At 63.2% G+C, this 115,343-nt stretch carries 93 protein-coding genes and 1 riboswitch (1 of these 94 running past the window's edge); of the genes, 62 read left to right on the top strand and 31 right to left on the bottom strand.

Annotated elements, in window-relative coordinates:
* A protein-coding gene (locus tag F758_RS0125350) for a type I secretion system permease/ATPase (RefSeq protein ID WP_024510511.1) crosses the window boundary here: on the top strand, positions 1-656 show its 3' portion. 1,282 nt of this gene lie to the left of the window's left edge; 656 of the gene's 1,938 nt are visible here — the last part of the coding sequence; the start codon falls outside the window, past its left edge; it ends in the stop codon at positions 654-656.
* The gene (locus F758_RS0125345; protein WP_024510510.1) at positions 641-1,954 is read left to right on the top strand and encodes an HlyD family type I secretion periplasmic adaptor subunit; all 1,314 of its coding nucleotides are present in this window, start codon (positions 641-643) and stop codon (positions 1,952-1,954) included. Before F758_RS0125350 ends, F758_RS0125345 begins: the two co-directional genes overlap by 16 nt.
* Positions 1,955-3,311: 1,357 nt before the next feature.
* On the opposite strand, the gene F758_RS0125330 is transcribed toward F758_RS0125345, so the two are convergent.
* Positions 3,312-4,013, bottom strand: coding sequence for a DUF1223 domain-containing protein (locus tag F758_RS0125330; RefSeq protein WP_024510508.1), 702 nt, complete (start codon positions 4,011-4,013; stop codon positions 3,312-3,314).
* Positions 4,014-4,361: 348 nt separating this feature from the next.
* Here F758_RS0125330 and F758_RS0125325 point away from each other — a divergent pair, with 348 nt between their 5' ends.
* The 9 genes from F758_RS0125325 to F758_RS0125285 all read left to right on the top strand — a co-directional run bounded on the left by F758_RS0125325 (position 4,362) and on the right by F758_RS0125285 (position 17,537).
* Positions 4,362-7,121: an ATP-binding protein gene (locus F758_RS0125325; protein ID WP_024510507.1), complete on the top strand. Its 2,760-nt coding sequence runs from the start codon at positions 4,362-4,364 to the stop codon at positions 7,119-7,121.
* 31 nt (positions 7,122-7,152) lie between these two features.
* Positions 7,153-8,172: a catalase gene (locus F758_RS0125320; RefSeq protein WP_024510506.1), complete on the top strand. Its 1,020-nt coding sequence runs from the start codon at positions 7,153-7,155 to the stop codon at positions 8,170-8,172.
* 4 nt (positions 8,173-8,176) lie between these two features.
* Complete coding sequence (locus tag F758_RS0125315; protein ID WP_024510505.1) at positions 8,177-8,887, top strand: hypothetical protein; 711 nt, start codon at positions 8,177-8,179, stop codon at positions 8,885-8,887.
* A gap of 5 nt (positions 8,888-8,892) precedes the next feature.
* Positions 8,893-10,284 (top strand): Dyp-type peroxidase, encoded by a 1,392-nt coding sequence (locus tag F758_RS0125310; protein WP_024510504.1) that lies wholly within the window; start codon positions 8,893-8,895, stop codon positions 10,282-10,284.
* 286 nt (positions 10,285-10,570) lie between these two features.
* Positions 10,571-11,593: a Gfo/Idh/MocA family protein gene (locus tag F758_RS0125305; protein WP_024510503.1), complete on the top strand. Its 1,023-nt coding sequence runs from the start codon at positions 10,571-10,573 to the stop codon at positions 11,591-11,593.
* Between the two features lie 116 nt (positions 11,594-11,709).
* Positions 11,710-12,861 (top strand): DegT/DnrJ/EryC1/StrS family aminotransferase, encoded by a 1,152-nt coding sequence (locus tag F758_RS0125300; protein ID WP_024510502.1) that lies wholly within the window; start codon positions 11,710-11,712, stop codon positions 12,859-12,861.
* 190 nt (positions 12,862-13,051) lie between these two features.
* Positions 13,052-14,578 (top strand): murein biosynthesis integral membrane protein MurJ, encoded by a 1,527-nt coding sequence (murJ, locus tag F758_RS0125295; protein ID WP_024510501.1) that lies wholly within the window; start codon positions 13,052-13,054, stop codon positions 14,576-14,578.
* A gap of 77 nt (positions 14,579-14,655) precedes the next feature.
* Positions 14,656-16,965: a xanthine dehydrogenase family protein molybdopterin-binding subunit gene (locus F758_RS0125290; protein WP_024510500.1), complete on the top strand. Its 2,310-nt coding sequence runs from the start codon at positions 14,656-14,658 to the stop codon at positions 16,963-16,965.
* Positions 16,966-17,087: 122 nt separating this feature from the next.
* Positions 17,088-17,537, top strand: a complete 450-nt coding sequence (locus F758_RS0125285; protein ID WP_024510499.1) for a c-type cytochrome — start codon at positions 17,088-17,090, stop codon at positions 17,535-17,537.
* 285 nt (positions 17,538-17,822) lie between these two features.
* Here the strand turns inward: F758_RS0125285 and F758_RS0125280 are convergent, their stop codons facing one another.
* Complete coding sequence (locus tag F758_RS0125280) at positions 17,823-18,242, bottom strand: CHRD domain-containing protein (protein WP_024510498.1); 420 nt, start codon at positions 18,240-18,242, stop codon at positions 17,823-17,825.
* Positions 18,243-18,400: 158 nt separating this feature from the next.
* On the opposite strand from F758_RS0125280, the gene F758_RS0125275 reads away from it, so the two are divergent.
* Entirely contained in the window at positions 18,401-19,333 is a 933-nt protein-coding gene (locus F758_RS0125275; protein WP_024510497.1) for a cytochrome c, read from the top strand.
* 221 nt (positions 19,334-19,554) lie between these two features.
* Here F758_RS0125275 and F758_RS0125270 read toward each other — a convergent pair whose 3' ends face one another.
* Positions 19,555-20,718 (bottom strand): ABC transporter substrate-binding protein, encoded by a 1,164-nt coding sequence (locus F758_RS0125270; RefSeq protein ID WP_024510496.1) that lies wholly within the window; start codon positions 20,716-20,718, stop codon positions 19,555-19,557.
* A gap of 257 nt (positions 20,719-20,975) precedes the next feature.
* Between F758_RS0125270 and F758_RS0125265 the strand changes: the two genes are divergently transcribed.
* Positions 20,976-23,423: a bifunctional diguanylate cyclase/phosphodiesterase gene (locus F758_RS0125265; RefSeq protein WP_502689179.1), complete on the top strand. Its 2,448-nt coding sequence runs from the start codon at positions 20,976-20,978 to the stop codon at positions 23,421-23,423.
* 171 nt (positions 23,424-23,594) lie between these two features.
* On the top strand, positions 23,595-24,887 hold the full coding sequence (locus F758_RS0125260) for a patatin-like phospholipase family protein (protein ID WP_024510494.1): 1,293 nt from the start codon (positions 23,595-23,597) through the stop codon (positions 24,885-24,887).
* 43 nt (positions 24,888-24,930) lie between these two features.
* Here F758_RS0125260 and F758_RS0125255 read toward each other — a convergent pair whose 3' ends face one another.
* Positions 24,931-28,284: an AAA family ATPase gene (locus tag F758_RS0125255; RefSeq protein WP_024510493.1), complete on the bottom strand. Its 3,354-nt coding sequence runs from the start codon at positions 28,282-28,284 to the stop codon at positions 24,931-24,933.
* A gap of 434 nt (positions 28,285-28,718) precedes the next feature.
* Positions 28,719-28,964: an Lrp/AsnC ligand binding domain-containing protein gene (locus F758_RS0125250; RefSeq protein ID WP_024510492.1), complete on the bottom strand. Its 246-nt coding sequence runs from the start codon at positions 28,962-28,964 to the stop codon at positions 28,719-28,721.
* Positions 28,965-29,087: 123 nt separating this feature from the next.
* Here F758_RS0125250 and thiD point away from each other — a divergent pair, with 123 nt between their 5' ends.
* Complete coding sequence (gene thiD / locus F758_RS0125245) at positions 29,088-29,888, top strand: bifunctional hydroxymethylpyrimidine kinase/phosphomethylpyrimidine kinase (protein WP_024510491.1); 801 nt, start codon at positions 29,088-29,090, stop codon at positions 29,886-29,888.
* 67 nt (positions 29,889-29,955) lie between these two features.
* Here thiD and F758_RS0125240 read toward each other — a convergent pair whose 3' ends face one another.
* Both F758_RS0125240 and F758_RS0125235 read right to left on the bottom strand, forming a co-directional pair.
* Positions 29,956-30,603, bottom strand: coding sequence for a DUF4142 domain-containing protein (locus tag F758_RS0125240; RefSeq protein ID WP_198026561.1), 648 nt, complete (start codon positions 30,601-30,603; stop codon positions 29,956-29,958).
* 39 nt (positions 30,604-30,642) lie between these two features.
* Positions 30,643-32,037, bottom strand: a complete 1,395-nt coding sequence (locus F758_RS0125235; protein WP_024510489.1) for a cytochrome b6 — start codon at positions 32,035-32,037, stop codon at positions 30,643-30,645.
* Positions 32,038-32,359: 322 nt separating this feature from the next.
* Here F758_RS0125235 and F758_RS0125230 point away from each other — a divergent pair, with 322 nt between their 5' ends.
* Positions 32,360-33,610 (top strand): threonine/serine exporter family protein, encoded by a 1,251-nt coding sequence (locus F758_RS0125230; RefSeq protein WP_024510488.1) that lies wholly within the window; start codon positions 32,360-32,362, stop codon positions 33,608-33,610.
* A gap of 791 nt (positions 33,611-34,401) precedes the next feature.
* Here the strand turns inward: F758_RS0125230 and F758_RS0125220 are convergent.
* Positions 34,402-35,199, bottom strand: a complete 798-nt coding sequence (locus tag F758_RS0125220; protein ID WP_035723011.1) for an IclR family transcriptional regulator — start codon at positions 35,197-35,199, stop codon at positions 34,402-34,404.
* A 282-nt stretch (positions 35,200-35,481) separates the two neighbouring features.
* Between F758_RS0125220 and F758_RS0125215 the strand changes: the two genes are divergently transcribed.
* From F758_RS0125215 to F758_RS0125165, 11 genes are all read left to right on the top strand, one after another.
* Positions 35,482-36,726 carry an ABC transporter substrate-binding protein gene (locus F758_RS0125215; protein ID WP_024510486.1) on the top strand — a complete coding sequence of 415 codons (1,245 nt, stop codon included), beginning with the start codon at positions 35,482-35,484 and terminating at the stop codon, positions 36,724-36,726.
* 54 nt (positions 36,727-36,780) lie between these two features.
* On the top strand, positions 36,781-38,127 hold the full coding sequence (locus F758_RS0125210) for an aromatic ring-hydroxylating oxygenase subunit alpha (RefSeq protein ID WP_157450152.1): 1,347 nt from the start codon (positions 36,781-36,783) through the stop codon (positions 38,125-38,127).
* Entirely contained in the window at positions 38,124-38,933 is an 810-nt protein-coding gene (locus tag F758_RS0125205; RefSeq protein ID WP_024510484.1) for an SDR family NAD(P)-dependent oxidoreductase, read from the top strand. The genes F758_RS0125210 and F758_RS0125205 overlap by 4 nt, the downstream gene beginning before the upstream one ends.
* A gap of 23 nt (positions 38,934-38,956) precedes the next feature.
* Complete coding sequence (locus tag F758_RS0125200) at positions 38,957-39,559, top strand: 3-phenylpropionate/cinnamic acid dioxygenase subunit beta (protein ID WP_024510483.1); 603 nt, start codon at positions 38,957-38,959, stop codon at positions 39,557-39,559.
* Between the two features lie 18 nt (positions 39,560-39,577).
* Positions 39,578-39,781: a hypothetical protein gene (locus F758_RS0125195; protein WP_024510482.1), complete on the top strand. Its 204-nt coding sequence runs from the start codon at positions 39,578-39,580 to the stop codon at positions 39,779-39,781.
* Positions 39,782-39,820: 39 nt separating this feature from the next.
* Complete coding sequence (locus F758_RS0125190; protein WP_157450151.1) at positions 39,821-40,198, top strand: hypothetical protein; 378 nt, start codon at positions 39,821-39,823, stop codon at positions 40,196-40,198.
* Positions 40,199-40,343: 145 nt separating this feature from the next.
* Entirely contained in the window at positions 40,344-40,727 is a 384-nt protein-coding gene (locus tag F758_RS44525) for a YybH family protein (RefSeq protein WP_024510480.1), read from the top strand.
* A 201-nt stretch (positions 40,728-40,928) separates the two neighbouring features.
* Positions 40,929-41,165 carry a hypothetical protein gene (locus F758_RS0125180; RefSeq protein ID WP_024510479.1) on the top strand — a complete coding sequence of 79 codons (237 nt, stop codon included), beginning with the start codon at positions 40,929-40,931 and terminating at the stop codon, positions 41,163-41,165.
* A 654-nt stretch (positions 41,166-41,819) separates the two neighbouring features.
* Positions 41,820-42,632 carry a UDP-2,3-diacylglucosamine diphosphatase gene (locus tag F758_RS0125175; protein WP_024510478.1) on the top strand — a complete coding sequence of 271 codons (813 nt, stop codon included), beginning with the start codon at positions 41,820-41,822 and terminating at the stop codon, positions 42,630-42,632.
* A gap of 13 nt (positions 42,633-42,645) precedes the next feature.
* On the top strand, positions 42,646-43,713 hold the full coding sequence (locus F758_RS0125170; protein ID WP_024510477.1) for a glycosyltransferase family 4 protein: 1,068 nt from the start codon (positions 42,646-42,648) through the stop codon (positions 43,711-43,713).
* A gap of 47 nt (positions 43,714-43,760) precedes the next feature.
* Positions 43,761-44,750 carry a threonine/serine dehydratase family protein gene (locus F758_RS0125165; protein ID WP_024510476.1) on the top strand — a complete coding sequence of 330 codons (990 nt, stop codon included), beginning with the start codon at positions 43,761-43,763 and terminating at the stop codon, positions 44,748-44,750.
* Between the two features lie 62 nt (positions 44,751-44,812).
* On the opposite strand, the gene F758_RS0125160 is transcribed toward F758_RS0125165, so the two are convergent.
* Positions 44,813-45,997, bottom strand: a complete 1,185-nt coding sequence (locus F758_RS0125160) for a hypothetical protein (RefSeq protein ID WP_024510475.1) — start codon at positions 45,995-45,997, stop codon at positions 44,813-44,815.
* A gap of 76 nt (positions 45,998-46,073) precedes the next feature.
* On the opposite strand from F758_RS0125160, the gene F758_RS0125155 reads away from it, so the two are divergent.
* Positions 46,074-47,270, top strand: a complete 1,197-nt coding sequence (locus F758_RS0125155) for an MFS transporter (RefSeq protein WP_024510474.1) — start codon at positions 46,074-46,076, stop codon at positions 47,268-47,270.
* On the opposite strand, the gene dgcA is transcribed toward F758_RS0125155, so the two are convergent.
* Entirely contained in the window at positions 47,240-48,235 is a 996-nt protein-coding gene (gene dgcA / locus F758_RS0125150; protein WP_024510473.1) for an N-acetyl-D-Glu racemase DgcA, read from the bottom strand. The two genes, F758_RS0125155 and dgcA, sit on opposite strands and share 31 nt — an antisense overlap.
* A gap of 147 nt (positions 48,236-48,382) precedes the next feature.
* Here dgcA and F758_RS0125145 point away from each other — a divergent pair, with 147 nt between their 5' ends.
* Genes F758_RS0125145 through F758_RS0125135 form a run of 3 tightly spaced genes read left to right on the top strand, consistent with a single transcriptional unit; the run spans position 48,383 to position 51,222 of the window.
* On the top strand, positions 48,383-49,516 hold the full coding sequence (locus tag F758_RS0125145; RefSeq protein ID WP_024510472.1) for an MlaE family ABC transporter permease: 1,134 nt from the start codon (positions 48,383-48,385) through the stop codon (positions 49,514-49,516).
* Between the two features lie 2 nt (positions 49,517-49,518).
* Positions 49,519-50,310, top strand: coding sequence for an ABC transporter ATP-binding protein (locus F758_RS0125140; protein ID WP_051387038.1), 792 nt, complete (start codon positions 49,519-49,521; stop codon positions 50,308-50,310).
* Positions 50,311-50,340: 30 nt separating this feature from the next.
* Entirely contained in the window at positions 50,341-51,222 is an 882-nt protein-coding gene (locus F758_RS0125135; protein WP_024510470.1) for an MlaD family protein, read from the top strand.
* Between the two features lie 129 nt (positions 51,223-51,351).
* On the opposite strand, the gene F758_RS0125130 is transcribed toward F758_RS0125135, so the two are convergent.
* Positions 51,352-56,703, bottom strand: coding sequence for an apolipoprotein A-IV repeat region-like domain-containing protein (locus F758_RS0125130; protein ID WP_024510469.1), 5,352 nt, complete (start codon positions 56,701-56,703; stop codon positions 51,352-51,354).
* 393 nt (positions 56,704-57,096) lie between these two features.
* On the opposite strand from F758_RS0125130, the gene F758_RS0125125 reads away from it, so the two are divergent.
* Together F758_RS0125125 and F758_RS0125120 are read left to right on the top strand one after the other, a co-directional pair.
* Entirely contained in the window at positions 57,097-57,504 is a 408-nt protein-coding gene (locus F758_RS0125125) for an Hpt domain-containing protein (protein WP_024510468.1), read from the top strand.
* A 41-nt stretch (positions 57,505-57,545) separates the two neighbouring features.
* Positions 57,546-57,866: a 2Fe-2S iron-sulfur cluster-binding protein gene (locus F758_RS0125120; RefSeq protein ID WP_024510467.1), complete on the top strand. Its 321-nt coding sequence runs from the start codon at positions 57,546-57,548 to the stop codon at positions 57,864-57,866.
* An 8-nt stretch (positions 57,867-57,874) separates the two neighbouring features.
* Here the strand turns inward: F758_RS0125120 and F758_RS0125115 are convergent, their stop codons facing one another.
* Positions 57,875-58,342 (bottom strand): acyl-CoA thioesterase, encoded by a 468-nt coding sequence (locus tag F758_RS0125115; RefSeq protein WP_024510466.1) that lies wholly within the window; start codon positions 58,340-58,342, stop codon positions 57,875-57,877.
* 193 nt (positions 58,343-58,535) lie between these two features.
* Here F758_RS0125115 and F758_RS0125110 point away from each other — a divergent pair, with 193 nt between their 5' ends.
* Complete coding sequence (locus F758_RS0125110; RefSeq protein WP_024510465.1) at positions 58,536-59,564, top strand: NAD(P)/FAD-dependent oxidoreductase; 1,029 nt, start codon at positions 58,536-58,538, stop codon at positions 59,562-59,564.
* A gap of 148 nt (positions 59,565-59,712) precedes the next feature.
* The gene (locus F758_RS0125105; protein WP_024510464.1) at positions 59,713-60,294 is read left to right on the top strand and encodes a DUF2147 domain-containing protein; all 582 of its coding nucleotides are present in this window, start codon (positions 59,713-59,715) and stop codon (positions 60,292-60,294) included.
* A gap of 1,041 nt (positions 60,295-61,335) precedes the next feature.
* On the opposite strand, the gene F758_RS0125100 is transcribed toward F758_RS0125105, so the two are convergent.
* Entirely contained in the window at positions 61,336-62,580 is a 1,245-nt protein-coding gene (locus F758_RS0125100; RefSeq protein ID WP_024510463.1) for an ABC transporter substrate-binding protein, read from the bottom strand.
* Positions 62,581-62,996: 416 nt separating this feature from the next.
* Here F758_RS0125100 and F758_RS0125095 point away from each other — a divergent pair, with 416 nt between their 5' ends.
* Complete coding sequence (locus F758_RS0125095) at positions 62,997-63,215, top strand: hypothetical protein (protein ID WP_024510462.1); 219 nt, start codon at positions 62,997-62,999, stop codon at positions 63,213-63,215.
* 167 nt (positions 63,216-63,382) lie between these two features.
* On the opposite strand, the gene F758_RS0125090 is transcribed toward F758_RS0125095, so the two are convergent.
* Entirely contained in the window at positions 63,383-65,344 is a 1,962-nt protein-coding gene (locus F758_RS0125090) for an SGNH/GDSL hydrolase family protein (RefSeq protein ID WP_024510461.1), read from the bottom strand.
* 66 nt (positions 65,345-65,410) lie between these two features.
* Positions 65,411-66,514 (bottom strand): lysylphosphatidylglycerol synthase transmembrane domain-containing protein, encoded by a 1,104-nt coding sequence (locus F758_RS0125085; RefSeq protein ID WP_024510460.1) that lies wholly within the window; start codon positions 66,512-66,514, stop codon positions 65,411-65,413.
* 388 nt (positions 66,515-66,902) lie between these two features.
* On the opposite strand from F758_RS0125085, the gene F758_RS0125080 reads away from it, so the two are divergent.
* Positions 66,903-67,409, top strand: coding sequence for a YciE/YciF ferroxidase family protein (locus tag F758_RS0125080; RefSeq protein ID WP_024510459.1), 507 nt, complete (start codon positions 66,903-66,905; stop codon positions 67,407-67,409).
* Between the two features lie 106 nt (positions 67,410-67,515).
* Here the strand turns inward: F758_RS0125080 and F758_RS0125075 are convergent, their stop codons facing one another.
* Positions 67,516-68,745 carry an MFS transporter gene (locus F758_RS0125075; RefSeq protein WP_024510458.1) on the bottom strand — a complete coding sequence of 410 codons (1,230 nt, stop codon included), beginning with the start codon at positions 68,743-68,745 and terminating at the stop codon, positions 67,516-67,518.
* Between the two features lie 221 nt (positions 68,746-68,966).
* Here F758_RS0125075 and F758_RS0125070 point away from each other — a divergent pair, with 221 nt between their 5' ends.
* Both F758_RS0125070 and F758_RS0125065 read left to right on the top strand, forming a co-directional pair.
* Positions 68,967-70,370, top strand: a complete 1,404-nt coding sequence (locus F758_RS0125070) for an MFS transporter (RefSeq protein WP_024510457.1) — start codon at positions 68,967-68,969, stop codon at positions 70,368-70,370.
* A 117-nt stretch (positions 70,371-70,487) separates the two neighbouring features.
* The gene (locus F758_RS0125065) at positions 70,488-72,890 is read left to right on the top strand and encodes a bifunctional diguanylate cyclase/phosphodiesterase (RefSeq protein ID WP_024510456.1); all 2,403 of its coding nucleotides are present in this window, start codon (positions 70,488-70,490) and stop codon (positions 72,888-72,890) included.
* Between the two features lie 6 nt (positions 72,891-72,896).
* On the opposite strand, the gene F758_RS0125060 is transcribed toward F758_RS0125065, so the two are convergent.
* Complete coding sequence (locus F758_RS0125060) at positions 72,897-73,331, bottom strand: hypothetical protein (protein WP_024510455.1); 435 nt, start codon at positions 73,329-73,331, stop codon at positions 72,897-72,899.
* A 76-nt stretch (positions 73,332-73,407) separates the two neighbouring features.
* On the opposite strand from F758_RS0125060, the gene F758_RS0125055 reads away from it, so the two are divergent.
* A complete protein-coding gene (locus F758_RS0125055) occupies positions 73,408-74,004 on the top strand; it encodes a hypothetical protein (protein WP_245286588.1) in 597 nt (198 codons plus the stop codon).
* A 174-nt stretch (positions 74,005-74,178) separates the two neighbouring features.
* Here the strand turns inward: F758_RS0125055 and F758_RS0125050 are convergent, their stop codons facing one another.
* Positions 74,179-75,522: an aminotransferase-like domain-containing protein gene (locus tag F758_RS0125050; RefSeq protein WP_024510453.1), complete on the bottom strand. Its 1,344-nt coding sequence runs from the start codon at positions 75,520-75,522 to the stop codon at positions 74,179-74,181.
* Between the two features lie 279 nt (positions 75,523-75,801).
* Here F758_RS0125050 and F758_RS52040 point away from each other — a divergent pair, with 279 nt between their 5' ends.
* The 3 genes from F758_RS52040 (at position 75,802) to F758_RS0125035 (ending at position 80,615) form a co-directional block, all read left to right on the top strand.
* The gene (locus tag F758_RS52040) at positions 75,802-75,936 is read left to right on the top strand and encodes a DUF1127 domain-containing protein (protein WP_245286589.1); all 135 of its coding nucleotides are present in this window, start codon (positions 75,802-75,804) and stop codon (positions 75,934-75,936) included.
* A gap of 233 nt (positions 75,937-76,169) precedes the next feature.
* Positions 76,170-76,368: riboswitch (cobalamin riboswitch) on the top strand.
* Between the two features lie 720 nt (positions 76,369-77,088).
* A complete protein-coding gene (locus F758_RS0125040; RefSeq protein WP_502689178.1) occupies positions 77,089-79,080 on the top strand; it encodes a TonB-dependent receptor in 1,992 nt (663 codons plus the stop codon).
* A 17-nt stretch (positions 79,081-79,097) separates the two neighbouring features.
* Entirely contained in the window at positions 79,098-80,615 is a 1,518-nt protein-coding gene (locus tag F758_RS0125035) for a PepSY-associated transmembrane domain-containing protein (RefSeq protein ID WP_084305648.1), read from the top strand.
* On the opposite strand, the gene F758_RS0125030 is transcribed toward F758_RS0125035, so the two are convergent.
* The 6 genes from F758_RS0125030 to F758_RS0125005 form a co-directional block, all read right to left on the bottom strand.
* Positions 80,594-81,364 (bottom strand): sugar phosphate isomerase/epimerase family protein, encoded by a 771-nt coding sequence (locus F758_RS0125030; protein ID WP_051387041.1) that lies wholly within the window; start codon positions 81,362-81,364, stop codon positions 80,594-80,596. The genes F758_RS0125035 and F758_RS0125030 overlap by 22 nt on opposite strands.
* 139 nt (positions 81,365-81,503) lie before the next feature.
* Positions 81,504-82,274, bottom strand: coding sequence for a substrate-binding periplasmic protein (locus tag F758_RS0125025; RefSeq protein ID WP_024510448.1), 771 nt, complete (start codon positions 82,272-82,274; stop codon positions 81,504-81,506).
* 38 nt (positions 82,275-82,312) lie between these two features.
* Complete coding sequence (locus F758_RS48090) at positions 82,313-82,663, bottom strand: c-type cytochrome (RefSeq protein ID WP_245286587.1); 351 nt, start codon at positions 82,661-82,663, stop codon at positions 82,313-82,315.
* 94 nt (positions 82,664-82,757) lie between these two features.
* Positions 82,758-84,473 (bottom strand): pyrroloquinoline quinone-dependent dehydrogenase, encoded by a 1,716-nt coding sequence (locus tag F758_RS0125015; protein ID WP_024510446.1) that lies wholly within the window; start codon positions 84,471-84,473, stop codon positions 82,758-82,760.
* 417 nt (positions 84,474-84,890) lie between these two features.
* Positions 84,891-85,316 carry a universal stress protein gene (locus F758_RS0125010; protein ID WP_024510445.1) on the bottom strand — a complete coding sequence of 142 codons (426 nt, stop codon included), beginning with the start codon at positions 85,314-85,316 and terminating at the stop codon, positions 84,891-84,893.
* Positions 85,317-85,452: 136 nt separating this feature from the next.
* On the bottom strand, positions 85,453-85,995 hold the full coding sequence (locus tag F758_RS0125005; protein ID WP_024510444.1) for a SixA phosphatase family protein: 543 nt from the start codon (positions 85,993-85,995) through the stop codon (positions 85,453-85,455).
* 95 nt (positions 85,996-86,090) lie between these two features.
* Between F758_RS0125005 and F758_RS0125000 the strand changes: the two genes are divergently transcribed.
* The 9 genes from F758_RS0125000 (at position 86,091) to F758_RS0124960 (ending at position 99,342) form a co-directional block, all read left to right on the top strand.
* A complete protein-coding gene (locus F758_RS0125000; RefSeq protein ID WP_024510443.1) occupies positions 86,091-87,539 on the top strand; it encodes an NAD(P)/FAD-dependent oxidoreductase in 1,449 nt (482 codons plus the stop codon).
* Between the two features lie 131 nt (positions 87,540-87,670).
* Positions 87,671-88,171, top strand: coding sequence for a peptide-methionine (R)-S-oxide reductase MsrB (msrB, locus tag F758_RS0124995; RefSeq protein WP_024510442.1), 501 nt, complete (start codon positions 87,671-87,673; stop codon positions 88,169-88,171).
* Between the two features lie 289 nt (positions 88,172-88,460).
* Positions 88,461-90,284: a flagellar hook protein FlgE gene (locus F758_RS0124990; RefSeq protein WP_024510441.1), complete on the top strand. Its 1,824-nt coding sequence runs from the start codon at positions 88,461-88,463 to the stop codon at positions 90,282-90,284.
* A gap of 50 nt (positions 90,285-90,334) precedes the next feature.
* Positions 90,335-92,215: a flagellar hook-associated protein FlgK gene (gene flgK, locus F758_RS0124985; RefSeq protein ID WP_024510440.1), complete on the top strand. Its 1,881-nt coding sequence runs from the start codon at positions 90,335-90,337 to the stop codon at positions 92,213-92,215.
* A gap of 11 nt (positions 92,216-92,226) precedes the next feature.
* A complete protein-coding gene (locus F758_RS0124980) occupies positions 92,227-94,083 on the top strand; it encodes a flagellar protein (RefSeq protein ID WP_024510439.1) in 1,857 nt (618 codons plus the stop codon).
* 95 nt (positions 94,084-94,178) lie between these two features.
* On the top strand, positions 94,179-94,961 hold the full coding sequence (locus tag F758_RS0124975) for a hypothetical protein (protein ID WP_024510438.1): 783 nt from the start codon (positions 94,179-94,181) through the stop codon (positions 94,959-94,961).
* A gap of 10 nt (positions 94,962-94,971) precedes the next feature.
* Complete coding sequence (locus F758_RS0124970; RefSeq protein ID WP_024510437.1) at positions 94,972-96,597, top strand: hypothetical protein; 1,626 nt, start codon at positions 94,972-94,974, stop codon at positions 96,595-96,597.
* Positions 96,587-97,840, top strand: a complete 1,254-nt coding sequence (locus F758_RS0124965; protein WP_024510436.1) for an ATP-grasp domain-containing protein — start codon at positions 96,587-96,589, stop codon at positions 97,838-97,840. Before F758_RS0124970 ends, F758_RS0124965 begins: the two co-directional genes overlap by 11 nt.
* Positions 97,837-99,342 carry a pyridoxal phosphate-dependent decarboxylase family protein gene (locus tag F758_RS0124960; protein WP_024510435.1) on the top strand — a complete coding sequence of 502 codons (1,506 nt, stop codon included), beginning with the start codon at positions 97,837-97,839 and terminating at the stop codon, positions 99,340-99,342. Before F758_RS0124965 ends, F758_RS0124960 begins: the two co-directional genes overlap by 4 nt.
* Before the next feature lie 164 nt (positions 99,343-99,506).
* Here F758_RS0124960 and flbT read toward each other — a convergent pair whose 3' ends face one another.
* Positions 99,507-99,932 carry a flagellar biosynthesis repressor FlbT gene (gene flbT / locus F758_RS0124955; RefSeq protein ID WP_024510434.1) on the bottom strand — a complete coding sequence of 142 codons (426 nt, stop codon included), beginning with the start codon at positions 99,930-99,932 and terminating at the stop codon, positions 99,507-99,509.
* A gap of 316 nt (positions 99,933-100,248) precedes the next feature.
* On the opposite strand from flbT, the gene F758_RS0124950 reads away from it, so the two are divergent.
* The 3 genes from F758_RS0124950 (at position 100,249) to flaF (ending at position 105,585) form a co-directional block, all read left to right on the top strand.
* Positions 100,249-102,492, top strand: coding sequence for a DUF1522 domain-containing protein (locus F758_RS0124950; RefSeq protein ID WP_024510433.1), 2,244 nt, complete (start codon positions 100,249-100,251; stop codon positions 102,490-102,492).
* Between the two features lie 235 nt (positions 102,493-102,727).
* Positions 102,728-104,971 carry a DUF1522 domain-containing protein gene (locus F758_RS0124945; RefSeq protein ID WP_024510432.1) on the top strand — a complete coding sequence of 748 codons (2,244 nt, stop codon included), beginning with the start codon at positions 102,728-102,730 and terminating at the stop codon, positions 104,969-104,971.
* A 248-nt stretch (positions 104,972-105,219) separates the two neighbouring features.
* Entirely contained in the window at positions 105,220-105,585 is a 366-nt protein-coding gene (gene flaF / locus F758_RS0124940; RefSeq protein WP_024510431.1) for a flagellar biosynthesis regulator FlaF, read from the top strand.
* 231 nt (positions 105,586-105,816) lie between these two features.
* Here flaF and F758_RS0124935 read toward each other — a convergent pair whose 3' ends face one another.
* From F758_RS0124935 to F758_RS0124920, 4 genes are all read right to left on the bottom strand, one after another.
* Positions 105,817-106,185: a hypothetical protein gene (locus tag F758_RS0124935; RefSeq protein WP_024510430.1), complete on the bottom strand. Its 369-nt coding sequence runs from the start codon at positions 106,183-106,185 to the stop codon at positions 105,817-105,819.
* Between the two features lie 199 nt (positions 106,186-106,384).
* The gene (locus tag F758_RS0124930) at positions 106,385-106,876 is read right to left on the bottom strand and encodes a hypothetical protein (RefSeq protein WP_024510429.1); all 492 of its coding nucleotides are present in this window, start codon (positions 106,874-106,876) and stop codon (positions 106,385-106,387) included.
* Positions 106,877-106,889: 13 nt separating this feature from the next.
* The gene (flgJ, locus tag F758_RS0124925) at positions 106,890-107,246 is read right to left on the bottom strand and encodes a flagellar assembly peptidoglycan hydrolase FlgJ (protein WP_024510428.1); all 357 of its coding nucleotides are present in this window, start codon (positions 107,244-107,246) and stop codon (positions 106,890-106,892) included.
* Positions 107,246-108,370 carry a flagellar basal body P-ring protein FlgI gene (locus tag F758_RS0124920; protein ID WP_024510427.1) on the bottom strand — a complete coding sequence of 375 codons (1,125 nt, stop codon included), beginning with the start codon at positions 108,368-108,370 and terminating at the stop codon, positions 107,246-107,248. The genes flgJ and F758_RS0124920 overlap by 1 nt, the downstream gene beginning before the upstream one ends.
* 266 nt (positions 108,371-108,636) lie before the next feature.
* Here F758_RS0124920 and F758_RS0124915 point away from each other — a divergent pair, with 266 nt between their 5' ends.
* Entirely contained in the window at positions 108,637-109,056 is a 420-nt protein-coding gene (locus tag F758_RS0124915) for a flagellar assembly protein FliX (RefSeq protein ID WP_024510426.1), read from the top strand.
* Positions 109,057-109,075: 19 nt separating this feature from the next.
* On the opposite strand, the gene F758_RS0124910 is transcribed toward F758_RS0124915, so the two are convergent.
* On the bottom strand, positions 109,076-109,450 hold the full coding sequence (locus F758_RS0124910; RefSeq protein ID WP_024510425.1) for a winged helix-turn-helix transcriptional regulator: 375 nt from the start codon (positions 109,448-109,450) through the stop codon (positions 109,076-109,078).
* A 197-nt stretch (positions 109,451-109,647) separates the two neighbouring features.
* Between F758_RS0124910 and F758_RS0124905 the strand changes: the two genes are divergently transcribed.
* Positions 109,648-110,259, top strand: a complete 612-nt coding sequence (locus F758_RS0124905; RefSeq protein WP_024510424.1) for an NAD(P)-dependent oxidoreductase — start codon at positions 109,648-109,650, stop codon at positions 110,257-110,259.
* Between the two features lie 234 nt (positions 110,260-110,493).
* Complete coding sequence (gene dksA / locus F758_RS0124900; protein ID WP_157450148.1) at positions 110,494-110,859, top strand: RNA polymerase-binding protein DksA; 366 nt, start codon at positions 110,494-110,496, stop codon at positions 110,857-110,859.
* Positions 110,860-110,972: 113 nt separating this feature from the next.
* On the opposite strand, the gene F758_RS44515 is transcribed toward dksA, so the two are convergent.
* Complete coding sequence (locus tag F758_RS44515; protein WP_024510422.1) at positions 110,973-111,401, bottom strand: winged helix-turn-helix transcriptional regulator; 429 nt, start codon at positions 111,399-111,401, stop codon at positions 110,973-110,975.
* Positions 111,402-111,490: 89 nt separating this feature from the next.
* On the opposite strand from F758_RS44515, the gene F758_RS0124890 reads away from it, so the two are divergent.
* From F758_RS0124890 to F758_RS44510, 4 genes are all read left to right on the top strand, one after another.
* Positions 111,491-112,534: an SDR family oxidoreductase gene (locus F758_RS0124890; protein ID WP_024510421.1), complete on the top strand. Its 1,044-nt coding sequence runs from the start codon at positions 111,491-111,493 to the stop codon at positions 112,532-112,534.
* 210 nt (positions 112,535-112,744) lie between these two features.
* Complete coding sequence (locus F758_RS0124885) at positions 112,745-113,530, top strand: 2-keto-4-pentenoate hydratase (RefSeq protein WP_024510420.1); 786 nt, start codon at positions 112,745-112,747, stop codon at positions 113,528-113,530.
* Between the two features lie 590 nt (positions 113,531-114,120).
* Positions 114,121-114,486, top strand: a complete 366-nt coding sequence (locus tag F758_RS52035; RefSeq protein WP_245286586.1) for an IS110 family transposase — start codon at positions 114,121-114,123, stop codon at positions 114,484-114,486.
* Entirely contained in the window at positions 114,413-115,084 is a 672-nt protein-coding gene (locus tag F758_RS44510) for a transposase (protein WP_245286585.1), read from the top strand. The genes F758_RS52035 and F758_RS44510 overlap by 74 nt, the downstream gene beginning before the upstream one ends.
* Positions 115,085-115,343 lie beyond the last annotated feature (259 nt).

The raw sequence follows: 115,343 nt of genomic DNA, 5'->3' as shown, positions 1-115,343 counted from the left end.
TCATCGGTCCAAGCGGATCGGGAAAATCGACTCTGGCGCGAGCGCTGGTTGGGGTCTGGCCGCGGCTTCGCGGCACAATCAAGCTCGACAACGCGGCGCTGGATCATTGGTCACCACACGCGCTGGGCAAGCATATCGGCTATTTGCCGCAGGATGTTGAATTGTTCGAGGGAAGCATCGCGGTCAACATAGCTCGTTTCGATCTGCATGCCACGCCGGATGCGGTCCTGCAGGCAGCGAGTGCGGCTGGCGTGCACGATCTGATCCTTTCGCTCCCGGAGGGTTACGGGACCAAGATCGGCGAAAGAGGAATGGCGTTGTCGGCCGGACAGCGGCAGCGCATCGGGCTCGCCAGGGCGCTCTATGGAAATCCGTTCTTTGTCGTGCTCGATGAGCCGACATCGAATGTCGATGCTGACGGCGAAGAAGCGCTAACCGAAGCGATCTTGAGTGTGCGGCGCCGTGGCGGCATCGTGGCCGTGGTTGCACATCGTCCAAGGGCACTCGAAGGCGTTGACCATGCTTTGGTCATTGGCGACGGCAGAGTGCAGTCCTTCGGTCCGAGGGAGGAGGTTCTCAGAAGGGTGCTGCGGACTCCTGCTCCGCTTCGGGTGGTGCCGGAGAGTCAGGGAGGCGGACGATGGACCGCGCGGTGACGCCGGCGCTGGAGTCGATCCAGCGGTATATAGCCGTTGGCATGATCATATTCGGCCTCGTGACCTTCGGCGTCGGCGGCTGGGCGGCGACAACGCAATTGTCGGGCGCGGTGATTGGCCAAGGCGTCGTTGTGGTTGACTCGAGCGTGAAGAAGGTTCAGCACCCTACCGGTGGCATCGTCGGGGAATTGCGTGTGCGCGAGGGAGACCGGGTCAACGCCGGCGACGTGCTGATCCGACTCGACGAAACGCAGACGCTGGCAAACGCGACGATCGTCACCAAGGGCCTCGACGAACTGCTCGCTCGCCAGGCACGTCTTGAAGCCGAGCGCGACGGCGCAGATCAGATTGCATTTTCCAGGGCGCTGCTGGACCGGACAAAGGACACTAATTCCGAAGCGGGTCGTGCTATTGCTGCGGAAAACAAGCTGTTCGACCTGCGTCGACAGGCCAGGAGCGGACAGAAAGCGCAGCTCAAGGAGCGCAGCGCGCAGCTACAGGAAGAGATCAAGGGCTATTCGGGACAGCTCGACGCCAAGCAGAGGGAAGTCGACCTGATCCATCAGGAACTCGAAGGCGTACGCTCCCTCTGGCAGAAGAATCTGGTGCCAATTACTCGGCTTACTTCGCTTGAGCGCGACACCGCGCGGCTCGAAGGTGAGCGTAGTCAGTTAAGCGGCATGATTGCCCAGGCAAAGGGCAAGATTGCTGAAATTGAGCTTCAGATCATCCAGATCGACCAGGATCTGCGAACGGAGGTCGGCAAGGACCTGATCGAAACGCGCTCGAAGCTCTCCGAACTTGCCGAACGCAAGACCGCCGCTGTGGATCAGCTCAACCGGATCGAGATCCGGGCCCCTCAGTCCGGTCGCGTTCACGAGCTTAGCGTCCATACCGTGGGAGGCGTGATCGCTCCCGGCGAGCAGATAATGCTGATCGTACCCGATGCGGACGCTCTTGCGGTTGAAGTGAAGATCGCGCCGAGGGACATCGATCAGGTCTATGTCGGCCAAGTCGCGACAATGCGATTTTCCGCCTTCAACCAGAAGACGACGCCTGAGATCGATGGCGAGATCAGCGTCGTCTCCGCGGACATCACACAGGACCAGAAAACCGGTATGAGCTACTATACGGCGCGAGCTCTGCTGAAGCCGGAGGAAGTGGCTAAGCTCGGCTCCGCAAAGCTGGTGCCGGGCATGCCTGTCGAGGTCTTTATGAAAACCTCCGGGCGCACCGCGCTGTCCTATCTTCTCAAACCCCTGCTGGACCAGGCAGAGCACGCCTTCAAAGAACGCTGACGCAGTCTGTCTTGGGAGCACAACAATCGAATGGCTCTTCGGCGCGACACGAGTGACGGCGCTCACCGCGACGCTCATTGACGTCGCGTTTCGGTTGTATAGGATTATAATGCCGAATTTAAATTGGGTGCGCCAATATGGCGATCAGGCTGGATGATGATATCACCTGGGAGGGCCATGCTCTTTTGGTGAGGGCGGAAACTGGGCGCGGGCAGGTGACTTGCAGGGTCTCCCGGGACACGATTCATGCCCCGCGCAGTACTCCGATGTTAAGTCGCGAAATTTCAGCTCGAGCAGAAAAAGATTGTCGAGAGGTGGGCGCCGTTTCTGTAAGGAAGCGATCGATCTGTTGATCGGAGGAGCACACCAGTCGCTCAAGACCGTCAAACAGGCATTGCGCGACCTATGTGCTTCGTCGACGATTGTTTAGCTGCTTCAGCAAACGACGGATCGGTTGATTGATCCCGAGCTTTTCGTCTCCGATTATTGTGGGCTTGAAGACGGCATCTTGCGGCCCGTGCGGATCGGCTGTCCTGATGAGGCCGATGCAACGCTTCCTTCGCGCCGTATATCCGACGCGGTCTCAGGCATTGAACCTGGTTTTCTGGTCCGATTGTTTTGAGGCGGGCGCTGGCCTTTGAGTTGAGGAATACCTCAATTTTCGATAACCGCGAGCCACAACGTTATGGCTCATCAATCCTACAAAATAGCTGCCTTGAAGGATTGTTTGCGAAGCCACGACGATCTTCGCGGTATCCCACAGGCTGCAGCGACGTGAGGCCGCAAAGATTGTCGCTGCGACGAGCAGCAATATTGCGGAGCCGACAATGGACTTCAGTCGGAAGTTTTGTCCAATAATCCAGCCTAATACGGCTAACCCGATGGCGGCGTATATCAAATCATCCCCCATCATTTAATGATATTGGTTTGGTAAAACTATTTAATTTTTCTTGCATTTTAAATCTTATAAATTGAATATGCAAGATTGCCACGAAGGAGGCGATATCGGCCGTAACGCCCTCGATTGGGCAGTGGGTGGTGTCGGAGTGAGCGGAACTTGCGTTGCCGTAACCGTTGCAGTGAGGCCGAACTTTCTGCGGCTTGACGCGCGCTACGGTTGACGGGGAGTGGCGTCTTAAGGTGAAGGCATCGAAGATCATCCTCGAGCACGGCGCGCTGGAGGATCCGCTCTTGCGCGTCGAAGGCAAGCATCACCTGCCTCGCCTCGTCCTCGCGCCTTGATCACCTCACGTCCTTCGAGAAAGTCGATACTTCAATCAATCTGTTCCCAATGGCGGTATGTGCTTTGATCGGCCGATGCGGGGGATCCCATAACTTCGCAACTTGGGGCGACCTGTTATTGGGTTGCTGAAGCCAGCCGTGCCGCGCCGACGATGCGGCCGTCCGGTGCCTCGAGGAGTACGGCGACATCCTCGCCTCCGGGGAGTTTCTCGCGCAGCTTCAGCGGCGTGCCTCGCCAGTCGCCGATGCTGCGGATCGAGCGGACCACGTTGGCTTCCTCAAGCGCGCGGCCGCCGTTTTCGCCGGACCGGATCGCCGTGCGGTGGTCGTGATCGAAGCCGATCAACAGCACCTTGCCGCTGCTCTGGCCGCCGCCGATGTCGATGGCAAGCTCGGCGCCCGCTTTGGTCACCGCTACGTCAGCCGCGGTCTTGCTCTGCCGCCTGGCAAGGTCGATTGCGCTTCCGACGTCTTCGCGATGTGAGCCGACGTGGTTCGAGGCGCCATCGACCACGATCTCCGGCGTGTAGGAGCCGTCGCCGAAGCGATGACCGTAGCGGTCCTGGCGTGCGGTTGCCTGTTCGAGTGAGAACGGGTCCTTCCAGCCAATCCGGTCCCAATAGGTGACGTGGAAGGCAAGCGGGAGCACGTCGGCTCTCGCCCGCGCGAGTTCGTTCAGATGGGCGTTCGCCGGGGGACAAGACGAGCAGCCCTGGGAGGTAAAGAGCTCGACGACCACGGGACGCTCGGTCGCTTGTGCGGCGGAGATGCCGATAGCGATAACCCAGGCTAATCCGACCAAGCAGCGATAGAACATGACGATCTTCGAAGCTGTGCGGTTCGTTCTGTCTTCGCGCCGCTCGGCAAGCTGTTACGCGGGGCAAGGAACACAACGTCGTGAGCGGCCGTAAGGCGCGCGCAGCCGGCCTGGCGTGGATCGACAAGTCGGCCATGCCGGCGCGGGAGGGCCATGCGCCCGGCCACACATTGCACGGCTGACTGATCTCTCTTAAACTGACTGCACTTGGGGGCTGAATTTTTCGCGAATTGTGCCGGTGTCCAGGACTTTTGTCACGGGCGTTAGGCTCTAAGCGACGGTTCGATAAGCTCCTGCCTTATATTCCGGAAGCACGAAAATCGGGATCTGTTCGTTGAGCGCCTATTCATGACTACGGCTCCATCAACGGATTCATCGTGCGATAGCCGCGAACGAACCATTCTCACCACCGACATCGCGGGCAGCACGGCGCTGCTGCGCCGTTTCCCCAACGACATGCTCGCGGCCATGGATCTGCACGATCAGATCCTGCACGCGGCGATCCGCCGCCATGCCGGCGATCCCTTCAGAAGCACCGGCGACGGCGTGCTGGCGGCCTTCGACCGGCCGCTGGATGCCGTGCTGGCCGCGATCGAAGCGCAGCGCGAGATGCGTCACGTCAATTGGGGCCCGACGGGGCGGCTCCAGGTGCGCTTCGGTATCCACACCGGCGCGACGCGTTCGCGCGGCGAGAAGGATCTTTTTGGCCCCGCGCTCCCTACCGCGACGCGGCTGCAGAGCGCCGCCAATGCCGACCAGATCCTACTGTCGGATGCCACCGTGCGGCGGCTCGCCGCCGACCTCTTGCAGACGCCGTTCCAGTTGGCCGACCTCGGCGAGCATCACTTCAAGGGCATCGAACCGATCCGGGTTCACCAGGTTTGCGCGACCGACCTGCCCAACACCTTTCCGCCGATCGGCGGCAAGCGGGAGTCCGCCAGCGGCAATTTGCCGGCCAATCTCAGCTCCTTTCTCGGCCGCGAGCGGGAGCTGGACGAACTCGCCGCTCTGGCGCTGGAATCGCGGCTGCTCACGCTGGTCGGTCCGGGCGGTATCGGCAAGACGCGGCTTGCCATCGAATTTGCGAGGTCGCTCGAGCCATCCTTCTCCGGCGGCACCTGGCTGGTCGAGCTCTCGGCCCTCGAACGCGACGGCGATGTTTGGCCCGCAATCGCAGAGGCCCTGTTGATCCCGCCATCGCCGGGTGTGCAGCCACGCGTCCAGGTGCTGGAGCGCCTGCAGGACGTCCGTGCGGTCCTGGTGATGGACAATTGCGAGCATGTGCTCGACCCCATCGCCGACGCCGTCACCGAGCTCGGCTCGGCCTGCGGCGAGTTGTTCCTGATCAACACCAGCCGCGGCACACTGGGAGTCGAAGGCGAGGCGGTCTACGAAGTCCCCTCGCTCGATTCCGGTGCACAGGACCGCTCCGGACAATCGGCGGCCGTTCGTCTCTTCATCGAGCGCGGCCGGCTCGCCAATCACCGCTTCCTGCCGGGCGCCGAGGACATCGCGACGATCGCGCGGATTTGCGCGGGCGTTGATTGCATTCCGCTCGCGATCGAGATCGCGGCCGCCCAGCTCCGTCACCGGGCGCTCGAAAGTATCGAAAGCGGCATCACCAAGCCGCTGGATCTGCATGCCGGCGGCCCACGGCGCCGCGTCGGTCGCCACCGCACGCTGCGCAACACACTCGAATGGTCCTACGAACTGCTCGATCCCAACAGCCGTCAGGTGCTTCAGCGCCTCTCGGTGCTGTCCGGCTCGTTTCACGAGGAGCAGGCGCTCGCGATTTGCGCGGGCGACATGGCCAGCGAATTCGACGTGCTGCGCGGCATCGACGAACTGACCGAAACCTCGCTTTTGCGCCGGGACGCCGGCAATCAACAGCGCCTGCGGATGCTGCAGACCGTGCAGGCCTTTGGGCGGGAGAAGCTCGACCAGAGCGGCCTATTGCAGGCCGTGGAGGCCCGCCACGGCGAGGTCTACGCCGCGCGCGTCCGCAAGCTGGGCGAACAAATCGCGAGCATCCATGAAGCCAAGGCGACTAATGCGATCTATGACGATATGCCTAATTTGCGGGCAGCCTTCGACCGCGCCATCACGCGCGATCTGAAGCTGGCGGCCGAGCTCGCGGTACCGCTGTTTCTGTTCAACTACTGGCACCGCGGCGCCGAGACCGGCAATTGGTATGAGCGCATCATGACGCGCCCCGGCGCCGACAAGCTCGAGCAGATGCCGATCCTGCTCGCGGGTGCCGCCGGCCACGCGTTCCATGACAAAGGCGACCAAGCGAAGGCCACCGCCTTCATCGAACGCGGCCTGCAGGCCGAAGCCGCGGGGATGCAGCCGAGCAGGGGATGGCTTTGCCATGTGCTGGGTCAAATGGCCCAGTGGGCGGGAGATCCGAAGGCCTGCATCAAACATCTCACGGCGGCCACCGCCCAGGCCCACGCTGCGGAAAATCTTCCCTGCGAGGTTATGTCGCTCTGCATGATCGCCAATGTCAGGGCGCGCACCGGGGATGCGCAAGGCGCGGCGGACGTCGTCAAGGAGGTCAGCGACATCGGGCAGGCGGTGTTGCCGCCGACGCTGATGGGTTACATCCATTATGCGCGCGGCGGCATTGCCGAGGATCCGCGCGTCGCCATCGACGAGTATGAAACGACCGCCGAGTGGGCCAAGATGGCCGGCAATCACCTCGGCGTTCAGCGCGTCAAACAGCTCATTGCCGACTTACGGGCGGCAAATGCCCCGCCGGCCGAAGCCCTCGACATCCACATCCGTTCGCTGATGGAGCTGCCGAGCCACGGCACCACCTTCTACACTTGGCTCACCATCCGCTCGCTGATCCTGCCGCTTGCGGGACTTGCCGCCTATGAGGAGCTTGCCGTCCTTGCCGGCGCCCTCAAAGCATCGCCGCTCAAACTCGACCGCGCGGCACGCGACGCTGTCACAAAAGCGAGGGACAACCTCGGCGATAATCTGTTCGAAACTGCAGCTACGCGTGGATCAGGCTTTGACCCGACACAGGCGCGCAGGTACATCATAGAGGCTTGGCGGCGAATGACCGCCGCTCGGTCACAGGCGGACGCGGCGAACCCTTGAGCCGCTCGCCCATCGTTCGTGGGGGAGGGGCATGGACGATCCATCGTTGGCGCGCGCGCTGGTCGACGCCGTCATTTCCGACTTTCCAGATCATGAGCCCGGCACCCGGCCGATCCACACCATCGGCATTGGGGTCGAGGGCTATTTCGAAGCCTCCGACGTGGCGCCAAGCTACTGTATCGCAGAGCACTTCGCCGGACAGCGCGTGCCGGCCTCTGTGCGCTTCTCCAACGGCTCGGGCAGCCCCGAGCAGCACGACGGATGGAACGACGTACGCGGAATGGCGACGCGCTTTCACCTCAAGGACGGCGCCGCGACCGATCTGATTGCAATGACGCTGGGCGAATTTTTCGTACCCACCGTGAAGGATTTTTTCGAGTTCACCAAGGCCGCGCAGCAGACACCGGTCGCAAAAGAATCGCCGTGGCGGAAAATTCTCGACATGCTGCGGCTCAAGATCCCGCTGAACGACCCCTATCCCGGGCAAAAAGCAAGCGGCGATGCGGGCACGCTGGTTTACGCGAACAAGCACAAATTCGCCCAGCTCAGCGTGTTTCAGGCCGGCTCGATCGGCGCGCCCGTGAGCTATGTGCGCGCGGCCTATCACGCCGTTCACACCTTCATCGTGACCGGTTCGGACGGCGTGCGCCGCCCGGTCCGCTTCTCCTGGAAGCCGGTTGCCGGTGTCCGCACCACCGATCCCACCCAGCCGCCGGTCGACAGCTATCTGCAGGAGGAGCTGCGCGAGCGGCTCAAGCAATGGCCAGCCCGCTTCCTGCTGATGATGCAGATCGGCGAGACCGGCGATGCGCTTGACGATCCGACCCAGCCCTGGCCGGCGCACCGCATCCGCGTCATCATGGGCACGCTCACCCTCACCAAGGTGACCGAGGATCAGCAGGCGGCCTGCGAGCGTATCAGCTTCAATCCGTGGCGCCTTGTATCTGGCATCGAGCCGTCCGACGATCCAATTCTTCATGCCCGCAAGGGGGCCTACGAGGAATCGCGTCAGCGGCGCGGCGGCACGGCTTGTCCTTTCAACCGGAGTTAAGGTGATGGCGGGGGATGCGACCTGGTTTGAGCGATTTGTCGACAGGCTTCCCGACACGCGCTTCATGCAGTTCGTAGCGGCGAAGATCCTGGTGCCGTTCTGGGCGTGGCGCACGCCGGTAAAGCCGCAGCCCGGCGGGCCCCGTTATGGAGTGCAGCCCGGCGATAATGTCCAGCGCATGATGAACCTGATCATGCCGCTGAAGGACAAATCGCCGGTGGGGCGTGCCAAGGCCGCGCTCGCGATTGCGGCGAACAAGGACGAGATCTACGCGGGCCTCGACAATGTCGGCACAGTGCATTTCGCGCGCTTTGTCATCGTCGGCGATAACATCTGCATGTTCTCCGTCTATGACGGCGACTTCACCAACTACATCCGCGACTTCATCGCCACCATCGGCAGCGTGTTCGACGCCGTGGTGAGACTTGTCGAAGGCGGCGAGGACGTCATTCCCTCCGAGGAGAATGTCGAGAAATTCATCGATTGGGTGCACGCCCACGATCTCTATCAGGTCTCGGATCTGGCGACGGATATTCTCCGCGACCAGGAGGCGGTCAACGGCGAGACCGCCGCGACCGGCGATCTGCGGCTCTTGCCGCGTGACCTGATCCTGCAGCTCCGCGTCAATCCCAACGTATCCTTGGGCAGTGGTTACCGCGCCTATCCCGGATATTCCGCGGCACAGGTGCGCCGACAATTCGGCATCGGTTGGTGAGCGCCATGTTCAACGCCTCTGACGTGCAGGGAAATATTTTGCGAGGCTACCGCAAGCCTCGCGTGCGGCATTTGATCCTGGAGGTCGCTGACGCAAGCGAGGCGCGCGCTTGGTGCGGCGCCATCGTGTCGGGCAGCGGCGATAGTCCGCAGGTGACGACGCAGGCGCCGTGGGAGAGCAAGCCGGCAAGCTGCTTCAACATCGGCATCACCTTCCAGGGCTTGCGCGCGCTCGGCGTGTCCGCGGAATCGCTTGCGACTTTTCCGACAGAGTTCGTCGAGGGGATGCCCGCGCGGGCCATCAAGCTCGGCGACGTCGGGGAGAGCGCACCGGACCGGTGGCCGGCTCCGTTCGACAAACCGCAGGCCATTCACCTCATCGCGTCGATCTATGCCGATGATGCCGCCGAGCTCGATCGCCTCCAGAACCGGGCTCTGCGGCGAGGCGCGTTCAAACTGCTCGGCAAGCGCGACGGTTTCAACTTCAACGGCGACTACGTTCACTTCGGCTATCGCGACAACATCTCACAGCAGCGCTTTGCCGAGGTTCACGACCCCGACAATTATCCGGACGCGCAGCCGATGGCGCCGCTCGGCACCGTGCTGCTCGGCTATCCCAATAATTTCGAAGGCCTGTTCTGGCGGGTGCCCACGCCGAAAGCGCTCGGCCTCAACGGCACGTTCAACGCGTTTCGCGTGCTCGAACAGGACGTGGCAGGCTTTGAAAATTATCTCACCGTCTCAGCCAAATATCTGTTGTCGCACCCGCAAGTCGACGAATTGCTGCCGCCGGGTGACGAGGCAAAGATCGGGGCAGCGCTGTCGCGGGAGGGCGCCTTGCGCGAGATCGTCGCCGCGCAGATGTGCGGACGCTGGCGCAACGGCGTGCCGCTGGCGCTTTCGCCTGATACACCGGAGCATCCGGAGCCGCCGAACAAGTTCGATTACGATGCCGCCTCGGGCTGTCCCTTTGGTGCTCACATCCGCAGGACCAATCCGCGCGGCGGGCAGATCGTGCAGCGAGTGGCCAACCATAGCCGCCGCCTGATCCGCCGCGGCATGCCCTACGGGCCGCCTTACGATCCCGCGAACCCCAATACGGCGGGCCAGGAGCGAGGCCTGCTCGGCAACTTCATCGGTGCCAGCCTCGGTGCCCAGTTCGAGGCGATGTGCTGCGATTGGGTCAATGTCGGCCTGCAGGACCCACGCGTGACCGGCTCGAATGATCCCCTGATCGGCGCCAACGAACCCGAGACGAGCTGGTTCGACCTCCTGCTCAAATCCGGCGCCGCAATCAGACTACGCGGCCTGCCGCGCTTCGTGCAGACCAGGGGCGGGGCCTACACTTTTCTGCCGAGCATTTCAGCCATTCGCTACCTCGGCTCGCTGGGCAAATGAGCGGCACATAGAACCGCTGCACCGGCCTCACCGGCTTCGCGAAGCATCGGCGCCCATCGCGACGCCATCTTTTCGTGCGCCTATTGGCCAAAACTCGTCCAAATCCTGCGCAAATTCTTGCAGACGTCAGGTGCCTCGAATCAGGGCGAATTATGCCGATTCGGTGCTGTAATTTTTTGAATCAAATCGTGTCCGGTTAACCGTGTGAACATTCGCCACATGTGTGACGACGTGGTAGGAAGCGGTCGGGGTGGTTTGGGGCCAGATTCCAGTGGGGGTTAACTACATGAGTTCCAGGGGGACCGGATCGGAGATCAAGGCCGGGCCGAGGCGCGTGCTTCGTGTCGGCGTCGTGGGCGCTGGCGTGATGGGCACCAATCATGCCCGCGTGCTGGCCGGCCTGCCGGATGTCAGCCTCGTCGGCGTCGTCGATCCCTTGCCGGCGCATCGCTCGCGCGCCACCGATCTCACCGCTTGCCGCACCTTCGAAAATCTTGACGATCTGATCGCTGAGGGGGTCGACGCCGTTACGATCGCGGCGCCAACCCATCTGCATCACGAGATCGCGCTCGCCTGCATCACGCGCAAGATCGACGTGCTGGTCGAAAAGCCGATTGCCTCGACCGTCGAAGAGGGCCGGGAAATCGTGGCGGCGGCGCGGGCCGCAGGCGTCACGCTGATGGTGGGACATGTCGAGCGATTCAATCCGGCGGTCGCCGCGGTCAAGCAGGCGATTTCGGGCGAGGACATTCTCTCCATCGCCATCACCCGCGTCGGGCCGTTTCCACCGCGGATGTCCAATGTCGGCGTGGTCATCGACCTTGCCGTGCATGACATCGACCTGATCCGCTGGTTCACCGAGTCGGATATCGTCGAGGTGCAGCCGCAGCTCTCCAGCGCGGTCGCCGAGCGCGAGGACATCGCGCTGCTGCAATTCCGCACCGCCTCCGGTGTGCTCGCGCATATCAACACCAACTGGCTGACGCCGTTCAAGGCGCGCAGCGTGACCGTCGCGACCCGCGGCAAATATATCATGGGCGATCTCTTGACGCGCCAGGTCACCGAATGTTTCGGCTTCAAGCCGGACGGCAGCTATTCCATGCGCCATCTGCCGGTCGGGCACGATGAGCCGCTGCGGGCCGAATTGATCGCCTTTCTGCACGCGGTGCGCGCAGGTGCCGCGCCGGCGGTCACCGGCGACGAGGGCGTGGCCAGCCTTGAAATCGCCACCCGCTGCCTGGAAACCTCGGCCAAGACCGTCGCTGTGCCACCGGCCCGCAAGGCGCCGCGCCGCGTCGTTGTCGGTTGATCCGAGCATGGTCCGGACCCGGCGGGTCGCGCCAGCGCAAAGCGGGTAGCGGTTTTTGCGAAAAGACTACGCTGCAAAGCTAAACGATGTCCCTTTCTCAGCCCGTGCAAGAGTCCATGAACCAGCATCTGCGCCCCTCACCCATCCCCTTCATCGATGTCGCCGCCCAGCGCCAGCGGCTCGGCAAGGCCATCGACGAGGCGGTATCGCGCGTGCTCACGCATTGCCAGTTCCTGGGCGGTCCGGAAGTGACGCAGCTCGAGGCCGACCTTGCCGCCTTCTCTGGCGCCAAGCATGTGGTGACCTGCTCCAGCGGCACCGATGCACTTTTGATGGTGCTGATGGCCAAGGGCATCGGTCCGGGCGATGCTGTGATCTGCCCATCCTTCACCTTCTGCGCGACGGGGGAGACGGTCGCGCTCACCGGGGCGACGCCGGTGTTCGTCGATGTCGACGAAGAGACCTTCAACATGGACGCGGCCTCGCTCAAGCGCGGCATCGCCACAGCCAGGAAGAATGGCCTCAAGCCGAAGGCGGTGATTCCCGTCGATCTCTTCGGACAGAGCGCCGATCACGATGCGATCGAGGCGATCGCCAATGACGCGGGATTGTTCGTGCTCGACGACGCCGCGCAGGGTTTTGGTGCCAGCTACAAGGGCCGTCGCCTCGGCACGTTCGGGCTTGCGACGGCAACGAGCTTCTTTCCGGCAAAGCCGCTCGGCTGCTTCGGCGATGGCGGCGCCATCTTCACCGATGATGCCGATCTCGCCGCGACGCTGCGCAGCGTCCGCGTGCACGGCCAGGGCACGGACAAATACGACAACGTGCGGCTTGGTCTGACCGGTCGGCTCGACACCATGCAGGCGGCGATCCTGATCGAGAAGCTGAAGATCTTCGATGACGAGATTGCAGCCCGCAACAAGGTCGCGGAGCGCTACGCGCGCGGGCTCGGCAACGTCGTGAAGGTTCCGCGACTCGCGCAAGAGTGCACGTCGGTCTGGGCGCAATATACGATCAGGCTGCCGAAGGGGCATGATCGCGATGCCTTCGCCGCGGCGCTGAAGGCGCAGGGCATTCCGACCGCGATCTATTATCCGAAGTCGATCCATCAGCAGACCGCCTACCGGCACTACCCGGTCGCCGAGGGCGGCCTGCTGGTCAGCGAGGCCCTTTCAGCCGACGTCATCAGTCTGCCGATGCACGCTTATCTGGACGAACCGACCCAAGACCGCATCATCGCCGCGGTGCGCGGAGCGATTTCGGGCTGAGTCCACGAGCGCGGTTTACCTCTCCCCAGCCGGGAGAGGTCGATTTTTTGCGTAGCAAATCGGGTGAGGGGCGCCGCACTATCGAAGGACCGTAACCCTCACCCGGCGCTCCGCGCCGACCTCTCCCGATGGGAGAGGTGAACCACGTTCTTCGCTTCAAAGTCCTCCCCTCATGCTTTAGAAGCGGCGCATGCTTGGGCGCATTTTCACGGTCGGCGGCTATACCCTGCTTTCGCGGCTGACGGGGTTCGCGCGCGACATCATGCTGGCGGCGATCCTTGGCGCCGGCCCGGTGGCGGACGCGTTCTTCGTGGCGCTGCGGCTGCCCAACCATTTCCGTGCCATCTTTGCCGAAGGCGCGTTCAACGCGGCGTTCGTACCGGCTTACGCGCATGTGCAGGGTGAGCACGGACAGGCCTCGGCCCAATTGTTTGCCGACCGCATCTTCACGCTGCTGTTCGTTTCCCAAATCGTGCTGCTCGCAGTCGCCATGCTGTTCATGCCGCAGGCCATGAGCATCTTGGCGCCCGGCTTCACCGAGGATGTCGCACAGCGGAGCCTCGCGATCGAGCTGACGCGGATCACCTTTCCGTATCTGTTGCTGATCACCCTGGTGACGCTCTATGGCGGCATGCTCAATGTGATGCATCGCTTTGCCAGCGCGGCGGCCGCACCGATCTTTCTCAACGTCTCGATGATGGCGACCTTGGCGCTGGCCGCGTTCTTTCCGGGCGCCGGCCACGCCGCTGCCTGGGGTGTCCTGATCTCCGGCTTCCTGCAATATTTCTTGCTGGCCGGCGATCTCGCCAAGCACGGCGGGTTGCCGCGGTTTGCGCGCGTCAGCCTCGATGAAGACGTGCGCGCCTTTTTTTCAGCCCTCGGCCCGGCGACGCTCGGCTCGATGGGCACGCAGGTCGCGCTGTTCGCCGACACCATCATCGCAACCTTTCTGCCCGCAGGCGCCTTGTCGGCGCTGTATTACGCCGACCGTCTCAACCAGTTGCCGATCGGGGTGATCGGCATTGCCATCGGCACGGTGCTGCTGCCGGAAATGTCGCGGCAGATCACCGCGCGCGACGATGAGGGCGCCATGCGCTCGCAGCGTCGCGCCTTCGATTTCACGCTCCTGTTCTCGGTGCCGTTCGTCGCGGCTTTCCTGACCGTGCCCGACGTGATCATGCGCGCGATGTTCGCGCGCGGCGCCTTTTCAAGGGCCGATGCCGCCGCGGCTGGCGCGACACTGGCGGCCTACGCGATCGGCCTCATTCCCTTCGTGCTGATCCGCAGCGCGGTTGCGACCTTCTACGCCCGCAAGGACACCGCGACCCCGGTCAAGGCAGCGCTGATCGGGGTCGGCATCAACGTCGCCCTGAAGATCGCGCTGGTTGGCGCGCTCGCGCAAATCGGTCTTGCGCTCGCAACGGCCGTCGGTGCCTGGACCAATCTTCTGCTGGTCCTCGGTTTCGCCGTGCGGGCGGGCCATCTCGAGCCGGACCGCGCACTGCTGCGGTCAATACTGAAGTTCGCGTTGTCTGGCATCGTGCTCGCCGCCGCGCTCTGGCCCACGGCGAAGTTTGCTGCAGCGCATCTTGCGCTGCACAGCTTCCGCGACGAAATCGTGCTTCTGCTGCTGATCGCCGTCGGGTCAGTGGTTTATGTCGGATCCATTCTGCTGCTATTTGGCCTCAAATGGCTGCGCTCATTGGTGCGCGGCTGACCACTAAAGGGGGTTTGCGCTGCCCCGCGATCCGCTGCAATATGGCGCAACCTTAGAGATAAAAAACTGGAGTTAGAATGGCTGCTCCCATCAAATTCGGCGTTGGCCAAAGCGTGCTGCGCAAGGAAGATGACGCGTTGATCCGCGGCAAGGGCCGCTACACCGACGACACCGCGCCGCAGGCTGCGCTGCATGCGCTGGTTTTGCGTTCGCCGCATGCGCATGCCACATACACCATTGATGTTGCCCGCGCGCAGGCCTTGCCGGGCGTCGCCTTGATCCTCACCGCGGAGGATGTCAAGGATCTCGGCGGTCTGCCGTGCCTGTTCAATTTCGAGGTCGACCCCTTCACTGGTCCGCCCTATCCGATTCTCGCGAGCGGCGAGGTGCGCCATGTCGGCGATGCCGTTGCCTTCGTGGTCGCCGACACCATCGATCATGCGCGCGACGCCATTGAGGCCATCGAGGTCAATTGGACACCGCTGCCTTCGGTCACCGGCTCGATCAACGCGCTGAAGCCGGACGCGCCGCAGGTCTGGCCCAGCCATCCCGGTAACATCCTCTACGACGTGCCGATCGGCGACAAGAAGGCGACCGACGAGGCCTTCGCGAAGGCGCACGCGATCGCCGAGATTTCCATCGTCAATCCGCGCGTCGTCGCAAGCTTCATGGAGACTCGCGCGGCGGTCTGCGAATACGATGCCAAGCGAGACCATTTGACGCTCACGGTCGGCAGCCAGGGCAGCCATCGGCTGCGCGACATTCTCTGCCAGAACGTCCTCAATATTCCCGTCGAGAAGATGCGGGTGATCTGCCCGGACGTCGGCGGCGGCTTCGGCACGAAACTGTTTCCTTACCGCGAATATGCGCTGCTGGCGGTCGCGGCACGTCGGCTGAAAAAGCCGGTGCGCTGGGCGGCCGATCGCTCCGAACATTTCATCGGGGACGCGCAGGGGCGCGACAACATCACCACGGCGCGCATGGCGCTCGCCGAGGACGGCAAATTCCTTGCCATGGATGTCGACCTGGTCAGCGACATGGGCGCGTATCTGTCGACCTTCGGGCCCTATATTCCGCATGGCGGGGCCGGCATGCTGCCGGGCCTTTACGACATCCAGACCTTCCACTGCCGCGTACGCACCGTTTTCACCCATTCGGTGCCAGTCGACGCCTATCGCGGCGCAGGCCGGCCCGAGGCCGCTTACGTGATCGAACGGCTGGTGGACGCCGCCGCGCGCAAGCTCGGCATGACGCCGGATGCGATCCGCAAGAAGAACTTCATCCAGCCGCGCCAGCTCCCCTACAAGACCGCAACCGGCAAGGTCTACGATTCGGGCGACTTCGCCGCGCATATGAAACGTGCGATGGAAGCCGCCGATTGGAAGGACTTTCCCAAGCGCGCCAAGGCCGCCAGGAAAGCGGGTCTGGTACGTGGCATCGGCATGTCGAGCTATGTCGAAATCTGCGGCACCATGGGCGAAGAAACCGCCAATGTGCGGCTCGATCCGAACGGCGACGTCACCATCCTGATCGGCACCCAGTCGAGCGGGCAGGGGCACCAGACCGCCTACGCCCAGATCGTCGCCGACCAGTTCGGCCTGCCGCCGGAGCGCATCCACATCCACCAGGGCGACACGGATGAAATCGCCACTGGGCTCGGCACCGGCGGCTCCTCCTCCATCCCCTCCGGGGGCGTCAGCGTCGATCGCGCCACGCGCGAGCTCGGCAAGAAGCTGAAGGAGCTCGCGACCGAAGCGCTGGAAACCGGCGTGGGCGATCTCGAGATCGCAGGCGGCGTGGTGCGGGTGGCCGGCACCGACCGCTCGATCGGCTTCGCCGATCTCGCCAAGCGTCCGGGCGCCGACCCGAAGAAGCTGACCGGCAGCGCGACCTTCTCCAGCGCCGAGGGCACCTATCCCAACGGGACCCACATCGCAGAGGTCGAGATCGATCCCGCAACCGGCATCATCAGGATCGTCAACTACGTGATCGTCGACGATTTCGGCGTGACGCTCAATCCGCTGCTGCTCGAGGGGCAGGTGCATGGCGGCGTGGTGCAGGGGATCGGGCAGGCGCTGATGGAGCAGGTGCTCTACAGCCCGAGCGACGGCCAGCTCATGACCGGCACCTATATGGACTATGCGCTGCCGCGCGCCGCCGATGGTCCGTCGATCCATTTCGAGACCCACAACATTCCCTGCAAGACCAATCCGATGGGCGTGAAAGGCGCGGGCGAGGCGGGGGCGATCGGCTCCTGTCCCGCAGTGGTCAATGCCATTATCGATGGGTTGTGGCGCGAATATAAGATCGAGCACATCGACATGCCGGCAACGCCGGAGCGGGTCTGGATCGCGATCCGCGAGCATCAGCGCCAGCATAGCCTGTAATATTCGCGCGTCCGTGGCGGAATAAAACGCCGCGGCGGGGGTTCTTCAATAAGCCGCGATTCTGCGAGAGCAGGATCGCGGTGTCGTTTGCAGTCAGCTTTTGCGCGAAGGAGAAGTCGTCGATGAAACGGACAGTCGTGGTGGCGGGGGCCTTGCTCTTGGGCATCAGCGCGGTGATGGCGGATCAGAAGCTCGCCGTCGAGCAGGACAATCTGATGCGCTCCCAGGGCAAGAGCATGTATGTGATCATGGGCAAGATGGTCAAAGGCGAGACGCCGTATGACCAGAAGGCGGTCGATGACGCGCTCACCCAGCTCGAAAGCGACGTCAAGAAGATCGCGACCACCTTTGCGAACAACCCCAAGGAAGACGTGGTCGACGCGAAGTTCGGATCTTCGCAGAAGATCTGGCAGAACAAGACCGATTTCGATTCCAAGATCCCGCCGGTGCAGAAGGCGATCGCCGATGTCAAGGGCAAGGTCAACTCTCTTGACGATCTGAAAGTGGCGTTCAAGTCAATCAACGACCGCTGCACCGATTGCCATGAGACCTATCGCGTCAAGCTGAAGTAGCGAAGGGTGCGGACGGGTTGATACCGAACACAGAAATGAAGGAGGCGAACGCACGATGCATCCGCCTCCTTTTTGTTTGTTCAGCTAAGAGATGTTCGCCGGGACTGGACCAACGCACGCACCATCTCAAAACCGTCATCCTGGATGAGCGGCTACCCGCTGCAGGACCGGGGTCGTCGCCCTTCGAGACGGCCGCGGGTCGCGGCCTCCTCAGGGAGACGGGGACAGTTGGACGCCTGCTTCGACTTGCATGAACAATGCGCGATCGAAACTGCACCGTCACATTTACTTCGTCACCTGACCGCGGATTTCGCCGGCTGGATTGGCCGAGGTGTGGATGTTGACATAGTACTTGCCCGCCTCGAGATCGGCGGCCTGCGCATCGGTCAGCGTGGCGCTGCCCTTGACCGGGCTTGACGTCGCATTGGGGATCGCCACCGCGACGCCGGCATTCTTGCCGGCCTCGGCGGGGCCATGGAAATGCGCGGCCGTGGCCGGGCCGGTCAAGCCCGAATAGGTGACGGTCCAGCTCAGCTTCTTGCTGGCGGGATCATAGTCGATATCGGCGGTGCCCGTCCCGGTGCTGGTCGTGGGCGGCACTTCCGACTTTCCGTCCAGCGTCGCCTTGAATTTCTCCGCGCTGGCCGGTCCGGCAAGGACGATCACCGCTCCGAATGCAAGTGCAGCAAACATGATTTTGGTCATGGCTCTCTCCCATTTTCGACGTCGTGCCGCTTTCACAACAATGATGCTTACGCGTTATTCCCGCAACCCGCCGCAACATTTGAAAATTTTTCAAACAATCTATGGCTGGAGTGTAGCACTTACCAGCCATAAACTCGGTTCAATATGACGAGTTGGTGATGCTGCGACGAATGTTCCTGGCTACGCTGCTGCTGGCGGTCGTGGCGTTCGGATTTTACGGCTGGTTGACGGCGGCGCCGCTGCAGCTCGCGGTCACGGCGCCTGCCTATACGCCGAACGCCGCCAATGGCGAAATCATCTTCAATGCCGGAGGATGCTCCTCCTGCCACGCAGTGCCGAACCAGCCCGATCGGCTCAAGCTCGGCGGGGGACTTGCGATCCCGTCGCCCTTCGGCACCTTCTATGCGCCGAACATCTCACCCGATCCGGCCGATGGCATCGGGCGATGGAGCGAGGGTGATTTCGTGACCGCGGTGATGAAGGGCCTTTCGCCTGAGGGTACGCACTACTTTCCGGCCTTTCCCTACACGTCCTACGCGCATGCCAAGGTGGAGGACGTTCGCGATCTCTTTGCCTATCTGAAAACGCTTGCGCCCGTGCCGGGCCGCGTGCGCGGTCACGACGTGCCGTTTCCGTTCGACATCCGTCGCAATATCGGCATCTGGAAATTGCTGTTCATGGATGGCAAGCCGTTTGCGCACGACCCGTCGCGCTCGGCGCGCTGGAATCGCGGCGCCTATCTCGTCAACAGTTTCGGGCATTGCGCAGAGTGTCACAGCCCGCGCAATTTTCTGGGCGGCATCATCGGCGCACAGCGTTTCGCCGGCGGCCCCAATCCGGAAGGCGAGGGCTGGGTGCCGAACATCACGCAGAAGGGTCTTTCCGACTGGAGCGAAAAAGACATCGCCTATTTTCTGGAAACGGGCGAAACGCCCGATGGCGACAGCGCCGGCGGTTCGATGGCACGCGTGATCAAGAACATCGCGCAGTTACCGGCGGATGATCGAGCGGCGATCGCGGAATATGTGAAATCGTTGCCGCCGGTCGAGGGCCCGCCGCGCCCGCCAAAGAAGCCCGCAAGCGAGGGGTGAGATCAAGCAGACGCAAGTCCGTTGAAATGAGCTCCCAAGTATCACCGTCACCCTGAGGAAGCGCGTAGCGCCGTCTCGAAGGGCGAGGGCCCGGCCGCTCGCTGCGGGGCCGTTCATCCTTCGAGGCTCGCGGAGTCTGTCATCGGGCCGCGCTTCGCGCGGACCCGGTGGCGAGCACCTCAGGATGACGGCTCGATATCGGAGCGCTGGTCGCAAAGCTTCTAAAGCCTATCGACAGCCTTGAACGTGCCATCCGGCTGAATGATGGTCAGGTACACCGCCGCCGGCCGTTCGCGTCGCTTTGCGCCGAAAGTGAGAATGGTGCCGCCGACATCGAATTCGCCGACCTCGTTGATGATGCGCAGCATGTCGGCGCGGGTAGGGTGGGGGCCGGCCATCTCCAGCACTGCACCGGTCAGCCGTCCGGACAGATAGCCCTCCAGCGAGTGGAAGCCGGGAGGCAACGCGCCATCAAGGGCCCGTAGCGCCTGCCGATAATCGGCGACGAGCGTCAACCGCGTATCCCAGGGAAACGGCACGACCTCGGAAACGATCACGCCCCGCCCTTCAGGCCCGAGCTCCTTGGCGAGCGCATCGGCGCCGACAAAGGAAATCGCGACGAAGGTCGGATTGAAGCGACTGCGATGCGCCAGCTTGATGAACTCGGCGCAGGGACCGTAGGTCCCGACCATCACCACCGCCTCGGGCTCGGCACGCTTGATCGCTTTCAAGGCGGCGCCGACCGCTCTTGTGTTGCGTTCGAACGTGCCTTCCGCCGCCAGTTCCAGCCCGCGCCGCGCCAGCGCGGCCTTGACGCCGGCGAGGCCGTCGCGGCCAAAGGAGTCGTCCTGATAGAAGATCGCGATGGTCTTTAAATGCAGGTCTTCCGTCAGATGCTTGATCCAGGCTTCGGCCTCGGCGCTGTAGCTCGGGCGAATATTGACGACGTTGCGGAATTCGGAAGCACGCAAGAACTCCGCGCCGGACAGCGGGCCGATGAACGGCACATTCTTCTCCGCCGCGATCGGAACCGTCGCGATCGACGTCGGCGTGCCGACCGCGCCGATGAGCGCGAACACCTGGTCCTCGTCGATCAGCTTTACGGTCTCGGCGACCGAGCGGTCGGGATCATAGCCATCGTCGCGGCTGATCAGCTTGAGTTTGCGGCCGTGCACGCCGCCTTTGGCATTGATCTCCTCAAAGGCCGCGAGAATGCCTTGCCGCATGCCTTGCCCGAGCGCCGAAGACGGACCTTCGAGGGCGGCGGCCTGGCCGAACAGGATCGTGTCGGCGCTGACGCCGACCTCCTCGGCGCTTGCGGAAAGCGGAAACTGCGCGGCCGCGAGAAGCGCGAGACCGGCGATCGCGAACGGTGTTGGCCGCATGATGTGGGTCTGACGCGATGAGAGGCGTGCTTGAGGTTGGTGGGAAGGCGGGCTGCAGGATATGTCCGCGGTGTGAAGAGCCGGCTAACCGATCGCATTCAATTCGTCCGTATGAATCCGGAGAAAGCTGCATTTGTCGCCTTGTACGAGCGGAGATTGTTAACTAAGGCGCTCGGCCGGCGACCGTAGGAACCCCGATTTTTGGAACTTCTTAACCGCGCATCATGTCGGATTCCTCCCGACGGTGGGAAAGCCGTTTGGGGGCCGCTTTGCAGGTCGGACGAGACGATGAGCCAGGGGACCAGGATCGGGACGATTGCCGCTTCGACGGCGGCATCGAACCCCGGCGCGCGCCGCCCTCGCGCGCAGGGCTGTATCGTCCGGCGCTGATTGCGGCCGCGATCGGCACGCTGCTGTCGCTGGCCGGCGTGTTTGCCGTCGGCCAATGGGAAAATCGCCTGGTTCGCGCCGAGTTCGAGGGCCTCGCCGAGACCCAGGCGATCACGATCCAGAATGGCGTCAACGAATATGTCGGCCGGCTGATGACGCTGCGCACGCTGTTCGAATCCGCCAATGAGGACATCACCCGCAGCGAATACGAAACCTTTAGCCAGCGCTTGTTCGAGGATCATCCGGGGCTCATACGCGTGGCCTGGGTGCCGCGGGTCGAACGCAAGGAGCGCGCCGATTACGAGGTCGCGGCGGTCGCCGATGGCATCTCCGGCTACCGGATCAAATCCTTCGCCGACGGCATGCCCGTCCCCGAGCACGACGAATATTTTCCGGTCTACTTCTCCACAGAACCGAAGACCTCCGTGGTCTACGGGCTGGACTACTGGAGCTCTCCCGAAAGGCGCGCCACGCTCGAACGTGCGCGCGACAATGATCTTGTCGCGGTGTTGCGCACCCGCCTTTACGAGACCAGGAACGGGGCCAATCCCGTCGGCGTGATGGTGGGCGTGCCGGTCTATGCCAAGGGAACGTCGCGCATGACGATCGCCGACCGCCGGCGCAATCTGAACGGCTTCATCGTCGGCATGTTCGACCTGCCGCGGCTATTGCAGACGATCCGCGCAACCGCGGCAGCGACCCCGGCAATCGCCATCCATGTCTATCCGCCCGATTCCGCCGAGGCCGCAGCTTCCACACCGCCGTCGGAGCCCGATTTCTCCACCGAACCCGAGCGCAAGCGGGCAACGGATGGGCTGCGCTGGTCGACTGCTCTCAAGATCGGCGACGTCAATTGGCAATTGCTTGCCGTCCCCGCAAGCGGCGGCGAGCTGATGGAGAACCACTATCGGGCGCTCGCGGTGTTCGTCGCCGGGATGGTCACCACGATCTTCCTGGCCATCTATCTCGGCCTGTCCAGCCGCAATTCGCTGCAGCTTTCGCTCGCCAACCGCCGCGTGCTGGAGCTCGCGCAGACCGACATACTGACCGGATTGCCGAACCGCGGCTTCTTCCTGGAGCGGCTGCAGGAGAGCAATGCTTGCGAAGCGGGCGGCGGTTTTGCCATTCTGTTGCTCGATCTCGACCGCTTCAAGAACGTCAACGATTCCCTCGGCCATGCCGCAGGCGATGCCCTCCTGCGGATGGTGGCGCAGCGCCTGAGGTCGACGCTGCGCTCAGGCGACGTGCTGGCGCGTCTTGGCGGCGATGAATTTGCGGTCATCCAGGGCGGCGCCGACGACCAGCGCTCGGCCTCGCTGGATCTCGCCAGGCGTTTCTCCAAGCTGATCGCAGAACCCTTCCAGCTCTTAGGCCACCGCGTCGAAATTGGCACCTCGATCGGCATTGCACTCGCACCGGAGCATGGCCGTCACCAGGAACAGCTCCTGAAGAAGGCCGACCTTGCGCTTTATCGCTCGAAATCGGCGGGCCGTAACTGCTACACAATCTATGACCAGGCGATGTCGGCCGAGCTCGAGGCCCGCAACACGCTGGAGGGCGATTTGCGCGACGCCATCGCGCGCTGCCAGTTCGAGGTGCATTACCAGCCGTTCTACGACGTGGAGGCGGGGCGGCGGCGCGGCGTGGAAGCACTGGTACGCTGGCGCCACCCGGAAAAGGGGCTGATCCCGCCCGACCAGTTCATTCCGCTCGCGGAGGCAACGGGCCTGATCGTGCCGCTCGGCGAATGGGTGATCACACGCGCTTGCGACGACGCGATATGCTGGCCCGACGACGTGAAGGTCGCGGTGAACCTGTCGCCGGTCCAGTTCAAGCAGGCCGAATTGTTTGACGTGATCCGGCAGGCGCTGGAAAGATCAGGGCTGAAGCCGGAGCGGCTGGAGATCGAGATCACCGAATCCGTGCTCCTGGAGCAGGCCGTCGAAAACCACACGTTCATCGACAAGCTCAAGGGCATCGGCATTTCGCTGGCGCTCGACGATTTCGGGACCGGCTATTCGTCGTTGCGCTCGCTCACCGCTTTCCCCTTCGACAAGATCAAGATCGACAAGTCCTTCATTGCCAATTTGAGCGAGCGGCCGGAAAGCTGTGCCATCATCTCCTCCGTCGTGGCCCTGGCGCGCGGGCTGGGCATGTCGATCACCGCGGAAGGTGTGGAGACGGACGAGCAGCTTGCGCATCTGCGCTCGCTCGGCGTGAACTTCGCGCAGGGCTATCTGCTGGGACGCCCGATGCCGGTCGGCGCGCTGGAAGAGCATCTGCAGATCGGCCGCGGAGAGCGCGACGCGGCTTGAGGCAAGCCACGGGTTGGCTGTTTTGCGTCAACTCTACTGTCGTATCCGGCTGCGCAACCTAAGCGCTTGGGCGAGCGCTTCCCATTCATTCCAAAAGAAACTAGTCTATTGCTCTTTTCGGAAATTCAAATCGATTGGAGCGCATTCGATACTTTGTAAGGAGTATCCAACATGCCGCGAAGAGCAATTACGCTTGGTGGTGGCGGCCCAGCAGCAGGGCTGCACATTGGAGTTCTGGAAGCTCTTGCCGATCATGAGATAACGTTCGACGTGTGGTCGCTGTCGTGCATCGGCGCATGGGTCGGTATTGTCTACAATCAGTGCGACGAAGGAAAGGAAGTCGAGCAAACATATCAATTCTTCAGAGATGGCGTGTTTCGGGATGACGAGGGCTACAAGCGCTTCCCGATAAACACCGTGTTCGGGCCGGACTGGCGCGCCAACATAGATGCTGTCAACAAGTTCGTCAGTGACCCCAAGAACTACAAGGACTTTCAATGGCAGCCCTACAGGATGTTCGATTACGTCCAGGAATCGCTGTCAATCTTCTTTGACCACATGCCTCGCGGCGAAAAGGAACGCTACAGGAAACTGGACGAAGGAGATCTCAACCGCTGGATACTCAACCAGGTGATGGCGCCAAATCCCTTCATCCGTTACCTGACCTCTCTGATGTACCTGTCCAATTTCAACGGCCTCTCGAAAATCAACTATCCGGACAGTGACTTCATGAAAAAAATAAAATTCGAAAAACTGTACGCGAAAAAAGATAAGCTCATTTTTCACAACGCCTGGAATCTTGATACCCACGAGCTCACGTTCTTTGCAAATCGTCCGATGCCAGTGACGAATAGGCCCGAGGACAGCATAAAAAAGAGGCTCGGCGGGCCCATCACGGCAGAATCGTTATGTGCATGTTCGGCTCTTCCCTTCATTGAAGAAACCGTGAAGATCGACGGCACAACCTACTGTGAAGGCGCCTTGGTCGATACGGTCAACTTCGAGGGGTTGATCGAGCAACATGGTGATAAGCTCGACGAAATATGGATAAGCCGGATTGTCGATTCCAAGCAAATCCGGAAACCGAAAAACCTTCACGATGCGCTGGCAAATCTCTGCCAATTGTTTGCAGCCAGCGTTGGCGAAGATGACGTCAGGCTGTTCAAGTACCATGTTAAATACGACAAGCCTCAGAAGTGGACAGGTACCGTCGTCGAGATTCATGTGCCTGGGCACATCAATTTCAAATGGAATCACAGCAACCTGGATAAAGGGCGAGAATTGGGAAGACGCGCCGCAGAACAAGCCATCAAGACGTACGACAAGCAGAAGAGGGACGAGGGAGCGATGCGCAAAGCCAAGGAGCCGCTGTTCATAAACGAAAAGCCGGAGAAAGACGACCGGGACTGGCAACGGCTGCAACAAGAATATCTCGACCTGCAGGAAGAGCTGGCTGAGACTTAGAGACGGACGATGCGGGGCTATGGCAGCGTGCGGTGTGGACAGCTCACCGCAACTGATCGAGTACTGCCTTTGCTTGCTTGAGGTCCTGCGTCTCGAATCCTTCGGTGAACCAGCCGTAGACCGGCGCGAGGATATTGGTCGCTTCTTCGCGCCGACCACGCTCCATCCACAACCTGGCAAGATCGACCGCGGCTCGAAGTTCGAGGATCCTGGCATGCTGGCTTCTTGCGATGCCCAAGGCCTTCTGCAGCAATTCGGCGCCATCATCCGGCTCATCGCAGAGCGTCATCGTGCGCGCCTTCAGCCGGTACAGCTCGGCCTCGAATATCCGCTCGCTGCTGCGGCTTGTCGTCGTGAAACCCTGCTCGATGACGGCCAGCGCAGTCTCGTATTCCTGGCTCAGCAGTAAGGCAGGACACAACAGCACGTAGAGGGCCGTGATACCCAGCTGGTAACCCGCGCCACGATGTTCATCCATGGCGGCGCGAATCTCTTCGGTGGCGCGGGACGACGGGTTGAGCAGCGCGACGCATATGCCATGGACCGCGCGCGCCAATCCGCGCCACTGCCGGAATCCGTGCTCCTCGCAGAGAAGGCGACAGCGCTCGGCATGCCGCTGCGCCGTCCGTATCTCGCCGCGAAGCACGTGGACAACAGAAGCATAGTAGCAGGCATAGGCTTGGGAATGGGGATGGTTGATCGCGTCAGCACGTTGAACTGCGGCATCGATGCGCATGATCGCGGAATCGACATCGCCAAGCAGCCACAGCACCCATGACATCAGCGCAAGGTCGGCTACGCCGGCATCCTGGCCGGCCGCTCGCGCGGCCAATCTCTCTGCCTCACTGCTTGCCTCGAATTCCGCGACCGCGCGTTCGATGGCTGCGCGGGCGTCGACAAGGCGTCCCATGAAAAGACGAATCATCGCCTGACCGCGGGTCGCGTTGAGCAGCGCCGGCCGGTCGGCGCGCGCCTCAGCAAGATGAAGCAAGGCGGCGATGGTTTCCTGGGCGACCGGCAATTCGCCGCGCATGACACTGGCGGTGGTCAACCAGAACATCACTTGCAGCTGCTCGGGCGGATCTCCGAGGCGCTCGCACAATTCGCGCGCACGCGCGAAGGTCGCTACGGCCTTGTTCGAGGCCGGTCCCTGGGTCGCGATCAGGCACGGCCCGAGCGCGACCTGGAAATCAAGCTCCAGCCGGTCCTTTCGCGAACCTTCCGGCAGATGAGCGGAGGCCTCGATGCCCCGCTCCAGATGTGCGATGGCTTCGAGATTGGCGGAGCGCATGGCCGCTTTCTTTCCAGCCTGCAGCCAGTATCCGGCCGCCTTCTCGAACAAGCCCGACTCGGTGAGGTGATGCGCGACGGTTTCGGGTTGAGCTTCGACGATCTCCGGGAAGCGCTGCTCGAACGCGTCCGCGATCATGGCATGCAGCGCCGCGCGCCGGCTCTTCAACAGACCTGAATAGGCGGCATCGCGTACGAGCACATGCTTGAACGTGTAAACCGCCCTGGGGATCTCGCCGCGGCAGAATATCAGCTCCGATCTAACCAGTTGCGCAAGCGCTTCCTCGAGTCGCTCCGCGGGCAGTCCGGCGACAATGTTCAGCAGTTCGTAGGAGAACTCGCGGCCCACCACGGCGCCGATCTGGGCGACCTCCCGCACGGGCGCGAGGCGATCCAGCCTTGCCATGAGCGAGGCGTGTAATGTCGTCGGTATCGCCATCGCGGGCAGCGGACGGTTGAGGACATAGTGGCCGTCCCGCTCCTGCAGCAAGCCGGTTTCGAGAACTGTCTTGGTCAGTTCCTCGACAAACAGGGGCACGCCGTCGGTGCGCGCCAGGATCTGGTCCATGACGTCGGCCGGCAGCATCTTGCCGGCCGTGACCCGCTCGACCAATGCCGCCCCGTTGCGTCGGTTCAGGCGCGTCAGTGAGACGGTCGTCACATGCGCATGACCCGGCCAGGGCGGCATGAATTCCGGTCTCGCAGTGATGAGGATCAGCGCCCGAAGCTGCGGCACCCGTTCCATCGTCAGCGTGAGTAGTTCCAGCGATGTCGGATCCGCCCAATGGGCATCCTCAAAAATAACAAAGACGGGCTGATGTGCGGTAAGGGCCTCGAACTGAGTCAAAAGAGCGGCCAGCGTCACCTCCTTGCGCCGCTGCGGACTCATTTCCGCGGCGTGATAGCGATCACTGGTCGGCACCGACAAGAGGTTCGCCAGAGGCGGCACGACCTGCTCCGGGGCTGCCCCGGAGCGCACGAGCAATGCCTCGAGCTTGGCGAATTTCGTCTCCGGCAGGTCGGTTCGCTCGAACCGGGCGGCCCGCTCGAGCTGACGAATGAACGGGTAGAGCGCGCTGTGGGTGTGATGTGCCGAGCAGAAATGGCGCACCGTGATGTGGGGCTCGGTATCCCTGAGCCGTTCTTCCAACGCCAGAGAAATGTGCGACTTGCCGATGCCCGGCTCGCCGGTCAACACCACCACGCTGCCCTCGCCACGCACGGAATTGTGCCAGCGGCGCAGCAGCAGCTCGATTTCCTCGTCCCGTCCGATCGGCGGCGTCAGTCGAGCTTTGTGCTGCGCCTCGAAGCGGCTTTCCGCGCTGGTAGCACCGAGCGCTTCCCAGGCCGGCAGGGGCTCCGCCCAGCCCTTCAGCATGACCGGCCCGACATTGCGGCATTCGAAATGTCCCTCGGTCAATCGGCGCGTATTCCCGCAGATCAGAACCGATCCGGGCATCGCCAGCGATTGCAGCCGTGCGGCCAGGTTCGGCGTCTCGCCAATGACCGATTGCTCCTTGGCCGCGCCTTCCCCGGTCAAGTCGCCGACCACCACCATGCCGGTCGCGATCCCGACCCGGACCTGCAGCGGCGTGCCGATATCGGTCTTGAGCTTCGTGACGGCGTCGACCGAGGCCAGTCCGGCGCGTATCGCCTGTTCGGCATCATCCTCATGCGCCCGGGGAAAGCCGAAATAGGCGAGCACGCCATCGCCCATGTAGCGGGCGATAACGCCCTCGCTCTTCGCGATGACGTCGCTGATGCAGGCGTGATAGGCGCCGATGACCGCACGCAAGTCCTCGGGATCAAGGCGGGCCGACAATGCCGAGGAGCCCACCAGATCGCAGAACATCACCGTGAGCTGGCGCCGCTCGGCGCCGTCCCGCGGTGCATGCGCGATGGCCGTTTGCGCTGCTGGAGGGGCTTGCCCTTTCAGTTCGGAAATGGCGCGCAGCATCTTGCGCCGATGTCCCAGCAGAACGCCAAGGTCCTTGAGATCCTGCTCCGTCAGATCGCCAAGGACCGACAGATCGATCGCATTCTCGACAAAGCGCTCGGCGTATTCACTCAAGCCGATCGATGCTAGCCACTCCGCAATCGGTGTCATGGCGAACCTATGGCCCGGATCGCAACAATAGCAACGTTTATGCATCATGCGAAGGCCCTCGGCTCCTCAGCGGCGGCTACGACGGACTCCTTTGCCGGTGGCCATGATAGCGCGAGGCGAGGGCAGCAAACGTGAGCAGGTTCGCAATTGCGGCAACCGATACCGCTGATGCGGTATTCGCGGCCAGCTTAGCTCGCTCGGCCTAAACTTTGCGCTGGGCTATAGCCGGGACGGCTGACGCCGGTGGGCGCGCTGGAAGAGCATCTGCAGATCGGCCGCGGAGAGCGCGACGCCGCCTGAACCCAAAGCCCTTGCGCCGCAAAAGCGTCAGACCCTGACAACTCCAGCGTCCGGCCCTGCCGAGCATCCCATAGCTGTTTCGGCTCATCGCGAGGTGGTGGCCGGCGGCGTTGAGCGACGTGACGATGGCGGCCCTAAGTGGGTCCAAAGGCCTTGAAGGTGATGATGGTGTGGGTGTCCTGGATGCCGGGGAGCGTCTGCACCTTCTCGTTGACGAAATGGCCGATGTCGGTGTCCTTGTCGACATAGAACTTGACCAGCAGGTCGTAATCACCGGCGGTGGAATAGATCTCCGAGGCAATCTCGGCTTCCGCAAGCGCGTTGGCCACGGCATAGGACTGGCCGAGTTTGCACTTGATCTGAACGAAGAACGGAACCATCGCGATCGCCTCCTTGAGAATTCCGGCCCAGTATAGCGGGCGCAGCGAGCAGGGTGCCACCTCGCCTGGCCGGAACACGCCGCTCAAACTTGCTGTAATCCGCTCCCCGCGCTAGGACAAGCCATGACCACGCCCGTCGCGCTCACGATCGCCGGCTCGGATTCCTCCGGCGGCGCCGGTATTCAGGCCGACCTGAAGACCTTTGCCGCGCTCGGCGTCTATGGCGCTTCGGTGATTACGGCGCTGACCGCGCAGAACACGCGCGGCGTCACGGCGATCCATCCAGTGCCCGCAGACTTTGTCGCGGCGCAGCTCGAGGCGGTGCTCGGCGATCTTGATGTCGGAGCGGTCAAGATCGGGATGGTAGGGGCGCGCGCGACCATCGAGGCGATTGTTGCTGCGCTCAAGCGCTTCCTGTCAAGGCACGTCGTACTCGATCCCGTGATGATCGCAAGCTCCGGCGAGCGGTTGTTGCCGGCGGATGCGGTCGACGCATTGCGCACCAAGCTCATTCCTCACGCCAGCATCATCACGCCAAACCTGCCGGAGGCGGCCGTATTGCTGAGCGAGCCGGTCGCTTCGAGCGATGCCGCGATCGTGTGCCAGGGCAGGCGGCTGTTGTCGCTTGGATGTCCCTTCGTCCTGATCAAGGGCGGACACGGGCATGGCGACGAGAGCATCGACTATCTGATCGATGCCGACAGCACGCTGCCGCTTTCCAGCCCGCGCATCGCTACCGTCAATACCCATGGGACCGGATGCACACTCGCTTCCGCAATTGCCGCGGGGCTCGCCAAGGGCGAGGACATGGCGAGTGCGGTCCGCAACGCCAAGGCGTTCATCGGCGGCGCCATCGCCGCGGCCGACCGCTTTGCGGTCGGTCACGGCCATGCACCGGTGCATCATTTCCACCGCTTCTACTGACTGAAGGAGAGGCGGCGCGCGAGCCAAGCGGCAGGACCTGATCCCGCTTCTGGTCGGACGCGTGCCGTCATTGCTTCTGCTGCTCCTGAGGTCTCGGCGAGGTCTCGGCCGCGCCGTAGAGCCCGGCGGCGACGGCCTGAGCCATCCGCAGGTGCCTCAGCACGACCGGCAGGATGTCGGACGCGAAATTCTTCAGCTCCGCATTCTCGCCCGAACCGATTTCATATTCCAGGAGCTGTGCCGCCTTCTGGTGATCGATGATCTGGCCCTGGATGTAGGCGCGGTCGAACTCGGTGCCGTTCGCTTGCTCAAGCTGCCTGCGCATGGCCGCATGTTCTGCATCGAGCCCGGCGGGCAGACGAATTCCATCCGCTTGCGCGAGCGCCGACAGCCGGTCATTGGCGCCGCCGTGGTCCTGGATCATCTGCTGGGCAAACTCCTGCACCGGGCGGCTTGATGCCTTCTGTGTCGCGAGCCAGGCCAAGTCCACTTCCGCCGCTCCGCCGATCGCCGCTTCACGGGTGAAGGTCCGGTCCGGCACATTGGTCTGGCGAGAGGCAGGCACGCCGGGGGCGGATTCCCTGGTGCCGGGCGCCAGACCGGCCGGATTACCGGGCGCCGGGCCCGCCGGGTTGCTCGGCTGAGCCAATGCCGGCACAACAAGCGCCGGCATCAGCAGAACTGTGAGCAGCGTGACCGCGGGAAGACGGATCATTTCAATCTCCTTCTGCTGCATACGGTGTGGCGCCGCAATTCACAGCGTGAGCATGTAGGCGACCAGCGAATCCTTCTCGTCCTGCGTGAGCTTCAGGCCCAGCACGAGGTTGAAGAACTCAACCGTATCGGCGAGCGTCGGCAGCCGCCCGTCATGCATGTATGGCGGGGAATCCTTGATGCCGCGCAGCGTGAACGTCTTGATCGGCCCGTCCGGCAGCATCACCAGTGCATTGACGGTCTGGCCGATGTCGTAGAAGCGCTCGAGCTTCAAATCGTGCATGTTGTTGTCCATGAAGGACGTCTGCGGCACATGGCATGCGGCGCAGCGCCCCTTGCCCAGGAACACCCGTTCTCCGGCCAGCTCCTGCTGCGTCGCCTTGCTGGGATCGAGGCGGCCGCTCGGATCGAGCTTCGGGGCCGGCGGGAAATCGATGACGTTCTGCATCTGCGCCATCATCGGGACCTGATCGAAGCGGTCGGGCAGGTTCACGCCCTTGCGCTGGGCGCTGACGTGGTCGCCGTTGAAATAGGCGGTGCGCTGCTCGAACTGCGTAAAATCCTCGACCGAGCGCAGCGAGCGCTTGGAGCCGTGGATCTGCTGGTTGAACAGGCCACGCAGGCTCACCGTGTCGAGGCGGAAGCGCGCCGCCTGCGGCCGCACGTCTGGCGTCTGGTGGAAGGCCGCGTTGGTGTGGAAATTCGCGTGGCAGTCGAGGCAGGTGACGCCGAGGCTCTGATCGGCGCTCTTGCGATCCTCGGTCTGGTTGAATTCCTCTTGCGGGAAGGGCGTGAGCAACAGGCGCAAGCCTTCCATCTGCACCGGCGTGAGAATGCCGACCATCAATTGGTAATAGTTCTTGATGGTCAAGAGCTGTCCGTGCGAAACGTCGCCGAGCTCGGGATGACTTGTGAGAAAAATCGGCGGCGGGAACTCCGGCGTGAACCGGTCCGGAAGATCGAAATCGACATCGAAGCGCCTGATGTTGCGGCCCTCCTGCCGGTTGATCTCGTCGATCTGATTGTTCGGGAAGACCTGGCCGCCGGTCGCCTGTTTAACATGCGGCAACGGCATGAAGCCTGCGGGCAAGAGGCCGCGCTCGCGGATCTCATCCGGCGTCATCGACGAGAGACTGTCCCAGCTCACGCCCGCCGGCAATTTGACGCGGACGCCGCCCTGCACCGGCTTTCGCCCGCCTGACATCATGACATTGGGAATCGGGTGATCGGATAAATCATAGCGCTGCTCCAGAACTGCGCGCTGGCGCTCCATCACCTGCGGCTTCTGTGCCTCGTCGTTGGCCTTGACGACGTCGAGCGGCAGCGTGGGCAGCGGCCTGTAGGTCGCATCCGGCGGCAAGGAATCGGCGAGGGCGGCAGCCGCGAGCACAGCCGCGCCGGCCAGCGGAAGAAAGATGGTGAGCTTTTTGGACACGACGGCCTCCGAATTCGGGGCACGCGGGAGCACGCTGCACCCCCCGTGCAGATGCGGAGGCGAACGCCGGCCCATTTTGTTTGTTCCTATTTTTCACGTCGGGCAGTCGTGCTGACGAATTTGCTCGACCGCCGATCAATCAGTCATTCGTTATATGTGACAGCTAGAGCAGGACTCTGCTGTCGCGCGACCGGCGGCATTTCGTGTGCGCACCCCGTTTTCTGATTTCGCACGGGCAGATGCGGAAGCGATCTTGCGAAACAGGACAGCGACTGGCGGGAATTCCGGTTTCTCAATTACAAGACGGCTTGGAGAAGCTCCGATGACCGCGGCCGAACGATCGCAATTGGTCCTCGCTTTCGCGAGAACGCTCTACGTCAATGGACAAGCCACGGAGCAGACGATCGGGGCGGCGGAGAGGCTCGCACGTGCGCTCGACCTGCGCGCGACGATCTTGCCGCGCTGGGGTGTGCTGCAGCTCCTGGCCGACCACGAGCAGGGCACCCTGACGGCCCAGGTCGCAGCCGATCCTGCCGGCGTGGAGATGGACCGCGTGGCGTCCGCGATGCGCGCCATCGACGCCGTCAAGGCGGGACGGCTCACGCCCGACGCCGCAATGAAGCGGATCGAAGAGATCTCGCGCGCGGCGCCGGCGCCGACATGGCTGTTCGCGCTCGCCGCGGCCGCCGGCGCGGTGGCGCTTTCGGTGATTTTCGGCGTTCGGCATGTCCCGGCGGCGGCCTTGATCTTTGTCAGCGCGGGGGCCGGCGCATTCCTGCGCCGCGCCCTTGGCCGTCTCAGCACGAACCTCTTCCTGCAACCGTTTTGCGCAGCGCTTCTCGCCGGCGTCATCGGCGCACTGGCAGTCCGTTATGATCTGAGCTCGTCGTTGCGCCTCGTTGCGGTCTGTCCGTGCATGGTCCTGGTGCCGGGTCCGCATGTCCTCAATGGCGCGCTCGATCTCATCAACGGCCGCATCGCCCTTGGCGCCGCTCGCCTGACCTATGCGGGATTGATCGTGCTGGCGATCTCGGTCGGGCTGCTGCTTGGGCTTGCGCTGCTCGGAGTCTCGTTGCCGGCCGATCCTGCGGCAAGGGCTGTGCCACTATGGCAAGACGTCATCGCGGCCGGCGTCGCTGTCGCCGCCTACAGCGTCTTCTTTTCCACGCCGCTACGCATGCTGCCTTGGCCGGTTGCGGTGGGGATGGTCGCCCACGCTTTGCGTTGGCTCGCGCTGATGCAGTTTGGCCTCGGTGCCGCGACCGGCGCCTTGATCGCCTGCGTTGTGGTGGCGCTGATCCTCACGCCAGTCTCGCGGCGAACGCATATGCCATTTGCCGCGATCGGCTTTGCTTCCGTGGTGTCGATGATACCCGGCGTCTACCTGTTCAGGATGGCGGGCGGGCTCCTGCAAATCGCGGGCGGCACGCAGCCGACGCTCGAACTGCTCGGCGCAACGACAGCCGACGGATTGACCGCCGCGATCATCATCCTGGCAATGAGCTTCGGCCTCGTCGTTCCCAAGATGGCCATCGACCATGTCAGCGATCGCTTTGCGTCGGGCAAGTCATAGAAACGGGCATCGTGCGAGAGCTGCGGCGCGGGGGCCCCTGCATTTTCAGCAGCCGCTCGTTACTCCGGTCCAAGCCATGCATCTCCGATCGTGGCTTGGATATCATACGTTAAGGCCGGCTGCCCAATTCTCGGTCAAAGTAACGTTGTTCCTCAATTCGTTTTGCAGCGACCAAAGCGGCGCGGGGCGGTTCCGATGCGGATGTACCATCGGGGCCGCTCACACCGTGGCAGCCCAAAGGAGGTGCGCCATGCTCGCTGAAAAGTTCTTTCTTGTCCTGGAAACCCTCATGAAGAGCCGCCAGTATTCCGATGGAGGATGCCCTAGGGTCAAGAGCAGCTCACCTCACGTGCCAATCGAGGTGAAAACAGAGCGCACGGAAACGCCAACCGTCGCGGCTCGTTAGGTTAAGTGTGCAGTGCAATCGCACGTTAGACCGGCTGCGCATCACGGTCGCGGAACCGAAACTTTCCTCACCGAGGTGAATTTATCTTGCGGGGCTTGCAGAGCGTGGAGACGAGCCATGCAGCTTCCGTCCTGGGGTGACCTGTTTCTCGCCTCGGCGGTCACGGGCGCCGCCTTCCTGGTCGAGATCGGAATTTTTCTCGTGTTGGGGGTGATCTGAAACAAGCGCCCAAACCTAGCCCACAAGCAGCCTTTGAAGTTGCTGCACTTGGCCGATCGGGACGATCCTCTCGCCGAGGTTGTCGCGAGAAGGATATCGCTGCAGAGATATCCAGGATGGCGGTCAAGGAGTTTGGCAACGCGCGCCGTTGAAGCGGCCGGGAGCCTCATCTCCGCGCTGAGGTGCCCCTCGTCGGAAGTCTCACCGCAGACCGGCTTGATTGGCCGGCTTGCCCTTCGAAGCCGAGCAGGCGGGATATCTTTGCTCCCGCCTCCACAACCAGCTTCGCGAATTCGGCGACCTTCTCCTCGTTGACGCGGGCACTCGGCCCATAGATCCCGACGGATCCAATCACGCTGCCCCGATGATCGAAATAGGGAGCTGATGCCGCCACCGCCCCGACAAAGATCTCGCCGCGGCTGATGGTGTAACCTTTTCTTTTTGCGGACCGCAGGGGCTCCTCCAGCTGCGCCCGCGCCTCTTTCGGCAGCCGCCCGAGAAACTCGGCCTGGCGTTCAGGATCCATAAAGGCGAGCATCGCCTTGCCGGTTGCGCCCTGGGCCAGGGTCAGGGAATCGCCGATGCCGCGGCTGATCGACAACACGTGCCGGCTTTCGTATTCGAGGATACAGATCCCACGATCTTCCTCGATCCGAAATAGCGCTGCCGTCTCGCCCGTCCTGTCGCGCAAGTCCTCGACCACGGGCCGGGCCACGTGGACGACATCGAGCGCCTTGAGCCAGACATGGGCAAGGCTCATCACGCCATGGGCGAGACGGAACCGCTGCGGATCGCCTTCGGCCTCGATCAGGCCGCGCGAAGCCAGGGTGTGGAGCAGACGGTAGAGCGTCGGCCGGCTCAAGCCCACTCGCTTCTGCAGTTCGACCACGCTCATCAGCGGCTGCTCCACCGTGAATGACTGCAGGATCGCGATGGAGCGGTCCACGGCGCGGACGCTCGTCATTCCTGCATCGTCGACTTTGGATTTGCGTGCCTTTGCCATAGCGCCTGCTGACTGAAAGCGTGGGCCTTCGACTCGCGCGGCAGACTAGCGAAGGGCTGCGCGCCGATACAGCGAAAAGCCTGCGATCGCCGACCCGATCCGCAACCTTTGCAACTGCGCCGCATCTCATCTTTGCGTTCGTTATGCCGCGTCGACGGACGCCCCTTGCCTTGGCCTCGTTTTCGTGGAATCAATTTATGAGAATGATGTCCATCCAATGGACACATGGGAAGGAGATTGGCGATGGATCTGCCAGGGTCCGGAAAGACGCGCGCGCTGCGCCGCGCCGTCCTGGTTTCGCTCGCGCTGATGATTGGCGCCGCACTGGGTGAAGCTGAAGCAGGAGAGCCGGCCATTTCAGACGGCGTCGTGAAGATTGGTGTCTTGGGCGACTACGGCAGCGGACGCGACCTGGGCGGTCCCGGCTCCGTCACTGCAGCCAGGCTCGCCGCCGAGGATTTCAAAAATCAGGTGCTCGGCAAGCCGATCGAGATCATTTCCGCCGATCACCAGAACAAGCCCGACATCGCCGTCGGCATCGCCAAGAAATGGTTCGACCTCGATCATGTCGATGCGGTGACCGATCTCGCCGTGAGCTCGGTCGGGCTCGCGGTCGCCGCGCTGGCAACCCAGAGCAATCGATCCGCACTCGTCTCGGGGGCGGCGAGCTCGGACCTGACGGGGCCGAATTGTTCTGCCGTCATCACGCATTGGGCCGACGATACCTACGCCTTGTCGGCTGGCTTGGTCAGCGAAGTGAGCGCGCGCGTGGCGAAGGACTGGTTTTTCGTCGCGGTCGACTATTCCTTCGGAAGCTCGATGTTGAAGGACGGTACGAACGCGCTGAATGCGACCGGAGGCAAACTGGTCGGCAGCGTGCGTTTTCCCTTCAACACCACGGACTTCTCGTCATTTCTCCTGGCGGCCCAGGCTTCGCGAGCCAAGGTGGTCGCGCTTGCAAGCACGGGCGCCGATACCGTCAATGCGGTCAAGCAGACCCATGAATTCGGTCTGCAGGCGGGCGGACAAACCATCGTCGGCATGCTGACCTTCATCGCGGACGTGCATGCGATGGGCCTGAAGACGGCAGAGGGCATGTATGTCGCGTCCCAATATTACTGGGATGATGACGAAACCAGTCGCGCCTTCGCGCAGCGGTTCTTTGCGATTGAGAACCGCATGCCGACCAAGCTGCAGGCCGCAACCTACGTGGCCGTCCGCCACTATTTGAAAGCCATTCAATCGGCCAGAACGGACGACACCAAGGCGGTCAATGCAGAGATGCGGCGGCTTCCGGTCGATTTCTTCGGCCGCCCGGCACGCATCCGTCCCGATGGTCGCGTGATCTACGATCTCGCGCTGTATCGCGTGAAGTCACCGCGCGCGAGCAGGTATCCATGGGATTATTACGAGAAGATATCGACCATCCCTGGTGATCGGGCCTTTCGTCCCGAAGGCGAGGGCGGATGCAATCTCGGCAAGTCCTAACGCGAGATGCGTCCCATCATCACGAGCAAGGTCAATGAACAGGAGATGCGCCCCATGACGCAGAAGGATATCGACGGGCTCGTTGACGTTAAGAACGGCTTCATCAGCCGCGAGCTGTTCGTCGACGCCGACATTTACAAGCAAGAGCTCAGCAAGCTGTTCACCCGCGCCTGGCTACTGGTCGGCCACGAGAGCCTGGTGCCGAACCCCGGCGATTTCTACACCTCGCGAATGGGCGAGGAGTCGGTCATCCTCTGCCGCGACAAGAAAGGCGAGATCCACGTTTTTCTGAACTCGTGTCGTCATCGCGGCATGAAAGTCTGCCGCTATGAGCAGGGCAACACATCGCTGTTCACCTGTCCCTACCATAGCTGGACCTACACCACCGACGGCAAGCTGCAGGGCGTTCCGCTCTACAAGTCACTCTATGACGGCGTGCTGGATCGCGAGGCCAATTCCCTGGTCTCGGTCGCAAGGCTCTGCAACTACAAGGGCTCGATCTGGGCGACGTGGGACAAGGATGCGCCGGACTTCTTGACGTATCTCGGCGATGCCAAGGCCCATCTTGATCAGGCGCTGGATTGCCGCGACGGGCGCGACGGCGGCTCCGAGGTCATCGGGGTGCACAAATGGGTGTTTCCGGCGAACTGGAAGTTCGCCGCGGAAAACTTTCTCGGCGACACCTACCATAACCCGAGCCACCGTTCCGTCGATCTGATCGGGATCGGACCAAGTGCGGTTTCCGGCAAGAAAGGCCGGCGCGACAATGAGCTCGAACATGCCCAGCACGTCTGGATCAGTTTTCCAGCCGGGCACGGCGTGCACAGCGCGATCCAGCCGGAGGCGAACGAATATATCGAATCGTTTCTCGACAATCCGGTTCTCGAGCAATATTTCCGCCATTGCTACGAGGAACGAAAACGGCGCCTGGGCGATGGCGCGCGCCTGATGCCGTTCGTCGGCACGATCTTCCCGAACACCTCCTATCACGGCCGGCAGCCGCGCGGACTTTGCGCCTGGCATCCGCACAGTCCGACCTCGACGGAAGCCTGGCGCTTCTTCCTGGTCGACAAGGACGCGCCGTCGGAGGTGAAGGACTATCTGCGGCACTATTACATGCGCTATTCGGGACCGGCCGGCATGACCGAGCAGGACGACATCGAGAACTGGCTCTATGCGACCGCCGCGAGCACGGGGACCATCGCGCGCCGCTATCCTTTCAACTATCAGCAATCGATGGGAGCCTATACGACGGATCATCCGCTTGGAGGTGAGCTCAGTCTGCAAGTCACAGAGCAGATCGCGCGCGGCTTCTACCGGCGCTGGGCCTCCTACATGCGCGACGCGGACTGGGGAGAACTGCTCGGCCTTCCGGCCGGCAATAGGGAGGCTGCCGAATGAGCGCAGCCGGAAAAATCGTCATCGTGACCGGCGGCACGTTCGGGATCGGCCGTGCGATCACACTCGGTCTTGCCGGCAGAGGGCACAAGGTCGTGGCCTTCGGCCTCGAGTCGCCACAGGCATCGAGCATTGCCCAGAGTGCGATACCTGACCTGCGGCAGGAATTGTCACGCCAGGATTTGCAGGCGGATCTGCTGGAAGCGGATGTATCGTCAGCGGCTGATGTCGAGCGGGTGGTGAAATTCACACTTGACCGCTTCGGCCGCATCGACGGTCTCGTCAACAACGCTGCGATAGGCCCCTTGGGCACGGTCCTCGACACCGACGAGGCGCTGTTCGATCGGATCATCGCAGTCAACCTCAAGGGGCCATACCTCGCCAGCCGCGCCGTGCTGCCGCACATGATCCGTCAGGGTGGAGGCTCGATCGTCAACATCGGCTCCGGCGCAGGCTGGGGAAAGCCGAACATGGCCGTTTACAGCGCCAGCAAAGGCGGGCTGGTCGCGCTCGGAGCCGCGACAGCGTACGATTTCCTGCATCATCGCGTGAAGATCAACACGGTGATCCCCGGCGGCGGAGGCATCGTCAGCGGCATGAGTCTCGGCCGCGCCGGCGGCGATCGCAGCAAGGTGGGTCTCGGCGCGCCCGGTACGGCTGCCGGCCGACCGGCGACCGGTGACGACATCGCAAACGTGGTTGCGTTCCTGCTGTCTCCCGAAGCGGAGGCGATCTCGGGAGCCGTGATTGACGTCGGCTGCTTCGCGCATCAGGGCGGGCCGGTCCCCGCGAAGCCGGCCAATCGGTAACACTCGGACCCCAGGAGGAGCAGATGAGCAGCGCTCTTAGCCAGACAAAACCAATCCCCGCCGAGAAGTGCGCGGGCAATCCCTCGATCGCGCGCACCGAGCACTATTATCGCCTCAAGGCGGATGTGGAGGATTTCTACTATTACGAAGCGGATTTGCTCGACGCTCGCCGCTTCCGCGAGTGGCTCGATCTTCTGACCGAGGACATCAGCTACTTCATGCCGATCCGGCGCAACGTCAAATTTGGTCAGCATGAGGCGCGCGAGAACACCAGGAGAGGCGAGGGCATCAGTTGGTTCGACGAAGACAAATGGACGCTGACCAAGCGCGTGGATCAGATCCTCACGGGGGTGCATTATGCCGAAGAGCCGCTTTCGCGCATCACCCACATGGTGACCAACGTGCAGATCAAGGACGCGCGCCCGAATCTCGATCAGGCGGAAGAGGTGGATGTGGCGAGCCGCATCCTCGTCTACCAGAACCGGGTCGAGTACGAGACCTACACCCTGGTCGGAAGGCGGAACGATACGCTGAGGCTGGTCGATAATAGCTGGAAGGTATGCCGCCGCGAAATCATTCTCGAGCAGAACATTCTGCTCGCCAAGAATCTGACCATGTTCTTCTGAGCCGCGGGAATCGCGTCCATGATCAACATTCTCGCTCTCAAGCCCGGCGATCGACTGCAACTGCGCGAACGCATCCTCGCCGAGGTGACGCAGAACATGGAGGATGGCATGTGGGTGGAGGTCAGATATCTCGACGCTCCGAACGAGGCGGATAAGGGTTTGATCGAACTATGTCACGCCCAGGACATCGTTGCGCTTCTCGACGGCTCGCAGCCCGTTTGACGCGAGGGGACAACCAGTCCGATGCTTCGATACGAATATATGCCCAGCGATTTCAATCCGATGTTTCTCATCCTCGGCGATGGCGCTGATCTCGCTGCACTCTCGGCAACGCTGCGGCGCTTTGCGGTTCAGCCCAAGAAGATCTCGCTGACCGAACAAGCGGGTACGTTTCAGCCGCGGACGCCACTGACGATCGTTCCTGCCGACCGGGAGTTTGGACTGCGCGCAAGCGGGCAGGATTTTGCCTGGCACCTCAATCAATGGCAGGCGCAAAATATCGCCGAGCGGGTCGACGTACTTGCCTCCCCGGAGGCCAGGTCCGGTTCGGACATCTTCGAGATCGGAAGCGAGGGCGAGATTCCGGTCAAGGTGTCGCGTGGCGAGTATACCGATGATTTCCTGATCTCGAAGCGCTAGCGCATTCGCCGATCAGGCTGCAGAGCCGGACAGGCCGGCAGCTTTGCGTCAGTCGGGCCTGCGTTGAACCGTTTGGGTTTACTCGTAGACACAATGTCATCTGCAGTTTTTGGCCGTGAGATTCCATTCGACCGGGAGGATCGTCATGAGCAGTGACGCGGTGCGCCAGGCTATTGATGAGGGAAATCGCCAATTCGGTGAAGCGGTGGCCCGCAAGGACTATGCGGGACTGGCCGGGCTCTACACCGAGAATGCACGCGTGATGCCTCCCGATGCGCCGATCGTCAGTGGAAGACCGGCGATCGAGGAGTTTTGGCGGACAGCCGCGAACGCATTTGGGATGACCGACGCTGCCCTCAGGACGGTCGACGTCGAAGTTGTCGGTGATACCGCCTATGAGGTGGGCGAGGCCCAGCTAACGCTTGGCTCGGGGCAAGCGAAGGTCAAATACCTGGTCGTTTGGAGGAGAGATCGCGACGGGACATGGCGGCTGCATCGGGACATCTGGAACAACATGCCGCCGAATTAGAGCCGGCCTGAGATCCGGCGGCGGCTCGCCTCTCCCCTATAATGTTGTGGACAAGATACGGTTGAGATCAGCCGGCGCGGGCCTTCGTGGGCCAACCGCCGTAAGCTGATCGCATGCGCGTGCGCATGACGATTTCATGACTGCGACTATTCTCCGTCTTTTGCATCATTTCATTTCGCAACCTTTTCAGGGGAATACAACGTGGCCACTCCACGGGATCTTGCGGATCGCCTTGCCGGCAACAGAGACAGCAGATTCATTCGCGAACGGCTTACGCTCGCCCCGCGGGAAGCCCGCGCGCGGGTGCGGCGCGAGTTCAAGGCCTATCCAAGCCAGGATTATCTGACAGAGATCGAGAGTTGGCGGGAACTGCCAAATGGATTGGTCGAGTTCACGCTCAAGCGCCTGCGCGAAGGTGAGGGCGGGAACGGTTGGTAGGGCATCATCCGGAAAAGTGGATAGCGGTTTTCCGAAGAGATCATGCTCAATCAAAGAGCTAAAGCGCGATGAGGATTCAACTCAATCTCGTCGCGCTTTAGCCGCGCCGCCAAGGTTCAGACGTTCCGGGATTCGCCCGACGGGCGGAATCGTTTGAGGCCGGCCGATCGCCTGGCTACCTCGCCACAGTTGCTCTGTATTCTTGGAGGGTGGTCGTGAGCAAAACTCGGGCGGATGCCGTCGCGAGAATGTCGATTTGCGTCCTCGTTGTTGTTTGAAAGCTGAATGGGCGCTCTCGCGTGCGCAGCCCCCCGAATCCGATCGCCTCTCCCCGCAAGCAGCCGCAAGCAGGGCGAGATGGGCTACTGGCAGCGAGCTTTCGCGGAGATATTCCGCGGTATGGTGCCCGGCCTTCGCCGCGGCGACATTGGCGAATTGGTCATCGTACCGGCACGAGCATCGCCCCGCATTGCTATGGAATGCCGCACATTGTCGCCTGATTGTCGCATGGGCCTGCTATCGCGGCCTTACGGCTACGGACACTCGATTCGAACAAGAAGCGGCCGACGGCAGCCGCCGGGGTGAGCGGCACATGGGTGGACCGGGGTCTCGTTCGTCATCGCGTTGTCACAGGGATCTGCTAGGGGCGCGTTCATGGGAAGTGACTCCTTAAGTGAAGAGAGCGCGGAGCGGCGCTTTCGCACTTTGTTTATCTCCGATGTTCACCTCGGAGCGCGCGGCTCTCAGGCCGACAAGCTGCTCGATTTCTTACGCAGCCACGACGCCGACACCATCTATCTGGTGGGAGATATCGTTGACGGCTGGGCGCTGAAATCGAGCTGGTACTGGCCGCAATCGCATAACGATGTGGTGCAGAAGCTCTTGCGCAAGGCGCGCAAGGGCGCTCGCGTGACCTACATCCCCGGCAATCACGACGAGTTCCTGCGCAACTATTACGGCACGCATTTCGGCGGCATCGATGTGGTCGAAAACACGATCCACACCGGCGCCGACGGGCGTCGCTATCTCGTCATTCACGGTGACATCTTCGATCTCGTCGTGCAGAACGCGCGCTGGCTCGCCCATCTCGGCGATAAGGCCTATGACTTCGCCATTCAGATGAACAGGCTGGTCAACTTCTTCCGCCGCATGTTCGGCGTGCCCTATTGGTCGCTGTCGCAATGGGCCAAGCAGAAGGTCAAGAACGCGGTGAACTATATCGGCGCCTTTGAGACCGCGCTCGCCGCCGAGGCGCGACGTCACGGTGCCGACGGCGTGATCTGCGGCCACATCCACTTCGCGGTCATTCGCGACATGCAGGGTATCCGCTACATGAATTGCGGCGACTGGGTCGAGAGTTGCACCGCGCTCGCCGAGCACGAGGACGGCAGCTTCGAGATCATCACCTGGACCGATCCCGCCCGCCGTCTCGCGCCGGTGCCACAGATCGCTGCGCGCGCCGCGTAAGCGAAGGAGCCAGATGCGCATCCTGGTCGCGACCGACGCATGGCATCCGCAGGTCAACGGGGTCGTGCGGACGTTGACCATGATGGCGGAAGCGACCAGGTCATTGGGCGTCGAGGTCGATTTCCTCACCCCGGAAACCTTTCGTACCTTTGCCCTGCCGAGCTATCGGGATTTGCGCGTCGCCTTGCCTCGCCCTGCCAAGGTCGCGGCGTTGGTGGCGGCCAGCCGGCCCGATAGCATCCATATCGCCACCGAAGGGCCGATCGGCGTGCTGGTGCGGCGCTACTGCCGCAAGCACGGCCTGCCGTTCACGACGAGCTTTCACACCCGGTTTCCCGAATATGTGTCCGCGCGAGCGCCGGTTCCAGTATCCTGGGTGGAGTCCTGGGTCTGGGCCAGCTTGCGCTGGTTTCATGGTCCGAGCCGGGCGGTGATGGCGGCAACGCCGGCGCTCGCAAGCGAGCTGCGCGAACGCGGTTTCCGCAACGTGGTGCTTTGGCCGCGCGGGGTGGACACCAATCTGTTTCATCCGCGCGATGTCGATCTCTGTCAGCCCCGGCCGGTGTTTCTTTGCGTCGGGCGCGTCGCGGTGGAAAAGAACCTCGAAGCGTTCCTGGAACTCGATCTGCCGGGCACCAAGGTGATCGTCGGCGACGGGCCGGCGCGGCTCATGCTTGAGCAGAAATACCCGCAAGCCGTATTTCTGGGTGCGCTGGAAGGCGAGCGGCTGGCGGAAGTCTATGCCGCTGCGGATGTTTTCGTGTTTCCCTCCAGGACCGACACGTTCGGCCTGGTGCTGCTGGAGGCGCTCGCGAGCGGACTGCCGATTGCCGCTTTTCCGGTCAGCGGCCCACGCGACGTCATCGGCGATGCGCCGGTCGGGGTGCTTGCTGACGATTTGCGTGAGGCCTGTCTGGCGGCGCTCAACATTCCGCGAGCCGCCTGCGTCGATTTCGCGGCAAAATACACATGGGAAGCCTCGGCGCGCGCCTTTATCGACCATATGGCCTATCTCCGCGTCGTCGATATGGAGGGCGATGCGGCGGATTGGGCGACCGATCATCCGCGCTTTGTCGCCTGACCGGAGAGGCGGCTTGCCGGCCATTGGCCTTGCGGTAAAATACACAGATGACCCATATGCCCTCTGTCCTGCCGGTCAGCCCCGCCGATGTCGAGGCGGCTGCCGCCGTTGTCGCCCCGTTTGCGGTGCGTACGCCACTCCTGTCCTTGCCCGTGCTGAACGAACGGATCGGAAGCGAGGTTTTTTTGAAGCCGGAAATGCTGCAGCGGACCGGCTCCTTCAAATTCCGCGGCGCTTTCAACAAGCTGTCCTCGATACCGGTCGACAAGCGCGGCGGCGGCGTGGTGGCTTTTTCGTCCGGCAATCACGCGCAAGGCGTGGCCGCGGCTGCAAAGATCCTGCATATGCAGGCGACCATCGTCATGCCGTCCGACGCGCCGCTGTCCAAGCGCGAGCGCACCAAATCCTATGGCGCCGGGGTCGTGCTGTATGACCGTGATCGCGAGGATCGCGAGGCGATCGCGCGCGAGATCGCGGGCAAGCGCGGTGCGACGCTGGTCAAGCCCTATGACGATCCCTTCGTGATCGCCGGGCAGGGGACCGCGGGCCGCGAGATCGCCGAGGACATGGCCGCGCTTGGCCTCAGCCCCGACATCGTGCTGGCGCCGGCCTCCGGCGGCGGCCTGATCGCGGGCGTTGCAACTGCGGTGAAGGCGCGCTTTCCCTCCGCCGAGGTGATCGTCGCCGAGCCGGAGTCGTTCGACGATCACAGCCTGTCCTTGCGTGCAGGCAAGCGCGAGCGGCATCATGCCGAGGGGCGCACGATCTGCGATGCATTGATGGCTGCGATTCCCGGCGAGATCACCTTTGCGATCAACAGCCAATTGTTGTCCCGCGGGGTGGTCGCCTCCGACGCCGAAGTCGCCGCCGCCGTCGCCTTTGCCTTCCACGAATTGAAGCTGGTGGTCGAACCCGGCGGCGCCGTCGGCCTCGCCGCGCTGCTCGCCGGCCGCGTCGATACCAAGGACAAGAACGTGGTGGTCGTGCTCTCCGGCGGCAATGTCGATGCCGATATGTTCGCAAAGCTCGTGGCTTGAGCGGGCCACAGTGACCTCAGCCGCGACGGAGCCGGGCTCGAGAGGTAAGCCGCCAACCGGCTTCAGGAGAAGAACGCGATTTTCTCGGCCTGGCTCATGCGGCGGATCGGCGCCAGCGAGTCCGCCGCCGCCTTTGGTCGCTGCAGGATGCCGTTTGCGATGATGGTCGAGCCGAGCGACGGCTCCGGGACAACCGGCGGGGCGGGCTCAGGCAGAAGTTGCATGGCCTGCAACGAGGATTGGGCCACCTGGGATGGCGGAGGCGTTGGCTCCGGAGCATGGGCGACGACGGGTTCGACCACCGGTGGCAAGGTCGTCGTCGTATATATCTCGTGCGCCTCAGCGACCGGTTCGGGCGGAAAATCGTCGAGCGGATCGGAGGCCGCCATTTCGATGGCGACCATCTCCAGCACAGCCTCATCATGTGCGTCGGCGGCTTCCGTGCTGATCTCCGGATCTTCCGGCTCCGCCACGGCGATATCGGTCGGTGCTTCCGCCTCGACCATCTCGACTGACGTATCCGGTTCGGCGATTACGGCTTCGTTGGTGGGTGCTTCGGCCGGCACTTCCGGTTCAACGAACGCAGTTTCGGCGCGGGGCTCGACTGCTACCGGCTCCACCTCCAGCTCGGCCGCTGCTGCGGACAGCTCGTTCGCACTAGCTGCAGCCGGTGCAACCGCTTCAGCGGCATCGTGGGGCGCATGATCGCTCTGGCCGACTTCATCGAGCTTGCGCCTGATGAGGTCGAACGCGGAGGTCACGGCCGCACGGGCGTCCGCCGCGCTGATTCGTGTGCAGCTCGTCTCGATTGCGGCAAGCTGGGAATCAATCAGATCGCAAATGCGGCTGTCCGCGCCGATCTCCCGCCAGCGCCAGGAGATCTCCTTGATGATGCGCGTTCCCTTATGGATGGGCGTCAGATGCTCGTCCAGCCGCAGGCCCGCAATGGCGGCCGATGCCGCCTCACTGGCCTGATCCACCGCGTTCCGGAGTGCAGCCACGGCCTCGGCAAGCCCGTCATTGCTCGCTCGCTCCTGCCGCTGCGCCGCCAAGGACTGCTCGATTCGCGCCACCGCATCGAGCACCATCGCCGTATCGGCGTTGCGGTTACGCTTGGCATATTCGCCGAGAAACCAACGCCCGCGTGAAGTCTCCATAAAGGCTTCCCGGATCGCATCGTAATCCGCCTCGCCCGGCTGGACCGGGCGGGCGGCGATCGGCGAGAGGGCGAATGCTTCATCGGCCATGGCAAACTCGTTCGCGCAAATCAGTGCGCGTTACTGTAACGATCACCACGATATCGACTGAATCGCAATTGAATTGATGCCGCCCGAATCACAAATCCCCACCGCAGCAGACAGAGCCGCCCGGCGATTCGCCGCGCGGCTGGCGTTATTTTATGGCGCATTGTTCGGCCTGACGGGCACCGAACTGCCGTTCTTCCCGGTATGGCTGAGAGCCGTCGGCATCGATCCGTGGTGGATCGGGATCATCAGCGCCGTTCCCGCCGTCACGCGATTCACGACGCTGCCATTTGTCACCAGCTTCGCCGAAAAGCGGCACGCACTGCGCGGAGCTTTGATCGTGACTGCCACGGCTTGCACCTTCGGCTTTGCGATCGTCGGAACGCAGCATCAGACGATAGCGGTTTTCCTCGCTTTCGTTGCAACCGCCTGCGCATGGACGCCGATGGTCCCGCTGACGGACGCTTACGCGCTGCGTGGCGTTGTCCGCTATGGCATCAATTACGGCCCAGTCCGACTATGGGGATCGGCGGCTTTCATTTTGGGCGCGCTCGCTTGCGGGCTCGTGATCGACGTCATCGATCCGCGCCGGCTGATCTGGATTATCGTCGCGGTGGCGGGGCTCGCCGCGCTGACCAGCCTTGCGCTGCAACCGCTGGACACCCCGCCTCAGGCTGCTGCAACCCATCCTCGCGACCATCGCTTGCTGCGTGATCTTGGATTTCTTGCCATTATCGTGGCCTCGGCCCTGATTCAAGGCAGCCATGCCGCCTACTACACCTTCTCCGCCATCACCTGGCAGGCGCACGGGCTTGGCGGCTTTACCATCGCGGCACTGTGGGCGTTGGGTGTGTTGGCCGAGATCGTCGTGTTTGCTGCCTCGCCGCGATTCACGCTTGCCCCCTCGATGCTGGTGACAATCGGCGCGCTCAGCGCGGTGGCGCGTTGGTCAATCACGGCTCAGGAGCCGCAACTCGCGCTGCTGGGACTGGTCCAACTCGCTCACGGCCTGACTTTCGGGCTGACTCAGGTTGGCACCATGGAGCTGCTGGTACGCCATGTGCCCGTGCACATGATGGCGAGAGGGCAGGGCTATTACACAGCCTGCAGCGGCATTCTCAGCTCATGCGCCTCGATCGTGTCCGGTGCGATTTATGCTCATTACGGCCAAGGCGTTTATTATCTGATGGCCGCCATGGCAGCCTCGGGTGCCATGCTGATGTGGCTTGCGCGGCATCGGCTAGCTCAGCCCCACAGCGCCGCATCCGGCGGGTAGACCAGACTGCCATCATAACGCAGACCATGATCGCGGTCGCGCGCCAGCAGCAGGGGTCCGTCGAGATCGACAAAGCGCGCCTGTGGCGTCAGCAGCATGGCCGGAGCCATCGACAGCGATGTCGCCACCATGCAGCCGACCATGATCTTAAAGCCGAGCGCTTGCGCGGCGTCGGCCAGCGCCACGGCTTCGGTGATGCCGCCGGTCTTGTCCAGCTTGATGTTCACGGCATCGTAGCGGTCGCGGAGAGCCTCCAGCGAGGTCCGATCATGTACGCTTTCATCGGCGCATACGGCGATCGGCCGGTGGATGCGCGCAAGCATCTCGTCCGCTCGCGCAGGGAGCGGCTGCTCGACCAGAGTGACGCCGGCCGCCGCGCAGGCTTGCAGGTTTGGCTCCAGCGTGGATGGCGTCCAGGCCTCGTTGGCATCGACGATCAGCTCGCAATTGGGTGCGGCCTTGCGCACCGCCGCGATTCGTTCAGGATCGCCTTCGCCGCCGAGTTTGACTTTCAGCAGGGGCCGATGCGCTGCCTTGGCGGTGGCCGCGGCCATCGCATCGGGCGTGGCCAGAGAGATCGTGTAGGCGGTCGTGCAGGCAATTGGCTGGCGTCGGCCGAGCAGAGTCCAGGCGCGCTGCGCGTTGCGCTTGGCATCCAGATCCAAAAGAGCGCAGTCCAGCGCGTTGCGAGCCGCGCCCGCCGGCATGGCCGTCTGCAAGACCTCGCGGGTAAGCCCGTGCGCAACCGCTTCACTCATGGACTCGATTGTCGCCAGTGTCGCCGCGGGAGTCTCACCGTAACGGGGATAGGGGACGCACTCGCCGCGCCCGGTCTGGCCTCCAAGGCTTATTTCCGCCACAACCGTCACGGCCTCTGTTTTCGCGCCGCGGCTGATGGTGAAAGAACCTGCGATGGGAAAGCGTTCGATTCGCGCGACCAGCGTTGGAGATTGAGCGGAAGTCATTTAAAACTATGATGAATTCTGAACCGCGCTGTTGCTCGGCGCGACTGACTATGGCTGGGAAAGGGCGCCTTCGACAAGGCGATATCGAAAGGGGACGTGGGACTTGGTCTATGGGTTCCATGCAGAACGGGGCGGGAGCACGATAATTTGAACGCAGACCCGACATTGCAGCGGATCGCGCGCGACAATGCGCTTGCCCTTCAGGCAGCCGGCTCTTGGACTGCCGGTTTTGCGCCCGTGCTGGAAACGATGGTTGCCGAGGCGGAAAAGCTCGCCGGCAGCCGCTCCAACATCTCCATCGACGTTTCGCAGGTTTCCAAGCTCGATACGTTCGGCGCCTGGTTGATCGAGCGGCTGCGCCGCAGCCTGACCCAAGGCGGCATGGAGGCGCAGATCGCCGGGCTTTCTGTCGATTATGCAAGCCTGGTCGAGGAAGTGCAGCGGGTGAAGTCGGCGCCGGCTGCCGAGATCACGCAGGTGACCATCTCAGGGATGCTCGCCCAGATCGGCCGCACCGTAGCCGGCATCGTGGGCACGATCGTCGGCCTTATCGACATGCTGGGCGCGGTGCTCGCCGCCAGCGCCCGTGTCCTCATCCACCCCAGGAGCTTTCGGCTGCCATCGACCGTGCATCACCTCGAACAGGTGTGTTGGCGCGCGGTGCCGATTATCGTGCTGATCACCTTTCTCATCGGCTGCATCATCGCGCAGCAGGGCATTTTCCATTTCCGAAGGTTCGGCGCTGACATCTTTGTCGTCGACATGCTCGGCGTTTTGGTGTTGCGCGAGATCGGCGTGCTGCTCGTGGCGATCATGGTCGCGGGCCGTTCGGGCAGCGCGTATACCGCCGAACTCGGCTCGATGAAGATGCGTGAGGAGATCGATGCGTTGCGCACCATGGGGTTCGATCCGATCGAGATCTTGATCCTGCCGCGGATGCTGGCGCTGATCATTGCGCTGCCGATCCTCACCTTCCTCGGCGCGATGGCAGCGCTCTATGGCGGCGGGCTCGTGGCCTGGCTCTATGGCGGTGTCGACCCCGAAGCGTTCCTGTTACGTCTGCGCGATTCAATCTCGATCAATCATTTCACCGTCGGTCTCGTCAAAGCCCCGGTCATGGCGGCCGTGATCGGCATCGTCGCCTGTGTCGAGGGCCTCGCCGTGCAGGGCAGCGCCGAATCGCTCGGCCAGCACACAACAGCCTCGGTGGTGAAGGGCATCTTCTTCGTGATCGTCATGGACGGCGTGTTCGCAATCTTCTTCGCCTCGATCGGGATGTGAGCATGGCGCAACCTGCTTCCAACGTGGTGCAAGCCCGGAGCGAGGACATCATCCGGGTCCGCGACATCACTGTGCAGTTCGGCAGCACGCGCGTACTCGACGGGCTCAATCTCGACGTCAAACGCGGCGAGATCCTGGGCTTCGTCGGTCCTTCCGGCGCCGGCAAATCCGTGCTGACCCGCACGATCATCGGGCTCGTGCCGAAAGTCAGCGGCAGCATCGAGGTGTTCGGCGTCGATCTTGATGGTGCCAGCAGTTCGGCGCGGCGTGCGGTCGAGCGGCGCTGGGGCATCCTGTTCCAACAGGGGGCGCTGTTCTCGTCGCTCACCGTGCGGCAGAACATTCAGTTTCCGGTCCGCGAATATCTGAAGGTCTCGCAACGGCTATTGGACGAGATCATGGTCGCCAAGCTCGGGATGGTCGGCTTGCGACCGGAAGTCGCCGATCGCTATCCATCCGAGCTTTCCGGCGGCATGATCAAGCGCGTGGCCCTGGCCCGCGCGCTCGCGCTTGATCCGGAACTGGTGTTTCTGGACGAGCCGACCTCCGGGCTCGACCCGATCGGCGCCGGTGATTTCGACGAACTGGTCCGTACGCTGCAGCGTACTTTGGGGTTGACCGTTTTCATGGTAACCCACGACTTGGACAGCCTCTACACAGCTTGTGACCGTATTGCCGTCTTAGGGAACGGCAAAATCATCGCCGCAGGGTCGATGGCTGACATGCAGGCTTCGCAGCATCCCTGGCTGCGGCAATATTTCCACGGCAAGCGCGCCCGCGCTGTGATGGGATAGTTTATCCGTGAGCGACCGGAGAAGGTATTGATGGAAACGCGGGCGAATTACGTCCTGATCGGATCGTTCACGCTGGCGGTGATTGCGGCGGCCTTCGGCTTCGTCCTTTGGTTCCAGGGCCTGCACACCACCAAGGCGCGCGCGCCGCTGCGTGTGATCTTTGAGGGTCCAGCGGCGGGCTTGCGCAACGGCGCCAGCGTTAATTTCAATGGTATCAGAGTAGGTGAGGTGGTCTCGGTCAAGCTCGACAATCCGCGCCGGGTCGTTGCGCTCGCGATGGTCGAGAACTCCGCCCCGATCCGGAAAGACACGCTCGTCGGCCTCGAGTTCCAGGGCCTCACAGGCGTCGCGGCGATCTCGCTGAAGGGAGGCGCGGAGGCGGCGCCTCCGGTGCCGCTCGATGAAGATGGCATTGCTGTCCTGACCGCCGATCCGAACCGGCTGCAGGACGTCACCGAGGCCATTCGCGGCACGCTGCAGAACATCAACAAGGTCGTCGCCGACAATCAGGAGGCGGTGAAGAACTCGCTGCAGAATCTGCAGACCTTCACCGCCTCGCTGGCGCGCAACTCCGAGCGGCTCGACAATGTGATGGCGCGGGTGGATGGCGTCATGGGCAAGGCGGACAACCTGATGCTCGGCCTCAATACCCTCGCCGGAGGCAAGGAGGGCGGCGAGCTCTATCAAACGGTGAAATCGATCCGCGAGGTTGCCGAGGATTTTGACAAGCGTTCCGGTGCGCTGATGATCGAAGGTCGCAAGACGCTTGCTGACATCAGCCGCGCGGTGAACAATTTTGACCGCAACCCGACCCGGGTCATTTTCGGCGCGAGTAGCAGCAGTAGCAGCAATGCACAAGCCTCTCAGCCGCCGCCGTCCGCCGCGGCGGCGAACGAGAGGCGGCGGCAATAGCGCCAGCGAATGTTGAGCGGCGAATAGCGGAAGAAGATCGAATCGGCTGTGGGGCTCGCCCACAAACAAAACGGCGGCCGAGAGGCCTCCGTTTCTATTCGGGGGGTCGCGAGTTCGCGATTTCCGCGCTCAGCCCAGCCGTCCCGCGGCGTGCGCGAGGAGGGTGTAGACCAGCCCGGTGTCCGAGGTGAGGTGGCCGCGCAGCGCCTGCGGATTGCGATCCTCGCGAGCTACGTCATCAAGCAGCCGCTCGAACTCGGCGATGTAACGGTCGACCGTCTGCTTGAAGCTGCGGTCGGCCCGATATTTGCGGGCAACCTCGTCGAACGCCTTCTGACCCGCCGGCGTATAGAGGCGCTTGGTGAACACCTTGCTCTCGCCGCGCTGGTAGCGATCCCACATATCGGCGGCGAGATTGCGGTCCATCAGGCGCCCGATGTCGAGCGACAGCGACTCCAACGGATTGCCGCCGCCACTTTGCTGGGGTTGCGGCGCACGGCTGCGCGGAATGTCGCGGCTGGGCGCTGCGGTATTGTCGGCGCGGTTCAGAAGCTCGGAGAGCCAGCCGTCGCGCCCCTGATCCGAGATCGCAGGGCTGACCGGCGGGGCCTCGGTGCGGCGCGAGGGGGTCATCCCAAGGTCCGGCGGCGGCAGCGTGGAGGCGCTTCCGGCATCGCGCATCCTCACCTCGCTTCGGCTGCCGGCGGCTGCAACCATCGGCTCGTCCTGCCGCTGCACTGTCGCGGGCCGGCTTTGGCTGACCACGTCGAGCCCGCGGCCGTGTTGAGCAACGATCCGATTGAGCTCCGCTAGAGCCTCGATCTGGTCGACGATCACCTTGCGCATCTGCGCGGTGCTCTCGGCAGCCTCCTGCGGCATCTCCAGCACGCCCCGTCGCAGCTCGTTGCGCGTGGCTTCGAGTTCGTTGTGCATCTCGGCCGCCATCTGCTTCATGCTGGCGACCAGGTTGGCGAATTTCTCCGCGGACTGCTTGAACATGGAGTCCGCTTCTTCCGTGGTCGTCCGGTAGATATCGTGCATGGCTTCGATGGTCTGGCGGTGCTCCTCTTCGGAGGCCTGGCGCACCGCCTCGAACTGCCGCGTGATAGCAGCCGAGCCCGCGCCGGCCGTCTCCGCCACCACTCGCGCGATGTCGCGCGCGCGCTCTTCGGCGGCCGCCAGTGATTCATCCAAAAGGCTGGTGAAGCGCGAGAGCCGCTGATCGAGGTCGGCGGTGCGCAGATCGATGGTCGTGACCAGCGATTCCAGCGTAGCCTTGCGTTCGGCGATAGAGCCTGTTGCGCTGCGGTTGCTTTGCTCGACCACCGCCGCGGCCTCCATCAACGCCCGCCCATGGGCGTCGAACTGGCTGGAGAGGGCGCCGAGGTCCTGCAGCGCTCTCGATGTCTTCTCGTTGAAGACGTTGAGCTGATCTTCCAGCGTCTGCGTCGCGGTGCCATTCTGCGCGGTGACGTCGTTCATGGCCGAGACGAAGTCGGCCACCCGCGTCACCAGCGCGCGCTCCAGCGAGTTGAGGTTGTCGTGGGCACCGGTCAGGACCTCCTGCAGCAGGATGTTGCCTTCGCGCAGCCGCTCGAACAGCGCGACCGTGTCGGTGCGCAGCATCTTGCTGGTTTCCTGCATCTCGCTCACGGCCGCGATCGAAACCTGGCGCGATTGATCGATCGCCGCCCGCGAGGCCTGTTCGAGGTCCTTCAGGGACTTGTTGAGCGCATTGGTCGCCAGCTCGCCAGCGGAGGTGATGGTGCGCGCAATCTCGGCGCCGTTGCCCATCACTGACTGCGAGAAGGAATGGCCGCGCGTCTCGATCGACTTCAACGCATCCGACGTGACGCGATCGATCTCGAGCGCAAGCTGATTGGTCTTGCCGGCAATGGCTTCGACCAGCAGGCCGCGCTTGGCGTCGATGATCTGCGACAGGCGATCGGACTGCTGCTGAACGTAGCTGACGATCTCGTCGGTCTTTCCGGTCATCACCGAACCGAAGGAAGCGCCGGCAGCAAGAACCGAACGCTCGATTTCCGCCGACGTCGACTTCATCCGCACGCTGACCTCGTTGGAAGCGGCGATGAGCGAGTTCTGCGCGTTCAGCGTGCTGGTCTGGATGCTGTCGGCACTGTTGGCCGTGGCCGCGCCTAGCACGCGCTCCATTTCCGAGGAAATGGCCTTGATCTGGGTTGCCGCATCCGCCGAGGTGGCCGTGAGCGAGCTCTGCGCCTCGCGGGCACTGTTGAGAATGGATGCCGCAGTTTCCGTGCCGACCGTGGAGAGGGTGCGCTCGACATCCACCGCGAGCGATTTGACGTGATCGGCGGCTTCCGAAGAGGCGTTGACCAGGATCGTCTGTGCTTCCCGTGCGCCGCCGGTGATGGCCTCGGCAGCGGTGGTTCCCACCACGGTCAGCGCACGCTGCACATCGGCCGTGAGCGTCTTGACGTGGTTGGCGGCCTCCGACGAGGCTGCGATAAGCGTCGCCTGGGCTTCGCGCGCGCTCGAGGAGATGGCTTCCGCGGTGCTCGTTCCCGCCGTGCTCAGCGAGCGCTGGACATCGGCCGTCAAAGCCTTGACGTGGTTGGTAGCTTCCGACGAGGCGGTGATCAGCGCGGAATGCGCCTCGCGCGCGCTCGTTGAGATGGCCTCTGCGGTGGTGGTTCCCGCCGCCGTAAGCGAGCGCTGGACGTCGGCGGTGAGCGATTTGACGTGATTGGCGGCGTCCGCGGAGCTGGTGACGAGCGTGGTCTGCGCCTCGCGTGCCCCGGCGAGAATGGTCGCTGCGGTCGTCGAGCCCGCCGCGGACAGCGTCCGCTCGATATCCATCGACAGCGTCTTGATCTGGTTCGCGGCGTCGCCCGAAGCTGTGACCAAGGTCGATTGCGCCTCGCGTGCGCTGCTGAGGATCGAGGTCGCGGCCCCGGTGCCGATCGCGGTCAGCGCCCGTTCGACCTCGGAGGAGGTCAGTTTCAGTTGGGCTCCGACGTCGGAGGAAACCGTGAGCAGCGATTGCTGGGCGGCGCGGGCGCCGGTCTGGATCGTCTCGCTGGTATTGACTACGAGATTGGTCAGCGAGCGCTCGGCATCCTCGACATGTGACTTGATGCTGGTGGACAGCATCTCCGCGCGCGCCGTCAGCTCCTCGCTTGCGTGACGGCCGCTGGTCTCGATCCGGCCGGCCACGGCCTCGACGCGTGAACCGAGCAGATCTTCGAACTGCGCCACGCGCATGTCGATGTCGCCCGCGATCGCACCGACCCTGGTCTCGATGGCATCACGGATTTCCTGGAAGCGTGCGCCTACCGTGTCGGTGAGCTGCGCGCTGCGGCCGTCGATCGTTTCGGAGATGCTGTTGATCCGCCGGTCGATGGCTTCGATCGCCTGCGCCGTTCCGGAGGTCAGCGAGGAGGTGAGGTTGCTCAGGCGGGAGTCGATCGAATAAATCACCTGGGCGGCGCCGTCGGTCATCGACGAGGACAGCAGGCCGATGCGGCTGTCTATGGTCTCGGTCACGGATTGCGCGCGCGAATCGAAGGACTGCTCGAGCAGCTTCAGGCGTCCGTCGACGGTGACATCGAACGATTTGATCTTGCTGTCCAGCGACCTGTCGAAGCTCGTGAACTTGGCGTCGAGCGAGCCGTCGAGCTGCGCAATCTTGCCGTCCAAAGACGTATCGAAGTGGGTGATCTTGTTGTCGAGCCAGTTGTGGAGGCTTGCAACACGGCTCTCGATGCCGGTCTCGAACTGCGTCAGGCGCTGATCCATGGCAGCGGTGATCTCGCCGCCGCTGGAACTCACGCGTGTGTCGAGATTATCGACATAGTTCTTGAGCGATTCGGAAATGTCCTGCGTACGCTGGCCGATGCGTTCGACGATCTCGCCGCCGAAGGTTTTGACCGTGCGGTCGAACTCGGAGATGTGACGCGTGATCAGCGCGCCCAGCGCGCCGCTATCCCGAGCGAATTTCTCCGCGAGCTCCGCGCCCTGGTTCTTCATCAGCTCGTCGAACGCGCTCATCTGCAGCGAGAGGCTATCATGCGCGCTCTCGCTCTGGCTCACCACCTTGGCAACCAGCGCATTGACGGTGGCGTCGAGTGCTTCGCTTGCCTTTTCGCCGCTGGAGACGACATGGCCCGCGAGTCGCTGGCCGGCATCGTCGATCTTGCTCACCAGATCGCTGCTGCGCAGTTCCAGTTCCAGAAGCAGGGAGTCGCCGGAGTTCTTCAGCGAATCGTGAACCTGCTCGGTACGTTCCGAGATGCCGTCGATCACGGCGGACGAGCGTTGCTCGAACTCGGCCGCAATGCGGTCGATCCGCTCGTTCAGCATGTCGTGGACGCGGTCGGCAAGGTCGACGAACTCGTCGTGCACGTGGCCGGTCTTGAAATTCAGGCTGGTGGTGAGCCGCTCGCTCGCGTCGAGCACCGCGCGCGTTGTTTCCGCGCTTGCTTCCTCGAGCCGGTCGAGCAGGTCGCCGCCGCGCTCGCCGAGCGCCAGGATCATGTTGTCGCCGGCATTGCTCAGCGCTGCCGTAATGTGCGCGCCCCGTTCCTCCAGCGCGCCGGTGATGCTCTTGGCGACCTCGTCGACGCGCGCGGCGATGGCATCCGAGATCAGCGCGATGTCGTGGCGCAAATCGATCTGCACGCCGGAGATGGCGCTGCGCACCTGCTCGGCCTGGCCGACCAGATTGTCACGCTGATGCGCGATGTCCTGCAACAGCGCGCGAATGCGCACTTCATTGTCGCTGTAGGCGCGCTCGAGCGCGGCGACTTCATTGGCGACGAGAGTCTCCAACTCGCCGGCGCGCGCGATCGCGCGCTCGATGCCATCGCCCATGGCGGCGACTTCGCGGCGAATGGCCTGGCCGACGGTGACCATGGAGTCGCTCGTCGTGCCCTCAGGTTCTGAGAAGCGGATCGCGACCTGCGCCATGGATTGCGCGATCATCCGCAGTTCCTGGCCGCGCCAGGCAAGGGTCGCGAGGAAATAGACCAACAGGACAGGCGCAAAGAACAGGGCCGCGAGTCCCGCCAGAATCAATACCCCGGTGGAGCCCTGGCCGATCGCGGCATGCAGCGAGGGCAGGAAGCTGAACGTCAACAATCCGCAGCCGACGACCCAGACACTCGCGAATATGGTGGCGAGCGTGTAGGCGCTGCGCCCGGGCCGGCCCTTCTGGATGGCCTGCAGGATCTGCCCGATGGTCTCGCGGTCGTCATTGGCCGGACGGCGGGGCTGGCGCACCTCCTCCATCGGCTCGAAGGCCGCTCGGTCGGTGCTTGGGCGCGGGTCGAGGCCGCCCTCGGGGAAGGGGGGCGCCCCCGCCTGGACCGCTTGGTCCGCCTCGGTGCGGGCGGGGGCGCGTGAATCGTCCGGTTTGTCGGTATCGTTAATATTTAAGGCTTCCTGAATGGCAGAAAGCGCGACTTCGGTGGGGTCTTTGACCTTCTTGGGGTTGTTTGCCATGTTCAGTCTGAGCCCTCATCTACTGGACGCGTCCGGCGAGCCTGCTTAAGCGCCCCTTGCAAGCCCCCGGGACGGTAATACGCTTCGCGCGGCACCAAAGCGCGGCCGGCGGCCGGCTTGTCCACTGTGTTGGGCGCGCATCCTATTGGCTGAGCGAGGCGAAAGAAATGGCCGTGATTAATACAATCTTAATCATCGTTAACAGCAATTAGCCATAACTTCCTAAAGGTCTTCGGACTTCCTAACACCCCCAAGGCGGATTGCGGCGGCTTTTGGTCAAAACCGGGGCAGTCGCGGGGCGCGTGGCGAAACCCACAGTTAACGATTGCCATGTTTGGCTTTCGCCAAGTCCGTTCCGGGCGGGGACCGGGCGGATCTTGTTCGAGGCCCATCATGCCGCTTTCGCCGCCGCGGATCGACCAGATCCCATCCCCGCCGCTCGCGCCCAGCGACGATCCGATCGACGTCGCGCATCTTAAGCGGATGACGCTCTCCGATGCGGGGCTCGAGCGCGAGGTGCTTGCGATGTTCTTGCAGCAGACCGCGCAACTGCTGACCAGGCTGGCCACACGGCCCGCGGACGCTGCCGCGCTCGCGCATACGCTGAAAGGTTCGGCGCGCGCGATCGGCGCGTGTCGTGTCGCCGCTTGCGCGGCGGCCCTGGAGGCGGCGATCCGAACCGGCGACGACCCGGCCCAACCGCTGACCGCACTCGACCATGCGGTCGCAGAGGCGCGCGCCTCGATCGAGGCGATTTTAGCGTCCTCCTCGGCTAGCGCGGACCGGAACGACCCGTTATAGGACTGCCCGGACCTCATTGACCCCTGGCAGCACGAGCAATCATGGCCAAGATTACCTTTGTCGACCATAACGGCGAGAAACGCACTGTCGAAATCGAGAACGGCGCAACCGTGATGGAGGCGGCCATCCGCAACGGCATCCCGGGGATCGAAGCCGAATGCGGCGGCGCCTGCGCCTGCGCGACCTGCCATGTCTATGTCGACGAAGCCTGGCGCGAGAAGGTCGGTCCGCCCTCGCCGATGGAAGAGGACATGCTGGATTTCGGCTTCGACGTGCGGCCGAACTCGCGCCTGTCCTGCCAGATCAAGGTCAGCGATGAGATCGACGGGCTCGTCGTGACGACGCCGGAGCGGCAGGCCTAACACGACGGCTAGAGCTCCGGCTGCACGATCTCGACGCCGCGCCGCAGCCAGGGCTGAAAATTCCTGACGATCCCCGCCGTCAGCGGCGTCGGCTTGCGCGTCTTCTCGTCGATCAGCACCGTCACGGCCTGCGCCGAGGCGACGCATTTGCCTTCGCTGAACACCACCTGGTCGAAAGTCACGGAGGTGCGGCCGAATTTTGCAACCCCAAGCCCAAGCTCGATCCGGTTCGGCCAGCGCAGCTCGGCGCGAAAGTGGATGTCGAGCCGGACCATGATCCAGGCGAGCCCGTCCGGCATCAGACCGTAGGAGCGGTCCTTCATCAGTGTGACGCGGCCGGTTTCGAAATAGGTGGCATAGACCGCATTGTTGACGTGCTGGTTGGGGTCGAGATCGGCGAAACGCACATTGTCGGTCAGCCGATAGGGGAAATCCTCCAGGCGAGGCGTCGAATCGAGGCGGCTTGGCGCGTTCACTTCATTGATCTCCGTCATTTTGCGGCTCTTACAGCCGAGTTATCCAACCCCAGCAAGTGGGTTGCCGGCAGGCGGGGACGGCATTTATGCCTTTCCTGGGAGGCGGGTGTTGGCTAGACAATCGAGGCTCCAACCTTCCCGATAAGCCTGCCCGGCATCCATTCCGAGCGCGGCCCAACCGAAAAGAAGCGATATGAGCGACGCGATCAAAACCGATGTCCTGATCATTGGCGCGGGTCCTTGCGGACTGTTCGCCGTGTTCGAACTGGGCCTCCTCGACATGAAGGCGCACCTCATCGACATTCTCGACAAGGTCGGCGGGCAGTGCGCCGAGCTCTATCCGGAGAAGCCGATCTACGACGTCCCCGGCATCCCCTTCGTCACGGGGCAGGGGCTCACCGATGCGTTGATGGAGCAGATCAAGCCGTTCCATCCGACCTTCCATCTCGGCGAGATGGTGGAGAAGGTCGAGAAGATCGGCGATCCCGCTTTCCGCGTCACTACCGATGCCGGCAAGGTGTTCGAGTGCAAGGTGATCGCGGTCGCGGCCGGCGGCGGCTCGTTCCAGCCGAAGCGTCCGCCGGTGCCGGGCATCGAGGCCTATGAGGGCACCTCGGTGTTCTATTCGGTGCGCAAGATGGAGCAGTTTCGCGACAAGGATATCCTGATCGTCGGCGGCGGCGACTCCGCGCTGGACTGGACGCTCAATCTGCATCCGATCGCGAAACGCATCACGCTGTTGCACCGGCGCGATGAATTCCGCGCGGCGCCGCACAGCGTCGAGCAGATGCGCGCGCTCGTTGCTGCGGGCAAGATGCAGCTCAAGATCGGCCAGGTGACTGCGCTGCAAGGCGACGGCGGCAGGCTTGCCGGCGCCACCATCAAGGGCAACGACAACTCGGTCGAACAGATTGCTTGCGATACCATGCTGCCGTTCTTCGGCCTGACCATGAAGCTCGGCCCGGTTGCCGATTGGGGGCTCGAGCTCGAGAACAATCTCATTCCGGTCGAGACCTCGGCCTTCGAAACCAGCGTGCCCGGCATTTTCGCCATCGGCGACATCAACACCTATCCGGGCAAGCTGAAGCTGATCCTTTGCGGCTTCCACGAGGGCGCGCTGATGGCGCAGAAGGCCCACCGCTACGTGTTTCCGGACAAGCGGCTGGTGTTCCAATACACCACCTCGTCGTCGAGCCTGCAGAAGAAGCTCGGCGTGGGCTGAATCCAACCGAATTCTGATGCGCTGCTCGCACATTACATCATCGAAAGGTTCCGGCGCGGCACTGGAACCCTCCTCGAAATGGCCGTAGTCTGCGACCATTGAAGGCCGCCGCTTCAATTTGTGGATTGGTCAAGGTGAGACGATGATGATGCGTAACGTGCTCTCCACATCTCGACTGCTGCTGGCGTCCGCTTTTGCGCTCGCCATGCTCGCCGCCGGCGCCTTCCCGGCTCAGGCGGAGCCTACCGCTGCCGGCCTGTGGCAGAAGATCGAAAACGGCAAGCCCGTGATCTACGTTCTCTTCGTTGACCATAACGGCGTCTTCGAAGGCGTGATCGCGAAGGCGTTCCCGAAGCCGGGCGCCGAGGTGCATGAGACCTGCTCCAAATGCACCGATGATCGCAAGAACGCGCCGGTGCTCGGGATCTCCTTCATCCGCGACATGAAGCGCAATGGCCTCAAATATGAGAACGGCAACGTGCTCGATCCGCGCGACGGCAGTATCTATCACGCCAAGATGACCTTGAGTCCCGACGGCCAGGAACTCACCATGCGCGGCTATCTCGGCATTGAGCTGTTTGGCAAGGACGAGACCTGGTACCGCCTGCCTGACACGGCGATGGCGCAGATCGATCCCGCCATTATCGCGAAATATCTGCCGGCCCAGGCGACCGCCGCGATGAAGCCGCCGGCAGTCGCGGTCGGAAAGAAGATGGCGCCGACGCATTAGCGGTTACGATTCCGATCAGGCTTGGAACAATCTGGTCATTGCGGCGCCTGTTGAGCCTCATGGTTTGAGACGGCACGTTGCGCCCCCTCACCATGAGGATTTGATAGCACGCCGCGGATGACGACCTCATCCTGAGAGCGGCGCCGTCGGGACTGCGTCTCGAAGGATGACCACGTGAGAATGTCGACACGACCTCTTGTTCTCGCGACGCCTCGCGCCCGAGCTTTGCCAGAAACATGTCCCTCCAAGAAATAGAGGGCGCAGGGAAGACCGGGTGCCCGCTGCACCCACGGCCCACGCGCAAAAAGAGTTGCGCGAGGCGCGCGTTGACCACAGGTACAGGCGGATACATCCCGGCCTTCCCTGCGCAGTGGCTTTACGGCTTACTTCGGGCTCTCCTCGGTGAACCAGGCTTGATTGCCACCGTCGGTTCGCGTGATGCTTGACCGCATCGTCGCGACCTTAGCGCCTGCATGGGNGCGCCAGGACCACACGACTTCGCCGTCCGCAAAGGATGCTGCACGTCTCTCAGCACCGTCGCGGCCACCGCATTCCGCTCCACGTTCGTGACGACGCGTAACGCCCCTCATGTCGGCGCGGAACGGCCGGGAGTAATCATCAATTTCTGAAAAAAACGAAAGAAGAATATTTTGGCTCGCAGATCTGGACAGGCCAAATCAGCTTGAAGCGGCTCACGAAATCAGTTTTTGCGCGCAAGCGCTTTAAAGGCGTTTTGAGCCGCGCGAGTGATGTACCGCAGAGACAATTGAACAGATTCGCCCGGCGGGCAAAAGCACTTGGCGCGGCGCAAACGCCGACTTGCCGAGGCATCCAGACACTCCTGCCATTCCGCCGGGGCGATGCGAAGCATCGAACTATGGTGCGCAATTGCGCACCTGAGAATCTCGAGATTCCGGGTTGGCCTCTTCGAGGCACCCCGGAATGACCGTGTCAAGCAACGCGGATGGCCGGGACCCGCCTACGCTAAGGCTTCGGCGGGTGCGGCGAGCCCGGCCATGAGGAGTTGAGAGTAGCTGCGCCTTACTGCGACAGCTTCACGAAGTCCGGGAACTTTAGCTTTCCTTCCGCGATCGCCTTCGGCCAGACCGTGACCTGCTTCTCGCTCTGCCACTGGAAGACGAGACCCGTCACGTAGCCCGGGCCCGACTTGATGCCATGGGTGAACTCGTCGTCCTTGCCGTAGAATGCGATGCGGCCGATGGTGCCTTCGAAATTGGTCTTCTCCATCTCCGCCACCACCTTGTCGGGATCGGTGGAGCCGGCGCGCTGAATCGCTTCGGCGATGATGTAGACGTCGTCGTAAGCCGTGTAGCCGGTATAGGCCGGCGGCGTGCCGAACTTCGCCTTGAAGGCCGCTGCAAACGGCTTTGTCTTGGGGGTCACCGCGACATCAGGCGTCGCGACCGCGAGCGACGGCACGCCTTCGGCTGCGCCATTGGTGTCCTTCCAGAAGGTCGGGCTCAGCGCCTGCGCGCTGATGCCGAACATCGGGACCGGCACCTGCTGGTTCTTCCATTGCACGGTGGGCTGCACGCCGACATGCGAGATGCCGGTGACGATCACATCCGGCTTCTTGTTCTCGATGTTGTTGAAGATCGGCGTGAAGTCGGTGGTGTCGGGCGAGAAGCGGACGTGCTCGACCACCTTCAGTCCCGCCTTCGGCAGGCAGGCCTCGTAACCGATGTCGAGCGGCTTGGTCCAGGCCGCGTCCTCGCTCATGATCGCGGCGCTCTTGAATTTGAGATTATCGACCAAAAGATCCTTGGCCGCATCGCACACCAATTGCGCCTGCGCCGCCGACGTCAAATAACCGTGAAAAACGTATTTGTACTTGTCGTAATCATTATGGATCGCCTTGGTGATTTCGTTGGATGCGGCGCCCGGCGTGATCAGCGGCAGCTTCAGCCGCGCCGACCAGGGCTCCAACGCGAGCACCACCTCGCTGATGTAGCTCGCGATGACGGCGCTCACCTTGTCCTCATTGGCGGCGCGCTGAAAGGCGCGCACGGAATCTGCCGAGGACGAGTGATTGTCGTAAGTCACGATCTCGATCTTGCGCCCCAAGATGCCGCCCTTGGCGTTGATCTCGTCGGCGGCGATCTGCGCGCCGCCGGGTGTGGCCGCGCCGGCGATCGACTGCACTTCGGCAATCACGCCGATCTTGATCGGCTCGCCGGACTGGGCATGAGCGGGGGCCGCAAGCCAAATCGCGGTGGCGGCAAGCAGGCCGGAACTGAGCCGCGCCATGCGGGTGGATCGATTCATCGGTTTCTCCCTTGACGATTTTTCTTTTGTAAGTTCGCGGCCCGACAATGAACCGTGCCGCACCGCAAGCCTACGCCGCGCGGGCGCGGTTTGGGAAGCCGTCCATTTGCCAATGTCCGGTTGCGGGCCATGCGTGGAATGCGTCCATCCGCGAGTGCGGCCTGTGGCTTCGCTTCGGCGTGGTTGTTTATGGAAAGGGCCGATGAAATCCGCCTTTGTCTCCACGGTGAGGGGGGAAGGAATGCAACAGCTCAGAGCTCGCTTGCCGCGGCGCCGGATGAATACGCGGTCCCGTGGTGACCTGTGCTTCACGCGTATCTCTTCGCATTGCGGAGTCGATGATGAACAACCGTTCATGGAACGGCTCTGGCCGCCGCTCGTTGATCATTGTCTCATCCTTAAGGAGGAGAACTGACATGAAATCTTTGATCATCGCACTTTCGGCGGCTGCGCTCATCACCGCATCGCCTGCCGCCCTTGCAATGGGGACGTCGGGCAAGACGGCGCACCAGATGCACGCCAAGAGCGCCAAGAGGGCACATACGGGCGCGTCGACGCAAGCCAAGGGAATGGGGCAACAGGGCGCTCCCCAGCCGGGTCAGACCACTGGCTCAAGCACGAAGAAAGGCTACTAGCTCGCGCTTTCAGACGTCTGATACTGACAGCCGCCGCTCAAGCGGCGGTATTTTTTATGCCGCCAGTTCTTCTTGTCTGCCGATCGAGCTTGGTTGCCGCGATGGCCCTCGGGGCGTCGCTTCGTCAGGTGAGTTCGCGGCCAGAACCGACCCAACAACATCCGGAGCTACCGCTGCACCGGCGCGATTGCGACCGGGGCCGCCGGCTCCGAGACCACGTCCGGCACGACGGCGTCGAGCTGCAGCGCGCTAGCGGCTGCGGGCAGGGCGGCATCGGCCATGGCGGCGTGACCTTCGGCCGAGGGATGGACGGCGCCGCCATAGACCGCCGACAACACGCCCCAGGTCGCGTCATGGATGTCGGACGGCTGCATCGATGACGGCAACCCCTGAGGGAACGTCATGGCCGCGAAGTAGCTGTCGTCGGCATCACGAATCCAGCGCGCGCGGGGCAGGTAGGCGCGATACTCCGCAGCGCTATGGCCGCACAGCATCGGCTGGTTCGGAGCGGTGACGATATCGGGATCGAAACTCTCGCCCTTGGGCGAAAAGCAGGCGCGATCGAAAGCTGGATCGCTGTCGCTGCGCGCGCAGAAGCCGTGATCGGCGAAGGCGGCCTGATGCGCATCCACGAAGGTCATGCGGTCGGCGGCGGGATCACGGCAGAGCACGCCCGACTGGCAGGTGGCGAGCGCCTTGAGCTGCGGCAGGAATTCATTTTGCACATAGGCGGAGACATCGGCGAGCCGCTGCGGATCGGCGTTGAAGGAGGGGTGAATGTCGAAACCGGCGCGGCCGCCAGGGCAAGGCGTGCCGCCCTGAGCCAGTGCCGGATTGGCATAGGCGGTATAGATGACATGCGAGAGATCGCCGACCAGGGGCTTGAGCGCGTCGCGAAGTTTCGCAAACCCGCGCGGCAGGTCGCTCGCCAGTGCCGAGCGCGAGTCGTCGATGCTCGCCATCACGCCGATGCGGCGAAACAGCTCGCGCTCCGTTGCGGTGTCGACGATCACATCCGCGACCAGGCCGGAGAAGTAGATATCGTTGGCGCCGATCGAGAGCAGCACCAGGTCGAGCTTGCGATCGGACTGGCGGCGTTGGGCGGCGCTGAGCGCCTCGCGCAATTCCGCGATCTGGCCATTGATGCCGGTCTGGCAGGTGGCGGTCGAGCGGTTCGGCGGACATTCCCGGGCGCGTTGGCTGCCGAACAGGCCGTTGGCAATGGTCGCACCGGTGCAGGCGAGCGGCAGGTAGGTCACCGCGATGTGCGGGTATTGCACGGCGAGCGCCAGCGCGGTGCGGGTCTGGTAGCTGTAGAGCGAGCGATGGCAGGCCGGGTTGAACCAGAGCGCGGCGTGCCGCTGCCAATTCGAGAGCGTGTCGGGCGCCTCGCAGGCGCGCCCGCCTTTGTAGCCGGCTCGGCTCGGCCGGTAATATTGCTGTCCCGCCGTGCCAAGATAGTAGCGGAAGCAGAAGCCTTCGTCGGCGAGCGTAACGGGGCGGTCCGGATTGCCCTCGCCGGACGCGATGCTGTCGCCGAGGCCGGCGATCAGGATATCGCGCACCTTGATCACGGTGGAGACGCGCTGGGGGGCGTCCTGCCCGCTGGCGACGTCCACGGTCGCCACCGTCTGGGGGCCATAGCGGACGCGGAGATTGACCGGCTCGGCGCAGTCGAAAGTCGATTGCTGCGGGCCGTCGCCGTCATCGAATGACCAGGCGCAGGTGGCGCCGACCGGCACCGTGCCGGTGAGGCGGACCGTGATCGCATGATCGATCGGCGTGAGATAGCTTTCCTTGACGTTGTCGCGCGTGCAGGGCTCGCTGACACGACCCAATTGGTCGATGCAGAGCCGGTTCACCATGTTGCGCGCCCAGCCGCGGCCATCGCTCTGCAGCTCGAGCGCATCTTCGGAAGCGAGAATGCTGCGGTCACGCAGCGCCTCGGCATGAAGCTGGAAATCGCGCTCCTCGCGGAACAGGCGGAAGCGGTTGCGCACCTCCCAAGAGATCTGCATCGGGGCGTCGGTGACCAGCCCCTGCGCCCGTAGCTGCGGCACGGGCGAAAGTGCCAACGCACCCATGATCACCGCCCCAGTGAGGATGGCGCGAAGGAGAAAACGAAGCATGGCGCGTTTAATGGTACAGTTGGGGCGGAAATAAGAGCTCCGTCCAACTCCAGGTTGACGTGAGTGTCAGCCCCGCAAATTCAGCCGCTTGACCCGCTGCGGCACCGGGGCCGCGGTCCTGGCGGAAGGAGCGGATGGCGGCGGCCTTGAAGTGGAGGATGCCGACGTCCCGTTCAGCCTGCGCCGTTCCTGCCAAGGCACCACCACGTTCATCCAGAGCTCGCGCGCTCCCATTATCGAAATCGCGGTGCCGAAGGGAATCACGAAATAGAGAACACGAAACACCAGCAGGGTCGCCAGGAGCTGTTCCCGGCCGAATTGCGGCAGCGCGACCAGCATCGCGGCGTCAAACACGCCGATGCTGCCGGGCGCATGGCTGGCGAAGCCGAGCAGGGTGGCCAGAATGAACACCACGGCGAGCGACAGGAAGTCGATATGCGGCTGCGCCGGCATCAACAGATACATCGCGGTGGCGCAGAAGGTGAGGTCGACGACGCCGATCAGAATCTGCACGAGGGTGAGCCGGGCCGACGGCAATATGACTTTCCAGCCGTTTTGCCCGAGCTCGCGCCGGTTCTCGCCAAGTGCCAGCCAGCCGAGATAGGCGAAGATGGCGAGGACGCCGCCGACGCCGATCAGCCGATTGACCGCTTCCGGCAACTGGTCCATGGCGGAGGCGGCGGATGGATGCAGCACCATGCCAATGCCGAGGACGAAGACATTGCCGAGCCAGAAGGTCAGACCGGACAGGAAGCAGATCTTGGCAACGTCGATCGCGTTCAGTCCGTAATCCGAGTAGATCCGGAAGCGGATCGCGCCGCCGGTGAAGACCGTGGCGCCGATATTGTGGCCGATCGAGTAGCTCGTGAAGCTGGAAAGCGCCGCGATCCGATACGGCACGTGCTTCTTGCCAATCGTTCGCAATGCAAAAAAGTCATAGAAGGTCAGCGTACAGAACGCCCCGATCACGCACAGCGCCGCAAGGGCGATGTGGCCGCTCGGTATCTCCGTCAGGGCCGTCAGGATCACGGCGGCGTCGACGCCTTTTAGCGTCCGGACCAGGGTCGTGATCGCAAAGGCAATGATGAAGAGGCTTGCCGCGATCCCGAGCCGTTTCCAGCCGATCCATTTCTTGAAACCGTGCCCCAGCGCGGTCAGCAGTCCTTGCATTCATCCTCCCGGCAGGGCGGCAAAAGTCGGTTACCACCACTCGAAACCATCAGTCGAAGGGGATTAGTTCCCTTAAGACAAAAAGTGCGTCTTGTGCAGCCCTTGACAACGGCAGGTTCGCTCTCCGCTGCTCAAGTCAACCAAGCCTGGTAAATATGTCCTCAGTAGGAAGTGTCGAGGCTGGCCGCGTCGAGGCGTCACAGGCAGGCACGTTATACCCTTACTTCTCCACATTCCGAACCCCGGCTTCTTTGGCCGTTCCCCGGAACATCCGCACGATCCGTCGGTTAGCGCAAGGTCACCGAGAACAAGAACATCAAAGCGCGCGGGAGGGAGCGCGAGAGGCGTTGCGCGCGAATGTTCGCAGACAAACAGAAGGATCCGCGCAATGGGATTGTTTACCCGAGACATCAAGACCATGAACGACCTGTTCGTGCACCAGCTGCAGGACATCTATTATGCCGAACAGCAGCTCGTGAACGCGCTGCCGAAAATGGCGGAAAAAGCAACGGAACAGCAGCTCAAGCAAGGCTTTCTGACCCATCTCGATGAGACCAAAGGGCATGTGAAGCGGCTCGAGCAGGTGTTCCAGATGATCGGTATCCAGGTGAAGGGGATCGATTGTCCTGCGATCGACGGCATCATCAAGGAGGCCAACGAAACTGCCGGCGAAGTCGCCGACAAAGCGGTGCTGGATGCCGCGCTGATCAACGCCGCGCAAGCGGCCGAGCACTACGAGATCTCGCGCTATGGCAGCCTGATCGCCTGGGCCAAGCAGCTTGGCCGCAACGATTGCGCCAGCATTCTGGTGAAGACGCTGGACGAGGAGAAGGCAACCGACAAGAAGCTGACGTCGCTGGCCGAAGGCAAGGTCAACCTGCGCGCCGCGAGCTGATCTCTCGGTAAAGATACGGATTGAGACAAAACGTCGCGCAGGGCTCCTGCGCGGCGTCTTTCGTCTGTCACGAGCCGATTTGTTCTGATCGAAGCGATGATCGCGGTCATTCGCTGGGCCGATAGCGCCACCCGAAATAGAGCGCCGTCAGCGCAAAAATGCCGATCATCGCGGCAAAGGCGAGGCTGGCGGCGGTCGATCCGGCGAACGTCGAGATGACGCCGATGCCGATGACCGGCAGTGCGTTGCCCGCGAAGCCGCAGATGAAATAGCTCGAGACGATTTCGGCGCGCCGGTCTTGCGGAGCGATCTGGTTCGCCACTTGCAGGCTGCCCCGATAGCCGAGGCCCGCGGTCACGGCACACACCGCGGTGGCGAAGATGAGGACCGGCATCGATCGCTCGAGCTGCGCGGCGACCAGTACGCCGACGCTTGGCAGCATCAGTGCGAGCGCTGTCAGCATCGCGATTCGGCTGGAGAGCGATTGCGTCGTGACGATCGTGCAGGCAACGACCACCGCGAGCTCCAGAAAGACCGCGCCGGCAACCGCGTGATTGCTCACCTGCAGGTGCTCGGCGAGAAGTGTGGGCGCCAACGCGGCGTAGAAGCCGACAAGCGCCATCGCACCGAACCCGGTGACCGCAGGTGCGACGAATTGGGCGCGTATCTCGGGCGGCGCTGAAACGCGCGGCCGGATTGATATATCCCGTATCGATCGCGCCGGTCGGGTGACGGTCTCGGGCGGAAGCCACAGCAGCGCCGCGATCGCAACGAGCGCCACCAGATACACCACATAGGGCAATTGCAGGGGCCATGGGGCATATTCGGCCAGCAGTCCGGCGAGGAGTGCACCGATGCCAAGGCCAGTGAAGTTCGCGCTGGTTGCAATCACGGTGGCGCGGGACTTGCTCTCCTCTCCGATCAGCTCTGCGAGCCAGGCGGTTCCGGTTCCGGCGCCGATGCCGATCGCAAGGCCGCTCAGGATCCGCCCAATATAGAGTGAGCCAATGCCGCGCGCGAACAGGAACACCAGCGCGCCGACGATCGCAAGCCCCATGCCGGCTATAGCCATCGGCCGGCGGCCGACCCGGTCGGAGAGGTGCCCGAACAGCAGCAGCGCGCCCAGGTTTCCGATCACATAGGCGGCGTAAATCAGCGTAAGCGAGATTTGCGAGAAGCCGAAGGCCTGCTTGTACATCACGTACAGCGGCGTGACGACGGTGCTGCCGGCGAACAACGCGCCGATCATGGCGGCGACCATTGTGATAGCTGCCGAGCGGCCAACTCCGATTCCTGCATGCGAGCGCGCGATGCGAGAAGTGTCAGCGGATGTCATCAGGTTTCTCCGCGGCTGGGCGAACCACATGCACAGAACTCGAAGCTGTGTGGCGCGTTCCCGCAATTAGCGCGCGCGAACGCCAGGCAATTGAGCGCTGCGGGCTCAAGCGAGCGAGGACGAAGAGATCGTCCCATAACGCAGGAACACTTCGACCGAAAGCGAAGCGTCGTGGCGAAACGCAAGCCTATATGCCGCGTTCGTCCCGCAGATTGTGAATTATGCGAAGTGCATTATTGAACCTGCGTAGCTGCGCTTCGGAACCTTCGGCGCAACCCTCACGCCGCTCGGGTTCGCTGACACTTGCCGCCATGAGCCTTGGCTACGCCGTGGTGCAGCTTGACATCACCATCGTCAACACCGCGCTCGCCAGCATCTCGGCCTCGCTCGGCGGCGGCGTCTCCGAGCTGCAGTGGGTGGTGAGTGCCTATACGATCGCCTTTGCCGCCTTCATTCTGACGGCAGGCGCGCTCGGCGACCGTATCGGCGCAAAGCGCGTCTTCATGGCGGGTTTTGCCATCTTCACGCTGGCCTCGCTCGCCTGCGCGGCCGCGCCGAACGCGGCGTGTCTGATCGCTGCGCGCTGCGTGCAGGGCTTTGCCGCGGCGATCCTGGTGCCGAATTCGCTGGCGCTGCTGAACCACGCCTATGCGGATGAGAAGGCGCGCGGCCGGGCCGTCGGCGTTTGGGCCGCCGGCGCAAGCGTGGCCCTGACCGCCGGTCCCTTTGTCGGCGGCGGCCTGATCGCACTGGTCGGCTGGCGCGCGATCTTCCTGGTCAATCTGCCGATCGGCCTCATCGGGCTGTGGCTGACCTTTCGCTACGCCGACGAGACGACGCAGCATCGGCAACACGAGATCGATCTGCCCGGCCAACTTGCCGCGATCGCCGCCCTGGGTAGCCTTGCCGGCGCGCTGATCGGGGGCGGCGCGCTGGGTTTCGACAACGCGTTCGTCATCGCGGGCTTCGTCAGCGCTGCCGTCATCGGCCTGTTGTTCGTCTGGCGGGAGGCGCGCGCAAGCCAGCCGATGCTGCCGCTGTCGCTGTTTCGCCATCGGATGTTCGCGGTCACCGCGCTGGTCGGCCTGCTCGTCAATGTTGCCTATTACGGCCTGATCTTCGTGCTCAGCCTCTACTTCCAGGAGGTCAATGGCTTTTCGCCGTTCGCGACCGGCCTTGCCTTCGTGCCGATGCTCGGCGCGGTGTTGCCGGTCAACCTGCTGGCGCCGCGCGTGGCAGAGCGGATCGGCGCGCCGGCGACGATCGCGGCCGGCGCCACGCTGTCGGCCGCCGGTTGCCTTGCGCTGCTTGGGATCGCATCCGGCACGAGTTATCTTGCGATGTGCCTGCAGCTCGTCGTGATAAGTTGCGGGCTCGGCCTCCTGGTGCCGCCGCTGACGTCGACCTTGCTCGGCAGCGTGGAGAAGCCGCGCTCGGGCATTGCCGCCGGCGTTCTGAACGCGACGCGCCAGACCGGCAGCGTGCTCGGTGTTGCGCTGTTCGGCTCACTCGTCGCAGGACGCGGCGCTTTCATTGCGGGTGCGCATGCTTCCCTGATGATCTCGGCCGCGGTGCTGCTCGGCGCGGCAGCCGCGATCTGGCTCGCAGCGCGTTCGACGAGCTAGCCGCACGAGCGCGCTGCTCAAGCAATCGTTCACCATCGCCCGAACCAAGCCTTCGCCATTAACCAGATCGTATCGGGCTCCGCGCTTGCTATGGCCAAGAGGGATCTTGGTCTTGGCATGTACAAAGTACTAACCTGTTTGAGCACGGAGCATGACTGGCGGCTCGTCGCGCTGGCAGGTGCCGTCTGCTTTCTTGCCAGTAGCGTTGCGATCAGCCTGTTCCAGCGCGCCAGGGCCTCGCAGAACTCGACGCGTCTCGTCTGGCTGGTGCTGGAGGCGGCCATTAGCGGCTGCGGAATCTGGGCCACCCATTTCATCGCCATGCTGGCCTACGATCCCGGTGTCGGCACGGGCTACAGCATCCGCGTGACGACGCTGTCGCTGTTGTTCGCGATCCTCGTCACCGGCTTCGGTTTTGGCATCGCGCTCTCCGCGGCGCGGCAGTCGCGCGCCATGATCGGCGGCGCCATTGTTGGCCTCGGCGTCGCCGCGATGCACTACACCGGCATGCTGGCTTTGCAACTGCCGGCGCGCATCACCTGGGACATGGCAACGGTCGCCGTCTCCGTCGCGCTGGGCTGCGTCCTCGGCGCTCTCGCGCTTGCGGTGGCGACCGGTCGCGAAAGCAACCTCCGCAACCTGATCGCAGGGCTGCTGTTTACGCTTGCGATCGTATCACACCACTTCACCGCCATGGGCGCCGTGACGCTGATCCCCGATCCGACGCTCGCCGGCGATACATTGTCGATCTCGCCGACCATCCTCTCGTTCCTGGTCGCGGGCGCCGCCCTCGTCATTCTCGGGATCTCGCTGCTCGCCGCATCGATGGATCGCCGCGCCAAGCGGGCGCTGGGCCGGCAGAAGGTGCTGCTCGACGGCGCCCTCGAGAACATGTCGCAGGGGCTGTGCATGTTCGATGCGGAAGGGCGCATTCTCCTGTGCAATGAGCGCTATCTGAAAATGATGGGGCGCGGCGATCTGAAACTGGAAGGGCGGCTTTTGCTCGATGTCCTGCGCGAGCTCAAGGCGACCGGCCGCTGGGAGGGCGACGCGGACGAGTTTGTCGCCAACCTGATCACGGAAGCGCGCACCGGGCGGGTGGTGACCAAGGTTATCGAACAGCTCGGCCGATCGATCCGGATCGTGCACCAGCCGATGCAGGGCGGGGGACTGGTCGCGACCTACGAGGACATCACCGAATGGCAACGCGCGCAGGCGCAGATTTCCCACATGGCGCGCCATGACGCGCTGACCAATCTGCCGAACCGGACGCTGTTCCGCGAACAGCTCGAACAGGCGCTGCGGCTTGCGAAGCGCGGCGATCAGCTCGCGGTGCTCTGCCTCGATCTCGATCACTTCAAGGACATCAATGACTCCCTGGGCCATCCGACCGGCGACGCCCTGCTGATCGAGGTCGGGCGCCGGCTCAGCCAATGCATCGGCGAAGGAGACACGGTGGCGCGGCTCGGCGGCGACGAATTCGCCATCGTGCAGCTATGCGACGCCGGCGAAACCAATCCGGCGGTGTCGTTGGCGAGCCGCATCGTCGAGGTCATCGCCGCACCCTACGATATCGGCGGCCACCAGCTCCTGATCGGCGTCAGCGTCGGCATTTCGCTCGCGCCTGACGACGGCAAGAACCCGGACGAGCTCTTGAAGAAGGCCGATCTCGCGCTTTACCGCGCCAAGGCGGATGGCCGCGGTACCTACCGCTTCTTCGAAGCCGGCATGGACGCCCGCGCTCAGGCGCGGCGCCTTCTGGAGTTGGACTTGCGGGCGGCGCTGTCGCGCGGCGAGTTCGAGATGCATTACCAGCCGATCCGCGATGTGCTTGCGGATACGGTCGTCGGGTGTGAAGCACTCATCCGCTGGAAGCATCCGCTGCGTGGCTGGGTGCAGCCCGCCAGTTTCATCCCGCTCGCAGAGGAGACCGGGCTGATCCTCCCGATCGGCGATTGGGTGTTGCGCGCCGCTTGCAAGGACGCGATGGAATGGCCGGCCGAGATCGTTGTCGCAATCAATCTCTCGCCGGTCCAGTTCAAAAATCCCAACCTGCTGGCCTCGGTGATGGCGGCGCTGGAGTCGTCGGCCTTGCCCGCGCATCGGCTCGAGCTCGAAATCACCGAATCCGTGCTGTTGCAGAACAGCGAGGCCACGCTCGCGACCCTGCACGCGCTGCGCGCGCAAGGCGTGCGCATCTCGCTGGATGACTTCGGCACCGGCTATTCGTCGCTGAGCTACTTGCGCAGTTTCCCCTTCGACAAGATCAAGATCGACCGCTCCTTTGTGGAGGAGCTGACGTCGCGCGAAGATTCGATGGCGATCGTTCGTGCGGTCACCGGGCTTGGTCGCAGCCTCGGGATCGTGACCACGGCGGAGGGCGTCGAGACCATGGGGCAGTTGGAAGTCCTGCGCCGCGAGGGCTGCACACAGGCGCAAGGCTATCTATTCAGCCGGCCGTGTCCCGCTCAGGAAATGAAACGAATGCTGGTCGCGGAACGGGAAAGCGCCGTAGCCTGAGGCGGATTATATCCTGCGCAGCGCGAAATGCGCTCCGCAAAACGCCATCACCGCGCCGAGGCAGAGTGCGGCAAGGCCAGCCAGCACGCCCAAAACGGTCGGGACCGGAGACGGCGCGGACGCCGCTTGCCCGGCGCCCGCCAGCACCAGCACAGCGATCGCGATCAGGAACTGCCGCATCCGCTCCGGCAGTTGCCCCGAGGCCGCGCGGTGCATCAGCATTGCGACGAAATAGCCGCTGGAAAAGGCGACCGTTGCGATCAGCCACCAGGCCACCGCCGATCCCGCCGGCATGAAGTCGCGCGTATCGGTTCGCCAGAGCCCGCCGAGATCGAGCCCGTAACGTGCGCCCAGCATGTGCACGGCGAGCGCCAGCAGCACGCCCGAGACCAATGCACCGGCGAGCACCAGGTGACGTGGAAAATAGGTCGCTTCAGCCATGCGCCATTTGTAAGATAAAGCGGAGCTGCGCCGCAAGGCGACGCGCTTGATTCTTTATTCTTTGTCGGAGTCGTCATTGCAGAAAGCCGCGATCAACGCCGCGCCGGGCGCTCCGCCGATTCGTTACGCCTACAAGGCCTCGCTCATCGGCGGCGCGCATCAATTCGAGCTGACCGATGCGGGATTGGCCTGGCGGCTGGCCGGCAGGTCGGGTGCTTGGGCTTACGGCGATATCGCCGCGATCCGGTTGTCCTTTCGCCCGGTGTCGATGCAGGCGCATCGCTTTCGTGCGGATGTCCGTCACATCGGCGGCGGGCGCATCACGATCCTCTCCACGAGCTGGCAGACCTCGGCCTTGATGGCGCCGCAGGATCAAGACTATCGCATCTTCATTCATGAGCTGCATGCGCGAATGGCTGACGCAGGGAGCCGCGCCGCGCTGACCGGCGGCTTGTCGCGCCAGGCCTATGCGGTTGCGCTGGGGCTGGTGGCCTTGGTCGCGATCGCGATGGCGGGTCTTCTCGTCCGCGCCATCACCATGCGCGAACTTGCCGGCGCGGCCTTCATCGTCGGCTTTGCCGCCTTGTTCGCCTGGCAGGTCGGCGGCTTCATCAGGCGCAACCGCCCGCTCGCTTATTCGTTCGATCGGATTCCGGAAAGGCTGCTGCCGTAGGCCGGCAACACGGCGAGATCACTCTCGCTCGTCATTGCGAGGAGCGAACGCGACGAGGCAATCCAGAGTGTATCCGCGGAAAGACACTGGATTGCTTCGCTTGCGCTCGCAATGACGCCGCAGGTTGTGCGCGCGTGTCTCGATTCACCGACTGCCGTAAGCGGCGAGCGGCGGCTATTCCGTCGAGTCAAAATCCTCCTCCCGCGCGTTCAGCACGCCCGCCAAGGTCTGCAGTCCCGTTTCCAGCTGCTCGATGGTCGGCGCGCCCAACGCGAGGCGGACGGCGTTGGGAGCATGTCCCGGCGCGACCGCAAAGGTCGTCGACGGTGTCAGGGCGATGTCGCGGCGGGCCGCGGCGGCGACAAAGGTTTGCGATCGCCAATGCGAGGGCAGCGTCAGCCAAAGATGATAGGATCTGCCGTTCGCCTGGATATCGAATCCGGAAAGGCATTTGGCGGCGAGCTGCTGGCGTTTTGTCGCATCGATGCGCTTGAGCCGCGACAGCTCCGCCACGGTGCCGTCGTCCATCAATTGCTGGCCGGCAGCGAGCGCATAGCCGGACGCGGTCCATCCGCCTGATCGTACCGAGGCCATGATGCTTTCGCGCAAGCGCGGCGGCGCGACGATCATGCCCAGCGCCAGTCCCGGCGCGACTTTCTTCGAAAGACTGTCGAGCACGACGCAGGACTCCGGCGCAAGCGCGGCAAGCGGTGCATCGTCGTCGAGAAAGCTGTAAACCGCATCCTCGATCACGGGCAGGCCGAGCTTCTCGACGACGCGCAGCAAGTCGGCGCGGCGCGCGGGCGGCATGGTTATCCCTAATGGATTGTGAATGACGGGTTGAATGTAGAGCGCGGATAGCCGCGCTTCACGGTGAGCCTTTTGCACGGCATCGGGACGGACGCCGTCGTCATCCATCGCCAGCGGCACCAATGTTATCCCAAGCCGCGCGGCGATGCCCTTCACGAAGGGATAGGTCAGAGCTTCCACACCGCAACGTCCGCCGGTCGGCACAATGGCAGCCAGTGCCGCCGCGATGCATTGCCTGCCATTGGCCGTGAACACGATTTGGTCCGGGTTCGGTGTCCAGCCGCTGCGTGCGAGAAACTGCGCGGACACCGCGCGCGCCGTGGAAGTCCCGATGCTGGCGATCGGCCGCAGCGCGACGTCGAGGACGTCCGGCCGCTCCATTCCTTGCAGGCTCTTGGCGATCATCGCCGATTGCGTCGGCAGCAGCGGATAGTTGAATTCCAGATCGATGCGCGCGCCGTGTGGGTCGGCCGGCGCGGCAGTGCCGCGGCGCGCGTCGCCTGACACGAAAGTGCCGCGGCCGATTTCGCCGACCACCAGTCCGCGACGCAACAGCTCCGTGTAGACGCGGCTTGCGGTGGAGACTGCGATCTTGCGCTCATAGGCGAAGCTGCGCTGCGGCGGCAGGCGATCGCCGGGCTTGAGCGTGCCGCTGGCGATCTCGGCGGCAATGACATCGGCAAGCCTCAGGTAATCAAACTTCGACATTATTGCACCGAGAGCAATGTTTTTCTTGCACCGAGACATTTACGAGATCATCTAGGCGGCATCAAGCCGCGTTTGCACCGAGGATTGCGCATGTGATCCGAGGTCAATGAAGGCGCAGGGGCGTGCACCGGCGCTTGCGCCGACGGCATCGCTTTGCCTTGCGCGGCGACGAGCCGGAGAAGAAAAGTGTCGATGACATCCAGAGCCGCCGCCGGATCCGCGCGCGATGACTCATTCAGCAAAATTCTGCGATGGCTCGCAGAATGGCTACAGGCAGTGATGACTCACTCGCACCGCCGCGCCACGATCAAGGCGCTGCAGGAGCTGGACGATCGCGAGCTCCGCGACATCGGGCTGTTGCGTTCTCAGATCGAGGACGTGATCAACGGAAAGCTGAGGCGATGGCCGGGATGAAGGCGGCCGGCTGTTTGCGCGGGCAGGAGCAACGACAGTGCGTCACAACGACGCAAGCCTCTTCGTGACTCCTTTGCGAGAACGCAGCAAAAGCAGTGCATTCCATCGAGGCGACGCGGCTCTTGGGCGGATCGGCGCGATGTGCGGATCAATGGTCGGTCCAGAACGGCTGCGCCAGTTTCCGTAACGGCTGTGAGATCAGCAATGCCCCGATTGACTCCGGCTTCGCCAAGCTTCTAGATGATCACGACGGTTCCCCTCACGGGGATGAAAAGGGAATGCGGTGCGGGGTCTATCCCTCATGCCGCGGCTGCCCCCGCAACTGTAAGCGGCGAATCTTTCGTCATAGGCCACTGGGAATCTCGGTCCTGGGAAGGCGACGCAAGGTTAGGACCCGCGAGCCAGGAGACCTGCCGTCAGCCGTGGTCACACGCGAAAATGTCGGTCGGGGAGTACAGACATTGTTTTCACTTGGCGTAGCCTGATGATGCGCCGGTGAGGCCTCGTTCGCTGTGACGTGCCACTGACGTCATGCCGAGGTCCACTCGTGTTCTTCGTTGCTTTTGTCGCAAGGCGGCTGCGCGCCGGCCTGCTCGCCTTTAGCTACCTTATTCCAGCTCTGCCGTTGGGAATCTGCTCTGCAAGGCGCAGCAATCCCATTTGCCCCACGTCCCACCCACACTCACGGTCAACCCGCTTAACAACAGCCGTTCCGTCGGTCCTCCACAGCATTGTAATGTTATAACATTACATATAGGATACAAAGAAGGAAGAAATGGAACGGCACTGGCGGACCGCGCATGGTCGAGGCGAGACCTCGTTCGCTGTGACGTGCCACTGCCGTCATGCCGAGGTTTACCCGTGTTCTCTGTTGCTTTTATCGCAAGCCGATCGCGTATCGGCTTGCTCGCTTTTGACTTCCTTGTCCCAGCTTTGCTGTTCGGGATTTATCCTGCCAAGGCGCAGCAATCCGATTCGGCTCAGATCTTGCCGCCGGTTACAGTCAGCCCGTCGCAAAAACCCGCGGTGAAGCCAGCTCGCCCTGACGGCAAGCGTTCAGCCGGAGCCTCGCGGTCGCAGTCAAAACCGGCGGCAACGTCTGGCGCTGCGCTCCCAGTTGCGGGAGCCGACATCTCATCTTCGACACTGAATTTGACCCGGCGGAATACGAGCGGGAGCCGTCTCAACCTCACTCCGCTGCAGACCCCCGCCAGTGTCGAGACGATTGCGTCGCAGACCATCGAAGACCGCGGCCAGCACAATGTGACCGATGCGGTCGCCCAAAACGCGGCGGGCTTCACTGCAAGCCCGGCTCCCGGCAATGGCGGCCTCTCGTTCAGCACCCGCGGCTTCACCGGAAGCAATTCGGTGATGACGCTCTATGACGGCACGCGCCTCTATGTCGGCGCTGGAACCGTGACGTTTCCGTTCGATACCTGGTCGGCGGATCGCATCGAGGTCATGCGCGGGCCGGCTTCGGTGCTCTACGGTGAAGGTGCGATCGGCGGCATCATCAACGTGATCCCCAAGAAGCCGATCACGACGTCCTACAACGACGCTGAGGTGTCGCTCGACACCAATATGACGCGACGCCTCGCGGTGGACAGCGGTGGCCCGATCAATCCCAACGTCTCCTATCGCATCAATGCCACCGGCAACATGTCGGACGGCTGGGTCGACCGCGACAAGACGTCGAATCTGGCGATCTCCGCCGCAGTGCGGGTGCAGGCCGCCGACAATCTCGCTTTCACGCTTTCGAACGACTACGGCGACCGAAGCCCGTCGCGCTATTTCGGCACGCCGCTGATCAACGGGTCGATCGATGACGCGCTGCGGTTCAAGAACTACAACGTGATCGACAGCGCGATCCGCTATCAGGACAACTGGACTCAGTTCAAGACCGAATGGGACGTGGCGGACGGCATCAGCGTTCGGGATACGCTCTACTACCTGACCAGCCATCGGCACTGGCGCGATGTCGAGAGCTACACCTGGAATGCCGCGACACAAATGGTCAATCGCACCAACTACATCGAGATCTTCCACGACCAGGATCAGGTCGGCAACCGGATGGACGCGACGTTTCGCGGTCACGTGCTGGGCCTTGCGAACGAGTTCGTCGCGGGCTTCGACGTCAACCGGGTCGATTTCACCCACACCAACAATTCGCCCTATCGCGGCGCATCTTCGGTCAGCCCGTATGGCATCGATATGGGCTCGTTTTGGGCCACGACGACGCCGACCACTCCCGGCTACAATGCGATCGTCAATCAATATGCCCTGTTTGCCGAGGACCGGCTGTCGCTGACCGATCAGTTGTCGGTCGTGAGCGGCGTGCGGCTGGACCGCCCCGAGGTCGACCGTACTGATTACAAAACTCCCGCAAACAGCTTTGAAAGCTCGCTCTCGGGTACGAGCTGGCGCACCGGCGTGGTCTACACGCCGGTCACGGATCTCGCATTTTACGGGCAATATGCGACGGCCGTCGATCCTGTCACCAATCTGATCTCACTGTCCGCCACCCAGAAGACTTTCCAGCTCGCCACCGGCAAACAAACCGAGGTCGGCGTCAAGCAGTCGTTCTGGGGCGGTCGCGGCGAATGGACGCTGGCGGGCTATCAGATCGTCAAGAACAACCTGCTGGTCCCGGATCCTAACAGTCCGGCCGGCCTGGCGTTGCAAGTCGGCCAGCAATCGTCGCGCGGTATCGAGGCGTCGATCGGGCTGGCGCTGAATGACGGCTGGCGCGTCGATGCCAATCTCGCGCTGCTGCGGGCGCGATACGACAATTTCAGCCAAGTGGTGGGTGGGCAGATCGTCAGCTACGCCGGCAACGTTCCGATCAACGTGCCGGAGCAGGTCTCGAACGTGTGGCTGACCTGGGACTTCGCTTCCAACTGGTCGGTCTATGGCGGCGTGCAGATCGTGGGCCGCACATTTTCGGACAACGCGAACACCCAGCTTCGCCCGGCCTACACCGTTGTCAATGGCGGGCTGCGCTGGAAGCCGGACGAGCGAACGACGGTCGCGGTTCGCGTCTACAACCTGTTCGACACGATCTATGCCACCTCGGCGCCTTACGCCGGACAATGGCTGCTCGGCATGCCGCGCACGGCGGAATTGTCCGTCAATGTGAAATTCTGACCGTGCGCCGTACGCTGATGCGGAAAGGGCGGCGATGGCTTTATATCGTCCATCGCTGGATCGGCATCGCGACCTGCCTGCTGTTCGCGATGTGGTTCGTCTCGGGCGTGGTCATGATGTACGTGGCTTTCCCGCAGCTCACGGATCGGGAGCGCTGGGCGGCGCTGCCCACGATCGCCTGGGACCGTGTGCTCGTGGCGCCCGATCGCGCCATGGCCATCGCCGGTGTCGCCAGCTACCCGCGCGATCTGCGTCTCGTCATGTTGGACGACGCGCCTGTCTACCGGCTGCTGGACTGGGATGGCGCGCACAAAACGATATCGGCGGTGGACGGTCGCCCGATCGACGGCATCACGCCCGAACAGGCGCTGGCGATCGCAAGCCATCATCCGAATGCCGTTCATCCGCAAATGATCGGCACCGTCGCGCGCGATCAATGGAGCGTCACGGCGCGCTACGATCCGCTCCGGCCGCTGTTTCTGGTGTCACTCGGAGACGAGGACGGAACCGAGCTTTACGTCTCGGCGCGGACCGGCGAACTTGCGCTCGACACCACGCGACGGGAGCGGATTTGGAACTGGCTCGGCTCGATCCCGCACTGGATCTATCCCACGGTTCTGCGCCAGGATGGGGCAATCTGGCGGCAAACGGTGCTCTGGATATCCGGGATTGGCCTCGTCGTCGCGGTCACCGGCTTCTGGATCGGCGTCCTGCGGCTGCGGTTGCGCAAGCATTATGCCCGCGGCACGGTCACGCCTTATAGCGGCTGGATGGCCTGGCATCACATCGCCGGGCTGATCGGCGGCATCTTCGTCCTGACCTGGATGTTCAGCGGCTGGCTGTCGCTCAACCCTGGTGACTATTTCTCGTCCCGAGGCCCGACCCGGGACATGGCCGTCCGCTATGCCGGGCAAGATGCGCCGCGGATCGTCGCAAGTTTTCAATCGATGCCAGCGCCCGGGGCGGTCGAAGCCCGCTTCGTTTGGGTCGGAGGCCATCCGCTGATGGTGCTCATCGATCGTGATGGCCGTCAGACCACGGTCGATCCAGGAAGCGGCGTTGCGACGGTGCTTTCCGACGACGAGATTTTTGCCGCCGCGAGCAGGTTATTGCCGCGCGCCGTGATGACCATGCGTGTGCATTTGCATGAGTTCGACGCCTATTGGTATCCGCACCACGGCGAGCGGCTCTTGCCGGTGTTGCGCGTCGGTTTTGACGACACGGCTCAGAGCTGGTTCCACGTGGATCCGCGCAACGGCGACATTCTCGGCCGGACCGATAACAGCCGGCGGGCTTATCGTTGGCTGTTCAATGGCCTGCACAGCCTCGATTTTCCGCTGCTGCTACGCCACCGCCCGGCATGGGACATCGTGGTCTTCCTGTTGTCGCTGATCGGAATGATCGTGTCGACCAGCGGCGTCGTTATAGGCTGGCGACGGCTGCGCCGCGGCTCGGGTCCGAGGAAGACCAAATTTTACGCGCCTAAGTCCTCGGAAGCGGCCCTGGGCCAGCGTCATCTCCCATGGCGAAGGTAGGCAATGCTCGCGGCTATGCTTCGCATCGGATCGGGCGAATAATCCTGCTCGACGAAGAAATGTTGCACGCCACTCTGCAACGAAGCGTCGATGATCTGACCGAAGTCGAGGGTGCCATTGCCTATTTCGGTGGTCGATCCGTCCTTTGCAACGTCCTTGAGATGAACCAGGCGAAATCGCGATGGATGTGCCCTTAGAAAGCTTGCGGGATCGACGTTGCCTTTCTTGGCCCAGTACACATCGAGCTCGAATTTGACGAAGCGTTCATCGGTGCGGCTGAGCAGCAGATCGTAGGGTCGGGCGCCACCGGCCAAATCTGCGAACTCGAAATCGTGATTATGATAGGCCAGTATCAGCCCGGAATGCGTCGCCAATTCACCGATGGTGTTCAAGTCTTCACAAATCCGCTTCCAGTCGTCGACCGTTTGTCGCTGCGACTGGTCCAGCCAGGGGCAGACGACAAATCGTGCGCCAAGAACGATAGCGGTATCGAACGACGTCTGGGGATTATTGCGCAGGCTGACATAGTCGATGTGCAGCGAAGGGGCGGTGAGATCCAGGCCTCGCAGGAGTTCACGGGTTTGCCTGACGTCGGGTCCGAGGATGCCGGCAAACTCAACCTCACGATATCCGAGGAGGGCAACGCTCCTTAACGTGCTCTCGAAATCGGATTTCAGGGGGTCGCGAACCGTGTAGAGCTGAAGTCCGATTCTCTGCAACTCCGCAGCCTTCGCCGCGGCTGCTGTCATCGCGGTCGCCGCGGCGGTGCTTGTCAAGAAATCGCGTCTGCTCAGGGGCATCGACGAGTTCGACCTCGCCAAGGAGGATCGCGTCTTGCGTCGATCCTCAGTGCGTCTTTCGATTCCAGCGCCGCGCAGCGAGCGTGAGTTATCTCGGCGATTGCAGCACGACGCCGTAGCGCCGGTATATTCGCTCGATCGTGCCGTCTGCCTGCAGCCGTTCCAGCGCTTGATTGATGGCATCGCGCAGACTGTCGTCGGGGCGGACCATGCCGACGGCGACATTCCAGTTGAGGTCCGCAACGCTCTCGTCTCGGTCGAGGATGCGGAGCGCCTTGTCCGGATGCGTCAGATTGTAATAGCTCGCCACAGTTGGCGTCACCGCCGCCGCGTCGATCTCATGATTGGCGAGCGCGTCCAGGCTGTCGACCTCGAACCCGAAGGTCGATGTCGGCACATGCCGCTGACCGATGATCATCGCGGCGACGGACCCGACCTGGACCCCGACCTTGGTGTGCGCGTCGAGGCTCTTGAACGACGTGAGCTTGCTGTCGGTCGGCACGGCCAGCGCGACGCCGGTGCGGTAATAGGGCTTTGATATCCGCAAATTGGTCTCGCCTTGCGCTTCGCGATCGGCGATGACATCCAGAACGATGTCGCAGCCGGCGCTCCGCATCTGGTACTGTGTGATGATCCAGTCGAGCCGCAAGGAGACGCCGAGCTCGTGGGCGAGTGCCCGTGCCAATTCGATCTGAAATCCCGGAGGGTCACCCGCCTTGCTGGCGAAGGGAAGCGAGTTGGGATGGGCGCACAGCCCAATCTCTCCGTATGAGCGGATGCTATCGAGCGATCGCGCCCGCGTCGGCCCCATCAACGCGATGACGACGGCGACGACCACGAGCGGGAGGATTCTTGTCATTCCGTATCCCTCGCGCGAACGGATTTGCACGCGGCGCCTCATCCTTCGCGCGGCTTCAGTGACCGGATGTACTTGATGATCTCATCGATCTGCGCATCGGTGAACATTCCGCCGAAGGCAGGCATCGCGCCCGGCTTGCCGTTCTTGATGCGGTCGCGAATAAACTCATCGTCCCGCTGTGTGTTCATGAGCTGCGGCCCCTTGCCGGCCGCGCGGCCGCCATCGGAGTGACACCAGCCGCAGGTCGTCGCGAACAACTGCTCGACGTCCATGGGTGCGTTCTCGGACGGGGGGGCGGGGGGCTGCTGGGCGCGCGCCGGCACGGCGCATGCCAGCAAAGCTGCGAGCAGCGCCGACGGCAAGACCATGATGCCGAGGTTCGATTTCATGAAGCGCAAGTCCATTTAAAAAGGCACATCAGGACGTAAAGGGCACGGGGAGGGGCCTTGTGTCCGCTCCCCGGCCGGTATCGCGGAGATCGCCTTACTTCAGGCTGTAGACAACGAGCGCGCCGTCGTCGCGCGGCATGCTCTTGTAAACGCCGCCGAAAGTCGGCGCATAGTCGTCCGACGCCATGCCGCCGAAGCCCGCAACCACCGCGATGTATTGCTTGCCGTTGACGGCGTAGCTGATGATGCCGCCTTGGTGGCCGGTGCCGTCGGAATGGTTCCACAGCTCGGTCCCGCTGTCGGCATCATAGGCGTGCACGGTGCCGCGCGAGTCGGGTACGAACACCAGATTGCCTCCGGTCGACAGCACGCTGCCAAGCGGCGGCTCGGGGAAGCGGACTTCCCACTTCTTGGCGCCCGTGATGGGATCGCGCGCGTCGAGATGGCCGTAGATCTCGCCGCTCGGCGGCGGCGCGATCTTGAAGTCGGCGCCGATGTTGAGCTGGGCCTGAGGGGCAACGATCGGAGTCGTCTTCATGACCTCGAGCGTCATGCACCATTCCTGGCCGAGCTTGTAGTAAAGGCCCGTCTTGGGATTGTAGGAGCCGGAGTTCCAGCTCACGCCGCCGGAAATGTGCGGGCACAGGGGCTCGGAGACCTTGCCGGCCGTGAAGTCGCGACGGCCGATCAACTCGCCCGTCTTGGGATCGATGTTCTTGACGAAGTTGCTGTTCTGCGTGATCCGCCAGACGTTCTTGACACCCAGATTGCGGTCATAGACGAAGATGTATCCGCTCTTGTTGGGATGCACCACATACTTCTGCCCGTCCCGATCGAGCATCACGAATTCGCCGACCGCGCTGTCGAAATCCCACGCATCGTGCGGCAATTCCTGATGATAGAACTTCAACTTGCCAGTATCGATGTCGAGGCCGAGCACCGAGGAGGTATAGAGGTTGTCGCCGGGACGCGCGCCCTGCGTCTTGTAGTCGGGGCCCGACCAATCATAGAGCGGCGCCGGGTTGGCGGTACCCCACAGAATGGTGTTGGTCTCCGGATCGTAGGTGCCGGGCATCCAGCCGCCGCCTCCGCCGGTGCGCCAGGAGTCGCTGCCCCAGGTCTTCATGGCTTCGTCGGTGCCGGCAACCGTGAGGAATTCCCATTTCTTCTTTCCGGTCGCTGCGTCGACCGCAAAGATCGGCCCGCGGCCCGGCCATTCGCCGCCCTGCGCACCGATGATGACGGTGCCCTTGGCAAATAGTGGCGCGCCGGTGAATCCGACCGTCAGCTTCTGGGAATCGATCAGCTTGGTGTCCCACGCGACTTTTCCGGTCTTCATATCGAGCGCGATCAGCCGGCCGTCCATGGTGCCGACATAGACCTTGCCGTCGCCGATCGCGACGCCGCGATTATAGGGGGAGTGGGTTTGGCGCGCGATCAGCGCCTCGTCCAGTTCCGGGAAATAGGACCAGATCACCTCACCGGTGGCGCCGTTCAGCGCAAAGACCCGGCTATAGGAGCCCGTGTAGTAGAGGACGCCGTCGGCGACCAGCGGCATCGATTGCAGGCCCCGGGTGGACCGTCCCGGAATATGAATCCAGGCAACGCTGAGGTCGCCGACATTGCCGGTGTTGATCTGGGCCAGCGGACTGTAATGATAGGACTTGTAGGAACCGTGATAGGTCAGCCAATCATTCTGGCCACCGGCTTCAATGCGCGCAGTATCCACCGATTGGGCAAAGGCTGACGGCGCTGCAAGCGTCGCGGCCACGGCAACAGGTAAACAAAAATAGCTCCACCATGCCTTCATAGCGACTTCCTCCCATTTCGTTTTTTGCACTGCTCACTGCATTGCCTTAACGCGCGGCACATGATCGCTCGCTGCGATCGTGTGCCGCGCGTCGGGACAATTCCGGTTTCGTTTTGTCAGAGGGGACGCTTGCGCGTCCTCAGCCATGGGCTGCAATGGCCATCTGGCGAGCGCGGAGCGCTCTTTGGGGGCGAGGTTCACGCTTGTTGCGCTACGATGAGGATACCGATTGGCGCATCGCACAATCGGCCACTGACGTCTCGTCCGCGCGCGTAACGTACTTGCAGCCATCACGTCCAACTGCCTCCCGGCCCCGAATAGGCTCCTCTGCAGCGAGTTTGGGCTTGCTTGATCGGCATCATCACGCCCGAATGTGGCGAGACGGCGCCGATCTCCGTTCACCTCACGTGGTCATCTCTAATGTCGCACCACCAGCACCGAGCATTTGGCGTAACGCACGACATGGCCGGCGTTGGAGCCGAGAAAATAGGTACGCATGGCCGGCCGGTGCGAGGTCATCACGATCAGGTCGGCATGGATGGCGGCGGCCTCTTCCAGGATCTCGTGATAGATGCCGCCCTGCCGCACCACGGTGGAGATCCGCGACGGCTCGATACCGGACTCGCGCGCCACGATCGTAAGGGCCTCTTCCGAGGCCTGGCGCTGCTGGATGTCGAAATCCGCCGGCACATACTCGGCCAGCATCACCGGTGTCATCGGCAGGACATTGAGCAGCCGCACAGTACCGTTCCAGGTATTCGCCAGCGTGGCCGCTGTGGCGATGGCGGGTTTCGCCAGATCGGTGTCGGCAAGATCGATCGGCACGAGGATGGACTTGAACATCTGCGCCTCCGTATGTGCCGACCAGACTAGCACGAATGGAGCGTAGGTGTGCTCCGCCTTTAGAGCATGATCCGGAAAAGTGGATACCGGTTTTCCGAGACGGTGACGCTCCAGGAAATCCGGGTGGCGAAGCCGGCTAGTCGCTCGAGGCCTGCTTCAACAGTTTGGGGCTGACAAAGAGCACGAGCTTGCCGCGGTGGAATCCCACGTCGTCCCAATCCACGGTTGCGAAGTCGAAGACGGCAAGGCCCGCAGTCGGTAGATTGTCGGTCAGCGCCTTGCGACCCGCAGCATCGCCGCCACCGGTGAGCGCCAGCGCAAGCTCGTGCATGCCCGGATTGTGCCCGACTAGCATCAGCCGCTTCGGATCGGAGACGGAGGCCATGCGAATGGCGTGCAGAAGCTCGGTCGCGTCGGCGCCGTAGAGTTCCGGGACCGATTCCACCAGCGGCGGCGGGACCAGCCCCTTCATGGCCGCCCAGGCGATGTCCCAGGTCTGCTGGGCGCGCACGGCCGGCGACACCAAGACGCAATCCGGGAACGGCGGATGCCGACCGATCCAGCCGCCGATCTCGGCGGCGTCGCGCAGGCCGCGGTCCTCGAGGCGGCGGTCCTGATCCCGGCCCGATGGCGCATCGGATTCGGTCTTGGCGTGCCGCAGCAGCATCAAACGGCGCATGGGCTTAAGATCTCGATTCGGTTCGGCCCCATTAATGTACAGGCCGTTATCTAGGACAAGGTGACAAGGACGCGAAGGCTACTTAAGAAAACGACATGAACGAGACCTCTACAACCCCGACAGGTGCCCCCGACATTGCCGCGCCGCAGGAGCGCCGACGGCTGACCTTTGATCTTGATGTCGACATCTGCGTGGTTGGCGCCGGCCTCGCCGGGCTGACGGTCGCACTGGAATGCGCGCGGCTCGGGGCAAGCGTCGCCGTGCTCGAAGGCCGTCATGTCGGCTGGGGCGCCTCCGGCCATCAACTCGGCACGGTGATGCCCGGTTTCAGCTTACCGGTCGGCGACTTGATCGAGCGGGTCGGTTTCGAGAGCACCCGCGCGCTTTGGGCGCTCTCGAAGGAGGGGGCCGAGTATGTTCGCGCCAATGCCACCGAAGAATTGATGCCGGGCATCGGTTTCAGCGAGGGCGTGCTCGAGGTCTCCAATGTCGATGCCGGCGATCGGCTGATCAGCCGACTGCAGATGCTGAGCGAGGATATCGACACGGAGGTGGAGGGCTGGCAGGTCGATCGCGTCCGCGAACAGCTCAAGACCGACCGTTACTTCCACGGCGTGTATTATCCGAAAGCGTTCCAGATCGATGGACGCAAATATCTGTTCGGACTGGCGACGATGGCCCGGCGCGCCGGCGCGCGCATCTTCGAGGACACGCCGGTCGTCAGCGTCGATTCATCAGGCGTTCGCAAGCGCATCGTCACGCCCTCGGCGCGGCTCCGCGCCGGCCACATTGTGCTAGCCGGCAATGTGCATCTGGGGGCGACGGCACGGCGGCTATCGGCGACGCTGTTGCCGGTGTGGCGCTATGCCGGCGTGACCGCACCGCTCGGCGAGCGTCTGGCCGACGTCATCGCCTTCAAGGGATCGGTCGTCGACAGCGACGGCATCGATCATTTTCGCATCGTTGGCGGCGACCGCCTGATGTGGGTTAGCCCTGAAACCACCTGGGCGGCGCGGCCGCAGCGCTTTGCCGGCGCCATCCAGCGCCGCATCCGAACTATCTTTCCGAAGCTGGATGCGGTTGAGATCGCACAGATGTGGGGCGGGGCGGTTGGCCAGACCGTGCACGGCATGCCGCAGATCGGTGAGCTGCGCAAAGGCCTTTGGGTGGCAAGCGGTTTTGGCTGGCAAGGATTGAACACCTCGGCCATTGCCGGACTGCTGATCGCGCGCAGCATTCTGTGGGGCGACGAACGCTGGCGGTTGTTTTCGCCGTTTGAGCTGGTGTGGGCCGGCGGCCCCACAGGCCGGGTGGCGGGCTACGCGGTCGGACTGTGGCGGCGAGGGAGATCGGCGGCGGCCGGCGCGCTGGCCCGTCATCGGGAGCGCGTGCGGATCCAGGATCGGCTGCGCGAGGCCCGGATCGCCGAGGCCAATCGCCAGGCCGGGGAGCGTTCATCGCCCCGGCGCTCCCGGTCGGCGGTCGTCCGTTCCGGGCAGCCGCGCCCCGCAGAACCGCAGCGCAGCGAGGTCGAGGGAAGATAGGGCATTCGGTGCGCGACGGGCCGCGCTCGCACGAATGTGAGAATCATCAGTGCGATCGGGTGTAACTTCCGACGCGGCGCCCCGTATTTCACGGCGAAGAATTGCGGATTCCTGTTATTGCGGAGACCCCGATGCCTGACCGCCGCTTTCTGCTGACGTCCGTCGCCGGCTTGTTCGGCCTTGCAACATTGCGCTGGCTGCAGACCTCGCCGGCGCGCGCTGCCGAGAAATTCGAAATCGAAAAGACGGATGCGGAGTGGCGCGCCCAGCTCACGCCGCAGCAATACGAAATCCTGCGCAACCAGGGCACCGAGCGTGCTTGGTCGAGCCCGCTATTGAAAGAGCACCGCAAGGGGATCTTTGCCTGCGCCGGCTGCGACCTGCCGCTGTTTTCCTCAGACACCAAATTCGAGAGCGGCACCGGCTGGCCGAGCTTCTACAAGCCGTTGGACAATGCGGTCGGCACCACGGAGGATCGCACCTTCGGCATGGTGCGGACCGAAGTACATTGCCGCCGCTGCGGCGGCCACCTCGGCCACGTGTTCGATGATGGGCCCAAGCCCACCGGCCTGCGCTATTGCATGGACGGCCTCGCGCTCGTGTTTCACCCAGCCGCGCCGTCCGCGACCTGAGATCATTTTCCGTAATTTTTCGCCTGGTTGGTTCGCCTCATCCGTTCAACGGAGGCGAACTGCTCGTCACCTAGCTCAAGGTCAGGGCGCTTGTTTGCGTGAACAGGTTGCCGGTTGCCCGGCAATAGTTGCCCGCCCGGCAATTCCGCGCCGGTTCGCGGACGGCTGTCTTTTGCCTAAGCCTCTGATGTGAGGGCATTTTCCAATCTGGCACAACGCTTGCGATGGTTTTCACGGATCGCGGCGGGGCGCGCGCCTCGCCGAAGGAATCGAATGTGGAGACAATCGTATGGGTATCTTCGACGCTTTGAATACGTCGGTCAGCGGCCTGCAGGCGCAATCCTTTGCGCTGCAGAACATCTCCGGCAACATCGCCAACGCCTCGACCATCGGTTACAAGGGCATCGGCACCAGCTTCGAAGACCTCATTCCGAACGCCACCTCGCCGAGCAAGCAGGTCGCCGGCGGCGTCACCGCCTTCTCGCAGTCGACCATCACCACCCAGGGCACGGTTTCGAACTCCACCGTCGCCACCAATATGGCGATCAACGGCGATGGCTTCTTCAATGTGCAGAAGCCGACCTCCATCACCGACAACCAGCCGGTGTTCGACGGCGTGACCTACTACACCCGTCGCGGCGATTTCCAGATCAATGCCAACGGCAACCTGGTCAACGCCGCAGGCTACTACCTGATGGGTTACACGGTCGACCCCAAGACCGGCAATCCGACCGGCAACGTGCCGCAGGTGCTGCACTTCGACAACAACTTCATTCCGGCCCAGGCGACGACCGCCGTTCAATACGCGGCGAATCTTCCGAAAGTGCCGAAAACGCAGGCCAGCACTTCGGGGCTGGCTGGTACGATCACGGCGGCGGGCGGTATCAACCCCTCCGACTTCGCTTCCAATCCCCTGCCGGTCGGTTCGCCGGCGCCGCCGGTCGACGCCTCCAAGACCGGCACTGCACTCACGAACCAGGCGGGAAACCCGGTTACCGCCAATACAGCACTGTCGGGCACAGCCGGCAGCGACTCGCTGTCGGCGGGCTTCGCTGCTGGCGACAGCATCACCGTCAATGGCGTCACTATCAATTTCGTCGCTACCGGGGCTACCGGAAACCAGCTTAACATCACCGACAATGTGCAAGCGCTGCTCAACAAGATTTCAGCGATCACCGGAGGAGCGGCTAGTATCTCGGGTGGCAAAATCACCCTGCACACCGGCACCGCGCAGGACCTGAACATCTCTGTCCCAACGGGTGCCACGGCCAACTCCACGACCGCCCTCCAGGGGCTCGGCTTGGGCGCGCCACCGATCACGCAGGCGCGTGCGCCGGGCACCAACGTCGGAACGGGTGTCGTTACCGCCAACGACCTGACCGCCTTCACCAACGAGTCCATTAGCGGCGGCGCGGTGACGACCTACAATGCGGCGGGCACGCCCGTGAACCTGCAATTGCGCTGGGCCATGACCGACAGCGCATCACTTGGTGCCGGCCATCAGGACACCTGGAACCTGTTCTATCAGACCAGCACCACCGCGACCGGAAATCAGACGGCCTGGGTCAATGTCGGCACGAATTTCGTATTCAACGCCAACGGCGCGCTGGTCTCGCCCACGGGGTCGGCGATCACAATTCCCGGCGTAGCCGTGGACGGGCAAGCCCTGGGCAATCTCACGATGAACATCGCCTCTGGTGCATTGACGCAATATGCGAGTTCGAGCGGTGCGGCGACCATCAACCAGATCCAGCAGAACGGTTTCGCCGCCGGCCAGTTGCAGTCGGTCGCCATCGATAACAACGGCATCGTGGTCGGCACGTTCTCCAACGGACAGAACGTCGACCTCGCCGCGGTGACGCTGTCGCACTTCAACGGCACCAACTACCTCAAGGCGATGGATGGCGGCGCTTACGCGGCCACCACCGAGTCGGGGGCGGCGATCACGGGCGCCTCGGGCAAGATTAGCGGCTCGTCGCTGGAGGGATCGAACACCGACATCGCCGACGAGTTCACGAAGCTGATCGTGACCCAGCAGGCCTATTCGGCGAATACCAAGGTGATCACGACGGCCAACAGCATGGTTCAGGACCTCCTGAACGTGCTCCGCTGAGTTGGATCGGCTCAATTCTAAAGTGACGTAGCTCAAGGCAGGTAAACAAGATGGGTTTAGGCTCGGCTCTTGCCACCGCGATGGCTGGTTTGCGCAGCAACCAGGCGGCGCTGTCGATCATATCGTCGAATGTCGCCAATTCGCAGACGCCCGGTTACGTCACCCAGAACCCGACACAGGTCGAGCTCGCGAGCGGCGGTTACGGCTCCAGCGTCCAGACCACCGGCGTCAACCGTCAGCTCGACATCTTCATCCAAAGCCAGCTCCGTACGGAGACTTCGGGGGCAGGGTATGCCAATCAGATGGCGAATATCCTGTCCCAATTGCAGACCGTGTACGGCAATCCTGGCGGCGACGGCACGCTGGAAACGATGCTCAGCAATTTCACCAGCGCGCTGCAGTCACTGTCCAGCAATCCCGGCGACCAGTCGGCGCAGAAAGTGGCGCTCTCGGCGGCCCAGTCGCTCGCCGCGCAGTTGAACACGACCACGCAAGGCATCCAGACCCTGCGCACCAATGTCGATCAGGATATCGGCAATTCGGCGGCGCAGGCCAACACCTACATGAGCCAGATCGCAGACATCAACTCGCGCCTACAGGGCTTGAGCCCGACCGATCCGATGGCCGCAACGCTGATGGATCAGCGGGACAACGCCGTCAACGAGCTCTCCAAGCTCGTCGACGTTCGGGCCGTCACCGACTCCTCGAACCAGGTCAGCCTGTTCACCAATTCCGGCATCCAGCTCGTCGGCGGTGGGCTGGCGTCCTCCTTCGTCTACAGTTCGGCGGGCGTGCTCAACGCGAACGCGCAGTACGATAGCAATCCAACGAAATCCGGCGTCGGCTCGCTCAACATCAGGCTGCCCAACGGCGCCAACATGGATGTTGTCGCAAACAACGTCATCAGCTCCGGCCAGATCGCGGCCGACCTGAAGTTGCGCGACCAGACCCTGGTGCAGGCGCAAACCCAGGTGGACCAACTCGCGGCGACGCTGTCGAGCGGGGCGTCCGACCAGACCACGGCCGGCACCCCGGTTGCGGGAACGCCGGCCGGCTTCGACGTCGACACCTCGAATATCCTGCCCGGCAACACCATCAACCTGACCTACACGGATACGGCGACCAAGACTCAGCGCCAGATCTCCATTGTCAATGTGAAGGATCCGGCGGCGCTGCCGCTGCAGAACGCCGCCAATGCCAATCCGCAAATGATCGGCGTCGATTTCTCGGCCGGCATGGGCACGGTGGTCTCACAGCTCAATGCGGCGCTTGGCTCGAATAACCTGCATGTCTCGATTGCACCGCCCCCGGCATCCGGTTCGACGTTGCGCGTGACGGATGACGGCACCGGGAATGCGACCGTCAATGCGGTATCGACGACCACCACCGTGCAGTCGCCGACAGCAGGCGTTCCTCAGCTTCCGCTGTTCACCGACGGAGCCTCGCTGTACACCGGAGCGATCTCGGGAAGCGGATCACAGATGACAGGCCTTGCGGGCCGCATCTCGGTGAACACGGCTTTGCTCGCCGATCCCTCGAAGCTCAGCACCTACAGCACGTCGCCGCCGACCGCCGCGTCTGACAACACGCGCTCGGATTTCCTGTTCAAGCAGTTCACCACGGCGAACTTCAGCTATTCGCCGCAGACCGGGCTCGGTTCAGCGGCCGCGCCGCTGAAGGGCACGGTCGGCAGCTACCTGCAGCAATTCATCAGCCAGCAGGGCAACGCCTCCACGCTCGCCAACCAGTTGCAGCAGGGTCAGAGCGTCGTCGTCTCCACGCTGCAGCAGAAATTCGACTCCACCGCCAAGGTCAATATCGACACGGAAATGTCGAACCTGATCCAGGTCCAAAATAGCTATGCCGCGAATGCTCACATCATGTCGGTCGTGCAGAGCATGATGCAAACCTTGCTCCAGGCGCAATTGTAGGGCGTTTAACAATGTCGATCAGTAGCATCAATTATAGTTCGTCTCTGCTCGGCCTTTCCGTGCAGAACATCAACAATCAGCTCAGCAATCTCTCGACGCAGTTGTCCAGCGGGGTGAAGTCGACCAACTACGCCGGCATGGGCACCAACGAGGGCTTCGCGGTCGCGGCGCGCTCGCAGCTTGCGAATATCGCCTCGTTCAGCGATACCATGACGGGCGTCACCACGATCATCAACGCGGCCAACGCCGCGTTGCAGTCGCTGTCGACCACCGTCGGCCAGGTGCAGAGCGAAGCGGCGGCCACGCCGCAAAATCTGACGAGCTCGGGCCAGACCATCGGCCAGCAGAATGCGCTCGCCCAGCTTTCCGCGATCGTCGGGGTGATGAATACCCAAGTGGGTAGCCGCTACATCTTCTCCGGCAGCGCCATCAACACGCCGGCCATGGCATCGGCCGACGACATCCTGAACGGCACCCCCACGCAGGCCGGGCTCAAGCAGGTGATTGCCGAGCGGCAGCAGGCCGATGGCGCCAATGCCCTCGGCCGCCTCGTGATCAGCCCGTCGGGAACAATGCCGATCCAGATCTCCGAGGATGGCTCGCCTTTCGGGTTGAAGCTCGCCGGGGTCTCCGCGTCGCCGCCCAATCCCAATACCACGGTCACCGGCCCGTCCGGCTCGCCGCCTTCGATTTCGATCAACATGACGGCTAATCCGAATCCGGGCGATCAGATCAGCCTCACCTTCAAGCTGCCCGACGGCACCAGCGAAAACATACAGCTCACCGCCAGCAGCCTCTCGCCGCCGCCGGCCAATGGCTTCAGCATCGATTCGACGTCGTCAGCGAACACGTTCGCCAACCTGAACGCCGCGCTGAACAGCTCGATCGGCAAACTTGCCAACACCTCGCTGTTTGCGGCGTCAGCCGTGGTCGCAGGGGATGAATTCTTCAACACCACCACTGCGATCGGCAACGCCGCGCAAAACCAGGCCAGTGCGCCGATTACCGGCCTCACGGCTCTGTCCGGGACCGCTCCTGACTCGCTGACTACCGGGTTTGCGGCCGGCGACACCATCACCGTCAATGGTCAAACGCTCAAGTTTGTCTCGGGCACCGCGAACGGCAATAACGAGATCAGCATCAGCGACAACGTCCAGACGCTGCTCTCCAAGATCCAGACGCTCGAAGGCACTACGACTCCGTCGACTGTCAGCGGTGGCGTCATCACGCTGAACGGCAACGGCGCTTCGAAGCTGCTGGTGACGAGTTCGAACCAAGCGGCATTCGCCGCGCTCGGCTTCTCCGGTGGCAGCGCGACCGCAACGCCATTGCGGATTGTGCCGCCGCTTTCCTCGGCCACTACACTTACCAGCGGCGCGGCCAATACGGTTGCCTGGTACACCGGCAATTCGGAGCCAGGTTCGGCGCGTTCCTCCGCGATCGTGCGCATTGATTCCGCGCAGACCGTACAGTTCGGTGCACAGGCCGATGAAGAGGCAATCCGGCAGGCGGTGCAGAATATCGCGGTCTATGCCGCAGTCTCTACGCCGCCGGGAGGCCCCAATGCGGGTGCGATAGCGCCCTTGAGCCTGCGGATCGGCGCCAACCTGACCCCGCAAACCGGCAAGCAGACGATTTCGGACATCCAGACCGAATTTGCCACCGCGCAGACCACGATGAAGGATGCCCAGGCGCGGCAAAGCCAGGCCAAGACCGCGCTGCAGAACCTGATCTCGGACACCGAGGGCATTTCGCAGAACGAGGTGGCGGCCAAGATCCTGGCGCTGCAGACCAGCCTGCAGGCTTCCTACCAGACCACCGCGATGCTGTCGCAGCTCAGCCTGGTCAAGTTCTTGCCCACGGCGTGATCGCTAAAGGGGAGGGGCGTGGTTAGGTTTTCGTTAACCACGTCTCTTTACTGTTTGGACAGAAGTGCGGGGGACCGCCGCTTTTGGAGGCGCTGATGACCGACAAGATCCACCTCGTGGTCGCGACACCCTGCTTCGGCGGGCAGGTTTCAAGCATCTATGCCAGCTCGATTTTCGGCCTGCAGCACGCGGTGCGCAGCATGTCCAATCTCGATTTCACAGTGCATATGCGCGATGGCGATGCGCTGATTACCCGCGCCCGCGCCAATCTGGTGACGCTGTTCCTTGACGATCCTACCGCCACCCACCTTCTGTTCATTGATGCCGATATCGGGTTTACGCCGGAGCAGGTGTTCCGGCTCATCGAGTCGGGCGCCGACGTCGTGGCCGGCGTTTATCCGATCAAGCGGGTGAACTGGGACAAGGCGAAGCGGGCGATGGACGCGGGCCGGCCGAACCTGCCGGCCGCCTCGCTCGATTACGTGCTCGAGATCGACGATCCCGACCACGTCGTGGTGGTGAGCGGATTTACCCGCGTGCGCTATGCCGGAACGGGCTTCTTGATGATCAGGCGCCAAGTACTGGAACGCATGTGCGCGCATTATGCCTCGCTGCAGTTCTTTCGCGAGCATTCGCATGACGCCTTGGCGGGTAGTCCGAACCGGTTCGCGCTGTTCGAATGCATGATCGACCGGGCGAGCGGCACCTATCTCAGTGAGGATTTCGCGTTCTGCAAACGCTGGACCGATATGGGCGGTGAGATCTGGGCCGATCTCGACAGCCGCCTCGATCATGTCGGGCCTTCCGTGTTTCGCGGCAGCGTTGCCTCGCAATTCGCTCCCGCGCCTGCCGCGGTCGTAGCGGCGGATGCGGCTTGAGAGCTGGCTGATGACATCGGCTGTTCCGAAGCTGCAGACGGCCGAAGCGTTCGGTTTGGATCCCTTCCGGGAGGACGTCGCGCGCGGCATGCGCGATCTGTTCCGGCCGCTCGACGATCTCCTCACGAGCGGCGGCGATCCGCGGCTTGCGCTCGATCCCGTGAGCCGGCGCAACCAATATGGCTGCGGGGCAGGGCCCGCGCCGGAAATCTGGAATTTCGCTTCAAGCACGGCATCGCCAATCTCGGAGCGGGCCTATGGGCGCGCGGGCGGGGCACGCGAGGCGCTGATGCGCTCGGCGATCGAGATCGGGCTTGAAGCGGCGTATGACGTGCGGATGGAGGAGATCCGCGCCAGGCTGAAGGTGCTGCTGCGGCTCCCCGCGCGCGAGGTCGACGTCGTGTTTGCTCCGTCGGGCACCGACGCGCAACTGCAAGCGCTGTCTGTCGCGCGTGCAAGGCTCGGCGCATCGCTCACCACCGTCGTGGTCGGATCGGATCAGACCGGCAGCGGAACGGCCTTTACTGCGCGCGGGCGACACTTTGGCGCGGTCACCGCAGTCGGGCGCGCGGTCCGCAAGGATATGCCGATCGCGGGCCTTGCCTGCGAGGCCATTGCGCTGCCACTGCTGGCAGGGGCGTTGGGCCCGCGCGCGGATATCGATATCGCGGTGCTGGAAGCAATCGCGGCGGCAACCGCCGGCGGCGGGAGCGTGCTGCTGCAGATCATGGACAGCTCGAAGCTCGGCTGGCGTGCGCCGAGCGAGGCCTGTCTTGCCGAGATCGGCAGGCGCTGGCCCGACAAGGTGCAGATCGTCGTCGATGCCTGCCAGATGCGGCTCGGCCGCGGCCGTATCAAGACGTATCTGGATCGCGGCTATATGGTGCTGATCACCGGCTCCAAATTTTTCGGCGGGCCCGCCTTCTCAGGCGCGTTGTTGCTGCCGGCCGCAGTCTTGCGCTTGCTCGCGCGCAATCCCAAGGTTGCGTCCGGGCTACTCGACTACACCAGCCGCAGCGACTGGCCGCGAAGCTTGATGGCGCTGCGCAACCGCCTCGAAAGCCGAAGCAATCTCGGCCAGTGGCTGCGCTGGGAGGCCGCACTGGATGAGATGGCGGCTTACTACAGCATACCCGATGCGTTCCGTCTCCATGCGATCAAAGAGCTGCGGTCGGGAATCGAGGACCTGATCATGCTCTCGCCCGCGCTCGGCGCGATCGGCCGTTCGGTGCAGGCGACGATGACCGACGACGAAGAATTCGCGGAGCCGACCATCTTCCCTTTTTTGGTGAAGGGGAAGCGCGGCGCGCTCTCGGCAGATCAATCACGCCGGCTCCATCGCGCGCTCGCGCGCGATATGAGCGCGATGACCCGCCTCAGCACGGCCGACCGCGAGATCGCCGCACGCCACTGCCTGCTTGGGCAGCCCGTCGAACTGGCCGAACAACCTGTCGCGGTTTTGCGGCTCTGCGTCGGCGCGCGGCTCATTATCGAGGCATGGTCGCCCGATCCGGCGACGGCCCGGCGCAATATCGAACGCACGCTTGATCGCATCGCCGAGGTGGTGGCGAAGATCGAGCTCTTGCTCGCGCATCCGGCGAGCGCAAAACTTGTGGAGTCTTCACATGGAGCCTAGGTTTCTCGAGCTCTCGCAGGCGGCGCGCCAGGATTGTGCCGACCGTATCGGGCTCGCCAAGCTCGCCAAGATGGCCTTTGACGGCAAGGATCTCCGGTCGATCTGGCAAGGGCTGATCGGTCGCGTGCTTGACGGCTCGGCCAATGCCGGCGAGGCACTGGACCTGTCGCTGATTGCGCAACTGCTCGGGGACAAGCAGACCGGCCTTGCCATGCAATACCAGGTTCTACTCGAGCACCGATTGTTCCGCTCGCCATGCGCGTCGGCGCATCCGCATCTTCGCGTGCTGGCGCTCGCTGCGGCGACCGACATGGGCAGCAACACGCCGATCGAATTCCTGCTGGAAGAGTCCGGCATCGAATTGACGGTGCTGTATGTGCTTCCGGAAGCGGAGCTGCCGGTCCCGCTGCCGGATCATGACATCGCGATCGTGATCGCCTCCGACTCCGAGGATTGCCGCGAGGCGTTGCGCAAGATCGATGCTGCTGCGCCACATTGGCCACGGCCGCTGCTCAACCCGCCAAAGCTTGTCGGCAATCTCGATCGCGACAAACTGCACCGCATCTTGCGCGGCATCGAAGGGCTGGACATTCCCGCAACCATTGCGGTCACGCGCGAGCAATTGTTGCGGGCGGCGAAATCGGAAGACGTGCTCACGGCTATCGCCTCGGAGCTCGCTCTTCCCTTGATCGTGCGGCCGCGCGGCTCGCATGCCGGCGTCGGCCTTGCCAGGATCGACGATAGTGCCGCGCTGCATCGCTATCTCGAGGGCCGCGACGAACAGGAATTCTTTGCGTCGCGCTTCGTCGACTATTCGAGCGAGGATGGCCTGTTCCGCAAGTACCGCGTCGTCTTCGTCGAGGGAAAGCCTTACGCCTGCCACATGGCGGTCGCCGACCGCTGGGACATCTGGTACCTCAACGCCGGCATGTCGGCGAGCGCCGAAAAACGCCTGGAGGAGGAGACCTTCATGCGCACGTTCGACATCGGCTTCGGGCGCCGGCATCGGACTGCGCTCGCCGGTGTCGCCGAACGGATCGCACTGGACTATTTCATCATCGATTGCGCGGAAACCAGGGACGGATCGCTGTTGATCTTCGAGGCGGACAATACCGCCGTCGTCCACAACATGGATCCGCCGGCGATCTTTCCCTACAAGGCGCCGCAGATGCGCAAGATCGTCGATGCTTTCGTGGCGATGCTGGAGCGCCGCGCGGCGCAGGCGCGGGAGCGTGCGGCATGACCAGGCTGCTCCGACAGACACAGCTTCAATCCGATTCGAGCGAGACACTAGATCCGCAGGATTGGGACGCCATTCGCGCGCAAGGTCATCGCATGCTCGATGACATGATCGATTATATCGCGTCCGTTCGCGAGCGGCCCGTGTGGCAGCCGATCCCGGATGCGGTGCGCGCGCGCTTTCGCGCGCCCCTGCCGCGCCAGCCGTCCGATCTTGCCGAGGTCTATCGCGAGTTCACCGATTTCATCGCGCCCTACGCAACCGGCAACGTCCATCCCGGCTTCATGGGCTGGGTCCATGGCGGAGGTTCGGCGGTCGGCATGCTGGCGGAGATGCTGGCGGCCGGGCTGAACGCCAATCTCGGCGGCCGGGATCATGTTCCGATCGAGGTCGAGCGGCAGATCGTGCAATGGACGCGCGAGATGTTCGGCTTTCCGGAAAGCGCCAGCGGCATTTTCGTCACCGGTACTTCGATGGCCAATCTGATGGCGGTGCTGGTCGCGCGGACGGCGGCGCTTGGCAAGCTGGCCCGACGGCACGGCATCGGCAATGAAGGCGACCTGTTGACCGCCTACACGTCGAAGGCCGCGCACGGCTGCATCAGCAAGGCGATGGACATCTCGGGCCTCGGCAGCGACGCGCTGCGTTGCATCGGCGTCGAACAATCACATCGCATCGATGTGGCAGCCTTGCGCGCGCAGATCGCACGCGACCGCGAGATCGGATTCAAGCCTTTCCTCGTGGTCGGCTCCGCCGGCACCGTTGATATCGGCGCCATTGATGATCTCGTGGGCCTCGCAGCGCTCTGCCGTGAAGAGAACATCTGGTTTCATGTCGACGGCGCGTTCGGCGCGCTCGGAATTCTTTCGCCCGCGCTCGCGCCGCTCCTGGCCGGTATCGAGCAAGCCGATTCCATCGCGCTCGATTTCCACAAATGGGGGCAGGTGCCTTACGACGCCGGCTTTCTCCTGGTGCGCGACGGCGAACGTCATCGTGATGCCTTCGCCGCGCCCGCGGCCTATCTGCGGCGCGAAGCCAGAGGGCTGGCCGCGGGATCGCCGTGGCCTTGCGATCTCGGCCCCGATCTGTCGCGCGGTTTCCGTGCGCTGAAGACCTGGTTCACGCTGAAGACCTATGGGACCGAGAAACTCGGCGCCGTCATTACGAGGTCCTGTGCGTTGGCCGGCTATCTGGAAGCTCGTATCCAGGCCGAACCGCGGCTGGAGCTGCTGGCGCCGGTCAATCTCAACATCGTCTGCTTCCGCTACCGCGCCGAGGACGCCAACAAGGTCAATGGCGAGATCGTCATGGACATTCAGGAGTCGGGGATCGCGGCGCCGTCGACCACGCTGCTGAACGGACAGCTTGCGATCCGCGCGGCCATCGTCAATCACCGCACCGATACACGCGATATCGATGCGCTGCTCTCGGCGGTGCTGGAATTCGGCGCCAGACGAACGGCCGGCGAGCTTGTCAACATCGAGGCGCCGCCGCTTGCGATGTAGCTGGAGCAGTCGCCGCGCTGAGCCAATCGGGGCGCGCGCTCAACCTCCGCCGTCATTGCGAGCGTAAGCGAAGCAATCCAGACTTTTCGCGCGGATGCAGTCTGGATTGCTTCGCCGCTTTCATTCCTCGCAATGACGGTCGGAATTGAAAAAGCGCGACCGCCTCAAGCGGCCGTATCGACGTCGCGCAGTTTCTGGCTGGCTTCGTGCAGATCCCGAAGCTGCTTCTCATAGGCAATGAGCTTGCGGGCTTCCTTGAGCGCCCGGTAGAGATCGCCGCTCAGGATGTTGTTGTTGATTTCCTCGATGATCGGCCAGGCGCTCGGCACGGCGGTGACGATCTCGCGCACCAGGTTGAAATAGGTGCCGTGATTGTTCTGCGGATCCGGCGAGATGTACATCAACTGCACCGCGAGATAGACCAGCTTGGCCGCCGTATCGGCGGCCTCGGGCGTCATGATGTCCTTTTCGCGAAGGATCGGAACATTCTCGCCGTCGATCAACAATCGGGCGCGCTGGTCCGTGTTGGTGATGACGCAGGATCCGACGATGATCCGCTCGTGCGGCTTCAGCTCAACCTTCAGGGCCATGCCTGTTCTCCGTGCGCTTCTCGAACGAGCTTGTCGCAGCGTAACGGCTGCGGGTGCAAAATCAGGCGGATCGTTGCCGATTATGGTTAACGGCGGGTAAACGGCGGTCGGTCGGCCGCAAAAACCCAATCATATCAGCGTGAAGCTCGATCGGATGAGAACGGGGAAAGGCCGCCCCGGACGCCGACGCGAGCAGCAGTAAGGATGGAGGCGCGATTCCATTTCACGTTTTGTTAGAGAGCTTGGCTGCACCGTCCCCGGGCGCCTCGATCAATAAGGGTCGGGGTTTGTTTGTTACCAGAAAGGTATCATCACAATGTCCGGAATTGTTCTCTCGGCATCGGTTCGCCAGAACCTCCTCTCTCTCCAGTCCACCGCTGACCTGCTCGCTACCACGCAAAACCGTTTGGCCACGGGTAAGAAGGTCAACTCCGCTCTCGATAACCCGACCAACTTCTTCACCGCCCAGTCGCTCGACAACCGCGCCAGCGACATCAACAACCTGCTCGACAGCATCGGCAACGGTGTGCAGGTCCTGCAGCAAGCCAACGCCGGCATCACCGCGCTGCAGAAGCTGATCGACTCCGCGAAGTCGATCGCGAACCAGGCGCTCCAGACCACCGTCGGCTATTCCACGAAGTCGAACGTCTCGACGACGATCGCGGGCGCAACGGCTTCCGACCTGCGTGGCACCACCACGTTTGCCAGCGCGGTCGCGAGCAGCAACGTGCTGTACGCCGGCGCCGCTGGCGGCACGACGGCTGCGACCGGATCCTCGACGCTGGGCGCCGCGATAGGTACGGATACGGGTACCAACATCAACGCTGCCACCACCGCGACGAGCCTGCTGAACGGTACCGCGGCCGGCGATGCCAACGCCGGTGTTGCCGCGGGCGATACCATCACCGTGAACGGCCACACGATCACTTTCGAGTCGGGCGACGCTCCGACCACCGCTCCGGCGGGCTTTACCCAGGTGACTGCGATTGCCGGCAAAACGACCGGCAACGTCTACACCGACGCCAACGGCAACGCCCAGATCTTCCTCGGATCGACCGGCGCAAAGGCTTCGATCGGCGACGTCCTGACCGCCGTCGACATTGCGAGCGGCGTGCAGAGCAACGTTTCGGGCACCTTGACGCTGAACAGCGGCCAGACCGCCTCCAGCGTCAACGGCACCGGCGGCTTGGTGCTGAAGAGCTCGACGGGCGCCGATCTGAGCATCACGGCCAAGGCGGATACGCTCAACAAGCTGGGCCTGACCACCGCGACGGGCGGAGGCAGTGCAACGATCACCGCAGCCCGCCTCACCGGCGGTGGTTCTCTCGGTGCGCTGGTCCAGGACGGGTCGACGCTGAACGTCGACGGCAAGGTCATCACCTTCAAGAATGCGCCGACCCCCGCGTCCACGGCCGTCCCCACCGGCTCCGGCGTCAGCGGCAACGTCGTCACCGACGGCAAAGGCAACTCAACCGTCTATCTGCAGGCTGGCACTGTCAATGACCTGCTGAAGGCGATCGACCTCGCCACCGGCGTGCAGACCGCGACCATCACCAACGGTGCGGCCTCCGTGACCACGGCATCCGGCCAGACCGCCTCGTCGATCAACGCCAGCGGTCAGCTCAAGATCTCCACCGGCGTGAATGCCGACCTGTCGATCACCGGCACCGGCAATGCGCTCTCGGTGTTCGGCTTTGCCGGCAACACCGGCACTGCGACGGCGTTTACCGCTGCACGCACCTCTGGTGTGGGTGGCATCAGCGGCAAGACCTTGACCTTCAGCTCCTTCAACAACGGCACGGCGGTCAACGTCACCTTCGGCGATGGCACCAACGGCACGGTCAAGACCCTGGATCAGCTCAACCAGGCGCTGCAGGCCAACAACCTGTCCGCGACGATCGACGCCAACGGCCTGCTGACGATCTCCGCCAGCAACGACTACGCGTCCTCGACGCTCGGCTCGGTTGCCTCCGGCGGCGCGATCGGCGGCACCATCACCAGTGCGCTGACCTGGTCGACGGCTTCGGCACCGGTTTCTGATCCGGTTGCGCAGACGGCGCGCGCGAGCCTGGTTTCGCAGTACAACAACATCCTGACGCAGATCACCACCACGGCACTCGACGCTTCGTTCAACGGCGTCAACCTGCTCAACGGCGATCAGCTCAAGCTGGTGTTCGACGAAACCGGCAAGTCGAGCCTGAACATCACCGGCGTGACCTTCAACGCGGCGGGTCTTGGTCTCAGCAATCTCGTGAACGGCGTCGACTTCATTGACAACGCCGCCACCAACAAGGTGCTGACCAACCTGAACACGGCTTCGAGCACGCTGCGCTCGGAAGCTTCCGCGCTCGGTTCGAACCTGTCGGTCGTGCAGATTCGTCAGGACTTCAACAAGAACCTGATCAACGTGCTGCAGACCGGTTCGTCCAACCTGACGCTGGCCGATACCAACGAGGAAGCGGCCAACAGCCAGGCGCTGTCAACCCGTCAGTCGATCGCGGTCTCCGCGCTCTCGCTGGCCAACCAGTCGCAGCAGAGCGTGTTGCAGCTCCTGCGCTGATTTCGACAAGAAAGCTACAGACAATCATGGCGGCGGGGCTTCGGCCCCGCCGCTTTTGTTTTGGCCATCGAAAGGGGGTAGTCCTGGGATGCCGGCATTAACCGCCGGTTTACCGTCCTGCTTAAGCGCCCATTAACCTTAATTTAAAGGACAGGCCCTAAAACTCCGCACAAGGCAGTCCACCAGATCGGCGAGGGCCGATCGAATTGTTTGTGCATTAACAGGAAGATCGCCAATGTCCGACATCGTTCTCTCGGCTGCAGTCCGCCAGAACCTGCTTTCGCTGCAGTCGACCGCCAACCTGCTGGCCCAGACGCAGGAACGCCTTGCGACGGGTAAGAAAGTCAACACGGCCCTCGACAACCCGACCAACTTCTTCACCGCCCAGTCGCTCGACAACCGCGCCAGCGATATCAGCAACCTGCTCGACGGCATCAATAACGGTGTGCAGGTGCTGCAGACCGCCAATACCGGCATCACCGCGCTGCAGAAGCAGATCGATGCCGCGAAGTCGATTGCCACCCAGGCGCTGCAGACCACCGTCGGCTATTCCGTCAAATCCAATGTCCAGGCGACAATTCCCGGCGCGACGCCGGCCGACCTGCGCGGCACCACGAGCTATGCGAGCGCGATCGCGAATAGCAACGTGCTCTATTCGGGCGCGGCCGGTGGCACGACTGCGGCGACCGGAGCCTCGACGCTGGGCGCTGCGGCGGGTTCGGTCACGGGTACCAACATCAACGCTGCCACCACCGCGGCCAGTCTGCTGAACGGTACCGCGGCCGGCGATGCCAACGCCGGTGTTGCCGCGGGCGATACCATCACCGTGAACGGCCACACCATCACCTTCGAAACGGGTGACGCTCCGACCACCGCTCCGGCGGGCTTTACCCAGGTGGCTGCGATTGCCGGCAAAACGACCGGCAACGTCTACACCGACGCCAACGGCAACGCCCAGATCTTCCTCGGATCGACAGGCGCCAAGGCCTCTATCGGCGACGTCCTGACCGCCGTCGACATTGCGAGCGGCGTGCAGAGCAACGTTTCCGGCACCTTGACGCTGAACAGCGGCCAGACTGCCTCCAGTGTCAATGGTACCGGCGGTCTGGTGCTGAAGAGCTCGACGGGCGCCGATCTGAGCATCGTGGGCAAGGCGGACACGCTCAACAAGCTGGGCCTGACCACCGCGACGGGCGGCGGCAATGCAACGATCACGGCGGCCCGCATCACCAGCGGCACCACGCTCGGTTCGCTGATCCAGGACGGATCGACACTGAACGTCGACGGCAAGATCGTCACCTTCAAGAATGCGCCCACACCTGCCTCCACGGCCGTCCCCACCGGCTCTGGCGTCTACGGCAACATCGTCACCGACGGCAACGGCAACTCGACCGTCTATCTGCAGGCTGGCACCGTCGCGGACGTGCTGAAGGCGATCGACCTCGCCACAGGCGTGCAGACGGCGACCATCACCAACGGTGCTGCCTCCGTAGCCACCGCGGCCGGCCAGACCGCTTCATCGGTCAGCCCCAGCGGTCAGCTCAAGATTTCGACCGGAGTCAATGCCGACCTCGCGATCACCGGGACCGGCAATGCGTTCAACGTGCTCGGCCTCGCCGGCAATACCGGTACTGCGACCGCCTTCACCGCCGCGCGCCAGTCGGGCGTCGGCGGCATCAATGGCAAGACCTTGACCATCACCTCGTTCAATGGCGGCACGCCTGTCAATGTCACCTTCGGCGACGGCACCAACGGCACGGTCAAGACGCTGGACCAGCTCAATCATGCGCTGCAGGCCAACAATCTGACGGCGACTGTCGATGCCAATGGCGTGCTCACGATCACCGTCTCGAACGACTACGCGTCTTCGACGCTCGGTTCTTCGCTGGCTGGTGGCGTGATCGGTGGCTCGATCACGAGCTCCATCACCTTCACGACTCCGCAGCCGCCGGTGCAGGACCCCGTCGCGCAGACGGCGCGTGCGAGCCTCGTCAACCAGTACAACAACATCCTGAAGCAGATCGACGCGACGGCGCAGGACTCTTCGTTCAACGGCATCAACCTCCTCAACGGCGATACGTTGAAGCTGGTCTTCAACGAGACCGGACGCTCCACGCTCAGCATCAATGGCGTGACCTTCAACGCGGCGGGCCTTGGACTCAGCAACTTGGTCAGCGGTGTCGACTTCATCGACAACGGCGCAACCAACAGGGTGTTGACGAGCTTGAATGCTGCTTCGAGCTCGCTGCGGTCGGAAGCCTCCGCGCTCGGATCGAACTTGTCGATCGTCGAAATCCGCCAGGATTTCTCGAAGAACCTGATCAACGTGCTACAGACCGGTTCGTCCAACCTGACGCTCGCCGATACCAACGAAGAGGCGGCCAACAGCCAGGCGCTGTCGACCCGTCAATCGATCGCAGTCTCGGCGCTCGCGCTCGCCAATCAGTCGCAGCAGAGCGTACTGCAGCTCTTGCGCTGATATCGCGCTACGCAAGAGACGCAAACCAAACGGCGGGCCGACCCGCCGTTTTTTGCTTTGCGTGTTGTAGTGCCCAGATCGTTGTGTCGCGCGGCTTTTGCGCGACGGCTCGCTATTGATTCAAAAAATCTGCGCGCACGCTTCGCCAGTACATCTACGGAAATGGCCGCTAACCATATTTTAAAAGCGACCAAGTACACAAACGAGGCAGTTTCATCGCGATTTAAGCATAAGTTCTGGGGTTGTGAATGTCCAATGCTGCTCAAGCCTACGCTCGCACGTCGCAAACGACGGCTCCACCAAGAGAGATCGAGGCGCAGGCTCTGCTAAAGGCGGCCAGGCAGCTACAGGAAGTTCAGGCGAACTGGGCCGGACCCGACAAGACCATGCACAAGGCGCTGATGTTCAATCGTCAACTGTGGACGATCTTCATGAGCGCGGCGACGTCCGCCGATAATCCGAATTCCGTCGAGGTTCGCCAGAACATCGCCAACATCGGCGTGTTTGTGATGAAGCAGACGCTCGACATGCAGATGAATCCCGATCCCGCGAAGCTGAAGTCGCTGATCGAGATCAACTGCAATATCGCGGCAGGGCTTTCGGGCCGCGCCTGACATCGCAGCCTTCGTGATCAGAAGGCTGGTTCAGTTGCCAATCATCTTGCAGCGGTGGGCGCAGGCCGGCCATTGCGAGGAGCCAAACGTCCGCGCGAAGGGCGGACCGATGACGGCTCCAGCGACGAAGCGATACAGACTGTATCCGCGGAGAAAGTCTGGATTGCTTCGCTTGCGCTCGCAATGACGTCGCGGGTTGGGCGTGCGTGCTCCCGATTGGCTCGCCAGTTCTTAGGCCGAGAGATCGGTGGGAATGACGCGCGGCGGCGGATCCTTCGCCATGTCGAGAGCGTGGAAATAGGCGCGACGGCGCAGCACCGTCTCGTCGGGATATTGCTCGACGACCTGGTCAGTGTCGCGCTTTACGACTTGATAAACCATCGAGGCGGCCGCGCGGTCGAAATAGGCCTGATGCGTCACGTCTGGAAAGCCCGGGCTCTGTGGGTCATTTTGAACGTTGGCGCTGGCGTCGGCGGCGGTGACGGTCTGGCTCGCCGGCAATTGGGTTGCAACCGCCTCGCTGGCCGCCTGGCTCTGAGGCTGCACAACCGGCGATGGGACCGGCGCACCCGCCGGCCTGATGCTGAAATCCGTGCTCATTGCACCCTCCTGGTGCCGTGTACCCCTTTAGAAACCAATACAATTCCAACCAGTCCCGTCATGCAATATGGCCGGGACCTATCAACGTTCTGTTAGGGAATATGGTGAACGCGCGGCTGTCCGCCGCAGATCAGTTTTAGATGAATTGTTGGTAAAGGGCCGACGCCTGCCGTTTTGAGGCGGCAGGCCCGAAGCGGCGTCACAGCGAGCGGCTGACCGACAGCGGGGTGGTGTGGCGCGGCCCGGGTGCGGTGCGCCGCCCCTGGGCGGTGTAGGTGTTCGGAATGTTGCGACGCTGCATCTCGGCATTGACGCCGCGCACGACGTTTTCGGAAACCGCATGGGCGGTCGCAAGTACCGTGAGATTGACCTGCAGCATTGCGCGAAAAGTGTCGTGATGGCGGTGAAGCGTCTTCAGCAGATCAGGCGCCGAGCGCGACATGAATTTTTGGCTCGCCTTGAGATTACCGACAGTGGTGACATAACGGCGGGACAATTCCGATTTCTGGTTTCCGAATGCCATGGCCTGATGTAGCTGGCCGGCGCGAACGAGTTCGGTCTCCCGTTCGATCACCCCGAGCAGCGCGCTCATGACGTCCATCAACTCGTCCGCGAGCTTGCGCGCCTCCTCGGCCGTCGCGGCGGCTACGTAAGTGGAAGGCGTTTGCTTGGGCTGGGCTTGTGCGTTCATCTGAAAATTCCCGTCAGCTCGTGCGCTTTGCCTGCTGCAGGATCAGCGTTCGATAGACTTCGCTGGCGATGCCGACGCCGCCGGCCCGGGCGAAGGATTGTGAATATTGCTCGGTCAGCATCGAACGCCAGACGCCGGTGCCTACCGTGTCGCCGAACGGGCCTTCGCCCTTCAGCCCGTTCGTCATCTCCGCGAACATGGAGTTGAGGAACATCGCCTCGAAATCCGTGGCGGTGACCTTGGCTTTGGCCTGGGCCTGCGGCGAGACTTTCATGAGGGCGGCTGCGAACTCGAAGTCCGGCCGGCTGTTGAGCACGGGGGCGGTGAAATTGCCGGCGGCGGGCGAGGGGGTGATGGTCCTTGCCTGCATCACATCACCTCGATGTCGGCCTGAATCGCGCCCGCGGCCTTGATCGCCTGCAGGATGCCGATCAGATCGCGCGGCCCGATACCGAGCCCATTGAGGCCGTCGACGAGCTGCTGCAGCGAGACACCGTCTTTCACGACCGCGAATTTCTTGCCGTCCTCGGACACCCCGATATTGGTGCGCGGCGTCACCACAGTCCGGCCGCGCGAGAGCGGATTGGGCTGGCTCACCTGCGGGCTTTCGGAAATGGTGACGGTGAGGTTGCCTTGTGCCACCGCGACCGTGTTCACGCGGACGTCGCGGCCCATCACGATGATGCCGGAACGCTCGTCGATGATGATTTTGGCGGCGAGGTCGGGATCGACCTGCAACTGCTCGATCTCGGTCAGGAGCGCCACGACATTGCCCTTGAATTCCTGCGGGATCGACAGCTCCACGGTTGAGGGATCGATCGGTTCGGCGCATTTGACGCCGAGGAAGTCGTTGACTGCGGCCGCTATGCGTTTCGCCGTGGTGAAATCGGCGTTGCGCAATGCCAGCCGCACATTGGGCAGGCGGTTCAGCGCAAACTCGATCTCGCGCTCGATGATCGCGCCATTGGCAATGCGCCCCACCGTCGGCACGCCGCGCACGATCTTTGCTGCTTCACCTTCAGCCTGGAAGCCGGAGATGGCGAGCGAGCCCTGCGCTACCGCGTAGACGTTGCCGTCGGCGCCGAGGAGGGGCGTGACGAGCAGCGTGCCGCCTTGCAGGTTTTTTGCGTCGCCGAGCGCGGAGACGGTCACGTCCATGCGCGTGCCTTGCGTGGCGAAAGGCGGCAGGTTGCCGGTCACCATCACGGCGGCGACGTTGCCGGTGCGGATCGTCTGCCCGCGGATGTTGACGCCCATCCGCTCGAGCATCGCCTGCAGCGACTGCTTGGTGAAGGGGATGTTGTTCAGCGTATCGCCAGTGCCGTTGAGGCCGACGACGAGGCCGTAGCCGATCAGTTGGTTCTGCCGCACGCCCTCGATATTCGCGAGATCCTTGATCCGCGACGTGGCATGGCACGCTTCGGCCGACAGCAGCAGCGCCGATAGCGCGGCACAGGCCAGCCGAAAGAATCGTATCCGACGGACGCTTTGCATCCTGATGCTCCCCTCGAACTTAACTGCCGGATCGCTTCGCCACTCCCATAGCGTTGCGGTCCGCTCCCTACCAATGCGAGCGGCGTGCCACAGTCTGGCTGGCGGCTATTTGATTGAAATTTCGACTGGATTTTCGCCGGACCACTGCAAGCCGGCGTTTGCCATCTGGCGTGAAACTGCCGCCTCCCGGCAGAATTTGCCGGGCTGTTTACGCACCCTTAACCATAAATCGGCGAAACTCTGCCTGCGATCACAGGGGGCAGACCATGCGCGTTTATGGACCGAACGGCACGACGCTCGGCACGCCTGCGTCAACGGCACGCAAGACGTCCTCCGGCGGCTTTGTGCTTCCCGAGGACGAGACGGCTACGGCGCAGGAGACGCGCGCACCCGTCGCACCGCGCACCACGACGGGCATCGATGTCCTGCTTGCGCTGCAAGGTATCGAGGAAGATCCGGTCGAACGGCGCAAGCGCTCGGTCCAGCGCGGCAAGGGCGCACTCGAGGTGCTCGACGACCTCAAGCTCCGCCTGCTCTCCGGCAATCTCGATCAGTCAATGGTGGGCCGCCTGCGCGACGCCGCCACCAGCTTGAAATCCTCGTCCGGCGATCCCGGACTCGACGCGGTGCTGTCCGAGATCGAACTGCGGGTCGAAGTCGAACTCGCCAAGGCGAGCCAGCACTGACCGGACAGTTCCGACCTCGTCACGCCGCGTTCGCGTGGTGCTGCGCATCGTAACGGCGCTGCGCCGCCAGCACCTCCTTCAGATTTCGTTCCGCCCAATCTCGCAAGGGATCGATCGCGGCTGCCAGCGTCCTTCCGAGCGGCGTAATGGAGTATTCGACCGTCACAGGTACGGTTGCGATGGCGCGACGCTTCACCAGGCCGTCGCGCTCCAGACTCTTGAGAACCTGGGAGAGCATCTTCTGCGAGATGCCTTCAATCGCGCGGCGCAACTGATTGAAGCGCAAGGGCTCCTCGCGGAGGAGCAGCAGGATCAGCACCGCCCATTTGTCGCCGACACGATCGAGAATCTGGCGGGTCGGGCAGGCGGCCGAATAGGCATTGGGGGTTTTCATAGCGGAATACTCTGACGATGATTTCGGAAAGACGCCGGCTAGCGCCCTGGACGAGCCGCTTCGGCAAGTCGACCGGGCGAGTTACTCGCACGTTACCAGGTGATCCCAAGGTGCGTTCTTAACACTTGTATCCTTTGCGCTATCTAGTCGCCATTGGTTACCTCATGCCAGCTGAAAGCCGCAAAGGAGTCCCTCTGATGAAAATCGCCATTGCCGGTGCCTCGGGAAGGGCCGGATCCTGCATTACCGCCGAGCTCGCGCGCCGTGGCCATAGCGTGACCGGGATTGCCCGCAATCCGGACAGGATCGCAAAACTGCCCAATGTGACTGCGGTCAAGGGTGACGCCCTTAACCGGGCAGAGCTCGCCAAGCTGTGGGCCGGCCATGACGCGGCTGTGAGTTCCATTCACTTCCTCGCCAGCGATCCGGAAGCCCTGATCGGGGCGGCAGAGGATGCGCGCGTTCCGCGTTATCTCGTGGTCGGGGGTGCCGGCTCGCTCGAAGTGGCCCCGGGTGTCCGGCTGGTCACGACGGCGACGTTTCCCGCGGAATACAAGGCCGAGGCGGAGAAGGGGGCAGCGTTTCTTGACCGGCTGCTGCAGGAGAAGGAACTGAACTGGACGTTCCTCTCGCCCTCGGCCCTGTTCATTCCGGGCGAGCGCACCGGCAAGTTCCGGCTCGGAACGGACCAGCTCCTGACCGATTCGGCCGGAAGAAGCTGGATCACGTTCGAGGACTTTGCGGTCGCCATGGCCGACGAAATCGAGCGTCCGGCCCACATCCGCAAGCGCTTTACGGTAGGGTATTGACGCCCCCGGGCGGCCGGCCCGCCGGGCCGGATAGATTTGCCTGTGCAAGGGCTTGGGGCAGGGCGGCCGGCTGTCACGGAAAGATTGTCTGTCACATGGCGCCGCTATATAAGGCCGCTCGCGAGAGGAACCCTCCCCTCGCGCGGCGCCGCAAAGGCGCGGCGCCTGCAGGTAGAAGATGGGCTGGCCTTGGAAAAGTTTAAAAACTACAGACCTTCCGAAAAAGAGCCTTTCATGAACGAGCGGCAGCGCGAGTATTTTCGTGCCAAGCTGCTGGCCTGGAAAGACGAGATCCTGAAGGAATCGAAGTTGACCCTGCAGGCGCTGCAGGAGGAGAACGTCAACCACCCCGATCTCGCCGACCGTGCCTCTTCCGAAACCGACCGTGCCATCGAACTCCGCGCCCGCGACCGCCAGCGCAAGCTGATCTCCAAGATCGACGCCGCGCTGCAGCGTATCGAGGACAACACTTACGGCTATTGCGAAGAGACCGGCGAGCCGATCTCGCTGAAGCGGCTCGAAGCCCGCCCGATCGCAACGCTGTCGGTGGAAGCGCAGGAGCGCCACGAGAAGCGCGAGAAGGTTTACCGGGACGAGTAGGGCGCTCGTTCCCTGAAGCTCCGGTTGCCGGCCGACCGCCGGCCGACGGGCATTGGTCACGTCACATTTTAGTCGAGGCTGGGCGGCGGCCACTTTTTCCTTCGAAAACAATCTCAAGTCGAGACCGCTGCGGCGACGTTTGACTCGCCCGGTGCATTGCGCGCGCCTCCGCCGTACGCCTGCCACCAGCTCAACAATTCCTTGAAGGCCGGCAGCAACGCGTAGGCGGCGTCGGTCAATTGATATTCGACGCGCAGCGTTTTCTCGGCGAAGGCGGTGCGCGAGACGAGGCCGTCCTGCTCGAGCTCGCGCAGGCGCGCGGTCAGCATATGCCGGCTGATGCCGGAAACCGCGCGTCGCAGGGCACCGAACCGCACGGCGCCATTCATCAGCGCGAACAGGATTTCGAGTTTCCATTTACCGCCAAGGGCATGAAGCGCGCGCTTGAAGTGAAGCAGCAGTTGAGGATCGCTTGCGCAGTCGCCCTCGCTGGTCTCGCAGGCCATGCTGGTCATCTTTTCCATACTGGTCCGGAATTTCATCCTACTTGCCGCGCTTTACATAGGTGCCCAGATGCGCGCTGTGCAGGTCCGCCCGATGCTGCGGCGGTTTCGAGGGAGAGATTTCGACGATGAGCACGGTTTTGGTGACGGGAGGGTCCGGCTTTGTCGGCGTGCATACGATCGCAAAGGCGCTGGAGGCGGGGCACACGGTGCGCACCACCGTGCGCCGGCCGGAGCGCGAGAGCGATGTGCGCGCCATGCTGCGCCAGGGCGGTATCGAAAACGGCGGCGTCGAGCCACCCGACCGGCTTTCCTTCTTCACCGCCGACCTCACCGAGGATGCCGGCTGGCGCGAGGCGGCCGAGGGTTGCGACTATGTCCTTCATGTGGCTTCGCCGCTCCTGACCTACGTGCCCGAGGACGAGAACGATTTGATCGTGCCGGCGCGAGAGGGAACGCTGCGCGTGCTGCGCGCCGCGCGCGAGGCTTCCGTGAAGCGCGTCGTCCTCACCTCCTCCGGCGCGGCGATCGCCTACGGCCACCCCTTCCGCGAGACACCGTTCGACGAGACCGACCGGACCAATCTCGAGGCCGTCGACGGGCAGCCTTACGTCAAATCCAAGACGCTCGCCGAGCGCGCGGCCTGGGATTTTATCGCCCGCGAAGGTGGCGGGCTCGAGCTCTCCGTCATCAATCCCACAGCCGTCTTCGGCCCCGTGCTGGGGCGCGATTTTTCCGGCTCGATCGACATCATCAAGGCCTTGCTTGATGGCGCGATGCCGCTGACCCCGCGCATCTATTTCGGCCTGGTCGACGTGCGCGACGTCGCCGAGCTGCACCTGGCAGCCATGACGAGCCTGGCTGCCAGGGGCGAGCGGTTCATTGCGGTGGCCGGCGAGACCATGTCGATCCTTCAGATCGCCCGGGTGTTGCGGGCGCGCCTCGGTCGTGCCGCGCGCCGGGTGCCGCGATTGCAGGCGCCGGATTGGCTGATCCGGCTCGCCGCGCTGCGCAACCCGATGGCGCGGGCGAGCCTGCCGCTGCTCGGCAAGGTCAGGCGCGTCAGCGGCGACAAGGCGCGGCGGCTGCTCGGCTTTAACCCGCGCGGCAACGAGGAGATGATCGTCGACACTGCAGAGAGCCTGATCCGGCTCGGTCTCGTCAAGCCGTAAGCGCGCCCGCCTGCGCGCTTGCCACGCGCGGGGCGGGGTGCTCAACTGGCGCGCGAGTGGGCTGATGGTCCGTCGAACATCATCCCGCTCAAGTGTCGTGGTTCGCATGATCTCCGCGCTTCGCGATCTGTCGCGATGCCAAACCGCTGCCCATTTTGCCGGATCATGCTGTCGAGCACGCGCAAGCACGTGAGGTGGGAGGGAAGCGCGATGGACAGGGTCGTCGAAGCCGCGAAGGTGATCGCCGGCGCGCGCCGCGCGCGTGAGAAGCTGAAGCCGCTCCCCGCCAAGATCGCGCCGCGCGACGAGGCGGAGGGTTATCAGGTACAGCGCGCGGTGCATGATCTCCTGCTGCCCGAGAGCGGGGCGCTGGTCGGCTACAAGATCGGCTGCACTTCCAGTGTGATGCAGGAATATCTCAATGTTCCGCATCCATGCGGCGGCGGCGTGTTCGAGCGCGGCGTGCATCGGAGCGGGGTGAAGCTTGCGGCCTCCGATTTCGTGCACGTTGGCGTCGAATGCGAGATCGCGGTGGAGCTTTCGCGGGATCTTTCCGCCGGCGAGGCGCCGTTCACGGCCGAATGGGTGGGGGAAGCGATCGAGGCCTACATGCCCGCGATCGAGATCGTCGACGACCGCTATGAGCAGTGGGAGACGCTGGGCGCGCCGACGCTGGTTGCGGACGATTTCTTTGCCGCGGCCTGCGTGCTGGGCGAGCCGGTCGGCCGCTACGCGGCGCCCGACGTGCGCGAGGTGGCGGGGCGTGCGCTGATCAACGGCGCGGAGGCGGGATCGGGCAGGGGCGCCGACGTGCTCGGCCATCCCCACAACGCACTCGCCTGGCTCGCCAATCATCTGGCCGCCGAAGGCAAGAGCCTGCACAAGGGCCAGATCGTGCTGACGGGAAGCCTGATCAGGACCGTCTGGCTCAACCCCGGCGATCGCGTGGTGATGGAGCTGGCGGGGTTGGGGAAGGTTGAGGCGGAGTTCGCGTGAGGTCTGCTTTCCCTCTTGCGTGTGCGGGGAGAGGGCAGGGTGAGGAGGAGTCTCCACGAGTCAGACTGGTGGAGATTCCCCCTCACCCGCCGCTTCGCGATCGCCTCTCCCCACAAGCGGGGCGAGGCCGTCGGGACTCGCCGACGCATCGAACGCCACAAATCCAGATTCAATTTTCAAAAAGCCGCCAAGACACACCTCCGCATCCCCGCGGCGCATCGCGCCCGAGCTATGCTCGAAGTTCGTCCCTCCAGAGAATAGAGGGCGCAGGGAAGACCGGATGCCCGCCAGGCACCCGTGAGCCCTCGCGCAAAAAGGTTGCGCGAAAGCGCGAAGACCACAGGTGAAGGCGGAATCAACCGGCCCTCCCTGCGCGAGTGGTTTACGGCTTACTTCGCGCTCTTGTGTCTGCAAAATCTGCCAGAATGTGCGAACGGGCCGGTTCGGAGCAACCGCCCGTCGCTGGATCTGAGCCCGTTCGCGCTCAAAGGCATAGAGCCTGACGGGGAGCGTGGGACAGATCCGGTGTCGTCCTCAACCCGAACAGTTGCAGGGGCTTTGAGCCCGAACCAAGCAAGGAAGGGAGCTGGATGATGGCACAAAACGGTCTGGTTGTCGCCGGTATTGATGTCGCCAAGGACAAGGTGGATGCGTGCATTCGCGCGTTGTCGCAACGGCGGATGTTTGAAAGCACGGCACAGGGACGAGGGCAGCTGCTCTCCTGGCTGCGCCAGCACAAGGTGACCAAGGCTGTGATGGAGGCAAGCGGCGGCTATGAGCGCGAATGGGCCAAGGCGCTGCGTGAAAAGGGCGTGGAGGTCCGTATCGTCGACCCCAAGCGGGTCCGCCACTTCGCCCAATCGGCGGGGCGACTGGCCAAGAATGACACTATCGATTTCCGACACGATCGCCTGGTTTGCAGAGACATTCGGCGACGCCCCCGGCCAGGCCCATGATGCCGAACGCGAGAAGCTGATGCAGATCGTGAATGCGCGTCAGAGCCTGCTCGAGATCGAGACCAAGCTGACCAATCAGGGTGAGCATTCGGTGCCGGACGTCGTGCAGAAAGTGCAGGCGCAGCTGCTCAAGAAGATCACCCTCGAAGTTGCCAAACTCGACGCGGCGATCGCCGCGATGATCAAGGCGACGGCGCATTTTGTCGAGCTCGCCGAGATCATCGAGAGCGTGCCGGGCCTTGGCAAGGGGACCTCCGCCGGCCTCATCGCCGGGATGCCGGAACTGGGCCAGGTCAGCAACGAGGTCGCAGCCGCGCTGCTGGGCGTGGCCCCTTACGACGACGACAGCGGCAAACGCAAGGGCGAGCGCCAGATCAAAGGGGGACGGCGCAGGGTCCGCAACCTGTTCTATATGGCCTGCATGGGAGCTGCGACCCGGCACAACCCGGTGCTCAAGGCCTTCTATGATCGCCTGATCGCCAAGGGGAAGCTGGAGAAGGTTGCTATCGTCGCCTGCATGCGCAAGCTGATCGTCATCCTCAACATCATGATCAGCCGCGGCGAGACATGGGACCCCAGCCGCTACGCGCTCAGCTGAGGGAGCGCATCTGATCGCGCTCGGTCTGCGACCGAGCGCATGCCAAGCCGACAGACCGGTGAGCGGACGGGGTCAAGGCCGTCAGCCGCCGAAGGCGGGGGCGCGCCAGCGCCAGCCTTGAGCCCGGCCGATCACTGGTCTACTTCAACACAGTTGCTCCCCGGTGAACCAGACTTTATTGCCACCGTCGCCGGCGCGATGCGAATGCATCGTCGCCAACTTAGCGCCAGCCACGGGGCGCCAGGACCACACGACTTCG

The sequence above is a fragment of the Bradyrhizobium sp. ARR65 genome (assembly GCF_000472385.1).
In the GTDB taxonomy this organism is placed as follows: domain Bacteria; phylum Pseudomonadota; class Alphaproteobacteria; order Rhizobiales; family Xanthobacteraceae; genus Bradyrhizobium.
This window is presented reverse-complemented; position numbering and strand designations above follow the sequence as displayed.

What these genes read in the sequence shown, in the direction of transcription:
- F758_RS0125015 (WP_024510446.1), bottom strand. Translation starts at nt 84,473, where the DNA reads ATGAAGGCATGGTGGAGCTATTTTTGTTTACCTGTTGCCGTGGCCGCG.
- F758_RS0125285 (WP_024510499.1), top strand. Translation starts at nt 17,088, where the DNA reads ATGAAACGGACAGTCGTGGTGGCGGGGGCCTTGCTCTTGGGCATCAGC.
- F758_RS0125100 (WP_024510463.1), bottom strand. Translation starts at nt 62,580, where the DNA reads ATGAATCGATCCACCCGCATGGCGCGGCTCAGTTCCGGCCTGCTTGCC.
- F758_RS0125155 (WP_024510474.1), top strand. Translation starts at nt 46,074, where the DNA reads ATGCCGCCCGAATCACAAATCCCCACCGCAGCAGACAGAGCCGCCCGG.
- F758_RS0125125 (WP_024510468.1), top strand. Translation starts at nt 57,097, where the DNA reads ATGCCGCTTTCGCCGCCGCGGATCGACCAGATCCCATCCCCGCCGCTC.
- F758_RS0125065 (WP_024510456.1), top strand. Translation starts at nt 70,488, where the DNA reads ATGTACAAAGTACTAACCTGTTTGAGCACGGAGCATGACTGGCGGCTC.
- F758_RS0124890 (WP_024510421.1), top strand. Translation starts at nt 111,491, where the DNA reads ATGAGCACGGTTTTGGTGACGGGAGGGTCCGGCTTTGTCGGCGTGCAT.
- F758_RS0125290 (WP_024510500.1), top strand. Translation starts at nt 14,656, where the DNA reads ATGGCTGCTCCCATCAAATTCGGCGTTGGCCAAAGCGTGCTGCGCAAG.
- F758_RS0125175 (WP_024510478.1), top strand. Translation starts at nt 41,820, where the DNA reads ATGGGAAGTGACTCCTTAAGTGAAGAGAGCGCGGAGCGGCGCTTTCGC.
- F758_RS52035 (WP_245286586.1), top strand. Translation starts at nt 114,121, where the DNA reads ATGATGGCACAAAACGGTCTGGTTGTCGCCGGTATTGATGTCGCCAAG.
- F758_RS0124930 (WP_024510429.1), bottom strand. Translation starts at nt 106,876, where the DNA reads ATGAACGCACAAGCCCAGCCCAAGCAAACGCCTTCCACTTACGTAGCC.
- F758_RS0125060 (WP_024510455.1), bottom strand. Translation starts at nt 73,331, where the DNA reads ATGGCTGAAGCGACCTATTTTCCACGTCACCTGGTGCTCGCCGGTGCA.
- dgcA (WP_024510473.1), bottom strand. Translation starts at nt 48,235, where the DNA reads ATGACTTCCGCTCAATCTCCAACGCTGGTCGCGCGAATCGAACGCTTT.
- F758_RS0125140 (WP_051387038.1), top strand. Translation starts at nt 49,519, where the DNA reads ATGGCGCAACCTGCTTCCAACGTGGTGCAAGCCCGGAGCGAGGACATC.
- F758_RS0124965 (WP_024510436.1), top strand. Translation starts at nt 96,587, where the DNA reads ATGGAGCCTAGGTTTCTCGAGCTCTCGCAGGCGGCGCGCCAGGATTGT.
- F758_RS0125130 (WP_024510469.1), bottom strand. Translation starts at nt 56,703, where the DNA reads ATGGCAAACAACCCCAAGAAGGTCAAAGACCCCACCGAAGTCGCGCTT.
- F758_RS0124910 (WP_024510425.1), bottom strand. Translation starts at nt 109,450, where the DNA reads ATGAAAACCCCCAATGCCTATTCGGCCGCCTGCCCGACCCGCCAGATT.
- F758_RS0125345 (WP_024510510.1), top strand. Translation starts at nt 641, where the DNA reads ATGGACCGCGCGGTGACGCCGGCGCTGGAGTCGATCCAGCGGTATATA.
- flbT (WP_024510434.1), bottom strand. Translation starts at nt 99,932, where the DNA reads ATGGCCCTGAAGGTTGAGCTGAAGCCGCACGAGCGGATCATCGTCGGA.
- F758_RS0125260 (WP_024510494.1), top strand. Translation starts at nt 23,595, where the DNA reads ATGCCGCGAAGAGCAATTACGCTTGGTGGTGGCGGCCCAGCAGCAGGG.
- F758_RS0125320 (WP_024510506.1), top strand. Translation starts at nt 7,153, where the DNA reads ATGGACGATCCATCGTTGGCGCGCGCGCTGGTCGACGCCGTCATTTCC.
- F758_RS0124945 (WP_024510432.1), top strand. Translation starts at nt 102,728, where the DNA reads ATGTCCGACATCGTTCTCTCGGCTGCAGTCCGCCAGAACCTGCTTTCG.
- F758_RS0125195 (WP_024510482.1), top strand. Translation starts at nt 39,578, where the DNA reads ATGATCAACATTCTCGCTCTCAAGCCCGGCGATCGACTGCAACTGCGC.
- dksA (WP_157450148.1), top strand. Translation starts at nt 110,494, where the DNA reads ATGAACGAGCGGCAGCGCGAGTATTTTCGTGCCAAGCTGCTGGCCTGG.
- F758_RS0124990 (WP_024510441.1), top strand. Translation starts at nt 88,461, where the DNA reads ATGGGTATCTTCGACGCTTTGAATACGTCGGTCAGCGGCCTGCAGGCG.
- F758_RS0125300 (WP_024510502.1), top strand. Translation starts at nt 11,710, where the DNA reads ATGAACCAGCATCTGCGCCCCTCACCCATCCCCTTCATCGATGTCGCC.
- F758_RS0124915 (WP_024510426.1), top strand. Translation starts at nt 108,637, where the DNA reads ATGCGCGTTTATGGACCGAACGGCACGACGCTCGGCACGCCTGCGTCA.
- F758_RS0125205 (WP_024510484.1), top strand. Translation starts at nt 38,124, where the DNA reads ATGAGCGCAGCCGGAAAAATCGTCATCGTGACCGGCGGCACGTTCGGG.
- F758_RS0125070 (WP_024510457.1), top strand. Translation starts at nt 68,967, where the DNA reads ATGCGAAGTGCATTATTGAACCTGCGTAGCTGCGCTTCGGAACCTTCG.
- F758_RS0125085 (WP_024510460.1), bottom strand. Translation starts at nt 66,514, where the DNA reads ATGCAAGGACTGCTGACCGCGCTGGGGCACGGTTTCAAGAAATGGATC.
- F758_RS0125110 (WP_024510465.1), top strand. Translation starts at nt 58,536, where the DNA reads ATGAGCGACGCGATCAAAACCGATGTCCTGATCATTGGCGCGGGTCCT.
- F758_RS0125325 (WP_024510507.1), top strand. Translation starts at nt 4,362, where the DNA reads ATGACTACGGCTCCATCAACGGATTCATCGTGCGATAGCCGCGAACGA.
- F758_RS0125120 (WP_024510467.1), top strand. Translation starts at nt 57,546, where the DNA reads ATGGCCAAGATTACCTTTGTCGACCATAACGGCGAGAAACGCACTGTC.
- F758_RS44515 (WP_024510422.1), bottom strand. Translation starts at nt 111,401, where the DNA reads ATGAAATTCCGGACCAGTATGGAAAAGATGACCAGCATGGCCTGCGAG.
- F758_RS0125000 (WP_024510443.1), top strand. Translation starts at nt 86,091, where the DNA reads ATGAACGAGACCTCTACAACCCCGACAGGTGCCCCCGACATTGCCGCG.
- F758_RS0125170 (WP_024510477.1), top strand. Translation starts at nt 42,646, where the DNA reads ATGCGCATCCTGGTCGCGACCGACGCATGGCATCCGCAGGTCAACGGG.
- F758_RS0125220 (WP_035723011.1), bottom strand. Translation starts at nt 35,199, where the DNA reads ATGACGAGCGTCCGCGCCGTGGACCGCTCCATCGCGATCCTGCAGTCA.
- F758_RS0125050 (WP_024510453.1), bottom strand. Translation starts at nt 75,522, where the DNA reads ATGTCGAAGTTTGATTACCTGAGGCTTGCCGATGTCATTGCCGCCGAG.
- F758_RS0124920 (WP_024510427.1), bottom strand. Translation starts at nt 108,370, where the DNA reads ATGCAAAGCGTCCGTCGGATACGATTCTTTCGGCTGGCCTGTGCCGCG.
- F758_RS0125075 (WP_024510458.1), bottom strand. Translation starts at nt 68,745, where the DNA reads ATGACATCCGCTGACACTTCTCGCATCGCGCGCTCGCATGCAGGAATC.
- F758_RS0125010 (WP_024510445.1), bottom strand. Translation starts at nt 85,316, where the DNA reads ATGTTCAAGTCCATCCTCGTGCCGATCGATCTTGCCGACACCGATCTG.
- F758_RS0124975 (WP_024510438.1), top strand. Translation starts at nt 94,179, where the DNA reads ATGACCGACAAGATCCACCTCGTGGTCGCGACACCCTGCTTCGGCGGG.
- F758_RS0125030 (WP_051387041.1), bottom strand. Translation starts at nt 81,364, where the DNA reads ATGACAGCAGCCGCGGCGAAGGCTGCGGAGTTGCAGAGAATCGGACTT.
- F758_RS0125090 (WP_024510461.1), bottom strand. Translation starts at nt 65,344, where the DNA reads ATGCTTCGTTTTCTCCTTCGCGCCATCCTCACTGGGGCGGTGATCATG.
- F758_RS0125095 (WP_024510462.1), top strand. Translation starts at nt 62,997, where the DNA reads ATGAAATCTTTGATCATCGCACTTTCGGCGGCTGCGCTCATCACCGCA.
- F758_RS0125165 (WP_024510476.1), top strand. Translation starts at nt 43,761, where the DNA reads ATGACCCATATGCCCTCTGTCCTGCCGGTCAGCCCCGCCGATGTCGAG.
- F758_RS0125330 (WP_024510508.1), bottom strand. Translation starts at nt 4,013, where the DNA reads ATGTTCTATCGCTGCTTGGTCGGATTAGCCTGGGTTATCGCTATCGGC.
- F758_RS0125190 (WP_157450151.1), top strand. Translation starts at nt 39,821, where the DNA reads ATGCCCAGCGATTTCAATCCGATGTTTCTCATCCTCGGCGATGGCGCT.
- flgK (WP_024510440.1), top strand. Translation starts at nt 90,335, where the DNA reads ATGGGTTTAGGCTCGGCTCTTGCCACCGCGATGGCTGGTTTGCGCAGC.
- murJ (WP_024510501.1), top strand. Translation starts at nt 13,052, where the DNA reads ATGCTTGGGCGCATTTTCACGGTCGGCGGCTATACCCTGCTTTCGCGG.
- F758_RS0125105 (WP_024510464.1), top strand. Translation starts at nt 59,713, where the DNA reads ATGCGTAACGTGCTCTCCACATCTCGACTGCTGCTGGCGTCCGCTTTT.
- F758_RS0125005 (WP_024510444.1), bottom strand. Translation starts at nt 85,995, where the DNA reads ATGCGCCGTTTGATGCTGCTGCGGCACGCCAAGACCGAATCCGATGCG.
- F758_RS0125215 (WP_024510486.1), top strand. Translation starts at nt 35,482, where the DNA reads ATGGATCTGCCAGGGTCCGGAAAGACGCGCGCGCTGCGCCGCGCCGTC.
- F758_RS48090 (WP_245286587.1), bottom strand. Translation starts at nt 82,663, where the DNA reads ATGAAATCGAACCTCGGCATCATGGTCTTGCCGTCGGCGCTGCTCGCA.
- F758_RS0124885 (WP_024510420.1), top strand. Translation starts at nt 112,745, where the DNA reads ATGGACAGGGTCGTCGAAGCCGCGAAGGTGATCGCCGGCGCGCGCCGC.
- F758_RS0125280 (WP_024510498.1), bottom strand. Translation starts at nt 18,242, where the DNA reads ATGACCAAAATCATGTTTGCTGCACTTGCATTCGGAGCGGTGATCGTC.
- F758_RS0125025 (WP_024510448.1), bottom strand. Translation starts at nt 82,274, where the DNA reads ATGACAAGAATCCTCCCGCTCGTGGTCGTCGCCGTCGTCATCGCGTTG.
- flgJ (WP_024510428.1), bottom strand. Translation starts at nt 107,246, where the DNA reads ATGCAGGCAAGGACCATCACCCCCTCGCCCGCCGCCGGCAATTTCACC.
- F758_RS0125315 (WP_024510505.1), top strand. Translation starts at nt 8,177, where the DNA reads ATGGCGGGGGATGCGACCTGGTTTGAGCGATTTGTCGACAGGCTTCCC.
- F758_RS52040 (WP_245286589.1), top strand. Translation starts at nt 75,802, where the DNA reads ATGACTCACTCGCACCGCCGCGCCACGATCAAGGCGCTGCAGGAGCTG.
- F758_RS0125305 (WP_024510503.1), top strand. Translation starts at nt 10,571, where the DNA reads ATGAGTTCCAGGGGGACCGGATCGGAGATCAAGGCCGGGCCGAGGCGC.
- F758_RS0125240 (WP_198026561.1), bottom strand. Translation starts at nt 30,603, where the DNA reads ATGATCCGTCTTCCCGCGGTCACGCTGCTCACAGTTCTGCTGATGCCG.
- F758_RS0125255 (WP_024510493.1), bottom strand. Translation starts at nt 28,284, where the DNA reads ATGACACCGATTGCGGAGTGGCTAGCATCGATCGGCTTGAGTGAATAC.
- F758_RS0124950 (WP_024510433.1), top strand. Translation starts at nt 100,249, where the DNA reads ATGTCCGGAATTGTTCTCTCGGCATCGGTTCGCCAGAACCTCCTCTCT.
- F758_RS0125270 (WP_024510496.1), bottom strand. Translation starts at nt 20,718, where the DNA reads ATGCGGCCAACACCGTTCGCGATCGCCGGTCTCGCGCTTCTCGCGGCC.
- F758_RS0125160 (WP_024510475.1), bottom strand. Translation starts at nt 45,997, where the DNA reads ATGGCCGATGAAGCATTCGCCCTCTCGCCGATCGCCGCCCGCCCGGTC.
- F758_RS0124935 (WP_024510430.1), bottom strand. Translation starts at nt 106,185, where the DNA reads ATGAGCACGGATTTCAGCATCAGGCCGGCGGGTGCGCCGGTCCCATCG.
- F758_RS0125275 (WP_024510497.1), top strand. Translation starts at nt 18,401, where the DNA reads ATGCTGCGACGAATGTTCCTGGCTACGCTGCTGCTGGCGGTCGTGGCG.
- msrB (WP_024510442.1), top strand. Translation starts at nt 87,671, where the DNA reads ATGCCTGACCGCCGCTTTCTGCTGACGTCCGTCGCCGGCTTGTTCGGC.
- flaF (WP_024510431.1), top strand. Translation starts at nt 105,220, where the DNA reads ATGTCCAATGCTGCTCAAGCCTACGCTCGCACGTCGCAAACGACGGCT.
- F758_RS0125210 (WP_157450152.1), top strand. Translation starts at nt 36,781, where the DNA reads ATGACGCAGAAGGATATCGACGGGCTCGTTGACGTTAAGAACGGCTTC.
- F758_RS0125080 (WP_024510459.1), top strand. Translation starts at nt 66,903, where the DNA reads ATGGGATTGTTTACCCGAGACATCAAGACCATGAACGACCTGTTCGTG.
- F758_RS0125310 (WP_024510504.1), top strand. Translation starts at nt 8,893, where the DNA reads ATGTTCAACGCCTCTGACGTGCAGGGAAATATTTTGCGAGGCTACCGC.
- F758_RS0125230 (WP_024510488.1), top strand. Translation starts at nt 32,360, where the DNA reads ATGACCGCGGCCGAACGATCGCAATTGGTCCTCGCTTTCGCGAGAACG.
- F758_RS0125135 (WP_024510470.1), top strand. Translation starts at nt 50,341, where the DNA reads ATGGAAACGCGGGCGAATTACGTCCTGATCGGATCGTTCACGCTGGCG.
- F758_RS0125200 (WP_024510483.1), top strand. Translation starts at nt 38,957, where the DNA reads ATGAGCAGCGCTCTTAGCCAGACAAAACCAATCCCCGCCGAGAAGTGC.
- F758_RS0124970 (WP_024510437.1), top strand. Translation starts at nt 94,972, where the DNA reads ATGACATCGGCTGTTCCGAAGCTGCAGACGGCCGAAGCGTTCGGTTTG.
- F758_RS44510 (WP_245286585.1), top strand. Translation starts at nt 114,413, where the DNA reads ATGACACTATCGATTTCCGACACGATCGCCTGGTTTGCAGAGACATTC.
- F758_RS0125035 (WP_084305648.1), top strand. Translation starts at nt 79,098, where the DNA reads ATGCGGAAAGGGCGGCGATGGCTTTATATCGTCCATCGCTGGATCGGC.
- F758_RS0124960 (WP_024510435.1), top strand. Translation starts at nt 97,837, where the DNA reads ATGACCAGGCTGCTCCGACAGACACAGCTTCAATCCGATTCGAGCGAG.
- F758_RS0125250 (WP_024510492.1), bottom strand. Translation starts at nt 28,964, where the DNA reads ATGGTTCCGTTCTTCGTTCAGATCAAGTGCAAACTCGGCCAGTCCTAT.
- F758_RS0124905 (WP_024510424.1), top strand. Translation starts at nt 109,648, where the DNA reads ATGAAAATCGCCATTGCCGGTGCCTCGGGAAGGGCCGGATCCTGCATT.
- F758_RS0124980 (WP_024510439.1), top strand. Translation starts at nt 92,227, where the DNA reads ATGTCGATCAGTAGCATCAATTATAGTTCGTCTCTGCTCGGCCTTTCC.
- thiD (WP_024510491.1), top strand. Translation starts at nt 29,088, where the DNA reads ATGACCACGCCCGTCGCGCTCACGATCGCCGGCTCGGATTCCTCCGGC.
- F758_RS44525 (WP_024510480.1), top strand. Translation starts at nt 40,344, where the DNA reads ATGAGCAGTGACGCGGTGCGCCAGGCTATTGATGAGGGAAATCGCCAA.